This window comes from Chitinophaga sp., from assembly GCF_039596135.1.
Classification (GTDB): Bacteria; Bacteroidota; Bacteroidia; order Chitinophagales; family Chitinophagaceae; genus Chitinophaga.
Window position 1 is genome coordinate 1 of sequence record NZ_JBCNKH010000023.1, and the last position, 91,138, is coordinate 91,138.

At 44.9% G+C, this 91,138-nt stretch carries 81 protein-coding genes; 39 read left to right on the forward strand and 42 right to left on the reverse strand.

Translation table 11 applies throughout. The features are described 5' to 3' along the window. Window positions 1–2,356: condensation domain-containing protein (locus tag ABDW16_RS15095; RefSeq protein WP_343670786.1), on the reverse strand; the 2,356-nt coding region annotated here is incomplete at its 3' end. Next, window positions 2,353–4,365 carry an AMP-binding protein gene (locus ABDW16_RS15100; RefSeq protein ID WP_343670788.1) on the reverse strand — a complete coding sequence of 671 codons (2,013 nt, stop codon included), beginning with the start codon at window positions 4,363–4,365 and terminating at the stop codon, window positions 2,353–2,355. The genes ABDW16_RS15095 and ABDW16_RS15100, both read right to left, overlap by 4 nt. An 862-nt stretch (window positions 4,366–5,227) precedes the next feature. Here ABDW16_RS15100 and ABDW16_RS15105 point away from each other — a divergent pair. The 3 genes from ABDW16_RS15105 (at window position 5,228) to ABDW16_RS15115 (ending at window position 8,726) form a co-directional block, all read left to right on the forward strand. Then, complete coding sequence (locus tag ABDW16_RS15105) at window positions 5,228–6,439, forward strand: OmpA family protein (protein ID WP_343670789.1); 1,212 nt, start codon at window positions 5,228–5,230, stop codon at window positions 6,437–6,439. A gap of 231 nt (window positions 6,440–6,670) precedes the next feature. Next, entirely contained in the window at window positions 6,671–7,699 is a 1,029-nt protein-coding gene (locus ABDW16_RS15110) for a sterol desaturase family protein (protein ID WP_343670790.1), read from the forward strand. Next, window positions 7,680–8,726 carry a 6-bladed beta-propeller gene (locus ABDW16_RS15115; RefSeq protein WP_343670791.1) on the forward strand — a complete coding sequence of 349 codons (1,047 nt, stop codon included), beginning with the start codon at window positions 7,680–7,682 and terminating at the stop codon, window positions 8,724–8,726. Before ABDW16_RS15110 ends, ABDW16_RS15115 begins: the two co-directional genes overlap by 20 nt. Window positions 8,727–8,738: 12 nt before the next feature. Here ABDW16_RS15115 and ABDW16_RS15120 read toward each other — a convergent pair whose 3' ends face one another. Then, complete coding sequence (locus ABDW16_RS15120; RefSeq protein ID WP_343670793.1) at window positions 8,739–9,623, reverse strand: PhzF family phenazine biosynthesis protein; 885 nt, start codon at window positions 9,621–9,623, stop codon at window positions 8,739–8,741. A 98-nt stretch (window positions 9,624–9,721) separates the two neighbouring features. On the opposite strand from ABDW16_RS15120, the gene ABDW16_RS15125 reads away from it, so the two are divergent. The 4 genes from ABDW16_RS15125 to ABDW16_RS15140 all read left to right on the forward strand — a co-directional run bounded on the left by ABDW16_RS15125 (window position 9,722) and on the right by ABDW16_RS15140 (window position 15,080). Next, a complete protein-coding gene (locus ABDW16_RS15125) occupies window positions 9,722–10,084 on the forward strand; it encodes a helix-turn-helix domain-containing protein (RefSeq protein WP_343670795.1) in 363 nt (120 codons plus the stop codon). A gap of 131 nt (window positions 10,085–10,215) precedes the next feature. Continuing rightward, window positions 10,216–11,427: an alginate lyase family protein gene (locus ABDW16_RS15130; RefSeq protein ID WP_343670797.1), complete on the forward strand. Its 1,212-nt coding sequence runs from the start codon at window positions 10,216–10,218 to the stop codon at window positions 11,425–11,427. Between the two features lie 438 nt (window positions 11,428–11,865). Then, the gene (locus ABDW16_RS15135; protein WP_343670798.1) at window positions 11,866–13,590 is read left to right on the forward strand and encodes a hypothetical protein; all 1,725 of its coding nucleotides are present in this window, start codon (window positions 11,866–11,868) and stop codon (window positions 13,588–13,590) included. Between the two features lie 2 nt (window positions 13,591–13,592). Then, window positions 13,593–15,080, forward strand: a complete 1,488-nt coding sequence (locus tag ABDW16_RS15140) for a hypothetical protein (RefSeq protein WP_343670799.1) — start codon at window positions 13,593–13,595, stop codon at window positions 15,078–15,080. A gap of 357 nt (window positions 15,081–15,437) precedes the next feature. Here the strand turns inward: ABDW16_RS15140 and ABDW16_RS15145 are convergent, their stop codons facing one another. Both ABDW16_RS15145 and ABDW16_RS15150 read right to left on the reverse strand, forming a co-directional pair. Beyond that, window positions 15,438–15,725 carry a hypothetical protein gene (locus ABDW16_RS15145; protein WP_343670800.1) on the reverse strand — a complete coding sequence of 96 codons (288 nt, stop codon included), beginning with the start codon at window positions 15,723–15,725 and terminating at the stop codon, window positions 15,438–15,440. Window positions 15,726–15,806: 81 nt separating this feature from the next. After that, window positions 15,807–16,700 (reverse strand): helix-turn-helix transcriptional regulator, encoded by an 894-nt coding sequence (locus ABDW16_RS15150; protein ID WP_343670801.1) that lies wholly within the window; start codon window positions 16,698–16,700, stop codon window positions 15,807–15,809. 122 nt (window positions 16,701–16,822) lie between these two features. On the opposite strand from ABDW16_RS15150, the gene ABDW16_RS15155 reads away from it, so the two are divergent. From ABDW16_RS15155 to ABDW16_RS15170, 4 genes are read left to right on the forward strand one after another with little or no spacing between them, the layout of a single operon-like run. Continuing rightward, the gene (locus ABDW16_RS15155) at window positions 16,823–17,863 is read left to right on the forward strand and encodes an NAD(P)/FAD-dependent oxidoreductase (protein WP_343670802.1); all 1,041 of its coding nucleotides are present in this window, start codon (window positions 16,823–16,825) and stop codon (window positions 17,861–17,863) included. 11 nt (window positions 17,864–17,874) lie between these two features. Then, window positions 17,875–18,486, forward strand: coding sequence for a thioredoxin family protein (locus ABDW16_RS15160; RefSeq protein WP_343670804.1), 612 nt, complete (start codon window positions 17,875–17,877; stop codon window positions 18,484–18,486). Beyond that, window positions 18,458–18,655: a hypothetical protein gene (locus ABDW16_RS15165; protein ID WP_343670805.1), complete on the forward strand. Its 198-nt coding sequence runs from the start codon at window positions 18,458–18,460 to the stop codon at window positions 18,653–18,655. The genes ABDW16_RS15160 and ABDW16_RS15165 overlap by 29 nt, the downstream gene beginning before the upstream one ends. Before the next feature lie 11 nt (window positions 18,656–18,666). Beyond that, window positions 18,667–19,704, forward strand: coding sequence for an NAD(P)-dependent alcohol dehydrogenase (locus ABDW16_RS15170; RefSeq protein ID WP_343670807.1), 1,038 nt, complete (start codon window positions 18,667–18,669; stop codon window positions 19,702–19,704). A 34-nt stretch (window positions 19,705–19,738) separates the two neighbouring features. On the opposite strand, the gene ABDW16_RS15175 is transcribed toward ABDW16_RS15170, so the two are convergent. From ABDW16_RS15175 to ABDW16_RS15200, 6 genes are all read right to left on the reverse strand, one after another. Then, on the reverse strand, window positions 19,739–20,716 hold the full coding sequence (locus ABDW16_RS15175) for a nucleoside hydrolase (RefSeq protein ID WP_343670808.1): 978 nt from the start codon (window positions 20,714–20,716) through the stop codon (window positions 19,739–19,741). Between the two features lie 116 nt (window positions 20,717–20,832). Continuing rightward, window positions 20,833–24,312, reverse strand: coding sequence for a carbohydrate-binding protein (locus ABDW16_RS15180; protein ID WP_343670810.1), 3,480 nt, complete (start codon window positions 24,310–24,312; stop codon window positions 20,833–20,835). Window positions 24,313–24,398: 86 nt separating this feature from the next. Then, entirely contained in the window at window positions 24,399–25,856 is a 1,458-nt protein-coding gene (locus ABDW16_RS15185; protein WP_343670811.1) for a RagB/SusD family nutrient uptake outer membrane protein, read from the reverse strand. 11 nt (window positions 25,857–25,867) lie between these two features. Further along, window positions 25,868–29,140 carry a TonB-dependent receptor gene (locus tag ABDW16_RS15190; RefSeq protein WP_343670812.1) on the reverse strand — a complete coding sequence of 1,091 codons (3,273 nt, stop codon included), beginning with the start codon at window positions 29,138–29,140 and terminating at the stop codon, window positions 25,868–25,870. 256 nt (window positions 29,141–29,396) lie between these two features. Next, on the reverse strand, window positions 29,397–30,719 hold the full coding sequence (locus ABDW16_RS15195; RefSeq protein ID WP_343670813.1) for a FecR domain-containing protein: 1,323 nt from the start codon (window positions 30,717–30,719) through the stop codon (window positions 29,397–29,399). A 125-nt stretch (window positions 30,720–30,844) separates the two neighbouring features. Continuing rightward, window positions 30,845–31,429, reverse strand: a complete 585-nt coding sequence (locus tag ABDW16_RS15200; protein ID WP_343670814.1) for a sigma-70 family RNA polymerase sigma factor — start codon at window positions 31,427–31,429, stop codon at window positions 30,845–30,847. 116 nt (window positions 31,430–31,545) lie between these two features. Between ABDW16_RS15200 and ABDW16_RS15205 the strand changes: the two genes are divergently transcribed. Next, the gene (locus ABDW16_RS15205) at window positions 31,546–32,967 is read left to right on the forward strand and encodes a glycoside hydrolase family 30 beta sandwich domain-containing protein (RefSeq protein WP_343670815.1); all 1,422 of its coding nucleotides are present in this window, start codon (window positions 31,546–31,548) and stop codon (window positions 32,965–32,967) included. Here the strand turns inward: ABDW16_RS15205 and nhaA are convergent, their stop codons facing one another. Together nhaA and ABDW16_RS15215 are read right to left on the reverse strand one after the other, a co-directional pair. Beyond that, a complete protein-coding gene (gene nhaA / locus ABDW16_RS15210) occupies window positions 32,968–34,269 on the reverse strand; it encodes a Na+/H+ antiporter NhaA (protein ID WP_343670816.1) in 1,302 nt (433 codons plus the stop codon). Between the two features lie 63 nt (window positions 34,270–34,332). Continuing rightward, window positions 34,333–34,521, reverse strand: a complete 189-nt coding sequence (locus ABDW16_RS15215) for a hypothetical protein (RefSeq protein WP_343670817.1) — start codon at window positions 34,519–34,521, stop codon at window positions 34,333–34,335. Between the two features lie 610 nt (window positions 34,522–35,131). Between ABDW16_RS15215 and ABDW16_RS15220 the strand changes: the two genes are divergently transcribed. Both ABDW16_RS15220 and ABDW16_RS15225 read left to right on the forward strand, forming a co-directional pair. Beyond that, window positions 35,132–36,067 (forward strand): NADP-dependent oxidoreductase, encoded by a 936-nt coding sequence (locus ABDW16_RS15220; protein WP_343670818.1) that lies wholly within the window; start codon window positions 35,132–35,134, stop codon window positions 36,065–36,067. Between the two features lie 9 nt (window positions 36,068–36,076). After that, on the forward strand, window positions 36,077–36,994 hold the full coding sequence (locus ABDW16_RS15225) for a helix-turn-helix transcriptional regulator (RefSeq protein WP_343670820.1): 918 nt from the start codon (window positions 36,077–36,079) through the stop codon (window positions 36,992–36,994). Window positions 36,995–37,066: 72 nt separating this feature from the next. Here ABDW16_RS15225 and ABDW16_RS15230 read toward each other — a convergent pair whose 3' ends face one another. From ABDW16_RS15230 to ABDW16_RS15240, 3 genes are read right to left on the reverse strand one after another with little or no spacing between them, the layout of a single operon-like run. After that, on the reverse strand, window positions 37,067–37,840 hold the full coding sequence (locus ABDW16_RS15230; protein WP_343670822.1) for an ABC transporter permease: 774 nt from the start codon (window positions 37,838–37,840) through the stop codon (window positions 37,067–37,069). A 3-nt stretch (window positions 37,841–37,843) separates the two neighbouring features. Next, window positions 37,844–38,611, reverse strand: a complete 768-nt coding sequence (locus ABDW16_RS15235; RefSeq protein WP_343670823.1) for an ATP-binding cassette domain-containing protein — start codon at window positions 38,609–38,611, stop codon at window positions 37,844–37,846. 11 nt (window positions 38,612–38,622) lie between these two features. Then, complete coding sequence (locus ABDW16_RS15240) at window positions 38,623–39,546, reverse strand: pentapeptide repeat-containing protein (protein ID WP_343670825.1); 924 nt, start codon at window positions 39,544–39,546, stop codon at window positions 38,623–38,625. Between the two features lie 204 nt (window positions 39,547–39,750). Between ABDW16_RS15240 and ABDW16_RS15245 the strand changes: the two genes are divergently transcribed. Beyond that, the gene (locus ABDW16_RS15245) at window positions 39,751–41,706 is read left to right on the forward strand and encodes a KUP/HAK/KT family potassium transporter (RefSeq protein ID WP_343670826.1); all 1,956 of its coding nucleotides are present in this window, start codon (window positions 39,751–39,753) and stop codon (window positions 41,704–41,706) included. A gap of 64 nt (window positions 41,707–41,770) precedes the next feature. Here the strand turns inward: ABDW16_RS15245 and ABDW16_RS15250 are convergent, their stop codons facing one another. From ABDW16_RS15250 to ABDW16_RS15265, 4 genes are all read right to left on the reverse strand, one after another. Then, window positions 41,771–42,688, reverse strand: a complete 918-nt coding sequence (locus tag ABDW16_RS15250; protein WP_343670827.1) for a helix-turn-helix transcriptional regulator — start codon at window positions 42,686–42,688, stop codon at window positions 41,771–41,773. 84 nt (window positions 42,689–42,772) lie between these two features. Next, complete coding sequence (locus ABDW16_RS15255; protein ID WP_343670828.1) at window positions 42,773–42,925, reverse strand: SDR family oxidoreductase; 153 nt, start codon at window positions 42,923–42,925, stop codon at window positions 42,773–42,775. A gap of 266 nt (window positions 42,926–43,191) precedes the next feature. Continuing rightward, window positions 43,192–44,346 carry an L-dopachrome tautomerase-related protein gene (locus ABDW16_RS15260; protein ID WP_343670829.1) on the reverse strand — a complete coding sequence of 385 codons (1,155 nt, stop codon included), beginning with the start codon at window positions 44,344–44,346 and terminating at the stop codon, window positions 43,192–43,194. Between the two features lie 6 nt (window positions 44,347–44,352). Further along, complete coding sequence (locus tag ABDW16_RS15265) at window positions 44,353–44,952, reverse strand: NAD(P)H-dependent oxidoreductase (protein ID WP_343670830.1); 600 nt, start codon at window positions 44,950–44,952, stop codon at window positions 44,353–44,355. 142 nt (window positions 44,953–45,094) lie between these two features. On the opposite strand from ABDW16_RS15265, the gene ABDW16_RS15270 reads away from it, so the two are divergent. Next, a complete protein-coding gene (locus tag ABDW16_RS15270; protein ID WP_343670832.1) occupies window positions 45,095–45,394 on the forward strand; it encodes a winged helix-turn-helix transcriptional regulator in 300 nt (99 codons plus the stop codon). Window positions 45,395–45,478: 84 nt separating this feature from the next. Here ABDW16_RS15270 and ABDW16_RS15275 read toward each other — a convergent pair whose 3' ends face one another. Next, entirely contained in the window at window positions 45,479–46,531 is a 1,053-nt protein-coding gene (locus ABDW16_RS15275; RefSeq protein WP_343670834.1) for an NAD(P)-dependent alcohol dehydrogenase, read from the reverse strand. 251 nt (window positions 46,532–46,782) lie between these two features. Here ABDW16_RS15275 and ABDW16_RS15280 point away from each other — a divergent pair, with 251 nt between their 5' ends. The 6 genes from ABDW16_RS15280 (at window position 46,783) to ABDW16_RS15305 (ending at window position 51,555) form a co-directional block, all read left to right on the forward strand. After that, entirely contained in the window at window positions 46,783–47,115 is a 333-nt protein-coding gene (locus ABDW16_RS15280) for a metalloregulator ArsR/SmtB family transcription factor (RefSeq protein WP_343670836.1), read from the forward strand. Window positions 47,116–47,171: 56 nt separating this feature from the next. Next, a complete protein-coding gene (locus ABDW16_RS15285) occupies window positions 47,172–47,999 on the forward strand; it encodes an arsenite methyltransferase (protein ID WP_343670838.1) in 828 nt (275 codons plus the stop codon). A gap of 321 nt (window positions 48,000–48,320) precedes the next feature. Next, on the forward strand, window positions 48,321–49,373 hold the full coding sequence (gene arsB, locus ABDW16_RS15290; RefSeq protein WP_343670839.1) for an ACR3 family arsenite efflux transporter: 1,053 nt from the start codon (window positions 48,321–48,323) through the stop codon (window positions 49,371–49,373). Between the two features lie 10 nt (window positions 49,374–49,383). Next, window positions 49,384–50,019, forward strand: coding sequence for a protein-tyrosine-phosphatase (locus ABDW16_RS15295; protein ID WP_343670840.1), 636 nt, complete (start codon window positions 49,384–49,386; stop codon window positions 50,017–50,019). Between the two features lie 174 nt (window positions 50,020–50,193). Beyond that, window positions 50,194–50,613 (forward strand): ester cyclase, encoded by a 420-nt coding sequence (locus ABDW16_RS15300; RefSeq protein WP_343670841.1) that lies wholly within the window; start codon window positions 50,194–50,196, stop codon window positions 50,611–50,613. Between the two features lie 18 nt (window positions 50,614–50,631). Next, complete coding sequence (locus tag ABDW16_RS15305; RefSeq protein ID WP_343670842.1) at window positions 50,632–51,555, forward strand: helix-turn-helix transcriptional regulator; 924 nt, start codon at window positions 50,632–50,634, stop codon at window positions 51,553–51,555. A gap of 120 nt (window positions 51,556–51,675) precedes the next feature. Here ABDW16_RS15305 and ABDW16_RS15310 read toward each other — a convergent pair whose 3' ends face one another. From ABDW16_RS15310 to ABDW16_RS15325, 4 genes are all read right to left on the reverse strand, one after another. After that, window positions 51,676–52,215, reverse strand: a complete 540-nt coding sequence (locus ABDW16_RS15310) for a hypothetical protein (RefSeq protein WP_343670843.1) — start codon at window positions 52,213–52,215, stop codon at window positions 51,676–51,678. Between the two features lie 429 nt (window positions 52,216–52,644). Continuing rightward, window positions 52,645–52,932 carry a hypothetical protein gene (locus ABDW16_RS15315; RefSeq protein ID WP_343670844.1) on the reverse strand — a complete coding sequence of 96 codons (288 nt, stop codon included), beginning with the start codon at window positions 52,930–52,932 and terminating at the stop codon, window positions 52,645–52,647. Between the two features lie 10 nt (window positions 52,933–52,942). Further along, a complete protein-coding gene (locus tag ABDW16_RS15320; RefSeq protein ID WP_343670845.1) occupies window positions 52,943–53,659 on the reverse strand; it encodes a hypothetical protein in 717 nt (238 codons plus the stop codon). Continuing rightward, the gene (locus tag ABDW16_RS15325) at window positions 53,656–55,770 is read right to left on the reverse strand and encodes a hypothetical protein (protein ID WP_343670846.1); all 2,115 of its coding nucleotides are present in this window, start codon (window positions 55,768–55,770) and stop codon (window positions 53,656–53,658) included. Before ABDW16_RS15325 ends, ABDW16_RS15320 begins: the two co-directional genes overlap by 4 nt. A 391-nt stretch (window positions 55,771–56,161) precedes the next feature. Between ABDW16_RS15325 and ABDW16_RS15330 the strand changes: the two genes are divergently transcribed. From ABDW16_RS15330 to ABDW16_RS15345, 4 genes are read left to right on the forward strand one after another with little or no spacing between them, the layout of a single operon-like run. Next, window positions 56,162–56,605: a thioredoxin family protein gene (locus ABDW16_RS15330; RefSeq protein WP_343670847.1), complete on the forward strand. Its 444-nt coding sequence runs from the start codon at window positions 56,162–56,164 to the stop codon at window positions 56,603–56,605. Then, window positions 56,589–57,545, forward strand: a complete 957-nt coding sequence (locus ABDW16_RS15335) for an FAD:protein FMN transferase (RefSeq protein WP_343670848.1) — start codon at window positions 56,589–56,591, stop codon at window positions 57,543–57,545. Before ABDW16_RS15330 ends, ABDW16_RS15335 begins: the two co-directional genes overlap by 17 nt. Beyond that, a complete protein-coding gene (locus ABDW16_RS15340; RefSeq protein WP_343670849.1) occupies window positions 57,542–57,766 on the forward strand; it encodes a DUF4266 domain-containing protein in 225 nt (74 codons plus the stop codon). The genes ABDW16_RS15335 and ABDW16_RS15340 overlap by 4 nt, the downstream gene beginning before the upstream one ends. Before the next feature lie 9 nt (window positions 57,767–57,775). Next, window positions 57,776–58,972: a DUF3570 domain-containing protein gene (locus tag ABDW16_RS15345; RefSeq protein ID WP_343670851.1), complete on the forward strand. Its 1,197-nt coding sequence runs from the start codon at window positions 57,776–57,778 to the stop codon at window positions 58,970–58,972. A gap of 39 nt (window positions 58,973–59,011) precedes the next feature. Here ABDW16_RS15345 and ppsA read toward each other — a convergent pair whose 3' ends face one another. From ppsA to ABDW16_RS15375, 6 genes are all read right to left on the reverse strand, one after another. Continuing rightward, window positions 59,012–61,372 (reverse strand): phosphoenolpyruvate synthase, encoded by a 2,361-nt coding sequence (gene ppsA / locus ABDW16_RS15350; protein ID WP_343670853.1) that lies wholly within the window; start codon window positions 61,370–61,372, stop codon window positions 59,012–59,014. 7 nt (window positions 61,373–61,379) lie between these two features. After that, a complete protein-coding gene (locus ABDW16_RS15355; protein ID WP_343670854.1) occupies window positions 61,380–62,210 on the reverse strand; it encodes a universal stress protein in 831 nt (276 codons plus the stop codon). A 10-nt stretch (window positions 62,211–62,220) separates the two neighbouring features. Beyond that, entirely contained in the window at window positions 62,221–63,051 is an 831-nt protein-coding gene (locus tag ABDW16_RS15360; protein ID WP_343670856.1) for a hypothetical protein, read from the reverse strand. A gap of 69 nt (window positions 63,052–63,120) precedes the next feature. Continuing rightward, window positions 63,121–63,552: an Hsp20/alpha crystallin family protein gene (locus ABDW16_RS15365; RefSeq protein ID WP_343670858.1), complete on the reverse strand. Its 432-nt coding sequence runs from the start codon at window positions 63,550–63,552 to the stop codon at window positions 63,121–63,123. A 142-nt stretch (window positions 63,553–63,694) separates the two neighbouring features. Beyond that, a complete protein-coding gene (locus tag ABDW16_RS15370; protein ID WP_343670859.1) occupies window positions 63,695–64,648 on the reverse strand; it encodes a 1-phosphofructokinase family hexose kinase in 954 nt (317 codons plus the stop codon). A 10-nt stretch (window positions 64,649–64,658) separates the two neighbouring features. Beyond that, the gene (locus ABDW16_RS15375; RefSeq protein WP_343670860.1) at window positions 64,659–66,035 is read right to left on the reverse strand and encodes a L,D-transpeptidase family protein; all 1,377 of its coding nucleotides are present in this window, start codon (window positions 66,033–66,035) and stop codon (window positions 64,659–64,661) included. A gap of 403 nt (window positions 66,036–66,438) precedes the next feature. On the opposite strand from ABDW16_RS15375, the gene ABDW16_RS15380 reads away from it, so the two are divergent. Together ABDW16_RS15380 and ABDW16_RS15385 are read left to right on the forward strand one after the other, a co-directional pair. Next, on the forward strand, window positions 66,439–66,843 hold the full coding sequence (locus tag ABDW16_RS15380; protein ID WP_343670861.1) for a response regulator: 405 nt from the start codon (window positions 66,439–66,441) through the stop codon (window positions 66,841–66,843). Window positions 66,844–66,861: 18 nt separating this feature from the next. Continuing rightward, window positions 66,862–67,710 (forward strand): hypothetical protein, encoded by an 849-nt coding sequence (locus tag ABDW16_RS15385; RefSeq protein WP_343670862.1) that lies wholly within the window; start codon window positions 66,862–66,864, stop codon window positions 67,708–67,710. Window positions 67,711–67,736: 26 nt separating this feature from the next. Here ABDW16_RS15385 and ABDW16_RS15390 read toward each other — a convergent pair whose 3' ends face one another. From ABDW16_RS15390 to ABDW16_RS15400, 3 genes are all read right to left on the reverse strand, one after another. Continuing rightward, window positions 67,737–68,780 carry a response regulator gene (locus tag ABDW16_RS15390; RefSeq protein ID WP_343670863.1) on the reverse strand — a complete coding sequence of 348 codons (1,044 nt, stop codon included), beginning with the start codon at window positions 68,778–68,780 and terminating at the stop codon, window positions 67,737–67,739. Window positions 68,781–68,845: 65 nt separating this feature from the next. Next, window positions 68,846–69,307, reverse strand: a complete 462-nt coding sequence (locus ABDW16_RS15395) for a hypothetical protein (RefSeq protein ID WP_343670865.1) — start codon at window positions 69,305–69,307, stop codon at window positions 68,846–68,848. Window positions 69,308–69,312: 5 nt separating this feature from the next. After that, window positions 69,313–69,783 carry a pyridoxamine 5'-phosphate oxidase family protein gene (locus tag ABDW16_RS15400; RefSeq protein WP_343670867.1) on the reverse strand — a complete coding sequence of 157 codons (471 nt, stop codon included), beginning with the start codon at window positions 69,781–69,783 and terminating at the stop codon, window positions 69,313–69,315. 188 nt (window positions 69,784–69,971) lie between these two features. Here ABDW16_RS15400 and ABDW16_RS15405 point away from each other — a divergent pair, with 188 nt between their 5' ends. Both ABDW16_RS15405 and ABDW16_RS15410 read left to right on the forward strand, forming a co-directional pair. Further along, the gene (locus tag ABDW16_RS15405) at window positions 69,972–71,111 is read left to right on the forward strand and encodes a PAS domain-containing sensor histidine kinase (RefSeq protein WP_343670869.1); all 1,140 of its coding nucleotides are present in this window, start codon (window positions 69,972–69,974) and stop codon (window positions 71,109–71,111) included. Between the two features lie 82 nt (window positions 71,112–71,193). Continuing rightward, entirely contained in the window at window positions 71,194–72,054 is an 861-nt protein-coding gene (locus tag ABDW16_RS15410; protein WP_343670870.1) for a bestrophin family ion channel, read from the forward strand. 9 nt (window positions 72,055–72,063) lie between these two features. Here ABDW16_RS15410 and ABDW16_RS15415 read toward each other — a convergent pair whose 3' ends face one another. After that, complete coding sequence (locus ABDW16_RS15415) at window positions 72,064–72,684, reverse strand: NAD(P)H-dependent oxidoreductase (protein WP_343670871.1); 621 nt, start codon at window positions 72,682–72,684, stop codon at window positions 72,064–72,066. Window positions 72,685–72,767: 83 nt separating this feature from the next. Between ABDW16_RS15415 and ABDW16_RS15420 the strand changes: the two genes are divergently transcribed. The 3 genes from ABDW16_RS15420 to ABDW16_RS15430 all read left to right on the forward strand — a co-directional run bounded on the left by ABDW16_RS15420 (window position 72,768) and on the right by ABDW16_RS15430 (window position 75,205). Then, the gene (locus ABDW16_RS15420) at window positions 72,768–73,238 is read left to right on the forward strand and encodes a GNAT family N-acetyltransferase (RefSeq protein WP_343670872.1); all 471 of its coding nucleotides are present in this window, start codon (window positions 72,768–72,770) and stop codon (window positions 73,236–73,238) included. A 5-nt stretch (window positions 73,239–73,243) separates the two neighbouring features. Beyond that, window positions 73,244–74,224 (forward strand): AraC family transcriptional regulator, encoded by a 981-nt coding sequence (locus ABDW16_RS15425; protein ID WP_343670874.1) that lies wholly within the window; start codon window positions 73,244–73,246, stop codon window positions 74,222–74,224. Between the two features lie 93 nt (window positions 74,225–74,317). After that, the gene (locus tag ABDW16_RS15430) at window positions 74,318–75,205 is read left to right on the forward strand and encodes an NAD(P)-dependent alcohol dehydrogenase (protein WP_343670876.1); all 888 of its coding nucleotides are present in this window, start codon (window positions 74,318–74,320) and stop codon (window positions 75,203–75,205) included. On the opposite strand, the gene ABDW16_RS15435 is transcribed toward ABDW16_RS15430, so the two are convergent. The 3 genes from ABDW16_RS15435 to ABDW16_RS15445 all read right to left on the reverse strand — a co-directional run bounded on the left by ABDW16_RS15435 (window position 75,198) and on the right by ABDW16_RS15445 (window position 78,304). Continuing rightward, on the reverse strand, window positions 75,198–76,073 hold the full coding sequence (locus ABDW16_RS15435; protein ID WP_343670878.1) for an alpha/beta hydrolase: 876 nt from the start codon (window positions 76,071–76,073) through the stop codon (window positions 75,198–75,200). The two genes, ABDW16_RS15430 and ABDW16_RS15435, sit on opposite strands and share 8 nt — an antisense overlap. 142 nt (window positions 76,074–76,215) lie before the next feature. After that, a complete protein-coding gene (fabV, locus tag ABDW16_RS15440) occupies window positions 76,216–77,397 on the reverse strand; it encodes an enoyl-ACP reductase FabV (protein ID WP_343670880.1) in 1,182 nt (393 codons plus the stop codon). A 94-nt stretch (window positions 77,398–77,491) separates the two neighbouring features. After that, window positions 77,492–78,304: an alpha/beta hydrolase gene (locus ABDW16_RS15445; protein WP_343670881.1), complete on the reverse strand. Its 813-nt coding sequence runs from the start codon at window positions 78,302–78,304 to the stop codon at window positions 77,492–77,494. Between the two features lie 105 nt (window positions 78,305–78,409). On the opposite strand from ABDW16_RS15445, the gene ABDW16_RS15450 reads away from it, so the two are divergent. Continuing rightward, window positions 78,410–79,009 (forward strand): TetR/AcrR family transcriptional regulator, encoded by a 600-nt coding sequence (locus ABDW16_RS15450; RefSeq protein WP_343670883.1) that lies wholly within the window; start codon window positions 78,410–78,412, stop codon window positions 79,007–79,009. Here ABDW16_RS15450 and ABDW16_RS15455 read toward each other — a convergent pair. From ABDW16_RS15455 to ABDW16_RS15465, 3 genes are all read right to left on the reverse strand, one after another. Continuing rightward, window positions 79,006–80,940, reverse strand: coding sequence for a hypothetical protein (locus tag ABDW16_RS15455; protein ID WP_343670884.1), 1,935 nt, complete (start codon window positions 80,938–80,940; stop codon window positions 79,006–79,008). The two genes, ABDW16_RS15450 and ABDW16_RS15455, sit on opposite strands and share 4 nt — an antisense overlap. 55 nt (window positions 80,941–80,995) lie before the next feature. Further along, window positions 80,996–81,802, reverse strand: a complete 807-nt coding sequence (locus ABDW16_RS15460; RefSeq protein WP_343670885.1) for a hypothetical protein — start codon at window positions 81,800–81,802, stop codon at window positions 80,996–80,998. A gap of 123 nt (window positions 81,803–81,925) precedes the next feature. Further along, a complete protein-coding gene (locus tag ABDW16_RS15465) occupies window positions 81,926–82,249 on the reverse strand; it encodes a hypothetical protein (RefSeq protein WP_343670886.1) in 324 nt (107 codons plus the stop codon). 236 nt (window positions 82,250–82,485) lie between these two features. Here ABDW16_RS15465 and ABDW16_RS15470 point away from each other — a divergent pair, with 236 nt between their 5' ends. The 5 genes from ABDW16_RS15470 to ABDW16_RS15490 all read left to right on the forward strand — a co-directional run bounded on the left by ABDW16_RS15470 (window position 82,486) and on the right by ABDW16_RS15490 (window position 90,737). Continuing rightward, complete coding sequence (locus tag ABDW16_RS15470) at window positions 82,486–83,088, forward strand: 5'-nucleosidase (RefSeq protein WP_343670887.1); 603 nt, start codon at window positions 82,486–82,488, stop codon at window positions 83,086–83,088. A 222-nt stretch (window positions 83,089–83,310) separates the two neighbouring features. Further along, window positions 83,311–84,219: an Error-prone repair protein ImuA gene (locus ABDW16_RS15475; protein WP_343670888.1), complete on the forward strand. Its 909-nt coding sequence runs from the start codon at window positions 83,311–83,313 to the stop codon at window positions 84,217–84,219. A 2-nt stretch (window positions 84,220–84,221) separates the two neighbouring features. Then, the gene (locus ABDW16_RS15480; protein ID WP_343670889.1) at window positions 84,222–85,796 is read left to right on the forward strand and encodes a DNA polymerase Y family protein; all 1,575 of its coding nucleotides are present in this window, start codon (window positions 84,222–84,224) and stop codon (window positions 85,794–85,796) included. Between the two features lie 4 nt (window positions 85,797–85,800). Beyond that, window positions 85,801–88,899 carry an error-prone DNA polymerase gene (locus ABDW16_RS15485; protein WP_343670890.1) on the forward strand — a complete coding sequence of 1,033 codons (3,099 nt, stop codon included), beginning with the start codon at window positions 85,801–85,803 and terminating at the stop codon, window positions 88,897–88,899. 200 nt (window positions 88,900–89,099) lie between these two features. Continuing rightward, window positions 89,100–90,737, forward strand: a complete 1,638-nt coding sequence (locus tag ABDW16_RS15490; protein ID WP_343670891.1) for an FAD-dependent oxidoreductase — start codon at window positions 89,100–89,102, stop codon at window positions 90,735–90,737. A 21-nt stretch (window positions 90,738–90,758) separates the two neighbouring features. Here the strand turns inward: ABDW16_RS15490 and ABDW16_RS15495 are convergent, their stop codons facing one another. Beyond that, window positions 90,759–91,097 (reverse strand): Crp/Fnr family transcriptional regulator, encoded by a 339-nt coding sequence (locus ABDW16_RS15495; RefSeq protein WP_343670892.1) that lies wholly within the window; start codon window positions 91,095–91,097, stop codon window positions 90,759–90,761. Window positions 91,098–91,138: the final 41 nt, after the last annotated feature.

Consider the following 91,138-nt stretch of genomic DNA (forward strand, 5'->3'; position numbering starts at 1 on the left):
CTATCCCTGCCAGATCAAGCTGTCTCACCACCGCCGGCGGCACAGGCTCTCCGGCCATATTTAATACCCGCACCCTGCTTAGGTCAGCCCTCTCACTCAGCAAATGGCTCACCACGCTGGGAACTGTGTTCAGCAATAACAACCGCGTACTATCCAGGTATTGCGGTATATCCAACGCACTTGACAACAGGCGTAACTGCCGCCCGCTCATCAGCGTATAAAAAATCTCAAATACAGAAAGATCAAAACAAATAGAAGTAACACCCAATACCACCTCGTACGCTTCTACAAACTCCTCCCGGCACCATTCCATAAACGCCCGCACATTGCCATGCGTAATCATCACCCCCTTGGGGCGACCGGTAGACCCGGAGGTATAAATAACATATGCCAGGTCTTCCGGCTTCCTGCTGATCAATATATTCTCTCCTGCATATTCATCTGCCACATATAAAAATTGCTGCAATTCCCTTATATCCAACAGCACCTTACACCGGCTGTCATCCAGTATGTAAGCAATTCTTTCTTCAGGATATGCAGGATCAATAGGTACATACGCTCCTCCTGCCTTCAATACCGCCAGCAGTGATATAATCATCCATTCATTCCGCTCCTGCCGTATGCCCACCAGGTCGTCTGCGGTTATATGATAAACATCCCGCAGATAATTGGCCAACCTGTTAGCCAGTTCATTTATCTGGTTATAAGTGAATGACCGGCCCTCATATAACAATGCGGTGGCAGCAGGTGTACGCAATACCTGGTCTTCGATCAGGTCCACCACTGTTTTATCCCCTTCCAGCAATACATCGGTATCGTTGAATGTGTGCAGCAGCAAATGTTTCTCTTCCGCAATCTCAACAGCTCTTATTTTTATCTCCGGCTGCGCAAGCACCTGCCGGATAATATATTGGTAAGCACGATAGAACGAAACAATATTTTCTTTGGTAAAAACACGTGTAGCATATTCCACCTCCACGTAAAACCTGTTATCCGGATCATTCCCTAAATTAAAAGTCAGGTCGAACTTAGATGGTGCTTTCCGATGAATGACTTCCACATCACCATACAGGTAGCGGTCCAGCTGATCCAGCACCAGCTCATTTCCCCATGCAATTCTTCCTTCTCCCCACGCCGTATCCTGCAGTACCAGCATCACATCAAACAATGGATTCCTTGCCGGATCCCACTGAAAAGGCAGTGCTTCTGCCATCCGGGAAAAAGGATATTCCTGGTGGGCAAAAGCCTGTGCATCTGCAGCACTCACGTTGCGCAGCATCGCCGTAAACGGTTCTTCTGCATCTATCTTATACGACAGCGGCAGCGTATTCACATATAACCCTATCTGCTGCAACAGCTCTCCATGAATACGGCCCGCCACGGGTGAACCCATTACCACCTTATCATGGCCGGATAATTTATGTAACAGTACCGTTAATGCTGCCCTGAAAAATGTAAATGGAGTACAGCTATGCTGCTTACAAAATGCAAGCACTACAGGGTAAAAATCTACCCCCGGAAAAAACTTTGCAATACTACCTTCAAATGAGCGCACAGCCGGCCTGTTCAGGTCTGCCGGCAATACCATGGGCGTAACGCCATCGGCAAACTGCCCTTGCCAAAACAATGCTGATTTCTCTGTGATACGTTGCTCTAACCAGGCAGCGCAATCTTTATATTGCAAGTGCGTGGACAACGGTCTCCCATTATAATGCTGCATCACTTCCTGCAGGAAAACTTTTATAGACCATCCATCACTTACTATATGATGCATGGCTATCAGCAAGGCATATTCATCTGGTGCCACCTGTAGCAGCTCCACCTGCAGTAAAGGTCCTTTTTCCAAATCAAAAGGCTGGTGGCTCAGTTCTTCTATCCGTCCTATCAGGTAATCACGCGGTGATGCAGAAATATCCTCCACACTGATAGCAAAAGAAGTCGTATCATTAATGATCTGACACAGTACCCCATCCACTTCCCTAAATACCGTACGCAGGCTTTCATGCCGTGCTACAACCTGCTGAAAAGCTTTGTTCAGCTGCACTGCGTCCACCTTCCCTTTCAAATGCAGACTGGTGACAATATTATAGGCGCCAACAGCACCATCCAGCTGCTGCAATACCCAAAGGCTGCGCTGTGCATCAGTGGCAGGGTAATGAGGCTGCAACGGCAACGGCTGTATCTTACCATTATCCTGTTTAAGCAGTGCAATCAACTCTTCCTTATGGTTCCTTACCAGCTCCACAAGTGCAGCCGGCAAATCGCCTGTCTGGCCAGTCAGCTGTAACTGATCGCCGGCCAGCCGAAGATTAACTTTATAAGACTTTAGTGTAGCAATGATTTCAGGGGTCTTCATATCATAATTTCTTTACCCGACGCAGTGGCATCTCCCGTTTTCAACCATGTCAGTGCTTCAATAGTCATGCATAGTTCTGACAATGTATTGTGCTGGTGTATTTTAGTTGCATCCAGGTGAACAGACAATTCTTCATTAATAGTGTTGATCATCTCCATAGCACGCAGGGAGTCTATACCCAGCGATGTAAGATCGGTGTTGGCATCAGGCAGTACAGAAAACCGCTCCCCGGTTTTATCTGCAATCATATCAGCTATATACAGCAGAATGTGATCATAAGAAGGTGTTTCCAGCAACTGCTCCAGCAGTGAGCTGTTTCTGCCCGCAGCAGGGGTGGCGCTTGCCAGTAGTGATTTTGCTGCCACAACTTTAAATAACTGCTGCTCGTAAAACTGTTTACATCTCACACGTTGCAGCTTTCCACTGGTTGTTCTCGGAATACCCAAAGGTGTTGTGAGCACAATATCATGCGGCGATACCCCCAATTCACCAGCTACCGTTCTGTCTATAGCAGCAATCATAGCAGGAGCATCGTAATGATTGATAAATGCACGTTTGATCTCGGCTACCACCACAATCTGGTTATCATCACCCACTGCAAATACGGCTACGCCATTTGTCTCAATCATTGCCGAACATGCTACCACACATTCTTCAACATCATAAGGATAGATGTTTTTACCTCTTACAATCAGCATTTCTTTCACCCGCCCATGTACATACAACTCCCCTTTATACATAAATCCAAGGTCCCCCGTGCGGAGGTATTGCGCATGAAACAAAGTTGAATTATCCCGGTTCCAGTAGCCACTGGTCACACTTTCGCCGGCTATACATATTTCACCTTCTTCCAGCTCACCACATTCACGCTGTTCGGTAAGAGACACTATTTTAACATACATCCCTTTTGCAGGCTTACCGGAACTCACCACCGCTTTCGCATCTTCACCAGCAACAGTCAATTCAATCCGGCCCTTTTCACAGGCCTCCTTGTCTATATGAAGAATGACTGGTGCAGGAGCACTTTTAACGGCAGATACCAGTAACGTAGCTTCTGCCATACCGTAACAGGGCATATATGCATGCCCGCTGAATCCCGACACGCGAAAATGATCGCTGAACCGCTGTAAGGTAGCAGCATGCAAAGGCTCAGCACCATTGTAGGCTACTTTCCACGAAGAGAGATCCAGTGTAGCCGCTTCTTCAGAGGTGATTCTTTCTACACAAAGATCATATGCAAAGTTGGGACCTCCACTATGTGTGACTTTATATTTTGCAATATTTTCCAGCCAGGCCAATGGTCGTTGCATAAAGTGTAGGGGAGACATGAGTATACAGGTACAGCCGGTATATATCGTTTGCAACACATTTCCAATCAGGCCCATATCATGATGAAAAGGAAGCCATGATAACACTATCGTATCTTCATCGGTACCAAATGTCTCCTTTATTAATTGCTCATTGTGCAATAAATTTCTACCGCTTACAATCACGCCCTTGGGCACCCCCACCGATCCGGAAGTGTATTGTAAAAATGCAATGTTGGTAGTAACAGGCGGGAAATCTGCACCCGGTAAATCTTTGCTATCAGTCGGCAATAACAGTACCCCTTGTGGCAGTTCTTCAGTCAGCAATGGTAGCGTATCCTCCGTACAAAGTATTGTATTGGCCTGTGTGTCAGCAAGGATGCCATTGATTCTTGACAACTGTTTACGCCCTTTTGCAAAAGGCACAGGAACAGCAATCACGCCTGCATACTGACAGGCAAGAAAGGCAATAATAAACGATCGCATGTCCTGATAAATCATCAGAACCATTTTGTCTTTTAACTGCTGCTGATGTAACAGGTTGGCTACCTGTTTTACGCATGTTTCCAGCTCTCCGTAGGTGGTGGTGCGAGGTTCTTCCTCTTCAATACTGAGAATAACAAATGCAGCCTTTTCAGGATAGGCTTTACTGTTCGCGATAAGGAAACTGCTTACATTGGCATCCGTTTTTTTCATGCTCATTGGAACCATGTAGTAGTTATAATTTGAGTTAACTAAGAATATTGAAGACATACAAATCCCGCTCAGTCTACTATTGTAAACTGATGTCCTTTTTTAAAATTCATGTTAAAGGAAGTGCTGCTTCAATACCTATTTCTGTATCTAAATTGTGAAATGCATAATAATAAGGTTTTATAGTTCGCTTGATCGTTGGTTTGGTGGAACTTATATTTTGAAGGAACTCACGGCATACCCCATCCCCTGCAGCATTGGTGGCTTTGCAAAGTAAGGATATACTATAAATAATTGTTCGTCTATAGGCGTCAAAGGTTAACCAGTCGTGTCAGATCAGTAATACATTTAGATTTTATTTGAATAATGAGAAAAAAGTCATTCATCGAATTATCTACCCCTCCGCATTCCCCCTACATGGCTATCCCCTGTATGTTTCACGGAATGTCCCATCCCTCCTGGGTTCTTATGAATTATCTGTTTGGAGCCTGATATTTGTGGTAAGTGTCGGGTTACTCAATTTTTCGGGTTCTCTTGGTGCTATCAGACACAGAGCAAAAATATATTCTTTGTTCTTAACTACAAAAAAAAATCGCGAAGAAACATTTTGTTAATAATAGACGTAGAGTATCAGGACCAAAACTATTTCAGACAACTCATCTTTCAGTTATTACAAATGAATATTATGCATGTCTGAATTTTTTCATAAAATGCTTTCCCTATTATTGATTGAAATAACACAGGCGATCGTATATGAAATACCGCAATTGGAAGATTTTACAGTGCACCATAAACAGGTGAGATAAAAATAATCAGGCATTTTGATAAACCTTTTACTAAACATGGTGTTAACTACTTAAAAATCAAAACCATGTCATTTAATTTATTAGAAGTAGCGAAAAACTATTTATCCAGCGAGTTTGTTTCCAAAACAGCCAGTTCGCTTGGTGAAAGTGAAAGTGGGGTGGAAAAAGCCCTGAGCGGAGCATTACCGGCCATAATTTCAGGCCTTATCAGTAAAGTACAGGGAGGCTCCGGCGGCCTTATTGGTTTGATTAAGAACGGCGTCTCCAACACTTCCGGCGCAAACATACTACAGCAGATTTTTGGAGAAAAAACAGAAACGATTACCCAAACCCTGGCAGGATTTGCAGGTATTAAAAGCAGTTCAGCCAGTTCTATATTGCAATCAGCTGCACCGGCAGCTGTTACCGCTGCAAGCACTTATGCCAGGGATAACCACCTGGATACACAGGGTATCATTTCCTTCCTGGGCGACCAGAAAAATTTTATTACCAATGCTATACCCGCCGGGCTTGGCATTACCGGACTGTTAAGCAGCCTGGGACCGATAGGTAGTAAGATCTCGGATGCGGTTTCGGGCAGCGCTCACTTTCCCCGCAGCAAAACCATCGGTGGCAACAAATGGCTGCCTGTTATATTGGTGCTTGCCGTTGTCCTGCTAGCCTGGTATTTGTTTAAAGGTGGCTGTAATAAACCTGATACTACCGTTGCCGTTAGTAACGACTCTACTATAGCTGTTGATAAAACAGCGGTTACTCTTCCGGAAGGCAAGGTAGACTCCCTCACCGGCGATTACGTTTATAATACAGGCGCCCCTATTACCATTCAACTACCAAATAATGCCGGCACACTGAATGTAGGGGAACAAAGTACAGAAGCAGCTTTATTCAGGTTCTTATCTGACAACAGTCTTCATGTAGATACTGCCAAAGGCAACTGGTTTAACTTTACGGGAGTGAGCTTTAAAACAGGTGGTGCTACCATTACAGATGCCTCACTGACCCAATTACATAACCTGGCTTTAATTATGAAAGCCTTCCCTGGTGCCACCTTTAAAATAGGAGGCTACACCGATAACACCGGCGACTCGGCCAATAACGTAACACTATCGCAAAAAAGAGCCGAAGCTGTTGCCGCCAAACTCAGTGCAGAAGGTGTTAAAGCAGGACAAATAACCAGTACTGCAGGCTATGGGCCACTTTACCCCGTAGGTGATAATAGTACACCGGAAGGTCGTGCCATCAACCGCAGGGTAGCAGTGAATGTAAAATCGAAATAGCAACAAGGTATTTTTCTGGTAGCAGCATGACCTTCTGCTACCGTACATTGGCAAGAGCCTGTATCTTACCTGATACAGGCTCTTTTTATTTTGATATAGATACCATACATACTCCACACTATGTATGTAGCCTATGTTTGAAGTTTTTCATAATTCTGTCAGGATCTCCTTCAACCATATACAATTAATAAATTAATTAGTAGTTTTCCCTCAACCAATAAATATCCACGTATGGGTTTGCTCCACACATTGTACAATGAAGTGATCGGCTTCATGGGACTCAATGCCCTGCTTGAAATGTACCATACCGGCAATTATAGCGCACTGCTGACTTTAAATGGTATATTAGGCGCCATATCCCCGGTCCTTCCTTTCCTGTTATTAATTGAAATAACACGGGCACTCGTCTATAAGCGTTTTAAGATAGAAGACTATCGGATGCCTTTTTTAATCTTTGTCGTCAACCGCGTCATCGGTCGCTTTCTCTCTATTGCAGCGATTGCGTTCTGTATTGGTGTATTTGAAAAATATGCCATTTTTAAAACCACCTTTACCTGGTATTGGCTCATCTACGGTTATATCGTATGGGAATTCGGACACTTCCTGTATCATTATTGGGGGCACAGGGTCCGCTTGTTCTGGTGCCTGCATGCCACGCATCATATGCCCCAGACAATGAACCTCTCTGTAAGCTATGCGCATTTTTTCCTGGAAGGCGCTTATGCAGATGTGATCCGCACCACGGTATGTATACTGGCAGGAGTCAACCCGCCCCTGCTGTTCTTCATTATGTTCATCGATGGTTTCTGGGGTGGCTTTATCCATGTAGGAGAAAACATCCTCAAAAACGGGCGACTGGGATTTCTGAACAAATGGATCCTGACACCGTCTCACCACCGGGTACATCATGCAAAGAACCCACTATACATGGATACTAATTTTTGTAACCTGTTAAACATATGGGACAGGGTATTTGGCACTTTTCAATACGAAGATCCTAAAGAGCCTATTGAATACGGAGTAACCCGGAATGTAAACAACCGTAATTTCTTTGACGTGTACTTCGGCGAATTCTATTACCTGGCACTGGATGTATGGAAAGCGCCCGGTATCATGAATAAAATCCGCTACATCTTTATGCCTCCGGGGTGGAGCCATACCGGTGATCACAAAACCGCCGTCGTTGTAAAACGCGCTTACCTTGAATCGTTAAAAAAATCACCTTCTACAACCACGCTATATGAAACACAGGATCAATAATTCCCGCAGACAGTTTATTCGCAATGCATCGTTATCGCTGGGCGGCATCTGGCTGGCCAACGGACTTTTTGCCCGTGATAAAGGACCTGTATACGGCCACAATCATGTTCAATACACTCTTGATACCACATGGAGTAAATGTAACCCACAGCAATACCCGGTCAATGATTGCCATGAAATGGTGCAGGATAAAAAAGGACGTATTTTTCTGCTTACCAACGAAACGAAAAACAATATACTAATTTACGATACGAAAGGTCAATTACTCGACAGCTGGGGACACGCATTTCCTGGTGCACACGGACTAACCATTCATGATGAAAACGGCACCGAATTCCTCTACATCACAGATACAGTAAAACACCAGGTATATAAGACTACCTTAAGTGGCCAGATCCTGCTTACTATCGACGCGCCAATTGAGAACGGCTTATATAAGCAGGCAGAGAAATTTGTGCCCACAGAAACAACGATTGCGGCCAACGGAGATATTTTCATTGCAGACGGTTATGGAGAACAGTACATCTTACATTATAACAGCAAAGGGCATTTACTAAACTATTTCGGTGGCCGTGGCGAAGGAGATGAACACCTGGATAATGCACATGGCATATTGCTGGACCCACGCAGCAAAGATGGATCACTCCTGGTCACAGACCGGACACGTAATTGTTTTAAGCGCTTTTCTCAGGAAGGGAAATTACAGGATATCATACGCCTGCCCGGTGCCTGTGTATGCCGGCCGGTAGTGCAGGGCGACCTGCTATATGCAGCAGTGCTCCGCTCTCCTGATATGAATAAAGAAGGGAGTGGATTTGTAACCATACTAGACCGGGATAATAAAGTGGTGAGCAATATAGGAGGTAGCGAGCCGATATATAAAGATGGACAGCTGCAACCCATGTACCAGACAGATAAAATCTTTGTGCACCCGCATGATGTATGTGTAGACAGGGATCACAATTTATATGTGGCACAATGGGCGGCCGGTAAGGTGTATCCTTATAAATTGAAGCGGGTATCCTGATTTTTTTAATTTTCACAAATAAATCTTTCCTTCCATCACAATTGTCGATGAACCACTCACCCATATTCCATCCTCAACAACGTTGACACGAATAGTGGATGGATGTTCCACATATTTTCCCTGCAGTATCAGGTAATCATACTCTTTTTTGATATAACCAAGCATTTCAAGATATCCGGCTAACGGCCCCGCAGCGGTGCCCGTAGCCGGATCTTCATCAATTCCGATACCCGGGTTAAAAAATCTTGTCTCCGCTATGTACTTTTGATCGGAACGCTGAGTCGTAAATAAATAATACCCTTCGAAATGAAATTTCTCCGATATCTTTTTCAGTAATGATTTATTTGACACCGCTTTTTCAAGTGACTCCAGGTCCTTTACAGGTACCATTAAATGCGGAACCTCCGTCTGAACAATATTAATTCCAAAATTATTCAGCGCAAGTTCATCGATACTTAACCCCACCGCTTCAGCAATTTCCCCGGCAGGAACCGTTCCGATTATTTTAGCCTGACTTTGCTTCATCGCAACATAAGGCAACCCGGCTTCCGTCGTTATTTTTAAAGGCACTTTGACGTCTCCTATTAATACCCAGGGCGCCTCTCCCTGGTTTTTGAAAATATCCCATTTCTTTAACAGCGCGAGGCAGACGGCCCCAAGAAGATTATGCCCCGCGCCTGCCACCTCAAATCTGGCTGGCGTAAATGACCTGACTTTGAAAACATTTTCTGCTGTCGAATAAGTTACAAACGAGGTTTCCGAATAACCAAACTCCCGGGAAATATCATGGTATTGTTCCATATCGAGCTCATGATCAATATACACTACAGATAGCTGGTTACCTTTATATCGCTGGTCAGTAAAAACATCCAGTACATAATAATCAAGTGTCTTCATTTCCTTATTTGTTATTGGCCAAAATTAGAGATTAATAGTTTACTTTTATTATGGGTTAATCAGGAGTAACCAGTAACCTATGGTTAACCTACTTTCAAATGAAAAATCAGGACAAACAGGAATTAACATGCGAGCAGGAACTGAACGCAATACGCGACAGTTTTGAAATTTTAGGGGGCAAATGGAAATTAAGAATAATGCGCCATTTAAATAACCATGTCAATGAAACAAATACCTTCAAAAAAATTCAACGTGAGGTAGAAGGCATATCTGCAAAAATGCTATCGAAAGAACTACAGGACCTGGAAATCAACTTACTGGTAACCCGCACAGTCATGGATACACGGCCAGTGACAGTCAGCTACGCTATCACACCCTACGGACGGGAAGTTTTCCCGGTTGTGGAAATTTTGATCAACTGGGGCGTCAACCACCGTGAAAAAATAAAGCAAAATCTCTGATACTTCCAGGTGTTTTCACAATTTTAATATTACTATTTAATTGTATTTATTAATTTAGCCGTATTAAAATGGGATAATCGACATTTCCCATAGCATCTTATTCAGTGAACAACCGAAAAACCTGGAATCTTATGAAGAAAAGCCTGTCAGTGTTAATCTGTGCACTTACTTTATTCGTAGCTGTCGCATGTAAAAAAGATGGAGAATCAACAACCGCTCCATTACCTATCAATGACCATGACACTGCATTCGTACATCCGGGTCTGTTAAGCACACAGACCTCATTTGACCGTATGAAGGCAAAAGTAGCTGCCGGCGCCGAGCCCTGGCTGTCCGGATGGAATCTATTGACTGCCAATGCCCATTCCTCACTCACCTGGAGCACTAACCCTGTATCAATCGTATACAGAGGCAGCGATGGGGTGCACGATGAGAATTATTCCCTGTTGTACAACGATGTAGCAGCAGCATATGCTACCGCTCTGAGATGGAAGGTTTCGGGAGATGACGCCTATGCAAAGAAGTCTATTTCAATTATGAATGCCTGGTCTTCCAGTCTTACAAGGCTTGCTGGCTCCAACGACTCTATACTGGCAGCCGGCCTGTATGGTTATGAATTTGCCAATGCAGGAGAAATCATGAGGAGCTATAAAGGCTGGAGTGCATCTGACCTTGCCCGCTTTCAGCGAATGATGCTAAAAGTATTTTACACAGTAAATCATACCTTCCTTACAAGAAAGGAGAAATGTATGTCTCATTACTATGCCAACTGGGATCTATGCAACATGTGTTCCGTATTGGCGATAGGAGTACTCTGCGATGACAGGGATATCTATAACGAGGCAATCAGTTACTTTAAATATGGCCCCGGCAATGGCGCTATTGGGAATGCAGTCTATTATATCCATCCTGACGGATCTGGTCAATGGCAGGAAAGCGGCCGGGATCAGGGCCATACCATGCTGGGGGTTGCACTGATGGGCGCATTCTGTGAAATGGCATGGAGCCAGGGTGACGATATGTATGGCTATGATGATAACCGTTTTCTTAAAGGAGCAGAATATATAGCAAAATATAACCTGATGGAAGATGTTCCATTTGTAACCTATTCCAATTGTGTAGGAGTATCCCAAACCGTGATCAGCGATGCATCACGGGGTAACACACGCCCTGTATGGGAACTGGTATACAACCACTATGTAAAACGTAAAGGCTTGTCTGCACCATACAGTACCCGGTATGCAGAGCAAGTAAGACCAGAAGGTGGCGGAGGTAACTATGGTTCCGGCTCCGGCGGATACGATCAGTTAGGATATGGTACATTGACATGTACACTGGAATAACATTAAAAAACACCGGTCATAAAAGACCGGTGTTTTTTTTATATTGAAAGAGCATCATATTACTAAATACCCCAATAATAACCAACTCACAATAAATACTTTATGCGTAAAATATTTGTTACTATGCATGAAATAACGTTACCTTTATGACAACGAAGAACTAATACTTACAACTCAAAATACCAAACTACCACACACGTAAATCTAAACAAACAACAATCATCTTTTTCTGCATTGTTCCGGATTGGGATTTGATCAGCATGTAATGCACCTTTATTATTTTGTTACAGGCAGGCATAACATTTATGCATGAAAGAACTATTGTGTCCTTGAAAACCAGCCCTCCTGTATTATTTAATGACATCCATAAATATACGCCGGCAAAAAACCGGTTCGTATTACTATTCCCATATTCCTCACATTTAAAACTACCAGACTATGGAACAAGAAACCCTTGTCTCCCAGCAGGAGACGACCAGTGTAAAGGATAACGGATTTAGATTTAAAACCCCTGCAGATGTTCAGGACCTCCAGGACCAACCAGCCAAACAGGCATTGTTGAATAACCTCTGGCATAGAAATCTTACCGGTTTCACGCATCAGGCTATTCTTGGTAATCCTTATACACAGGTCTATTCAGATCATTCTATCGATTACATTGACCCTACGCAGGACGATGCGGGTCCATGGAGCCCCGCACCTATTGAATGGTCCCCTTTTCCAGGCAGAATAAGAGGATATTTTCAGTTTAATGATCCTGATACTTACTACAGGCTGGCAGACACCGGTTACCAGGATGCGAACGAGACTATTTCTTTCCCTCCTGTTCCTGCCGATCCATGTAATAAAGCAGATACCGATACCAAACCCTTTGGACCATACGGCCCCAGAGGCTGGCAGGATGAATACTGTGAATGGGCGGTGATCCGGAACGCTAATAACAAGATCACCCGCATTGACTTTACCTGCGAGAACCCTGAGTATTTTTATAGTTTGTGGCAGATAGATCCGGATAGAGTTGCAGAAATTTATTCGAACACGCTGGACAAGACAGTGCGCAAAGAAGATCTTTACCTGACAGATCCAAATACCAAACAGGTAATAATCGACCCTTCCACAGGTTTGCCTGCATACAATCCCCTGAATGCTTTCAATTCCGGACCTAAAGCAACTACTACCAGCGGAGGCGCCATGCACCTGACCAGTACCCCGAATACGCTGCAGACCGAAATTGGCCTGGCCAGCCTGGCTACCATTCTGAGAGAAAAAAATTACGGGAACTTTAATGATCTGTGCTGCTGCTCACAGTATGGACAGGTAAACAGGAATAGCGATCCTAATATTGGTGGAAAGATTAATACCATTGTAAAGAACAATGATGGGATCAGTAACCAGGTAACGCTGAAGAACCCTCCGGGTTTATATATACAAATGCCCGACCTCAGCCTTTTCGAAGTGCCTTCAGGTTACAAGATCCAGGATTTCCTCCATGTAAGAAGAGGCCATCAGGCACAGTCAAATGGTGGTGGCACAGTAGATGATTATATCCTGCATCTTACCCTGGAAGTACCGGCCTCCACCAATCTTACTGTTTATGATATCAAGATCAATGGTAAAAATATTGATTGGGCAGGACAGGTAGCAGAAACCTTCACCATGAGGATCATGGGTGAGTATCGTGCGGGCACGAAAAAATCGCCTAAAAGTCCATGTGCAGACGATGCTACAAACATGCTTCCACAGCCATTGCAGTTGTTCCATGAGGATGTATTCAAAGCAATGATCAACACTACGATAAAAAATCCTGTTGGTCAGGATATTCCTTTGTTAAGCAACAGTTCTTATGTTCCTCCCGTGCTCACAAGAGGGCAGAGTTATCCAATGGTGCTCACAATGGGTTATCTGCTCGATCCCGACCAGTATGGGTCTCCGGTTATCAGGATTAAGAACGCTTTCACTTTCCGTGTCAGTGTTACGAAGCCGCCTGAAAAAATATATTATGCTACGCCCGGTAACTCTTATCCTTCAGAAGCATGGGCGCTGTACTTGAATGTACATCCAAATCCTGATATAGACCTCAATGAGGAATATAAAATCCTTGTCACATACCCTGCATTAAACTATGACGGTGTTGAATGGCCTTACATTTTAAATCTTAAATAATCATGTATAAGAAAACCCTATTTGTTGCCATCGCCATCGCGGGTATCATTTACATTTTGTCACATGCGATTCCTGGGAGAGCCGTTTCCGGCGCCTCCCAGGCGCCTGTGCCCAGCTGTAACTGTGCCGGTACTAATATCAATTTTGACGGTAATGTGCCTGGCGATATGCCATTTGGCATTGGCAGTCAGCAAGACGCCAATTGCTTTGGATGGTGGGAATTTATTACGCTGAACTGGCCTTCATCCGGAAATGATTTTGGAAAACCCCTCGACATGCGACCTGTGCAATGGCAGACTTTCATATCCCGCTCTGAATTATTTCCTGCTGAAGGGGCTGTACCCCGCCCCTGGAATCAGCATAATCTATTTATGAGTACTACCATGCTGCGTACTGCTTCCCGGCTGGATAGACGATTGCTTAGTACTACTGAATATATGGAAGCTACCAGCAAATTTGAAGAGAATGTATCCGATGGGTTTGATTCCCTCGAATCGGAACAGGCAGGATTGGAAAAAAATCCTAAATGGCTGGGCGCGCAAAATGGTACCAACTTATGGTATGATATCCGCCTCAATCACGATATCTATAATTTTGTAGTCAACAACAAATACTATGATGCACATGCCCAGTTAGATTCAGTAAAAGCGGGTAAGCCCATTGTCTTCCCATCCGGGCAGCCCACTGGAAATGTGACGGGTGCGATAGAGATGAAAGCCGCATGGATGGAGGTGAAAGATACTACCAATGTGAAATGGCGAAGGTATAAATTAGCCAGGGTGGCAGTGGTGGATCCCGGTTCTCAAAACCCGCGCTATACATGGGTTGCCCTGGTAGGTCTGCACATACTCCACAAAACCCAATCCCAGTCTACCTGGGTGTTCGCTACCTTTGAACATGTAGATAATGCCCCTGACAATGCAACTGATACCGGGCATTACAACTTCTTCAATCCACATTGCCGGGATACTTCATTTACTGTTCCAAAAGAAGCTTTGCCTTTTGATACTTCCCGCAATCCTGTCACGCTTTCCTGTATTCCTAATATGAATCCACCTTATAAGCTGGGGTATGGTGTACCACCGTTACCGATCCAGGTGGTGAGATCAAATCCTATTGAAAACAGGGCTAAAGCAACGAATAGTTTCATGCAGAATGCGATCAGGGAACGGTTCCCTTCTTCTGTATGGCAATATTATCAACTGGTGAATGTAATGTGGTCTTCTAATGCGCCGGGGCTCCCTGACACGCCACAGGTCGTACCTGTAAATATTCCATCTTCTCAGCCCTCAGAAGCATATCGGGTAGCGAATGTAACATTGGAGACCTATCAGCAGGGTACCCGTTGTACAGATTGCCACAAGAATGCGAAGATTGCACAGATTAAAGGGTTTGAAAATAAATATGCGGCTGATTTTAGCTTTGCCCTGGGTACGGCGAAATATAAGGGGTTCAATGCTTTGCGGAGGAAGTTGAGAATGGGAAAATGAAATTGTTTAATCACAACTATCCTCCCTTCCTAAGCACCTCCTGCACCCTTTCTCTATAATATCTTCCAATAGGTATCTGATGCTCGCTAATCTCAATGGCAACCAATATGCCTATGACACCAATGCTTCTGCTACCGTCAAAAAAATAGTGACCATAAAAAACGAGGGTGAAAAAGTGAATGTAAATTTAAAAAAGACGCGATAGGACTTTTTATGAAATTGCCTATAGTTGCAGATAATACAGGTAATATTATTATCAATCCCGTTTCATTTTCCTATACAATTCAATAACTAGCAATCTGTCACAAAATAAAGGAAAGGCCAATCAATTGAACGGCCTTCCTTTTTTTATTTTAACTACGCCACCGTGTAAACCCTCACCTCAGGATTACTCTTTAAATAAGGCTTCAATGCAACTACCACATCCTGGTTAAACAATTCACTTTTCAAATACCCCTGCGCATTTTCTGCTGCATCAAATTCATGCAATACCTGTACATCCTCTTCCCGGATTAATAATTCCTTTGCCTTCGCACCCTGAATAGTATCCAGAAAGGGAGCTTTGTATTGCTGATAAACCCCTGCTGCAGCTGGCCTGTCTGCCGCGTCAATCCGCATAGTGATTTGCAAATATGCTTTACTCATTTCATTAAGTTTTTATTTATTGCAAAATTCACTATAGGGTCACAGATTGAAAATGTACAACTGCGAAAAGGAATGGTAATATCAGGCAATGGCCTTCCGGAAGTCTGAAGGCGACATCTTCGTATGCTTCTTAAAGTACTTCACGAAATACGAAGGATCGTCAAAACCCATCCGGTATCCTATCTGGTTTATGTTCAGGCTTGAATGCGTAAGCAATCGCTGTGCCTCCAAAATGATCCGCTCCTGGATCATTTGCGAAGGCGTTTTATTGATCAGCTGACTTGTCAGGTCAGACAAGGTTCTTGCAGAAATATGAAGCAGCCGTGCATATTCATTGACAGCTAATCCTTTTTTGTAGTGTTGTTCAACTAAATTAAAAAACCTTACAAGCTGCATACGTTTATCATCTGCTGCAAATGAAGCAAATTGCTGACCGCCCGAAAGTTGTTTGGTACGCTGCACCAATATCAGGAATGATTTAAGATAGGCCCTGATTATCTCATCTCTTCCAAACTCATTGTTCTCTTCCAGCTCCGCCTTTATTTGCTGAATAATGGTATTTAACTTTTGAACGGTGGCGGCGTCTATCTTACAACCCGGCTGCTGGTAAGGGCTGCTGAATAAATTACATTTTAAAAAGAAGTCTGTCTCGTCAGACTGTGCAAGGAAAGTTTCATTGAAGTGAAGTAATACACCCTCGTAGCCAGGATGATGATCAAAGCAATGCACCTGGTTCCTGGCGATGCAAAATATCATCTGGTCCGTTACATCATGCTTCACAAAGTCTACATAATGACTACCCACGCCCGAATAAAACCAGATGATCTGATAATAGCTGTGAATGTGCGGTCGGGTAGTATTCTCACTGTTCTTGCCAAGATAAGTATTTAGATCATATATCCTGAACTGATCCTGTCCAGGCTGGTGCTTGTTGAGATGATACTCCTCGATGTTGCTTTGCTTTTCTTTTGACATATGAATACTTACTGATTCAAATTTACTCAAAGATTGCCTTATCAGTTCCAATCTCTCAATTTTACCATCTTTTTGCTCATATGTGCAGTATTTGTTTTTAACATGGAATTTACCTTCGTACCATGTCTGAACACATTATGATTGTAGGAGGTGGATTAAGTGGCCTGTCACTGGCTTACTTCCTGGCTAAGAGAAACAGATCGTTTACCATATTGGAAGCTTCAAACCGGCTGGGTGGTAGAATTCATACGATTGAAGGGGTAAATGGTACCCCTATTGAAATGGGCGCTACGTGGTTTTCCGATTTACACCCCGCATTGCGGGCACTGATCGAAGATTTGGGATTATATACGTTTCCACAGTATTCCGGGGGTATCTCATTATTTCAAACCAAGTCGTTCGAACCACCGCAACAATTCTTTGTACCTGCTGGTGAACAACCCTCCTGCAGAATTGCCGGGGGAACTCAGGCACTCATTGATGCACTGAGCAGGGGAATAAAGGATATTATTACAGATACCATTGTTACCGGCATTACTGCTATGGGCGACAAGGTGGATATCACCACTGCCACAGGCTCCGTGTATCAGGCTGATAAAGTCGTTTTTTGTATGCCTCCCCAGCTGGTTGGAGACCGGATCCGGTTTTCACCGCAATTACCTGCTGCCCTGGTGGCACTGTTGCCCACCGTACATACCTGGATGGCAGCCGCCATTAAGTTTGCGCTGGAATATAAAGAGCCTTTCTGGCGGGAAGCAGGATTTTCTGGTATGCTTTATAGTCATACAGGCATCATAGTAGAGATGTATGATCATTCAAACTTTGAGGACAACAAATTTGCTTTAAAAGGTTTCCTGAATGGTGGTGCTGCTCATTATGATCATAAAGTAAGAAAAGAGCTCGTATTAAACCAACTGGCCGGACTGCTGGGCAAGCAGGCGCTGGCTCCCCTACTCTATTCCGATAAGGTCTGGAATGACGAATTCCTGATATCTGCAACCCAGGTAGCCAATCGCCCTCATCAAAATAACGGGCATAAACTCCTTCAGTCCGGATACCTGGAAGGCAAAGTTTTTTTCGCAGGAAGTGAAACGGCCCCTTATTGCCCGGGATATATGGAAGGAGCTGTGGTGGCAGCCAAACAGCTGGCAGATAAACTTTAAAACTGAATATTATGACGTTCGAAGAATACTATGCCTATTTTGAAAGTATCATTCATAAAGATCCATTGTTGCAGGAGGCCCCCTACGATAGTCCTGAATATCGCGACTATACAAAACTGAACTGGTCCCGCATGAACCGCTGGCTTAAAAAAGGGACCTTATCCGATGAATTGTTGCAGGTAGCACAACGGATCAATGAACCACAGCACTTGATAGTGATTACTGAGCCCTGGTGTGGGGATGCGGCTCATAGCATACCATTTATTAAAATGGTCAGCGATGCCAATCCTTTGATCCAGGTTTCCTATGAGTTGCGGGATAGTGAGCCATTCAGAATTGAGAACTACCTGACCCGGGGGAGTAAATCCATTCCAAAGTTGATTTATAACAATGCAGCAGGAGCAGATGTGTTTGTATGGGGACCACGGCCGCAGGAATGCCAGGTGATGTATGATAGGTTAAAAGCAGAGAAGGTAGCATTTGAAGTACTTAAAAAAGAACTACAGCTTTGGTACAATGACAATAAAGGAGTGGATGTGCAGCAGGAACTGGTCACTTTATTGAAAGCGGGTTTGAATGATAAACATAAAAGATATGATCAGACTTTTCAAAAAAACAGCTAAAGCCACCATTTTAAAACTAATCATCGGGGGATACTTTACAGTTTCAGGATTGATTGATAAACAATGGCAAATTGCCGTGTTAGGAGCCCTGATGATCATTTTTAGCCTGACTGTTAAAATTCCCTGCAGCACGGGAACATGTACTGTTAGAAAAGATAAAAATCAATAAAAACCAAACCAATGACTGCGAAAGGATATGCCGCGCACAATACAACCGATCCATTAACACCGTACTCATTCGAAAGAAATGAACCCGGCCCCCATGAGGTATTAATTGACATTCTTTACTGTGGCATCTGTCACGCCGATGTACATCAATCCCGGAATGAATACGGTCATACACAATACCCATTTGTACCCGGACATGAAATTGTAGGCCGTGTTCGTACTACAGGACAGGAAGTGACCAAATACAAACAGGGAGACCTGGTAGGTGTAGGGTACTTTATTCTCTCCTGCGGACATTGCCCCAACTGTGCCAGTCACGAAGAACAATTTTGCGATAACGGCATCACGCCTACTCAGAATGGGAAACTACCGGGTGGCCATACAACCAAAGGCGGATATTCAAACTGCATAGTAGTAAATGAAAATTACATATTGCGCATTTCCGAAAAACTGCCACCCGCAGCTGTAGCTCCACTTCTTTGTGCTGGTATCACTACCTATTCTGCATTAAAGCATAACCAGGTCAGCGCCGGGCACAATGTAGCGGTACTTGGCCTGGGTGGGTTGGGACATATGGCGGTAAAATTTGCCAAATCCTTTGGTGCGACGGTAAGTGTACTAAGCAGCTCTCCTTCAAAAACAACCAGTGCACTGGCGTTAGGAGCACATCGGCTTGTTGACACCGGAGATGCAGCACAACTTAAAACCGCCACCGGCAGCTTTGATTTTATTATCGACACCGTATCTGCCAGACACGATTACAATCAATACCTAAATCTCCTTAAGAAAGATGGTACCCTGATCCTGCTGGGTGTGCCGCCAGAAGTGCCTCCCATTCATCCGGCTATGCTGGCTTTTCGCAGGCGGAAAATAACCGGGTCGTTTATAGGAGGGATTGAAGAGACACAGGAAATGTTGGATTACTGCGCGAAACACAACATTACTGCAGAGGTAGAAGTCATTCAACCGTCCTATATCAATACTGCTTTTGAAAGAATGCTGGATGGCGATGTAAAGTACCGGTTCGTGATCGATATGTCAGAATTATAAATTTAAAATACAAAATATGAAACCAACAGTTGAGTCAAAGTACCATCAGCGAATCAAACTTTACCCCAATACTCTTCGGATCAATCCCCTCTGCAAACTCACTGATCAAATAATGTCTCTCATCCCTCGGCGCCAATCGCCACAAATTCGTACCATCTTCGAATATGTGATTATATCCACGCCCTTCTAATTTGAAATAAGGCAAATACCCCCTTACTGCCACATACACGGCTATGAGGTCCGCACTGTGGTGCCAGTTCCTGTTCCAGCCTTTTAGAAACAGTTTGTACGCATGGGCCATGGGGGTATCCTTATATTTTTCCTGAAAAAAAATCCGACCTGTTTGTACACTATCTGCAAAAGGGCCACCACCGGTGAAATATATGCGGGTGGGCCATTCCGCCACTACATGCCGGGTAGACCGGGGATCCGGTTTGAAATTCCCCCATGGATTTGGATCCACATCTGCCGGGTACCTGCCCCCCATACAAACAATGTGTTTTACTTTCTTTTTTACCAGGTCGATGCCTTTTAATTCACTCAACTGATCCGGCCCTGACCTCAGCAGGTTAGAAAGATTCGTCAAGTCACCAACTGTCACAATTACTACACTCGTATCCCCCTGTGCCGCCAGTATTTTCCGGTACAACATCGTAGCATCAGGCACATCCTCATCCAGTTTGGTATTATGCTTAAATGCCTCGCACAGACTTCGTGCATACCTGGATTTATGATATACTCCAAATCGCTGAACTGCACCGATAGGAATATCCGGTCTGCCGTAAAAGGTATTAATAACATCTACCGCTCCCGGAGACCAGGGATTAAGGCTGGATACCATAACAGCCAATATTTGCGCCTCTCCGCGATTGGCAAAATTATGGAGCATGGCCAACGCGCCCACATCATCCACATCAGAATCCATATCAGTATCAAAAATAATTTTCACCTTTTGCGCAATGGCAAGATGACACACCAATATCGTTAGCCCGATAAATATTGTTCGTTTCATTTTAATAGTCGTAGAATACCAACAAGAAGAAGGTGTATCATACAAACGATACACCTCCTTTTTTAAACAACTCCCTGATTAAAACAGGTCGTTTCCCTATTCAACCTCCCGCTGCTTTAAATCTTAACAATCTGGAAAGTCTTCGTCTTCTTATCCCCTTCCAGCACCAACACATACGTCCCCGCTACCAATCCACTAATATCCCTGCTAATCTGCCTTTCCCCTTTCTGAATATTCCACTGCCGCAACACATTGCCTCGAATATCAAGCAGTATCAGCCGTTTGTACGATTGCCCACGCAAATCTACCGTCAGCTGTCCATTCGTTGGATTAGGATAAAGAACCGGTTCCTGGGCATCTGTTGCCGCAGGAGGCACCACTTTACTGTTCGCTATCCTCGCAGCCGATTCATTCACCGCACAATTATCAATACTGAACCAGTTAAATTTCGGACTGCCAGTCAATATATGCACGCCCGTATAATTGAGCGCCGGCAGCCTGATCGTATCTGTAATCGTCTGCCATACACCACCGGTAGACGGTATATAGATTGTATCAAACTTATAAGTACTATGCCCTATCCATATCTTAGACGCCGCTGTAGACAATACCCTGAAACTGATATTATACCTGCCAGCCACCGGCACCACCAGGTTACTATACGCAAACCAATCACCTGCCTTCAGACTGGTAAAATCCTGCCCTCCACCCTCATCTGTACAGGTTTCCAATACCGGCCCCGGAGCACGGTTAGAAGCACTCTCCGCTTCATACTTATTACTAACTGTACAGGTATAATCCACAATTACTACTGCTGTATCCGATACACCATTCCCCGTAGCGATGACTGCAAATGTTCCCGGTGTAGCTCCCGCCGTAAACACGCCATTTGTATCAATACTGTTACCTGCTCCCGTCACACTCCAGGTTGCCTTAAATGTATAAGGGTTATTGCGCTGGTCATACCCCTTCGCCACATACTGCTGGGAGGCATGCAACGGCACTGCTAACGAATCTGGTGTGATCACAATAGATGTCAGCGCAGGCGGCGTCACTACATGCACAATAGCTGTATCCCGTTTGTTCCCGGCCTTCGCTATCACGAAGTAATCACCCGCAGTACTGGTACTAAACAATCCACTGGTGCTGATACTACCACCACCTGACACGGACCATACCGGCGTTACAGGCAGCACACTGCTGTCCTGCGCATAAGCGGTTGCTGCAAACTGTGCCACCTGCCCTAAAGTAATGGTGGTGCTATCTGGTTTTATTGCTATATACCCAAGATGAACAGAATCAGCAGGTATAATGCTCAACCAGTTAAAATTCCAGCCATCTTTATTGGCAGCAATGCGGATTGTTTGCTGACCTTCTTCCAGCCGTATAGGCGCAGAGGTGACCGTGATCCATTTTTGCCAGCCACCACTTGCCGGCAGATTCACCGTTTGCAATACTGTCGTATCCAGTTGTACCCGCAGACTGGAAGCTGCATTGACCGCTACCCGGAACTGGACCCTGTAAGAATCGCACCTGGGCACATCAATATCGTACTCGTACCAGGTGCTGGATCCGATGTAACTTAAATCCAGTCCGCCCCCGATGTCTGAGCAAGGCTCTGTGCGATTGGAATTACTGTTATCAAAATTCTCGGCTTCTATTTTAGCCGGAATAGGTTTATAGTTAGCCACCCGCCGGGTTACAAATGCCTTCCCGGTTTTGGTGGTGCTGTCTACTGTAGCAGTCACTGTCACCTCTCCTGAATTGTTCAGGGTTGCAAACCCATTGGTTGTAATCGTATTACCCGTACCGCTGATGCTCCACACTGGTGTAATGGCCATGGGGTGCCCGTTTTGATCCAGGGCGCTTGCTGTATACTGTTGTTGCTTACCGGGCAGGAATGATAGGTCTGCCGGCGATACCGTAATACTATCTAATACCGGTGTACCAAGCCCTTTCTGGTATACACGCGCATAATCTACAAGCATACTATCCGGCCAGTCGGCATCTACAATTGTACCGCCCATTCCGCCCCCGATAGCGACGTTTAGAATAAGAAAGAATTTCTGATCAAATGGCCAGTCTTTCCAATCTGTATGTGGGTTGGCGAAAGACAGGATATGTGTGGTGTCGTAGGTAAAACGGAGCGTATCCGGTGTCCATTCCATTGCATATACATGGTATACGGTATCAACATCCATCAGTTTTATATTGTTACTGATACCACCGCCATTTGTCCAGTTATGGTTCTGCGTATGAATGGTAGACAACACCGTTCCGAAGTTATTGCCCACATGCTCCATAATATCCAGCTCCCCGCTTTTAGGCCATCCGCCATAAGCGCTGGTAGTAGGCATGAGCCAGATGGCAGGCCAGGAGCCATGTGCACGTGGTAGTCTGGCCCTTACTTCCACCTTACCATACAGGAAATCAAATTTGCCCTGTGTGATGAGCCGGGCAGAAGACCAGGGCTCTGTAGTATTCCCCGTAGGATAATCTTTTTTTCCTGTAATTACCAAATGACCGTCCCGCACCACGGCATTATCATGTGTAGTATCGGTATATACCTGCTGCTCTCCGTTTATCCATCCTTTTGGTTGCGGGTCTACCTTCCATTTGGTAACGTCCGGTTTACCATCGGTGTTGAATTCATCTGCGAATATAAGTGTCCAGTTGGGATTACCTTCAAACACTACTTTCCCTTTTCCCGTATAACTGGCAACGTTAGCCGTGGTCAGCTCTGCGCCTGCTATAGTGAGTTTCAGGGTAGTCCTTGAATAGTTGGCAGCAGAATTGCCGCTTAGTGTGATACTTGCCGTTGTATCACTCAACCGCTGCACACTACTGATAGTAACACCTGGTGGCAGGTTAAGGGCGGACCAGTTGGCAGGTGTCAGCACAGGCACCAGCGTCCCTCCTTTCACAGTGGCCGTCAGCACGGCCCCATCTTCATACCCCATCCGGATGGTGGTATCTTTCAATACGATGGCGGTTGGGTTCGGGCCCTGTACCAGGTCGAAATACAGGATACCATTGGCTTTCTTACCGTCAATGTATTGAATGGCGATAGTGTTGAAATCCGTTCTGGTCTTCACACTCTGGAAGTCGTACGTAGCTTCTTCCCAATGGTTCACGCGCGAAGGCTTAAAGGTAAAATAGACTGCTTTGCTGTAATTAGTGCCGGGTTGCAGTTTGAACATAATTTCGTCCAGCGTGCTGCTGTACACCAGCATTTTGAAGGTAGTGTTGGTAGAGAGATCAAACGAATCCTGTAGCTGGCAGGATGCGCTCATGTACTCAAAGCTGGTAGTGTCTTTTGTAAATTTGGCTACCAGCGGGCTGGTATTTAAACCAGAGGGATTCGGGTTTGGCACGCCAAATTCCACTTTGCCGGTGGTCGTATTACCGGCGTAATAGGTCCATTTGCCGGAGCAGAGACCATTTCCCTCCATATCGTCCAGCAGCAGGTATTGCGCATGCATTGTGCTGCATAGCAAACAGAGAGGGAGTAATAATATCAATTGGCGCAATAGCCGGGTTGTACGTCGCGGAAAAGTCTTTCCGCGAGCACCAGATTTTGGGTGACTCGTTTTCATAACGGTTTATTTTAGGGTGGAAAAGGTGGAATAGCTGGTACAACTAATAGCTGTACCAGCAGGGTCTTCTTAAATCAGTTTATAGCTTACAGATTGGGATTTACTACCGCATCAGCACCAGGTATAGGCATCCAATAGTTCGCTTTGGTAATAGCACCATCCGGCTGCAGGTCGCCCGCAGCCTTGTTCGCATTGGCAGCTTCTACCTGTTCCAGCCTTACCAGGTCAAACCAGCGATTCCATTCACCGGCAAATTCCCATGCCCGCTCATTTACAACAGCAGTAGCAAAGTCGGCGCCTGACAAACCAGCTGGTAAGTCAGTTAACCCCGCCCGCTGCCGCACCGCATTCACTGCCGTATAAGCTTCGCTGCCAGCCGTACCCGTAGCACGTGCCTGGGCTTCTGCATATATCAGCAATACATGCGCATACCGCATCATGATGACCGGGTTGTTCGACATGTACACATCTTTTTTACCAGACTGGATTGTGAACTTTTTATAATAAGGATGATGGGTACTGGTTTCCTCCCACGAAATAGTAGTACCATTACTCAGTGTAAACTGCGTACTAAATGTGGCGTCTTTCCTTGTACCGGCAGGGAAATTATTGAAGAAGTTCAGCTCCGGGAAAAAGTCGCTCCACCCGCCTTCATCTTCCGGCATGGTAGACAATCCGTAAAAAGAATTGTAAGTGATCCAGCTGCCCCGGGTAAACAGTGTGAATACATCTTCCACAGTACCACCTGCAAAGATTTTCAGGAAACCACCTGTATAAAGATCAAACCCATAGGTGCTCTTATTGTCTATCACTTCTTTGGCTTTGGCAGCTGCCAGTGCGTATTTTGACTGGTCCTTCAGTGGCCACCCTGCTTCAGTGAGATATACATCGGCCAACAGGGCCTTTACAGATCCTTTATTAGGCCGGCCTGAAGAACGCCTTGCATTCGGCACCCACTCCTCTGCACGGGCAAGGTCCGCCTCTATCACTGCATATACTTCCGCCGGCGTACTTTTCTTCAGGTTCAGATATTCCGAATTGTATTTTTCAGATGGAATGATCGGTACTTCGCCCCAAAGCCTTGTGAGCCAATAATAAGAAAGCGCACGCAAATAGCTGGCTTCACCCACTATAGCATGAATAGTATCCTGGTTCCCCCCCAGTACTTTGTTATAGTTATTGATAATGTTGGTAGTAGACTGTATTGTTTTGTAACACCCCAGCCAGATAGGATTCATCCTGCTGTTCAGTGATGATACTTTAAAAAGATCAAACTCCCTGAACTCTTCCTTATTGGAACCCGGATGTGTGGTAAGGTCGTCGGCCCCCATCGTCATGGCAATCTGCGAAACGGTGGTAAAGCCGCTGGTCCAGGGTACCATCAGACTTCCGTAGGCGCCTGTCAATACCGACTCAAGGCCAGCCTGACTGGTCAATGCGTCATCACCGGCCACCAACCCCTTAGGGCTTTCTGTCAGTTCCTTATTGCACCCGGCTGCCAGCGTCAAACACAGTAGTAAGTATATTGTATATCGTGTAGTCATAACTGTAATTTTTAGAAACTCAGCGTTGCCCCGCCTGTGATGGTTTTTACATTAGGGTAAGTTCCATAATCAATACCCTGACGGATATCGCCGGATGATGAATTGCTTTCCGGGTCAATGCCGGAATAGTTCGTCCATGTCAGGAGATTGGTAGCACTTACAAATAGTTTGATGCCAACAGTATTCTTCAGCTTAGACTTAGTGATATCATATGCCAGGCTGATATTTTTCAAACGTAGAAAATCGCCCTTTTCCAGGAAACGGGTGCTTTGTGTAAAGTTCTTGTTCGTTGAACTGAATGCCGGTATATCGGAAGTTTCATTCACACCGGGAATATAGCGGTTCTTGATATCAACATACGTGGCTTCACGGGCATCAGCACCATAATACATGGCTGCTGCTTTATTGTAATTGAGCCTGTCGAACCCGAACATCCCTTGGAACAACAGGTTTAGCGTAAATGCCTTGTAGGTAATAGTATTGTTCCAGCCAATAGATGTTTTGGGGATACCTGAACCGATGATATGATAGTCGTCCGCATCTATTTTCCCATCATTGTTCAGGTCCAGGTAACGGGAATCTCCCGGCTTAGCACCATAATCACTTGCTTTTCCATCTCCCGGTTTCCATGTACCCAAATAAGTGAGTCCCCAAATGGAACCCAGCGGCTGTCCGGGCATCACAACAAATTCAGACTGGGGAGACATACCTCCGCCTATCCTACGGGTATTGGGATCAAAAATTCTTGTCTTGCCTTCTCCCAGGGAGGTTACTTTGTTCTTAATGAATGACACATTCAACCCGGTATTCCACCGAACTGCTCCACTGTTGGTTACATCCCCTTCAATAGAAAACTCCCACCCTTTGTTCTGTACTGCACCTACATTTCGCGTGATGGTGTTCCCACCCAGGTACATCGGCACAGTTTCCTGCAGCAACAAATCGCGTGTGTCTTTGACAAAATAATCTGCACTTACAGACATTCTGCCCTTTAAGAATCCAACGTCAACTCCCACATCTTTCTGCTCCGTAGTTTCCCATTTCAGATCAGGATTCCCGATATTACCAATCACGAGTCCCACCTGGCTATTGCTGTTATTGAACGATGCAGATATATTTGAATAGGATGAAATTGTGCTGTAAGCACTGATAGCCTGGTTACCTGTCAGCCCCCAGCTGCCCCGCACTTTTAAATGACTGATCGCCTTTACCTGTTGCATAAATGGCTCGTTACTTACCACCCATCCCAGCGACATGGAAGGGAAATAGCTGTACCGGTTGCTGCCACGGAATTTAGAAGAACCGTCTCTACGCACTGCTGCAGAAAAGAGATACTTGTCGCTATAGCCATAGTTCACACGACCTACCAGTGAAAACAATGCCCATTTGGAATAGCCGGAGCTGGGAGTGCCTGCTGTGCCAAGTGCCAGGTTATTCCACTGAAAATTCTCATAAGTGAGGTTGGTAGCCCCTGCAGAAGAGTAATTGTAGGTAGATTGCTGGTATTCCATTACTGCGGTAGCGTCCAGACTGTGCACATTGTTGAATACCTTGCTATAATTCAGGGTATTGGTATTCTGAAGTACAATTTCCTTGTTGGATCTTATACTGGCGCTGGAAGTATTGTTATTGGTAATTTTTCCGCCAAAGGATTTGTTTTCATATTGCAGGAAGTTAGCGCCATACTGTGTATTGAAAGTCAATCCCGGCAGGATGTTAAACTTAAACCCACCAATCAGGTTTGCCAGCATCCTGTCTGTTACCGCCAGCCTGTTTACAGTCAATGCCAATGGGTTGTAAGAAAGGGAACCCACAGGATCACTCACTACAAAACTACCGTCTGCATTGTACACCGGTGTTGTAGGCGCCCAGGTAATGGCCTGTGCCAGTGGACTGCTGGCGCCATCTGCAGGAATGTCTACATTCTGCGCCGTGCTGTAAGACCCGGTAATGTTCAAAAAGGTAGAGATCCTGTCACTTAGATTTGCATTGATATTGGACCGTAAAGTATAACGCTTATAAAATGAATTATTGATCACACCATCCTGGTTCAGATAATTGCCGGAAATAAAATAGCCACTTTTATCAGCGCCCCCGGCAAGACTGAGCATATATTCCTGTGCCGTAGCCCTTCTGAAAATCTCATCCTGCCAGTCGGTACCTCCTTTGGCACGGAAATCAGCAATTTGTGCATCTGTAAATTTTGCGGAAGTACCTACCGCTGCAGCATGCGCATTCACCGTTTCTGCAAAGTCACCAGCGTTCAGCAGGTCCATTTTCTTAATGACCGTGGATGAGGACTGTCGTGTAGTGAAATTCACCTTTACCCCGGTCTTACTACCTTTCCGGGTAGTGATCAGGATCACGCCGTTAGATCCCCGGCTACCGTAAATAGCCGTTGCCGCGGCGTCTTTCAGCACCTGTATGGAGGCAATATCATCCGGGTTGATAGCAAAAAACTCTGCACCTACAAAACCATCCACTACGTACAGTGGATCATTGCCGCCATTGACAGAGTTGGAACCGCGGATGCGTATACGGGCAGCACCACCCGGAGAACCGGCGGAATTGGTGACCTGCACACCCGTAGCGCGCCCCTGCAATACCTGGTCAAGGCGGTTTACAGGCGCATCCTGGAAGTCGGCAGTGGTGATAGAAGAAATGGCATTCGTAAGCGTTCCTTTCCTTTGCTCGCCATACCCCACCACTACCATCTCATTAATATTAGATGCGGAAGCCTGTAGCGTAACGGCTATATCCTTCCTGCCGTTCACCGGTATTTCAGTTTTGTTGTAACCAATAGAAGAAATAACCAGGATGGCTTTACTATCAGCAACGGTAATGGCAAACTCCCCTTTTTCATTGGTCACTACCCCTTTGGCGCTTCCCTTAATCTGTACGGTTACGCCGGGTAGGGATTCTCCTTTTTCGTTGGTCACCTTGCCCCTTATTTCCTGGTCTGCCGGAACAGGTATTTCATCTGTTGGCATCTTCCTTTTTACAATCACCACCTTGTCAGATAAGGTATAGGTTAAGGCCTGACCCTGAAAACAGGCATCGAGCGTCTCTTTCAGGGAAGCATTCTTCAATTGCAGGGTCACCTTGCGGCCCTGCACCATTTGTTCATCGGTATAGAGGAATGAATATCCCGTTTGCTTTCTGATCTCCTGGAAGATCCGGTCCAGTGGTGCATCGGTACTGGAAATGGTAACTGTCTGAGAATACCCGCTCGCATGTACCTGCAGTAGGGCAACGGTCATTAAGAGCACCGTCAGTTTCATCATCAGTAATGTTTTTTTCAGTAATCGTGGAAAATTTTCGTCCCACGCAGTACGAAGCCGCCTGCTTTGGGAAAAAAGCATCAATTGCATACATTTGTATGGTTATGGGTAAATAATGAATAATTGCTGCGAGCGATTGTACATACAGACCCGAACTCACCGGGAGCGGAGCCAACGCTTCCGGTTTTTTTTGTCTGTATAGGTACGGGAAGTGGAATTTTTACGGACTCATTTTTTATCAGTTTTTAGTATGAAGCTATCACGGGGATACGATGATCTGTTTTCCTTTCACTTCAAAATGTACTTCTCCGGTCATTTCCATCATTTTTAACACCTGCGATACCGGCACATTTCTAGGTATGACCCCGCGAAAATGCGCGGGAACGGCAGCAGTGTATACCACCTCCACATCGTACCAGCGCGCAATCATGCGCATGATGGAAGTGATATCATGCCCGCCCAGCTGAATAAAGCCATTTTTCCATGCTACTGCCTCTTCGATGTCTGCGTGTTGCTGTAGTGCGAGGTGATGATCCTGCTTATCCAGGTAAGCCCCCTGGCCAGGTGCCAGTTGCCGGCTGGCGCCGTTACTGCTCACTTTCACTGCCCCTTCAAGTAATGTGGTTTTTGCTACAGTTTCGTCGGCATAGGCCATAATATTGAATTGTGTGCCCAGCACGGCTACTTCCAGGCTATCGTACTGGCCGGAACGTACCATTACCTTAAATGGCATAGCTGCATTGTGAGCTACTTCAAAATAGGCTTCGCCAGCCAGCTCAACCTGCCTGAAAGCCCCATTGAAGGCTACAGGATATTTCAATGAGCTGGCGGCGTTAAGCCATACGATGGTTCCGTCTGGTAACGTGACCTGGAATTGTCCCCCCCTCGGAGTTCGCAGGGTATTATATTGTGCTATACCAGCGGTTTTCGGGTGCCCCGATTGCCGGCTATATAGCAGTTGCCCACCGGCAGGTTGTACAATATTTGTGTTGCCCTGTTTTGCCAGCGCGCCGCTGGCAGCGCTGTCCAGGGGTACTTCGGTACCGTCTGCCAATACGAGCACAGCTTTGTTGCCGCCGGAAGGTACGTCGTTCAAAACAGGAATAACAGCCACCGTGGTGGATTTGCGGGCAGTGGGTTGCATCAGCCAGTAAGTACCGAATGCTAACAACAGTACAGCGGCGGCGGCTGAAACCCAGCGCAGGTGGCGCCAGCGCCCGAGGTGGACAACGACACTTTCCGGCTGGTCAGCCACGGGATGCGCGGCTGCAATACCTGCCGTGTCAGGATTCCCAGCCGCAATACCTGCCATGTCAGGATTCCCGGCTGCAATACCCGCCCATTTCGCCATATCATGGTCAGCCATTAGAATCTTACCTGCAACAGCATCCCAATAAGCCATGTCATAGTCAGCCATAGCCTTGTCTGGCACCCCGTGCAACAGCTGCGCCTCGACCTCCCGGATAATACTACCATCGTCATCCCCCCGGATAAGCGTTAATAGTTCCTGTAGCTCCGCGTTCGTGGCAGCGCGCTGCAAAACCTGCGCAAGCAGGTACGTAAGTCGATCTTGTGTTGACAATTTGCGATTGGTTTACAGTACTTAAAGGGAAGATTTTGATCTATTTTTCAAACGTGGATGATCCCCCCCTGTATAATAAGACGCGCAAGTTTTCATTTAGGACCTATGGGCAGGAAAATTTTTTTTTACACCTTCAACAACCACAGAATAATTACAGGAAACACCATGCCCAACTGTTCCAGGTGTTTCCGGATAGCATGCAGCGACCGTACCAGGGAATTTTTGACCGTATTGGGAGACAGAGAGAGCTTTTCTGCTATTTCGGGTATCTTCAGTCCCTGTTCCCGGCTTAGCAGGTATATCCGCTTTGCCTGTGCGGGTAGCTGCTGTACAGCAATACCTACCTGCTCCCTCATAAAAGCATAGGTCAGATCCTCTTCAGGACTGAATACCGCATCAACTGCGGGCAAACTGGCCACCGCTTTACGATGCACCGCCTGTTTACGTAAATAATTGAAGCATTGATAGAGCGCTATCCGTTTCAGCCAGTAATGGGGAAGTTCTATTTCTTTCAGCTTGTCCCGGCTGAGCCACAACCTCAGAAATGTTTCCTGTATAATATCTTCAGTAGCCGATTCAATTTGGGTGATGCGCAATGCCAGCGCTCTGAAATAAGGAGCGTAAATATGAAAAAGCTGTCTGAAGGCGGTTTCATCGCCTTCGGATATTAATTGAAAGAGTTCACTATTATCGTGTAAATATGCATTCATGTGGGACAGCCTTCCCACTAAAGTAGCAAAATAATTGGTAGTACCTTCCTTCCAATATTTTTAAACTATTTTAAATACTTTTCATATTTTCCGGCCCCAAATTCAACTGCCACGTTATGAGAAAACATTTAACCGTAGCAATTACCTTTGGCTGCTTAACTACAGCCTGCACCACCGGAAAACACGCTTTGGAGGCCGATGCAACAACAGTCAATGCCTGGGTTAGTAGCGGCAATCAGCAGCACCTGTTGCAAGAACAGGCAGGGCTTCGCCTTTCGAAATATAACAACAACGAATATACCACCATTGAAGTAGACAGTACACAGGCATACCAGCAGGTAGAAGGATTCGGCTACACCCTCACAGGTGGCAGCGCACAGCTCATCAATGCCATGGATGATACCGCAAAGCACCGATTATTGGAGGAGGTATTTGGCACGAAGGAGCATCAACTCGCTGTCAGTTACCTGAGAATCAGCATTGGCGCTTCAGACCTGAATGCAACTGTTTTTTCATACGACGATGTACCAGCCGGAACAACAGATGAAACGCTGGCACATTTTTCACTGGCACCTGACCTGGCGGGTGGAACAGGATTGGTACCACTGCTGCAGGAGATATTACTAATCAATCCGGCCATCAAAATCATGGCTGCACCCTGGAGCCCACCTGCCTGGATGAAGGATAATAAGTCATCTAAAGGTGGTGTCTTGCTGCCGCAATATTATGCCGCATATGCACAGTATTTTGTAAAATATATCCAGGCAATGCAAGCAGCGGGCATCCCGGTAGACGCCATTACGCCGCAGAATGAACCACTACATCCCGGCAATAATCCCAGCCTTAAAATGCTGGCAGAAGAGCAGCGGGATTTTATTAAATACCACCTGGGACCCGCATTCGCTGCGGCAGGCATCCGTACCAAAATCGTTGTATACGATCATAATTGCGACCGGCCTGATTATCCGCTCACGATACTTGCAGACACTGCCGCCAGTAAATATGTGCACGGCAGCGCTTTTCACCTGTATGCCGGAGATATCAGTGCATTGACAAAAGTACACAACGCAGCGCCGGACAAAGCCATTTACTTCACGGAACAATGGACTGGCTCCCGGGAAGCGTTCGAAAAGAATCTTCGCTGGCATATGAAAAATGTAATCATTGGTGCCATGCGTAATTATAGCCGTACAGCCCTTGAGTGGAATCTTGCAAATGACCCGGGTTACGGGCCACATACCCCCCGTGGCTGTACGCAATGCAAAGGCGCGTTTACCATCAATGGCAACCATGTGACCCGCGATGTAGGCTATTATATTATTGCGCATGCATCCCGGTTTGTACCCCCGGGTGCTGTGAGGATTGGGAGTAACAGCGCAGGCAAGTTGCATAGCGTAGCCTTTAAAAGACCTGATGGCAGGAAAGTAGCGATCATAGTAAATGATAGCGATACTGAGACGCTTTTCAACTTACGGTACCAGGGCAGACAGGCGGTGGTAGCGCTGCCGGCGGCGGGTGTAGGAACGTATGTTTTTTAATTATTTAATTCTTCTCAGTACAATCAGTCCTATTGTACCTGCCAGAAAAGACGCCACCAGTATGCCATATTTTGCCTGATCGGTAAAAGTGCCTTCGTTGAATGCCAGTCCGGTAATAAACAGCGACATAGTGAAACCGATACCTGCCAGTATTGCCACCCCGCCAATATGCGTCCATCGTGCATTGGCGGGTAGTGATGCCAGCTTCATTTTTACCATCAGCCAGGTAAATGTAAAGATGCCTGCAAACTTACCGATCAATAAGCCAGCAATAATGCCGAGGCTCACCGGGTTTAACAATGAAGAGAAAAAATCACTGCCAATAGGCATGCCGGAGTTGGCTAAAGCAAACAGGGGCATGATGACAAACGCTACCCAGGGATGAAGGTAATTTTCTATTTTCTGTAAAGGAGTTTCAGCATCCAGGCTTAACTGCTTGATTTTTTCTAACGCCACCAACTGCTCGTGGGATATTAAAGAGCCATCCTGTCTCCGGGCAGCTTCAAATTCATCTGCATAATCACGTGCATCTTTCAAAAACTCATCTTCATTAATTTTCGGACGTGCCGGAATGGTGAAAGCCACCAATACACCTGCAATAGTAGCATGGACGCCTGATAGTAAGAATCCACCCCACACCACAATTCCAAGAATGAGATAAAATACCGGGTGGCGAATGCCCAGACTATTTCCCAGCACCAGTAACAGTAAGAATGCAAACGCGATCAGCAGGGGGAGAAATGCAATATGGGCAGTATAGAAAAATGCAATGACCAATACCGCGCCTAGATCATCCGCAACAGCAAGTGCAGATAAAAATACTTTTACAGATCCGGGTATCCGGTTGCCGGCAAGGGATAATAAGGTTAAAGAAAATGCGATGTCTGTGGCCATTGGAATACCCCAACCGCCTGCTGAAGGCGTACCGTTATTGACAGATAAATATATTAACGCGGGCACTAACATTCCGCCCAAAGCAGCTACCAAAGGAAGGGAAGCCTTTTTTAAAGAGGACAACTCCCCGGCTATGAACTCGCGTTTTAATTCAAGTCCGATCACAAAAAAGAATACGGCCATTAAGCCATCGTTAATCCAGGTATGGAGGGGTTTGTTAAAGCTCATCGAGTGGAATGCAACTGATAGATTCGTCTCCCAGAGATGGAGATAACCTTCCTGTGCAGAAGAATTGGCCCATATGATGGCAATCAATACACTTAGAAATAAAACAATACTACTGGTAAATTCCTGGTGAATAAATTTATTTACAGGCTTAAGAATCTGTTCAATTGGAGATTTTGCCATTTTCCATGCTGAGTTTGATGAACTATGCACAAATATCTCAAATTTTTCAAAGAAATGGTACTGCTATTCCAGTACCCACACTGGATAGTCATCGTCAATACTATACAATATGATATCATCTTCATTCATTTCAAGGCGGAATAAACTTTCATTTTCAATTTGCCTGAGTGCCTGCATATAGAAGATGCCATCCAGCATGTGGATCACAATTGGAACAATAGCGCGGCGGTCTATACAAAGAGAATTGTTCATAAATCTGAATTTATGATGTTCATTCTTTTCATAATAGGGCCTGCTATATAGCCTCATATATATATCGCTTACTGTCATTATCGGGATATTTAAGATTTGAGGAAAAGGGAACCTTGAATATTTGCTACTACGAATATCAGCGACTGACCCGGCCGGCACGTACGGATGTGTCTTTTAATAAAAGCGCTCATTATTCACTATCTGGCTTCATAGCAAAGCCATGGCATCTATTACGATGCAGCAATTTATAAACAATTACAGTTGCCAGGTCATCACTCCAAATTTGCAATAACCATATGGAAACTCAGTTTAGACACATGGTTCCGTCTTGTATCTTTTGATTCTTTTAGATTATCCGACTGAGATAATGAAGGTGGAAAAAAGAGGGCTGCAAAGAGTATTTATCGTAAACTCAAACATTGATCTTACTAAAGGTATGGATTATCTTCTCCCCCACCTAATTTATTTATTTTCAGAACAATCCGCTAAAATGGCTGCCCCGTCTGTAACTTCTTTCCGCCAATACTTCATTTTATGTTACAATATGGTCAGATCCGGTTACATCCCCGTCTTCCCTCCTATCTACCTTTGTGCTATCAAAAACAGTAAAATGAAAGTTAAAAGAATTCAGTTTGACCGTTACGGCGAAGCCACTGAAATGTATATAGGTGATTATGAATTACCCGCATTAAAAAACAATGAAGTCATGGTAAGCGTCAGGGTGGCAGCCATCAATCCGCTGGACTGGAAACAACGAAAAGGGGCTTTGAAAATGATAATGCCAAAGCAATTCCCCAAAGGCATCGGCAATGATTTCGCAGGTATTGTTGAAGCGATTGGAGAAGACGTATGGAATGTAAGAGTAGGAGATGAAGTATTTGGCACAATGGATCCAAAATACCCCGGCGCATTTGCGCAAATGCTCATCACTGCTGCTAAACAGGTGACTAAAAAGCCTGCTCAGATTTCTCTTTCAGAAGCCGCCTGTTTGCCTATACCTTGTGCCACTGCATGGGCAGCATTGTTTATAAAAGGCAATATTTCAAAAAATTCAAGGGTGCTTGTCAATGGCTGTATGGGCACTGTTGGCAGCATGGCCGTTCAACTGGCCCGGTCAAAAGGAGCTTTTGTAGCCGGCACCTGTGCTGAAAAAGATATGGAACTTGCCAGAAACAGCGGACTGAATGCTGTGTATAATTACGCAGCAAACAATCAATGGAAGGATATTGCGCCTTTTGATCTCGTGTTTGATACCTCAGGGTTCATGCAGCCCGGCACAGGTTTTTCCCTGCTCAGGCCCAATGGAAAGTTCGTAGATATTAACCCTACACCGGGCCGGATACTGAGAGGATTATTTTCACGGAAATATAAAATGACATTCGCAACAGCAGGTATGAAACATCTGCCGGAATTTGCCGAAATTGCAGGCAAAGAATACATAAAAGTGAATATCGGGAAGGAAATTGATTTTTCAGACGCAATAAATGTTATAACAAAAATTGAGAATGGTGAAAAGATGAACGGAAGAGTTGTTATAAATATTTAAACGGGCAAAATGTCTTCATCTAAATTAATGCATTTTAAAACGATCACAGACCTGCATAGGTCTTGTGGGTTACCACAGCCGGAGCATCCCCTGGTGAGTGTGATCGATTATAGTACGATCAATATCCCGGCTATGCCGGCAGGTATTGCATTTGACGGTTACTCCATAGCTATCAAAAAGGAAACTGCGGGTTTAAAAATAACATATGGTCAGCAAAAATATGACTTTGATGAAGGCGTGATGTTGTTTACAGCGCCCGGCCAGGTAATAAAAATTGAGGCAATCCAGGATACTGCTGCCAGACATTCGGGCTGGATCCTGTTCATTCATCCCGATTTTCTCTGGCATACTTCATTGGCCAAAACGATCAAACGGTACGAATACTTTAACTATTCTGTGCATGAAGCACTGTTCCTTTCGGATAAGGAAGAAAATATTATCAACACGATCGTACAGAATATCCGGCAGGAGTATTATTCAAACATTGACCATTTTAGTCAGGGTATTGTGATTGCACATCTGGAAACTTTGCTGAGTTATGCAGAACGGTTTTATCACCGGCAGTTTATTACGCGCAAGAAAGCGAATCATCAGCTGCTAAACCGCCTCGAAGCAGTAATTGATGACTATTTCAATAAGGGGGAATTAACTACGGGTGGATTACCTTCCGTTCAGTTGATTGCCGGCAGGTTAAATGTGTCTGCTGCTTACCTGAGCAGGATGCTTAAAATACTGACGGGGCAAAGTACGCAGCAGCATATTCAGGATAAGCTGATCGAAAAGGCGAAAGAAAAGTTGTCTACGACAGATTTATCTGTCAGTGAGATTGCTTATCAGCTGGGGTTTGAGCATTCGCAAACTTTTAGCAGGTTGTTTAAAAGTAAAACGAATCAGTCGCCGGTGGAGTTTAGGGCTTCGTTTAATTAGTTCGGGTAGCGACAACCCAAAGGGTCTGACTTTCCCTTTGGGTTATTGAAACTGAACTTGTCGTGAATTCACTTACGCCCGCTTCTTATACACGCCTGTGGCAAGAATATAGGCCATCATCATAATAGCTGCGCACCATGCAAGGGCAACCCCTAATTCCTTGCCCACCGGCTGGTTAGAAAGCAGGGCGCGTATGGCATTCACTATTGGCGTTACCGGTTGATTTTCGGCAAAGGCGCGCACAGGGCCCGGCATGGTCCCGGTAGGCACAAACGCCGAACTAATGAGCGGCAGAAAGTGAATTGGATAAGCAATCACACCTGCACCATCCACCGATTTTGCAGACAACCCGGCAATGGCGGCGATCCAGGTCAGGGCCAATGTAAACAGTGCGAGTATACCAGCCACTGCGAGCCATGACAATACACCTGCCGGCGAACGAAAACCCATGATGAGCGCCACAAGCACCACTACAACAAGCGAAAGCGCATTAGACACCAACGCTGTAAGCACATGCCCCCACAGCGCAGCTGAACGTGCAATGGGCATGGAATGGAAACGTTCGAATATGCCACGCTGCTTATCTAAAAACAGGCGGTAAGACACATAGCCGATACTGTTAGCAACTGCAATCAGCAGTATACCCGGCAACAGGTAATTTATATAGCTATCCGTGCCGGTATGAATGGCGCCGCCCAGCACATAGACGAAGAGCAGCATCATGGCAATAGGCATGATGGTAACCGTAATGATGGTATCCAGGCTGCGGAAGATATGGCGCATGGAACGTCCAAGCATAACACCCATATCCTTTAGAAAATAGTTCTTTATGATGATCGTCTCCATTTTTTAGTTGTTTTGTTTTTTACCAATGATTGACAGGAATATTTCTTCCAGTGTGGGCTGTTTTTCAATGTACTCCACTTTTGCCGGCGGGAACAGCTTTTTCAGATCTGCGAGCGTACCACTTACGATGATCCTGCCCTGATCGAGAATGGCGATCCTGTCTGCAAGCTGCTCAGCTTCTTCCAGGTACTGGGTGGTGAGCAATACCGTTACGCCACTGGCGGCAAGCTCTTTGATGATCTTCCACACTTCAAGACGGGCTTCGGGATCAAGCCCTGTGGTTGGCTCATCCAGGAAAATAAGCTGCGCATTGCCCACGAGGCTCATAGCGATATCCAACCGGCGGCGCATACCGCCTGAATAAGTAGCCACCCTGCGGTCAGCAGCATCGCTCAGGCCAAAGCGTTTAAGCAGATCGCCGGCTACTTGCCGCGGATGCCTGAGATGCCGTAGCCGGGCAATCATAACCAGGTTCTCCCGGCCGGTGAGTATTTCGTCTACAGCGGCAAACTGACCGGTCAGACTGATCGAAGCGCGCACGTTATCCGGATGTAATGTAACATCGAACCCATTGACGATGGCATTTCCGCTATCTTGCCGGAGTAGTGTACTGAGTATTTTGACAATAGTTGTCTTACCAGCACCGTTGGCGCCGAGCAGGGCGAAAATGCTGCCCTTTTCCACTTCGAAATCTACCCCCTTCAGAACATGAAGCTGCTTGTATGACTTTTGCAGCCCTTTTACCTGGATAGCCTTGTTTGGTATATTCATTTCTGCCTGGTTTAAATGATGATAACTTTTGATAAATCCGGAACCCATAACCCTTTAAGTGCAGCGTAGGTTAGTTTATCCATTTTTGCCCCATCGAATGAAACGGTTTTGAAGGCACGGTAAGATTTACTGGTGATGGAAAAAGGCAGCGTGAATGACACGTTCCTGAGTGTCGCCCCCTTAAACGAAACGTCGTTCAGCGCGGACTTGTCGAACCTGACGCCAGTAAAGGTCTGCCCATCGAAACAAATTCCCCGCAGATCGCAATAATTGAAATCGACACCGTTAAAGATGCAGTTCTCAAAGATTGTTTTTCTGAGGTCAGTTTTGGTCAGGTTCACATCGACCATATTCACGTCTGTGAACTTCGCACCTTGTCCCGATAGGCTCAGGGTGGTGCGTACAAGGATGGATTTGCGGAAGCTTGCATCTGTAAGGTCAGTCATGGAAAAATTGCAGTCTGTCAGATTTGCACCATCAAAATTGGCTTCGTGCGCATCAATGGCCTCAAAGGAGCTACCGGTCAGGTCAGCACCGGCAAAGTTGGCCCCGCGCAATGGACTTGCTTTGAATTTTCCGTTGTGCAATATAACACCTGCGAAATCGCTACCCTGCAGGTCTACTGCCGTGAGGTTGATGGGTACCTGGCGCTCTTCAGAACGTGAGAGGTTGTTGGCCTCCTGTACTGGTTGCTCGCTTTTAGGGGTGGGTTCATCATCGTTCGCGGGTTCGGTGCTATCTGCAAAGTAATTAAGGTCAACGCCCAGGATTTCGGCGAGCCGGTTAAAAGTAGTGATGTCTGGCATTGATTCACCACGCTCCCATTTTCCTACTGCCTGCTGGCTAATAAATAAATGTTGGGCAAGCTGTGCCTGAGACATATTCATCGCTTTTCGTGCTTTGGCAATTTTGTTACCAATAATCGTAGTTTCCATATTGCGTATCTTTTTTGTTTTATTTTGTCGACAGGGCAAAGGTATATTCCTCGTTGCCAGCATTCGAAAATGGGCTACCACTTATAGTTGTAAGGGTACTACTTTTAGTGGTTATTCAACAACTGGTGGTAGTATGTTAGCACTTATTTTAAGTTAATAGAATTACATTGCAGATATTTTTAATTCTAGTCCTTGTAAACAACTATGAGTAACCTATCTCATGCTCCAGCCAGTCACATCAGCAATCAATTCAAATGGGGAGGGGTACTACTCGCCCTGGGAATTGTTTTTGGAGACCTGGGAACTTCCCCGCTGTATACGTTTAAAGCAATAATCGGAGAAAAAGTCATATCTGAAACATTAGTCTTTGGTGGTGTTTCTGCAATATTCTGGACTCTGTTTTTCCAAACCACCTTAAAATATGTGCTCATTACCATGCGGGCGGACAATAATGGCGAAGGCGGGATTTTCTCCCTGTATGCCCTTATCCGCAGGTATGGCCAATGGGTGTTGTGGCCCGCTATTATCGGGGGTAGTTTTATGATTGCCGACAGCCTCATCACGCCTCCTATTTCGGTTACTTCTGCTATGGAAGGTCTCAAGGTACTCAATCCCAGTGTCCCCATCATGCCAATCACGATCGGGATATTGGTGGTGTTGTTTTTATTTCAGCAATCCGGCACGAACCGTATCGGCGTTTTCTTTGGTCCGGCTATGGTGATCTGGTTTGGCATGATTGCCATTCTCGGAATTACGAATCTTTCCGGCAATTTATATGTTTTGAAGGCTATCAATCCAATGTATGCCTATGATCTGGTAGTCAACTATCCGGGGGGCCTATGGGTGCTGGGGGGCGTATTTCTATGTACTACCGGCGCAGAGGCTTTATACGCGGATATGGGTCATGTAGGTAGGCGCAATATCCAGGTGGCCTGGATTTTTATTAAAATGGCCTTATTGCTCTGTTATTTTGGTGAAGCGGCGTTGTTATTGAAATACCAGGGGCAGCATCTTACCGCGATCGATGCCTTTTATGGATTGGTGCCCCAGTGGTTTTTAATTCCGAGTATCATTATCGCTACAGCCGCGACCATTATTGCCAGCCAGGCATTGATTACGGGAACGTTTACTCTTTTTAACGAGGCGATAAGGCTTAATGTGTGGCCGAAACTCCGGGTAGAATTTCCCACAGATATGAGAGGGCAGGTGTATGTTCCTTCCATTAATTGGCTGATGATGCTGGGCTGTATAGGAATGGTACTGCACTTTAAGGAGTCTTCAAATATGGAGGCCGCATTCGGTCTGTCCGTTACAGTTACGATGCTGATGACTACCGTCTTATTGAGTTTTTACCTGTATACCCAACGAGTTCCCAAGCCCCTTGTTTTGCTGGTATTTCTTGTTTTTATCTGGATTGAAGTTACTTTCCTGGTGGCTAATCTTGCCAAGTTTGCGCACGGAGGCTGGATTTCGCTGGTGATTGGTCTCGCGCTGATTATTATTATGTATATATGGTTTGCAGGTAAAAATCTAAAGGCCCGGTACAAACGATTGGTTGATCTTAACAAGTATATTCCTACGCTGAGAATATTGAGTAACGATATGGAAGTACCGAAGTATGCTACGCACTTAGTGTATTTTACCATGGCGGAAAAACCAGATAAGGTAGAGGATCGTGCAATAAGTTCCATATTACATCAGCAACCGAAAAGAGCGGACATTTATTGGTTTATTCATGTAGAAGTGGATGATAAGCCTTATACAGCAACTTATACTTCACGCATTATAGAACCGGAAGAGGTCATATATGTTAAATTCACGCTGGGTTTCAGGATTGTGCCTCGCATTAATATTCTTTTTAAGAAGGTGGTATTTGAAATGGTCAAAAATAATGAACTGAAAATAGAGAGTAAATATTTTGATGCTGAAAGCGGGAATATACTGGGTGATTTTCGTTTCGTTATACTAAAAAGCTTCCTGTCAGTAGAAAATAGCCTGTCCTTATGGGATAATATGATTATGAGGTTGCATTTTATACTGGACAGGCTCAGCCTGCCTGATGACAAAGCGTATGGATTGGATGATAATAATGTGATTATTGAGCGAACGCCACTGATTCTGGGTAAGACAGAGAATATTACGCTTACCCGGGAATATTAGTTCTGCAGCGAGATACAATGCTCGTTTTGATAAAAAAGTTAGAAAAGCAAAAACTGCTACTTGTTTATTTGAATGACTGTCTGAACTCCAACGGAGAAATGTCGGTTTTCTTTTTAAACAGTTTGTTGAATGATTGTGGATATTCAAAACCTAATTGATACGCAATTTCGGATACGGATAAATTGGTTACAGTCAGTAATTCTTTGGCTTTTTCAATGAGTTTGTCGTGAATATGCTGCTGCGTGGTTCGCCCGGTAATGCTACGCAACATATCTGATAAATAATTGGGCGAAACATTGAGTTGTTCTGAAATAAATTGAACAGTTGGCAAGCCATTTTCAGATAGATTTTCATCAGTGAAACAATCAGTCAAAACATTTTCTAATCGAATTAAAATTTCATCGTTAACGATTTTCCTTGTAATGAATTGACGATTGTAAAAACGATTACTATACTGCAATAGCAATTCAATTTGAGCCACTATTACATCCTGGCTGTATTTATCTATATTATTGTGGTACTCTCTTTCAATGTTTTTGAAAATATTTTCCAAAATTTCTTCTTCCTGTTCGGATAAATGTAACGCCTCATTTACTTCATAAGAAAAATAACTATACCCTTTTATGGTCTTTGACAATGGATAGCCTGCCAGGAGGTCGGGATGAAAATGTAAGACTAAACCTTCGGGGGGCAACACATCACCTTGTTTGAAAGCCAATACCTGGTTGGGTGCAATAAATGTCATTACCCCGGAATCAAAATCGTAATAGCGTTGTCCATATTTGAACTTTCCTGCGTAGTTCTTTTTGATTGAAATAGCATAGAAACCAAAAGTACGGTATTCGGGTAGTGTTGGTTGTGGTTTTACATCTCCATTGTATCGGTAAATACTTACTAAAGGGTGCATTGGTTTAGACACGCCCCAAAACGATTGCTCTTCCAGTATGCTCTTAACGTGGTATGGTTTACTTTGTTCTTTCATTGTTACTAATTTAATAATTATTTCTATTTGGCGTTTTTGTAAGGTTCACAAAAGAAATTATCAAAGTATTTAACCTTTCTGTTTTTATTGCGATGTCATTCCACCATCAATTACCAAACTTGCACCGTGCATATAAGCGGAATAGGAAGTGGCAGGGAATAATGCAGCGTTGGCAATATCTTCGGGATAACCTACTCTGCCCGCGGGAAGCTGCTGCATATATTCGGGAACAGCCACTTCCTGATTTCCTGATCTTACTTGCTTAATGTGGCTCCTGGCGTTGTATTTTCCTGTATTAAAGTGTCAAACCGCCATCGACTAACAATACTGTTCCGTGTATGTAATCTGAATCAGGCGAAGCAAGGAACAACGCAGATTTTGCGATATCTTCGGGGCGCCCTATTCTGCAGGCAGGCATATCTTGAGCTGTTTCCATTTCTGCACTAACATTTTCTGTAAAGAATTTTGTTTCAATTATTATAGAACAATTTCCGGTCAGTATCTTACCTGTAAGGAACTCCTTTTGTCAGGGGCCTGAACCGAAAAATATAGAATGGAGCTGTTGCTAAACTTTTCCCATTATTGAAGACTGCGCCCAAATGAACCTGCGCCGCCGAAACATACATATAACCATCTGCAACGTTGTAACTAACCCCATCAGCCCAAAGCAATTTCTCGTCGGTGACAATGTTGTGCACGCTTCTGTCTTTGGCAAGAATAACCACTACGCTGTTACTTTCCATTGCGGTCAGGTATAAGTTGCCGTCATTATCAATGCTTAATCCGCCATTGTTGGGTTTGCCGGAATAAGTTTCTATTCGTTTGTCCAATTCAGTCTCGGTCAAATTTTCGTTCAGCAGGTCGGTAAGTTTCGTACGATACATTTTACTACCGTTCAACGGTGCATAATACAGCCATTCAAAATTTTTATCCGCCGTGATTCCGTCACAACCCACTAAAAGATTTCTGTCGTTTACCGCCAGCGGCTTTCCCTTGATAACTGTCGGCGTATTTTCGGGCAAGGTAGTTCGTGAACCTTCTAATAAACGTCTTGTGGTTCCCGTTTTCATATCAACCACAATCAACGCTGCAGCACTTCCATTACCACCATTTCCAATTCCTTCGTCTGCAATCACAAAAACGCCATGTTTGGTATCAACTACCATATCATTAGGTTGTGACGTTGGTGCAAGTGATGTTGCAGGCAAATAATAAATACGTTCCAACTTGTCTGTAATGGTATTCCAACCGACAATTTTAGGCGTAACAGGATTGCGTTGTCCCATATCCAACATCCAGACAATGCCGTTTTCATCGTTCCTGATTCCCAAAACATTGCTTAAATAATGGTCGTCTGTTTCCCGTGGCGTATTCCATTCTTTGTTTGGAAATGGCGTAGTCGTTTTCGTTTTGTCGTTGTATTTTACCACCCGAAAAGTCGGATTGAAAAATGGGTGGTGACTATACACCATATCGCCTTGATATGTGAAAGCAATGTTGCCAACGGACTGCCCAACTGTTGCAAAAACTTCTGACTGCACTTTTTCTCCCAAAACACTACTGCTGCTGTTGCTGGTTGGTAAATCTTTTTTTACTCCCTGCGCACTTGATGTAATGCTCGCCAATACAGTAATACCTGCAATAAATAGTCCTTTCATTTCTTCTTAAATTGATTGAATAATTTGTTCTATTGCTAAACGGGATTTCGGTTTAACTGATGGCTGATTGGTGTCTTCTGAATTTCTGTAACCAATAGCAACGGCAAACAGCGTTTTATATCCGTTCAATTGCAGGATTTTATCATACTCTTCGGTTTTAATTCCTTCCATTGGTGTGCTGTCAATTTCCAGACTGGCACAAGCCGAAAGAAAAAATCCAAGCGAGAGATAAACCTGATGTTGTAACCAGGATTTGATTGCAGCTTCGGGTAAGGGTTTCAGAAAAGTGTTATAATAATTGACAGCGCCTTCGGGCAAATTTTGTTGGATTTGTTCTTCAAATTTTTCAACGCTGTCAATCGCGCTAAACACAATCAAGTGGCTTGTTTCTTTAATTTTCTGCTCGTTGTGATAAGAAACAGGAGCCAATTCCTGTTTTGTTTTTTCGTCCGAAACAAAAATAAACTTCCAGGGTTGGCTATTGATAGATGACGGGCTTAACCGTAAAATCTCTTTTAACTGCTGTATTTTCTCGTCAGCAATTTTTTCGTTTGTATTATACCTCTTCGTGGTATATCTGTTTTTTGCAAGGTCTAAAAAACTCATTTTCTAAATTTTTAATACTATACTTTTTATAGTTGCAAAACTAACTATAGTATATTATCTTTGCAAGAACGGTCAAAATAGATAGTATCCGATGCATTATTGTATAGACAACAAACAGTTTCCTTGTAGCACAAGCCTGACAATGAATTATATAGGTGGAAAATGGAAAGCCGTAATTCTCCTTCATTTGATCGAAAAAAAACGTTATAATGAATTGAGAAAAGAACTTTCAATGGTTACAGAACGGACCATAAGTCTTCAACTGAAAGAGTTGGAAGAAGACGGATTGATTAAACGCACCGTTTACACAACCAAACCGCCTTTGAAGGTGGAATATCAATTAACAGCATTTGGGAAAACGCTTATTCCCTTGCTAAATGCCATTGCCGATTGGGGAAAAGAAACAGCCAAAAGGGATAAACGGGTAAGTGTCGTCAAGTGAGTTTCACAGCACCGCTAAGTAATATAAAAAAACACCACAGATGAAAAATAGATTTGAACTATCTGTGCATCTGTGGCTTTTGGTTTACAAAGTTGCCATATCAATTACAAAACGATAATGCACATCCCCTTTTTCCATTCTTTCAAAGGCAGTATGAATATCTTTCATCTTAATCATTTCAATTTCTGCCGTAATGTTGTGTGCAGCACAGAAATCGAGCATTTCCTGTGTTTCGGGAATGCCGCCGACTGCGGAGCCTACAACACTTCTACGCCCTAATTGCAATGACAAACCAACGTTTTTAACTTCCAGACCTTTTGGAGGAATGCCTACGCAAATATGAACACCATTTAATTTTAAGAGAGAAAGATAGAAATCGAAATCGTGTTCTGCACTAACGGTATCCACAATAAAATCGAAAGATGATTTTACTTTTTCGACTTCGGCGATATTTTTAGTAACCACAAAGTTTGTTGCGCCTAATTTTCTTGCATCGGCTTCTTTTTTCGGGGAGGTGCTGAGAACGGTAACTTCTGCACCTAAGGCAACGGCAAATTTAACTGCCATATGTCCTAATCCGCCTAAACCGAGCACCGCAACTTTATGTCCTTTGCCAACTTTCCAATGTTTTAATGGCGAATAAGTCGTGATTCCTGCACAAAGTAATGGTGCGGTTGCTGCAAGGTTTAAACTTTCGGAAACGTGTAATGTGAATTTTTCGTCTGTAACGATAGTGTTGGAATACCCGCCATAGGTCGGTAAATTATCTCTGTATTTATCTAAATTATTGTAAGTTGCGACAACGCCTTCTTTGCAGTAAACTTCCAGACCGTCTTCGCAATGCTCACAATGTCCGCAGGAATTTACTAATGTTCCAACTCCTGCTAAATCTCCAACTTTGAAGTTTTTAACATGGTCGCCTACTTTTACAACCCGGCCTACAATTTCATGTCCGGGTATCATTGGAAAAATACCCTCAAACCATTCGTTATTGATTTGTGCTAAATCGGAATGACAAACACCACAATACAGAATTTCAATCTGTACATCGTGATTGCCTACTTCCCGTCTTTCAAAATTCCAGGGCGCTAACTTGTCATTAGCTTTATGTACTGCATATCCTTTTGCTTGTATCATAATATTATTTTTTAGATTGTAAAATTGGGCAAAAGGGTGTAGTCTGAATTATCCAAATCTCTGAAATCAGTGTCCAAAAAAATGTGAAATGAAAATTTAACGGACTGTTTGTCATTGGGTTATAGTTCATACCAACGGCACTGAACTGGCTGTAAAAATTGGTACGCGATGGCGCCAATATTTGAAGTTGAAACATCAGCCTGATTTTTAAAAATTTGCTTTATTCGGAATTATTATCGTAATATTGCGATATGGGGTTAACGAAATCAGATTTATTTACCAAAGAGCAAAATGATATTGCCAATATGGCGAAGGCGATAGGGCACCCTGCCCGCATTGCTATTTTGCAATACCTGGTAAAAAAGAACGCCTGTGTAACGGGCGACCTGGTTGAAGAACTCGGGCTTGCACAGGCAACTACTTCGCAGCACTTAAAAGAACTCAAAAACGCGGGGATTATTCAAGGGACAGTAACAGGCCCCAGTGTATGCTATTGCATCGATCCTAAGGTCTGGAAACAGTATAAAAACGTCTTTCATACATTCTTCAGTGAGGTGAAAATTGATGACAGCAGTTGCTGCTGATTTTTTTTGCCCGCACCTATCGCAATATTGCAATTATACGATAATGTAATTCTATTATGCAAACGGATGAACAACTCAAGGAATTGGTTAAACAGAAATACAGTGAAATCGCTTCCCAGGATAAAGCGGCCAATCAGGCCTCCTGTTGTGGTGCCGGTGGCTGTTCTACAGAGGTATACAATATTATGAGTGATGACTATAGTCACCTGGAAGGATATACTCCTGATGCGGACCTCGGACTGGGATGCGGACTGCCGACTCAGTTTGCAAAGATTGAACCGGGCAATACTGTTATCGATCTTGGTTCAGGTGCGGGCAATGACTGTTTTATTGCAAGAAGAGAAGTGGGTGAAACTGGTAAGGTGATTGGCATTGATTTTACACCGGCTATGATAGAACGTGCCCGGAGCAATGCGGACAAACTCGGGTATAATAATGTGGAGTTTCGACAGGGGGATATTGAAAAGATGCCGGTAGGTGGAAATGTGGCGGATGTAGTGGTGAGTAATTGTGTGCTGAACCTGGTGCCTAATAAAGATGGGGTGATAAAGGAAGTTTTCCGGGTGTTGAAACCCGGTGGTCATTTCAGCATTTCTGATATTGTGCTGGATGGCGTGCTGCCGGGTAAACTACAGGAGGCTGCGGAGATGTATGCAGGTTGTGTATCAGGTGCTATTCAAAAGCAACAATACCTGCAGTTAATTACTGACAATGGGTTTAAGAATATGATGGTGCAAAAGGAAAAGGCTATCTATATCCCGGATGATATATTGAGTCATTATTTATCTGCTGCAGAGATAGCGGCTTTCCGGGCTGGGAGTAGTGGTATTTACAGCATTACTGTTTTTGCAGAGAAACCTTGTTGTGCACCTGGGTGCTGTTGATAAATTTTATTGGAATCGCGCTTAGCCAAAGTGTTCGATTGCGCAACCGGATACCGTTAATAAATTTTACATGCAAAACTGCAATCCGAAAGTATTCGATTGTGCAACCAGATACTGCTAATAAACCTACATACATGCAAAACTGCAATCCGAAAGTGTTCGATTGTGCAATCGGATACCGTTAATAAATTTTTACATGCAAAACTGTAATCCGAAAATGTTCGATTGTGCAACCAGATACCGTTAATAAATTTTACATGCAAAACTGTAATCCGAGAATGTTCGATTGTGCAACCAGATACTGCTAATAAACCTACATACATGCAAAACTGTAATCCAGCTCAGCGAAAACGTTTGAGTTTCATCGACCGGTACCTTACTCTTTGGATCTTTCTGGCAATGGCCGCCGGGGTGGGTATCGGTTATTTTTTTCCATCTTCATCAAAGTTTATTAATTCATATTCTTCCGGCACGACCAATATACCGTTGGCCATTGGACTGATACTGATGATGTACCCTCCTTTGGCAAAGGTGCGATACGAAGAAATGGGACAGGTGTTTCAAAACACGAAGATCCTATCTGCCTCCTTATTACTCAACTGGGTGATTGGTCCGTTATTAATGTTTGGATTGGCAGTCCTCTTTCTCTCTGATCAGCCGGCTTATATGACAGGACTGATATTGATTGGGCTGGCCCGTTGTATTGCCATGGTGATCGTGTGGAATGAGCTGGCAGCAGGCAACCGGGAGTATGCCGCAGGATTGGTGGCACTTAATAGCATCTTCCAGGTGTTATTATATAGTGTATATGCTTATATTTTCCTGACATGGTTACCGGGCATAATGGGTATAAAAGGGGCGACTGTAGCTGTTTCTATAGGTGAGATTGCACGTAGTGTGGGTATCTATCTGGGCATACCGTTTGCTGCTGGTATCATCAGCCGGTATAGCCTGATTCGTATAAAGGGGGAACAATGGTACCAGGAGAAATTCATTCCTGTTATCTCTCCTGTTACACTCATTGCACTGTTGTTTACCATCGTACTGATGTTTAGTCTGAAGGGGCAAATGATCGTGGAGATACCATTTGATGTAGCCCGGATTGCTGTTCCCCTGGCTATGTACTTCATTATTATGTTCATGGCTAGTTTCTTTTTAGGACGTGCGATGGGCGCAGATTATAGCCGGAATGCGGCTATTGCATTTACGGCAGCCGGCAATAATTTTGAGCTGGCGATTGCAGTGGCGATTGGGGTATTTGGTATTAATTCCGGGCAGGCATTTGTAGGAGTGATTGGTCCACTTGTAGAAGTGCCGGCACTGATTGCATTGGTAAATGTAGCTTTCTGGCTAAAGAAAAAATATTACTGGTAAATAAATAATTATGCACGCACAACTTTTGCCCGCCATCACACAGTATCTTAAACAGGTAGAAAAAGATTTTGACCTGATTGCTCCTGAACGCAGGACCGAACTGCAAAAAATTGCTGATGGGGTACGTCTACTCCTGCATGAGAAAGGACAGGCAGCACTTATTTACATATGTACGCATAATTCCCGCCGCAGTCATATGGGACAGCTGTGGGCAATGGCTGCAGCCACATACTACAATATTAAGGGTATTAGCAGTTACTCAGGTGGTACAGAAATTACAGCATTTAATCCCAATGCAATAAAAGCATTGCAGGAAGCTGGTTTTGAAATCGGGCAACCGGCAGCAGCTGCCAATCCGCATTACAATATTGTTTATGCAGAAGGTGCACCGGCAGTAATTGCTTTTTCAAAGAAGTATATGGATGCACCTAATCCAACCAGTAACTTTATTGCGGTGATGACCTGTTCACATGCAGATGATAATTGTCCTTTTGTAACAGGGGCTTCTTTGAAGGTGGCTACGCCTTATGAGGATCCTAAAGCAGGAGATGGCAAGCCGGAACAGGAGCAGGTGTACCGGGAAAGATGCAGGCAGATTGCAACGGAGGTATTGTATAGTTTTTATTTGGTAGTGCAGGGGAATTAGTTTGCACTGTTTTGGTAGGCGAATTAGTTTGCATTGCTTAATAGCGTAGGTGATTTAGTTTGCATTGCAAAAAGGTAACGAAAATGCATCGTACATCCGGTTACAAACTCCTTACATCCGGTTAATCCCCTTTCCTGCCTGTACCGGAAATTTGTAGTCAAATAATTCATAATTATGACCACTACAGATTTAGAAAAAAACAAAGCCATCATCAAGCATTTCGACACCGCCTGTATCGAACAAAATAACATGGATGCGTTGAATGAATTGGTCTCCGACCAGGTAGTCAACCATGCTGCCAGACCGGGTATGCCAAATGGTAAAGAGAGCTTTCACCACTTTCTTAATGCCTTACATGCAGGACTATCCGACATTAAAGTGACCATCCTGCGACAGGTTGCCGAGAATGACCTGGTCGTAACGCACAAAGCGATCAGCGGCATACACAGCAGCCATCTATTTGGTGTGCCCGGTACCGGCAAACCCGTGAGTTTTGAAGCCATTGAGATTATCCGGTTAGAAAATGGCAAATATGTAGAGCATTGGGTACAAAGCAATATGGCGATGGTATTAGGTATACTCCAGGGCCACTAATATTCGTACATTTACAATATGAAAAACGCTTCACCTTTTCATATCCACTCTATCAGTGAGCTGCATCGCCTCAGAAAATTTCCGCCACCCATGCACCCATCAATCAGCGTACTGCAACTGAGTGCTGTCAATGAAGAATTTCTGGAAGTTTCCAGATCGATGGTATTTGATTTTTACTGCATTGCGCTCAAACGGAATTTTAACCTGAATCTCAAATACGGACAACGCCGGTACGACTTTGACGAAGGCATTCTCTACTTTATGTCTCCCGGACAAGTATTTGGCATGGGACAGGATGCTGCAGGTGAAAGCAATGAAGTAAGGGGGTGGATGCTGCTCATCCACCCCGACTTTCTATGGAATACACCATTGGCAAAAGGCATAAAGAAATATGAATTCTTTGACTATTCAGTCAATGAAGCCTTATTTTTATCTGACAAGGAAGAGGCCATCATCGTCGGACTTTTACAAAACATGCAGCAGGAATACCAGGCCAATATGGATAAATTTAGCCAGGATATTATTGTTAACCACCTGGAAGCTTTGCTTAACTATGCCAACCGGTTTTATCACCGTCAGTTCCTGACACGTAAAATCGCTAATCACGAGGTGCTGACACGATTGGATGATTTGCTTAATGAAGCATTCTCCAGTGCAAACCTGCTTAGTTTCGGCATACCAACAGTACAGCAGATTGCAGACAAATTGCATCTTTCCAGAAATTATCTCAGTTCATTGCTGACTATAGCTACCGGCAGGAATACACAACAGCATATCCAGGATAAACTGATTGCAGTTGCCAAGGAAAGAATTTCCACTACTAACCTGTCTGTCAGTGAGATTGCATACGAGTTGGGATTTGAACATCCGCAGTCTTTCAGCAGGATATTCAAAGCAAAAACAGGTATGTCACCACTGGCATTCAGGGAGTCGTTCAATTGATTGTACAGGCTGTTTTTAATTTGCCTGCCCTGTTATTTTCCAGTGCACAGCCGATTACGAATTTAATGAAAGCCTTTACCAGATTCATGTGGCCTTCTACATTGTCAAATATAATCATTGCTATTCCAAACTCACTTCCCTGACCGTTTCATTCCCCGGTAAATCTACCGCCACCACTATTACTTTGCCCCCCGGTGGCAGGTTAGCCGCCTTATAATACCAATCCACACCATTTCTGCCTAAAACCGCTGCCCCCTTTTCGAGTATAACACCAGCTGCATCCACTATCCGCACCTGCACTTCTGCCACCCTGAATTCATCTTTTGCAGTTACCACTACAGTTTCTTCTTCAAATTTAATATTCTGCACTTCAGGAGACCGATAAGCATCCTTCACCGCCATATTATATGCATTCTGCCCCGGGCCTGCCAGCGACTTATAGTAAGCCTTCAGCTCCGGATCTTCCAGGATCACCACGGCATATGCCGCCGCTACCTGCATTTTATACCGCGCTTCCAGCTGCTTCTTTGTCGGCTTTTTCTTTGACGGGCCGCGTTTCTTCGCCATAATTATCTGCCCGTTCCGCTCGTAAATCGTGATCTGATCGCCCAGCGTACCCCGGACGAGTTGGAGGAGTATATTGTCTTTAACAATAGCCATAAAATCAATTTTGGGGTTTATAAGATCAATATTAATACTCTTACCAAAACTATAGTGAAGCTTCAACACTAAATGAGTACTAATACGTCATTTAAAGTACACTTCAATATCGAATCGATATAGAAATGTAGTTTTAATGTACTTATGGTGTACTTATGGCAGTATAGCTATAGTATCACCAGGCACAAATAAGAAAGCGCAAAAGCTACGGGACGATCCCGAAACTTTTGCGCCTGACTACCTGCAGCCTTACAACCGCTTCAATCATTTATTGATATGACGTCACAAACATGGACATACATTCCTCGAAAACATATAAGGATTCCCATCATCACAAACATGAACACACATTCCCCAAAAACATATAAGGATTCCCATCATCACAAACAGAAACACACATTCCCCAAAAACATATAAGTATATCCATCATCACAGCCGTGGACACACATTCCCCGAAAAGAAATAAGGATGCCCATCCTCATCAAAACAAACAATCGCATTAAGTGCAACCGGCCCCCTCTCCACAGCTAAATCAGCATGCCCCTGCGCCTTGAACTCTCCCTTCAATTCAAACCTCCCCGGATGCCCCTTAAACTTAATACTCAATACATCCACCTCCCAATCCGCCAACACCTCATCATGTTCCAGTATATCATTCACTACCTTCTTCAATAAATTGAGCTTGTGCGAAAACGCATCTAAAACTTTTTCATCCATAAAAAATCATTTAATTGTGTTGAGTGAGATAAATTTTAGTATTAGCTGATATCACCTGCCCCTCCTGGTTAGTCGTACTAGCCGTAATCGTCAGGTTCCCCAACCGGGTAGACTCCCCGGCAGAATACCTGATCTGTGCCTTTGCACTGGCATCGCAGGCCACACTATCTATACCATTCAGAAATGTACCCACAGGCACCCCATCTTCAAATGTCACTTTAAAATGAACGACCTGCCCCTTACTGGGTTTTCCACTTCCTGCCGTCATCGTAGCCGTGATCAGTGTTTCACTACTATATTCATTGTAAATCACAAATGAATCCACCACTACTTTTATACCGGTAGGCAAAGCTCTGACAAAACTGACAGTAGCCGGAGCAGCAGTAGTGATTCCCCGGATAGTAGCCGACACCTTCGCATCGCCGGCTATCGTACTCACCAGCTCTGCCTTTGCCACTAAACCAGCATCCCCATTCACCACTATGCTATCCCCACTGCCCCCTTTAAAACTTCCTATACTGGTTTTAAATGTCACCTGTCTCCTATCCTGGGCCGCATTGCTGTTGATTTTTGCTGAGACTTCGCCACTGGCCACACCATCTGCCAGTACCTCCCCTGCTGCCGCACTTACCGTGATGATATCATCAGGATTAACATCGTTATATGCACTATCTTTAAAGCAGGCCACACAAGACAGCCAGCCCATAACTATCAGTAATTTTTTCATAATGTAAAGATTTTTGCTACGCCACCAAATAATTCTCTTAATTCAAGATCCAGCGAAACACCCGCATAAGGCAATATCCTGATAGGCTTGTTGGTACTGACAGGATTCGGATCTGTGGCTTTGAACCATAAGGTGCCACCGGTCAACTTAATATAGTTACTCAGGCGTAAACCCAACCCGGTGAGCAGACTGGAATTTCCAAAAAAGTCTTCCCGCTTACCCTGTACAGCGAGTGAACGCAGCGTAATCCCTGCTACAAACGAAAAGTAATGGCGCCAGGTCTTGTATCTTACAAAACGCATAGGTATGTCTTTATCTATTGACCTGAAGTTGATATTAAAACCTAAATAAGGAACTAAATCCTGGAAGCCAAAACTCCCCTCTGTTTTAAAAACTGATACCAATCCAAATTCCGGTACGATCCTGAATTTGGCACTACTCGTCAGTTCCAGTACCTGGGATGACGCTGTTGAAACCGGCACTGATTGTACTAAACTAAACTGATTTAAGTAGAGCTCTTTTAGATGCTCATCTGCACTTGCAATTGTTTTGAGTTGTTTGCTCACGATGGTATAACGCTTCTTTTCCTTATCAATACAATCCGTTAGATCTGCCAGCACTGCTTCGTGTGCCGGGGCTATTGCCCTTACTTTCAACACATACTCCCGCACATTATTTAATACCTTGATACTCGTTTCAAGGTTACTGATTCTTTGTTTCAGTTCATCTGCATCTGTTTCTTTATTTATATTATCTAAAGAGTAGATGCCCAAAAGAATATTCCTAAACGTTGCTGCATCCCCGTTATATAGGATGGACAAGGCTTTGATCGTATCATTTTCAGCGACAATATTTTTGCGCACATCCTCTTCGCAATCACAGTCCAGCGCTGCTTTTATCAGTAGTTGCAGGGCCTCTTTATTCATGGTGCAGAGATTGGATGTTTCCTGCTCTTTGATTTTGCTCATGCTTGCTGCCTTAGTTTCGTACAGGGAAGAGATAGCCTCCACAGGCATGATATCTGCCTTCGGTTGCCAGGAGGCAATGCAGATACCTGTACTATCAGGATTGCCAAATGCAACCTTTCCTAATTTATTGACAGGCCCAAACTGATGTGTATTAAATCCTTTGCTGGTAAATACAGAATCTTCTGTAACCCTGTAAATGAGGTAGGTGTGGTTTTGCAGAACTATATCCGCCCCATTTACATCCTTCAGGTGCAGATTTTCGGCATGCCGGACTAAGGTAAGCAGGGATACCTGTTGCAGCTCACTACTATCAGCAATCGTTAGCCGGTTCAGGCTGGAAGTCAGCTGCGGGTCTGGCGGCAGGTACCCGCCGGTACTGTCTACAAAATAATAGTGCTGGTATTGGAGAATACGATACTTGTTTCGAGGAAATTTCTTTTTAAAATCCTTCAGCGTACTATCCATGTCCCGGGTGGCAAGCGGACCATTCTGCGCAGCAAACGTTTCAAAGTCAGGCGCTCCGCCCATTTTGGCTCTTTGCTTTTCAAATTGCTTATATGATTTTACAGCCGAATCATATACCGGGGGAGTAAAAACGTCCTCCCTGTAACTATTAAAAAGTATATCGCCGGTGGCCATTAACTGCTCTACAGACTTAGTATCTTTCAACAACAGGTAGATGCGGTATTCCCTGTCAGGGTCCAGTGGCGATACTTTTAATATCAATGTTGGATTTTTCTCATCACCGCCGGGTATAAGGCTGGTAAAAATGCGCACAAAAGACTGGCTCCTGAAACTGTCGAAAGGGAACTCTCTTCGCTCCTGTTTACGGGATGCCCTGGTGTGAAAACCACTTTTGATAAATGCATTGTAATCCCTCCTTCTCGGGTTGGGCTTACCATCCTTATCTACCGGGGATATGGCAAAACCTACCACATCTTTGGGATGAGCGTAAGGTACCACCATCACAAAACACCGGTCAAACGGCATTGCTTTGTCAGGGGCATAAAATAAGGTGTCAAACTTCAATGTATTTTTTGCATCCCCGGCACCGGGGCAGGCACCTTTATCGGCCACAAAAAACTGCGCATGGGCGGAATGTGCAAATACGAACAGGTAGAATAATAGGGAAAGCACTCTCATATTAGGGGAAATAATTAACAGAATAACGGGTATAGTCATTACACTTCCAGGGCCATATTGTGCTATTTACAGCATCCAATGCACCTGATGCCTCAATGCATCTGATGCCATATTTCAAAAATGCTGATTTTTTCTGAGATTGGCAATACCAAGTAGTTTGTATTTTTTAACAACACCCCAACTGTACAGATTGTCTCCAGAATTTATTCCCAGTTTTGCCAGGTTCCCCCCTGATTGTCAGCTACCCACAGCTTACAAAAAGCCCTTCCCTTATTCCTTACAAAAAAATTTCTTAAAATCCTATTAAATTCAACACTTTAACACCCTTTTCACACCTTATCCGTTTACTTCGTACCGCCATTCGATAAGGAAGCAAAATGGCGCCAATTATATGAAAGTACTGTTACTTGCATTGTCATGCCTATGGACATTTGCCACTCCTGCATGGGAAACGGATTTTGATAAAGCCCGGCAGCTGGCAGCGGACAAACACCAACTCATACTCCTGAACTTTTCAGGGTCTGACTGGTGCGGACCCTGCATCCGGCTTAAAAATGAAATTTTTGACACCAACGCCTTTCTCACCTTTGCCAATCAGCAACTGGTTTTGCTCAACGCAGATTTTCCCCGTTCCCGGAAAAACCAGTTAAGCAAAGAACAACAAAAGCGAAACGATGCCCTGGCAGACAAGTATAACCCGGAAGGCCATTTTCCTTACACACTATTACTGGATGAAAACGGAAAGGTATTAAAGACCTGGGAAGGCTTTCCAAATACCACTCCCGAAGGTTTTGTAGACCAGTTAAAGAACAGCAGTCATGCCGCAGGAAAATGATATGGTATGCCTGTCCGAACAGGTATACCGGAAAGTACTGAAACTCATGGGGAATCGTTTTGAGCTGACAGTAGTATGCGAAAATGAACAGGAAGCCGCCGAACATATTCATGCCGCTATTGATGAAATACGTCGTATCGAACACCTGCTCACCACCTTTAACGAAGAAAGCCAGACATCCCTGATCAACCGCTATGCAGGCATCCGGCCGGTGACTGTAGACAGGGAAGTTTGCGAACTGATTTTGCGTGCAGAAAAAATATCCCGTATTACTCAAGGTGCCTTTGACCTGAGTTATGGCTCTGTAGATAAGCGCCTGTGGAACTTTGATCAGCACATGACGGCCCTGCCCGATCCGGCTACCGCCCGTGAGATGGTCAGACTGATTGATTACCGGAAGATAAGCGTAGACATTGCATCGAACAAAGTCATGCTGCTGCAAAAAGGAATGCGCATTGGCTTTGGCGGGATAGGAAAAGGGTACGCCGCTGAAAGAGCTAAGCAACTGCTGCGCCGCAGGGGTGTGCGCAGCGGTATTGTCAACGCCGCCGGAGACCTCACTGCCTGGGGAGTACAACCCGGGGATAAACCATGGACGGTGGGTATAGCCGATCCCGATAGTACACACCATCCCTTCTCTTATCTCAACATCTCTGACCAGGCCATAGCCACCTCCGGAAATTATGAAAAGTATGTGATCATAGACGGGAAAAAGTATTCTCATACCATTGATCCTAAAACAGGGCTTCCTGTTACCGGTATCAAAAGCGTATCCATCATCAGCACCAATGCTGAAATAGCCGATGCCATGGCCACACCCGTTATGATCATGGGCATCAGGGCCGGCCTGAATATGATCAACCAGATCAACCAGGTCGCCTGTATTATCATCGACGATCAGAACAGATTATTTACATCCGATAATATCCAACTTCAATGATCAAACCGACCTGCAGACTGGTACTGTTGGCAAGCATTGCAGCTACGCTGCTGGCTTCCTGTACCACCGTCAAAGAATACCAGAAGAACCGCCTGAATGATGGGGAAATGACACTGGGCAACCGCAAAGTGGAAAAGACGGAACTAAGTTTCGAATCTTACCGGGAAGGCGCCTCCGGGGCAAACGGCGCCAAGAGTGGTGGTGGATGTGGTTGTAACTAAAATGGCTGTATGAAAAAACTGAATCTCGCTATACTGGCTATGTTCGCAGGTATATTGTATGCGCAAGCCCAGACACCTGCCGATACCGGCACTTACAAAAACCGGAAATTACAACTGGAAGAAGTCAACATCGTATCCAGCTACTATCACCAGGATGGGGACCATGCTGCTGTAACGGGTGGCATAGGCACCCAAAAGCTGACCGACCTGTCTAATTCCATACAGGTAACACTTTCCAAATACGATACGCACGACCGTAAGCATACCTGGAATGTGGAACTCGGCATTGACCATTACAGCTCTGCCTCGTCTGACAAGATAGATCCTAAAACGATCTCCTCTGCCTCTGCTGCCGATACCCGCTTTTATCCTTCCGTATCGTGGGAGATGGAGAATAAAAAGGGGACCACCTTTGGTGCAGGAGTTTCTTTCTCGCATGAATTTGACTACCAGTCCATCGGGGCCAACCTGCTGTTTGCACAGAAAACACGCAATAAAATGGGGGAATTCTCCCTTAAACTGCAAACCTACCAGGACAACCTGAAACTGATCTACCCCATTGAGTTAAGAACAGATGGTAGTGGATATGGAGAACATGATGACTACGCCACCGCGGGCAGGAAAACCTACAGTGGCAGCATCTCGTGGTCACAGATCGTGAACTCCCGGTTCCAGCTTATGTTCCTGGCAGATGTCATTTACCAGTCCGGCTACCTGGGCCTGCCTTTTCACAGGGTGTACTTCAGTGACAACAGTGTGCATGTAGAGAAACTACCGGATAGCAGGCTGAAGATACCGCTGGGCATCAGGGCAAACTATTTTCTGGGAGACAGGGTGGTACTGAGAGGGTATTATCGCTATTACCATGACAACTGGAACATCAATGCGCATACTGCCAGTCTTGAAACATCTGTAAAGCTTTCGCCGTTCTATTCGCTCACACCTTTTTACAGGTATACCCACCAGCAGGGTACGAAATACTTTGCGGATTACCAGGCGCATACCAGTGCCGATACATATTATACCAGCAATTATGACCTGTCGTCATTTGACAGCCATTTCTTTGGTGCGGGTATACGTATGATACCCCCACATGGGGTATTTGGGTTACAGCATTTTAATATGCTGGAATTAAGGTATGGACACTATACCCAAAGTAGTGGATTGCAGTCGAACATTATTTCGCTGAACCTGAAGTTTAAGTAATAAAAGTTGGTAGCGTTGGCATACAACGCTACCACTTTACTATACCATTTGTTCCTCGGCTTTTGCCTTATTAATCTGTTCAATTCCTTTTAACAGGGCATCGGGGGTATAGGAAATACTGGTGATTCCCAGCTTTACAAGATACATGGTCATTTCCGGGAAGTCGCTTGCTGCCTGGCCGCAAAATCCTACAGGTATTATTTTTTCATGTGCTTTCCTGATCGTCTCCCCAATCATTCTCAATACCGCAGGGTCTTTTTCATTAAATAATTCAGCTATCAGGGCCACATCCCTGTCTATACCCAATGTAAGCTGGGTAAGGTCATTGGACCCGATGGAAAATCCATCGAATATTTCAGCCAGTTTTTCGCCCATTATTACATTTGCAGGTATTTCTATCATCACGTATACTTCAAGCCCGTTTTGCCCCCTCTTAAGCCCTAAATCGGCCATATATTTCAATACCTTCTCCCCTTCCTGTACTGTGCGGCAAAATGGGATCATCACCTTTACATTGGTGAACCCCATTTCATCCCGCACTTTTTTGATAGCTGCACATTCCAGTCTGAATCCATCTTTATATAAATCATGACAATACCGGGATGCTCCCCTGAACCCAAGCATAGGATTAGGCTCTACCAGTTCAAATTGTTTTCCACCCAGCAGCGCTGCATATTCATTTGTTTTAAAATCACTCATGCGTACGATGACCTGTTTGGGATAGAATGCTGCCGCAATGGTAGCGATGCCCTGCGATAACCGGTCTATAAAATAAGCCGGTTTATCAGGATAGGTACTGGTTAACTGTTCTATCTTTTCCCGTGCTGCGCGGTCTTTCAGTTCGTCGAACTTAACTAATGCCATTGGGTGTACGCCAATAAAGGAGGCGATAATAAATTCCATGCGCAATAACCCAACGCCGGCATTGGGATAAAATGATAACCGGAAAGCCTGTGCCGGGTCGCTCATAATCAGCATGGGCAATACACTTTCTGGTAGTGACAGGGTATCCAGGTTCTTTTTTTCTTCCCGGAATGGTAAGGTCCCTTCATATACAAATCCTGTATCTCCTTCGCAACAGGATACTGTAATGGCCTGCCCATCTTTGATGTTGGTGGTGGCATCCCTGCATCCTACAATAGCGTTGATACCGGTTTCGCGGGCTACAATAGCCGCATGGCTGGTACGGCCACCGGAATTTGTGATCAGTGCTCCTGCTTTTTTAAATACAGGATCCCAGTCAGGACTGGTCGTATCCGTTACCACAATATCCCCGGCTTTGACCTGCCCCGCCTGGGATGGGGAAGAGAGTAAACGGGCAGTACCTGTCACCACCTTATTGCCGATGGCGAGTCCTTTGGTCAGCACATTACCTTTTTTTTCCAGGTGCCATACAGAGAGGGTGTTGTGATTTTCCCGGCTATGTACCGTCTCCGGGCGGGCCTGCACAATATACAGCTGCCCGTTCACTCCATCTTTTGCCCATTCTATATCCATAGGCCGGTCATAGTGCTTTTCAATTTTCAGGGCCCAGTCAGCCAGTTGCAGTATTTCGGGATCGGACAGTACCAATTCCTGCTGTTTGGCGGTAGATACGGGAATATTTTCCAGTGCGCCGTTTTCTGCAAAGCATAGCATTTTATCTTTACTACCTACCTGCTTCTGTATGATTTTGCCTGTAGGTTTAAAGACCAGGTATTCGTCGGGCACCACAGCACCCTGTACTATGTTTTCTCCCAATCCCCAGATGCCGTTTATCAATACTACATCCCTGAAACCTGAATCCGGATCAAGTGTAAAGCAGGTACCGGAGCCGGCCTTGTCTGACCTGACCATGAGCTGTACGCCTACTGACAGTGCGACTTTTTCATGCAGAAAGCCATTATCTTCCCGGTATTTGATAGCCCTGTCAGTATATAAGGAGGCATAACATTTTTTGATGGCACCGATCAATGCTTCCTCGCCCCTGATATTTAAAAATGATTCGTGCTGGCCGGCAAAACTTGCATTGGGCAAGTCTTCGGCTGTAGCGCTGCTTCTTACTGCTACGGGGGATGGCTCATTGCCGCATAAACTACGGTAGGCAGCCAATACCTCGGCAACTACTTCTTCGGGCAGGGAGGCATTGAGCATGAGTTTCCGCGCAGCCGCACCTTTTTCTGCCAGGTTAGACCAACCTTCCCGGTCCAGTTCCCGCATTAGCTGTGCCAGCGGTTCCCATAAATTATTATAGTCAAGAAAGCACCAGAATGCAAATGCATTGGTTGCAAAACCATCCGGCACATTGATACCATCCTGTTTAAACACGTTGTACAACTCGCCCAGGGAGGCATTTTTACCGCCTACATCAGGTATGTTTTTCAAGCGGATACCTGCAAGATGCATGATAAAGCTTTCCATCTCTTTGCTATTTATTATGTGCTATAAAAAGTGGCCATTGATGCTCCCGTACCAATACATCTGCCATACTTGCTTTAAAAAGCATAGATAAGGCTCCCCGCTGGTAAGCGCCTAATATCAGCAATGATTCTTTTTCCTGTTTCCGCATAAAAAGGGGTATTTCTACTTCCGGGTCCCCTTTCAGTTCATGATAATGTGCATGTGGTGTATGCAGGGAAATTAATTCTTTCACCATCTCATTGTGCAGCGAAGTTTCCGGCAGGTCTACACTTATTACATCCAGTGGCAGCACATTTAATACAGGCAGTAAATAACTGAACATTTTAAATGCATAGATGGACACCGGTGAGCCATCGTATAACCAAAATACCTGCTTTATGTCTGTAAAATGCCTGGGCAGTACCAGTACCGGGCATCTTGCACCTGCCAGTATTTCCCTTACAAAGTGTGTAGGCGGTTCTTCGGTATAACGGGTCATAGATTCACTGGCATCAATCAACAATAAGTCGGCATACCGGCTTTCTTTTAAAAGATCGCGGATGGCCAGTTCCCTGTCGCGGTGTACCAGGTAAGATACACAGGCTTCTTTACAGGCATTTTCAAACCTGCTTACAGCGGTATCCCGTTCATGCTGGTCTTCGCGAACCAGCGCTTTCACACTATCCAATGCATATTCTTTCTCGCTGTACAGCTGGTAGATGCCACGGCTGGAGTAAGTGGGATCTTCCAGGAAAACACCGGTAATCATGGCATTGTGTTGAATACCCATTTTCACTGCATACTGCAGGGTGCTTTCCGAAAACTTCAAGCCGTCAAAAACAGCCAGTATCTTTTTCATAACCAACAATTCAATGGTGAGCAATAAACACAGCCTGGTTAATCACCTTGATAACAGGATCTGCATGACTCGGACGGAAGAAACCTGATATCATACTCCGGCCATACGCACCCATTACTACAAATGATTTTTCCCGGTCATAGAGTAATTCCACCAGTCCCATTTTCACATTCCCTTCTGTAGACAGGAAGTCCAGGTAATTATAATGCGCATGCATCCATTCCCGGAATTTATACCTTTCCTCGTGACTTACCTCTTCAGGATTAATGCTGATCACCACGGTTTTCATTTCGTTGAACTGTGGAAAGAGGTAGGTGAATTGTTTAATCGCATGAACGGAGGAAGGTTTCCCATCGTAGGTAAACACCAGCTCTGTAATACCGTCAAAACTGGAAGGCATGATCACTACAGGACATTCAGCCCGGTTCATCACATCTTTTACAAAGTCTGAAGGTGTTCCTTCAATATTTGCGGTAAAAGAAGTATTTACATTCAGCAACAACAGATCGGCATACCTGCTTTCGAGGATCATTTCGGCCAATGGGTTGCCCCGGTCCCGGTGTACGGCACATTCAATTCCCTTGTTTTCACAAGCGGTTTTGAAGCGCTGTATGTTTGTATCGCAGGTATGTTGTTTCAGCGAAACGGGTTCTTCCGTTACATTCAGTCCTGCATTGGCAGCAGCAGCTTTGATCATGGTATCTGTGCGCCCTTCAAATTCATTGTTCTCAAGAAAGATAGCCAGGAGTTTCGACTTGGCCAGTCCGCTGATATAACCTGCAAATTCCAGGTTTTCAAGATGCAGGTTGAGTGCATCTGTGACATACAATATCTTTTTCATAACAATGAGGTTTACAATTACAACAGGACGTCGGCCCTGCGCTATGCAGTGCCGGCGTCCTCAAAATTTTTACTGAATACCGATGTGCCTTGTACCATTTGCCTTACGGGCTTCTTCGGTCTTTGGCAGATACAATTTCAGAATGCCGTCTTTATATTTTGCTTCAATTTTGTCTTTGATTACACTGGCAGGCAGTCTGAAACTCCGGGAGAAGCTGCTGTAGTTATATTCCTGTCTGGTGGGGGTCTCTTCTTTTTCTTCTGTTTCGGCGCTGATAATCAGCACATCATTTTCAATGTCAATCCTGAAATCTTCTTTGTTCATGCCGGGGGCAGCAACAGAAAGTTTATACTGGTCTTTTTCCTCTGTAATATTTACAGCAGGGACTGTAGCAGTAACAGTTCTGCCACCATTGAAATCGAAGAAATCTTTCCAGGGTTTAAAATAATCATCGAATACGGAAGGCAGGATGGAAGTTGCCTTAGTTAGATCCTTAGACATAATTACCTCCTTTGGTTTAAATAATTTGTGAAGAATGTTGGGATTACACTTTCTAATGTTTCAGGGCCAGTCTGCAATATGAATTTACACCCTGTTTAATACCACAAACAATGATCCGGAGTATGAGAAATACTGATTTCCATCACCATGTAGCCATCGTTACAGATGCATTGTTCAATACCTGCTGGAATAATCTTTCCACATCATCGATATGGCATAATGCCGTGCCCGGATGTAGTGTAGCAGCGGTTCCACAGGCAATGCCATAGCGCACGGCGCTGAGAAATCCGGCTCCTTTGAACAGTTTGAGTACGATACCTGCCAGCATGGAATCTCCGGCCCCTACTGTACTGATTGCTTTAACAAGCGGAGCGGGAATCATGACCTGCTCATCTTTTGTGACCATGATACAACCGGCGCCACCCAGCGATACGACCACAGCGGTACTTTGGCCCCGGGTAATAATTTGCCGGGCGGCCTGGTATACATCCGGTTCGGTAATATGTGCATTGCCTATGAGCGATCCCAGTTCAGACAGGTTGGGTTTCATAAGATATACACCTGTTTTCAGGGCACATGCCAGTGCATCGCCTGCTATATCCACTACCAGTTTAGCCTTTCTTTTTTTTACGATGGTGGAGATCTCTCCCATCACTTCGGGTGGCATACCGGGCGGGAGACTACCGCTGATCACTAAATAATCATCGGCCGCACATTTATTGATTATTTCAAGACAGGGTTGCCACTCTTTTTCACTTACGGTGGGGCCGGGCATACCAAACCGGTATTGCTGACCGGTGGCTACATCCATTACTACCAGGTTCTCGCGGGTGGCACCACTGATGGTTACGTTGATGGCATCCAGGCGTTCTTTTTCAATCAGGGAGGAGAAAAAACGCCCGGAGTATCCACCGGATAAATAAACGGCGGTAGAATGATCGCCCAGGTTCCTGATGGCCCGGGAAACGTTGATACCCCCGCCACCCGGCTCAAATACGGGGGGAGAACAGGCCAGTTTTTTTTCAGGTACCAGATGATCTATAGTAGTGCTTTTATCAATGGCCGGGTTAAAAGTGAAAGTGATTATACGGTTCATAATACTGGTTTTAAATTTTTACCTTATTGTATACATCGTCGTAAAACCTTATTTCGCCGCTGGCATCGGGCCAGGCTACTTCATAGAGGATAAACAGGGGCACTTTGTGTTTAAGCGGGAAAATAAGTTGTCCTTTGTCAGAGGCCAGGTCACATACAGTGGTGGCGGCATTTGCCAGGAACGGGTGCAGGCCGGGCTCCAGTATCTCTGCCAGGGAGTCTACATTTTCCACGCGGATGCAGCCGTGACTGAAATACCTGCTGTTGAACAAAAAATAGCTTTTATTGGGAGTATCGTGCAGGTAAGTACTGTAGGGACTGAAAAAGTTGAGTTTGATGATGCCGAGGGCATTGTCGCAACCAAATAACTGGCGCAATGTATAAGGGAAATTATTTTTATTCAGCTGTTGCCATTTGATGGTGGCGGGATCCAACACCCTGCCTGTTTTGTCCAGCACCTGGTAGTTGCCATAATCCAGGTAATCGAGGGGAGCGCTTTGGATAGCGGGCAGTAATTCATTGACGGCTATCTGGTGCGGCACGTTCCAATAGGGGAACAATATTACCTCGTGCACCGCACTGATGAGTGGTGTGGTAGGGGTAGCCCGTTTTCCTACTATGCAACGGGTATAAAACAGGACAGTATCTTTATGCAGGTAAAACAGGTTAGCTGCGGGGATATTGACGATGATCACCGGTTGTTCCTGTTGTATACAATTCAGCCAGCGCCAGGTATTCAGGGCATGTTTTAATTCATAGCGGCGTTTTTCGATGGATATATTCAGTTCTTCCTGTAGGCCGGGGCGGAGTGTGCCATCTTCCAGCATTTCGAACTTACGTTGTGCCCTGCGCAGGTAATTTCGGAGTGTATCTTCAGGGATGGTATAGTTGAGGGTGTCAGTGATGCCAAGCTGGTATAGTCGTGCGATAAGTGTATCTGTGATTTGTGGAAGTTTACGGCGTTCTAACAGGGCGAGCTGCCTCTTCAGCGCTGCATACATAGCATGGTGAGGCTCCAGTCTGCCCGGCAGGGTAGCCAAACGGTGTTCATGGATGGCATCCAGGATACTGTCGCCAATGTTCAGGCATTTGGGGTGGTAATTGAGCCCATCGTATGGCACCCGGTTTTCCTGGGTACCATATGCCAGATCTGAGAAAAAGGCGATAGCGGCACTGGTGAGTTCCCGGTTGATACGGGCGGAGTCTGCTATATTGATGTGGGTTGGGTAGGCATAGTCTTTTTCGTCAAGACCTTCCAGGGAGGCCTGGGCAAAGAGGTTACAGAGTATCTGCCGGTTCAGGGAATCAGATAACCATCTGATATGCTGACTACTGGCGGGCAATGTAGCCAGCGATAAAATTATCATTATCAGGAACCAGTGTTTCATACCTTATAAATTTCGGAAGAACTTACTCTATCAAAGATGACATTCATCATGGGGTATTCTGATAAAATCAGAGAATAAAATGACAGCAGTCATTGATTTCGGTACGTCCGGGGTGTTACCTTCAGGTGGAAGATAAAATGATTTTTGCGGTTACAATTACAGATTCTATCTAAATTTGTTACTATCCTTTTTTTATTACCGATAAAGATTTTTTCATTACCGGCAAAGAAAGGTAGTAACCAGTCTGACACTGGTTTTTGTTGACCCGGATTAATTATAAAATTGACAAGAATCATTCCTCTCTTGTAATAGTATTCGTAACTTAGTTGTATAGCTCCACCCCAACAGACTGGCATTACTATTCCTTTAGTAATTTATCCTTCCTTACATTAAATATACCACAATGAAAAACGAAGAAAATAAGGTTGTTTATCTCGTGGAGGATGATTCGGAGGACCAGGAAATTCTGATAGCAGCCATTCACCAGATCAATCCTGGTATTACCATGCAGGTATTTAAAAATGGAAAGGAATTCATGAGTCGTATAGATGGTGATAATTGTCCGGGCAAACCTTCGCTCATCATCCTTGATTATAACATGCCCTATTACACAGGTGCAGAGGTATTAAAAAAACTGAATGACCTGCATAGCCTGATGGGCATTCCCAAGGTGATATGGAGTACAGCCAATGACCTTACCACCCGGAACGAATGCATGAGCAATGGGGCAAGCAATTACTATGAGAAACCGTATAACTACTCAGGATACTGTCGGTTAGCCGCTAATATGCTGGGCTATATCATATAAACATAAAACCTTTATACAATGAAAAAGATATTGGCTGTTATTGATGCTGTCAGTTATACAGCAAAACAACTGGATGCGATCATTGCTATTACCGCCCTGCAGGAAAATAAGCTGACCCTGCTGCTGCTGGAAGATACTCAAAGTGCCGCCCAGCTGCTGTCTGCCACCAGTATTGAGGGCTTTTCAGGCAAATATTATGAGGCGCTGCGGCAAAGTGAGCATGAGAAAAAAGAAATAATTGAAGATAACTATATAGCCCTGAAAAAGGACTGTAAGGAAAGAAGCCTTTCCTGTGCAATTAAAAATGTAAAAGGTATTGCGGGGGAAGAAGTGGTTACAGAAAGTCGGTTCTCAGACCTGCTGATAATCGGGAAAGCGCTCTCCTTTCCTTTTTTGTACGACACGAATCCAACGGGGTTTGTGCGGAACATGCTGCTGCATGCCCAATGCCCTGTAATGGTGCTGCCAGAGGAACCACATAAGGTGACAGGTGTTGCATTTTGTTACAATGGCACTTATTCTTCCATGTATGCCATCAAAGCTTTTGCAGCCTTGTATCCTGAATTGATTGCCCACCATTGTGAAATAGTATATGTGGATGAAACAGGAGACAAAACGATTCCTTTTAAAACGCAGTTACAGGAATATCTGAAGGTGTATAATGCGCAGGTTACTTACAAGATTCTGACAGGACAGGCAGACAAAGCGATACAGGCATACCTGGATCATAAAACAGAACTCATCAGTACATTTGGGGCGTATGGCCGCAGCCGGGTGTCAAGGTTTTTTAACAGCAGCAGTGCGGATAATATTATTCGTAATCTGAAAGGGCCGGTATTTATTACGCATCCTACAGGTCATTCATGATATTGAGGGGGGAATAATATTCCCCCTTAATTGCTCAACCGGTTCAGCTTCCCTATATCCAGCAGGTAGATGACCCCATTCCTGATATCGATTAAATGTTCGTCCCGAAAATCGGCCAGGGTACGGGCAAAAGACTCTTTGGCCACGCCTGCAAGTGCAGCCAGATTACCCCTGCTGAATTTAATTCCTACATTATTATCGCCTGCAATATTATATTTATTGAACACGGTGAGCAATGCATCGGCAGCTCTTTTTCTTAAGGAATCGTAAGCGACTCTTAACAACTGCACTTCTTTTTCCTCTATGGTCTGCGTCAGCATCCGGATAATCTGTTCCCTTGCGTGCTTGCTGGCAGTAGTCAGTTCTTCAAAATCTTCAATAGGAATGATTGCCAGTACCACCTGGCCGATCGCCTCGGCAGAGTCGCTGTAGCGGGTTTTTTCAAGTACAGAAATATAACCGATAAAATCACCTTCTTTATATAATCCTGAAATAAACTCTTTCCCATCTTCATCTGTCCTGAAAGTTTTAACAAGTCCCTGCAGAATAAAATAAAGACAGGAAGGGTGAGTACCTTCCTGATAAATAATTTGTTTACTCCTGAAATTTTTTATGTTGCGGTCTTTGATGAGGTTTTTGAAAGGGTCTTCTTCCAGGTCGGGAATGAGGGGCGCGGTTTTAACACTGCTTACCCTGGTGTGGGTCGCTTTCCTGAGCTGACATTCTATGGCACTCAACAGTTCTGACGGGTTAAATGGCTTGGTAATATAATCGTCTGCCCCCATGTCCATACCTTTACGGATTTCGGCTCTTTCTGACCTGGCAGTGAGGAAAATAAAGGGAACTTTGCAGGGCTTGTCATCCCTGTTTAGTACCTGCAGCACTACGTAGCCATCCAGGATGGGTAATGACAAATCACAAACAATGAGATCCGGTTGTTGCGTTTCCGCAGCTAATATTCCTTGTTTTCCATCGGCAGCTTCTATTACATGGTAATTTGCCATTTCGAGGATCTCGACGATATTCTCTCTAATTGCCTGGTTATCTTCAATAACAAGTATTGTAGCCATAGCTGAATGGAATGTATTGCGAAACAATAATTTAAGTTACTAAAAATCAGCTACATCTACAAAAATTAGCGACCTGGTAGTGTACCGGGCTGGTGGTGGTTCTTTTTCATTAAAATCAGGCAGGCTACGGCCAGGATGACGGTACTGGGAAAAGAAGAACCCGCACCCAGCGGGGCAAGGGCCAGCAAATAGACAATGGCAGCCAGTAATGCGGCTTTTTTTTGATATAATACGCCAATACCCACTACCAGCTGAAATACCATCATTAATAGTATATACAGTGTAATATGGATTAAAAACACATTGCTGATCAGGTATTCGTAGACTGGCAGGGCAGCCACCAGTTCATATATATCGTATTTATGCGGGGTATAAATGGCCTGTACTGCATTGACAACGGCGGCAACCAGGAACATCAATGCGATAATGATATGACCTGCTCTTTTAGACCAGATGCTTATTAATAAAATTAACACTGCACCGGCATTCGATAACAGGTAGGTGTATGAAAACAAATTTCCTCTCATATAAGTTAGATTAAAAGATCCCCGTGTTCAAACCGACCCGTCATTTCCTCGATTGTGATCCTGTACACCACCGGCCGGATGTTTGAATTAAAATGCCCGGTATCTTCGTCTGCCACAATTGCCTGTGCGTGATGCACCTTTTCCGCTTCTGTATACTGTAGCAGCCTGCTCATGAGGAATTTTACCGAGTAGAACCGTTCTCTTTCATCCAATATTTCCTGGTACTGTCCCCAGATGATAACACTCCGCCAGTTGGTAAGACTGGTGACCTCATCTACTTCAAAACAAACCTGGGGGTTGTTGCGCATCATATTTATTTTCATCCCTTCTGCAGAATGGGCTATTATCGCTTTACCATTGTAGGCATAACATACAGGAACCACGAAAATCTTTGAATGGCTGCTGCATCCTATACGTCCCATCATGTTCTGCTGCAGGATAGTTTGCATTTGCTGATCAGATAATTTTCCTATCATATCCCTATGTTTAGAGTCATAAGTTAGGATGATTTTGGGCGAATAACATTAACATTGGTCATATGAGGGTATGATAATTTTTATTCGCCAAATAAAAATATTTTTTAATTTAGTTGCCAGAGGTCGCGCAATTTCCTGCTGTACACTATTTTCCTTCAAAACAGGCTGGCATATTAAATATAACTTTTATGAATGTTTTTAGTTCTACTCCGGAATTAGATTTGAATGCTTTATTCTATCATGCTTCTATTGGGATCATGGTGGCAGATGAAGAAGGAAATATTATAAAGGCAAATCCCTTTTTGCTGAAAATGTTTGGGTATGAATTGGATGAACTGGCTGGTAATAAGATTGAAGTGCTTATTCCAACAAGGTATCATAGCGCGCATGTTGGAAAACGAACTAATTACATGGTGCAGCCTGAAAAAAGGCTGATGGGGTATGGAGCAGAGTTTGAAGCGATTAAAAAAGACGGTGAAATATTTGCCGTTGAAGTGAGCCTGAGCCCCTATCAGCAGCATGATAAAAAGTATACAACAGCCTTTGTAAACGACATCACTTTACGTAAAAAAGCGGAAGCAGAACTGCTGGAAGTAAAAGCCAGGGACCTGATCATGGAGATCAATCTTTCAAGGGAAAAACAGTTGAATGAACTGAAGACGAAATTCGTCTCGATGGCCTCGCATGAGTTCCGGATTCCGCTAAGTGCCATTCTCTCTTCTTCTTACCTGATATCGCAATATGGACAGATAGGCAATTTTGAACAGCAGGAAAAACATGTCAATAAGATAAAAAATTCGGTCGCCGTGTTAACCGGTATTCTCAACAACTTCCTGTCTATTGAAAAAATTGAGGAAGGGAAAATTGAACCCCGCATTGCAGAAGTAGCTATTGAAGACTACCTTACCAATATTACAGAAGAGATGAGCCCTATTACCAGCCCGGGACAAGCTGTCATTTACACGCATACCGGGGAATCGACCATCTATACTGATATTGTTTTGCTCAGGCATATTGTAACCAACCTGTTGTCTAACGCTGTGAAGTTTTCTCCTAAAGATAAAAATGTTTACCTGTACAGTGATTGTAGGGAGAGTGAAATTGAAATCAGGGTGGTAGATCAGGGAATAGGTATTCCGGCGGAGGCACAGGCGAATATTTTTGACAGGTTTTTCAGGGCGTCTAATTCGGGAAATGTACAGGGCACCGGGTTGGGGCTGAGTATAATAGCGAGTTATGTGAAATTGTTAAAGGGGAGTATTGAATTTGAAAGTGAGGAGGGAAAAGGAACGACGTTTGTGGTGAGGTTTGACCGGTTCAATGAGTGAGGCAGTGGTGAGCGTGTATTGCGTTTGTGCGGCATAGGAGCATGCGTGCAAACAATTTCGCCCCTCGCTTGTTTCAACCTGCATGCTACTGAACAAACAAATTTCCATCTCGTACTTTCTCAACCTTATCAAATGGGATATTGTTGCCATCGCTATCTACGCGATTATTGCCGGTTTCCTGGATCATTACGGGGTGTTGCGCCGCATTACGATTCCCCTCGCCATATCTTCGCTGGTAGCCACTATCGTGTCTCTCCTGCTCGCCTTCAGAACCTCCCAGTCTTATGAACGCTGGTGGGAAGCAAGACTCATATGGGGGGCGATTGTCAATGACAGCCGGACCCTCATCCGCCAGGTAAAAACATTCCTTCCTGAAGAGGCAACCGCCTTTGCGCACCGGCAGATCATCTGGTGCTATGCACTTTCTGAATCTTTAAGAGGGCTTCCTTTTTCTGAAAAAATAAAAGTGTACATTTCTGCATATCATACTGACAGCCGAAACTGGCCGAACTTCCTCCTCAATGAGCATGCAAAAGCGCTTGCAGCGGCACACGACCTGAACCCTAACAGGCAGGTGCAGATAGATGCTACGCTTGCCCGCCTGTGCGATGCGATGGGGAAATGTGAACGTATTAAAAAAACCGTCTTCCCAAAATCGTATAGCCTGCTTATTCACTTTCTTATTTACGTATTGATGACTATTCTGCCATTTGGGCTGGAAGACCGGACGCAGTGGATGGAAATCGTTATTGTATTTGTAGTGCCGGTGCTGTTTATTGCTATTGAGCGAACGGCTATCATCATGCAGGATCCTTTTGAGAATAAACCTACGGATACGCCGATGACGGCTATTAGTCAGACGATTGAAGTAAACCTGCTCGAGATGATTGGGGAGCCGGCGCCTGAGCAGGCTGTGGGGGAGGATACTTATTACCTGATGTGAGGGGATGTATTACTGCAGGAATTTCGGTGTTCCCATATCCAGCACGCCCTCACCCGGCCAGGGGCCATCAGGAATATGCAGTTCCCTGTGGGGCCATGCCTTCCAGCTATCCCGTGACATACCGGCAGCCGTGACCAGGTTGTGCAATACTACTTTTACATCATCCATGCGCCATACATCTTCGTTAGGATCATCTTCCATACCAGCAGTAGCAGCGATCGCCTGCTGTGCTACACGGGACAATACCACGGTAGAACAGGGAGGCGTCCAGCATCCCAGTCCGCCAAATACAGCCTGTAATCGTGCCGCTACTTCTATCCCGCCTACTGAATCCATCGTGACTGCACAGGCTACAGGTTTACCCAAAAAAGCAGGGGTATTTTCAAAAGCAGTCGTTACTTCTATAAAACGCTGCAATGGTGAGCTCCAGTTATTCCAATACACACCGGTGATCACCAGGAAGCCATCGCAGTTCTCCAGCAGGTGATAGACTTCGCGGATGGTAGGTAGTTTGTCTGCAAGGGTTAAGGTCACTACCTGCTGGCCCAGCAGGTCTTCTACCTGTTTGGCAATGATGGCAGAGTTGCCGGTTGTACCCCGCAGGGAGCCGTTTAAAATTAGTATTTTCATTTGCGCTGTAAGGTATTAATTTTTTTGCAGCGCTTTGTTTGCCGCATTCAACAGGCTATCCAAATTTGCAATATCTTCGTGTGATGGTAATAGCATTACGAAAAACAACCATTACCGATTTAGACCATTTCTTTATCTTCCAGCTGGATGAAGAAGCCAACCGCATGGCCGCTTTTACTTCAAAAGATCCGGCAGATAAAACCGCGTACCTGCAAAAATATTCGAAATGCCTGAATGACCCCACGATCCATATGTACACCATTCTTGTGGACGACATCATTGCCGGAAGTATTGCAAAGTTCGAAATACAGGGCGATGCGGAACTTACTTATTGGATAGATAAAAAATACTGGGGGCGTGGTATAGCTACACATGCACTGACCCATTTGTTAACGCTCGTACATACAAGACCGATTTTAGGAAGAACAGCATTTGATAATATAGGCTCGCAAAGGGTATTAGAGAAATGTGGGTTTATAAAAACCGGAACGGACAAAGGGTTTGCCAATGCCCGGCAGGCGGAAATAGAAGAGTTTATTTATAAATTGACCTGAGCGATATGTTTTTTGAATTCATACCCACGCCACAGTTCGATTTCCTGACCCAATTCGCTAAAAAGCTCAATGTTCCCTTAGCAGGCGACCGCCTGATTCTCCCCCCGGCCATGGGTACCGGCAGCATCAGGAGAATTGCGTTACCACCCGGGCTAAAACTCATTGTTCATCACTATACACTCAACCAGGACATTATCTTAAGCAGAGTAGGCAGCGACGAGCCGAACGACCTTGTCAGCATTATATTTCACAGCAACGAAGCCCCTGCCAGCGTGAATACTGATGGTACCCCCACCCTCCTTTCACGAAGCAGCGCCTATGCTATACAGATTGCATCAACAGATCTTCATTCCCAAATTCGTTTTCCTGCCAACACAGATATCTGCTTCCTTGTCGTAGGCATTATGAAAGACGCGCTGAAAGAATTGCTCGGTATCAGAAAACCAAACCATGTGGTGGAAACTATTTTGAAAGCAGCCCCGGGTTTCCTGTATTATGAAAGCATGACTGTTGAAATTCATAAACTCGTGAGACAGGTAACTGACGCCCGTGAAGACAATGACCTTGGCAATTTCTATCACCGGCTGAAAGTACAGGAACTAATTTACCTGGTATTTGAGAAACTGCAAAAACGCGAAGCCGTCCGGTATCACCAGGTACATAAAGACGATGTAGAAAAGCTCCTTTTGATCAGAACAGCTATTCTTGCAGACCTTTCTGTTCCCCCCGTTTTGGGGGAACTGGCAAAGATGGCCGGATTTGGAGAAACGAAAATGAAAGATATCTTCAAACAGGTATTTGGCGACACCATCTATAACTACTATCAGCAAGCCCGCATGGAAGAAGCTGCCTTTTTGCTAAAGCATGGTGGTTTATCTGTTTCTGAAACCGGCTACCGGCTCGGCTTTGCTAATATGAGTCACTTTGGGCGCCTCTTCGAAAAGTATCATGGGGTGAAACCTAAAAAATATGCCACCGGCGGATAAGACTATTTTTCTACCTTACACAACTATTTTACCGGCCGGGAGGAAAGCAATTTTGTGTTGTCAATTTAATATGATAACAGATTATCCGGCTATATGAAAAAGATAACCTATCAGCAATTCGGAGGTACTGAAGTGCTGCAAATGACAGATGCGCCTATGCCTGAAGGGGAGATTGTTGTGAAAGTAAAGGCAGTCTCCATCAATCCACTTGACTGGAAAATATGGCAGGGAGAGATGACACTCATGAGCGGTCGTAAATTTCCCAAATCAGTAGGGATCGATTTTTCAGGCATTGTAGAAAAAGGAAATGGCAGTTATCGGAAAGGCGATGAAGTATTTGGCATAGCCAGTATATTTAAAGGCGGTGCACTGGCAGAATATGTGGCTGTAAAGGCAAAAGATATTGCGCATAAGCCCCGTACGCTTTCTTTCGAAGAGGCTGCGGCCCTGCCAGTAGTAGGTGGTGCCGCCCTGCAGATCTTTCGTCAGTTAGTACGTATTCAACCAGGCATGGAGGTACTGATTAACGGAGCAGGCGGCGGCATTGGGCCACTGGCGATTCAACTGGCGAAAAAAGCAGGAGCTATCGTGACTTCGGTCGTAGGCCCTGCTGCCCTAGACATGGTTTCCAGGCTGGGAAGCGATGTCGTTATCAACTACCGGCAGCAAAATATTGGTAATAAGACTTTTGATGTGGTCATCGATCTTTCAGGGAAAATGAATTACAGCGCAGCTAAAATTTACCTGAAAAAGAAGGGGGTTTATATCAATACATCTCCCGGGCCCAGGGAAATAATCGGTTCTCTGTTTTCAGGAGGTCGTTACAAACTACTGTTTTTAAAACCTAAGATCGAACAGCTGGCCGATAGTGGATTACAGGTATTCATCAGCAGGACTTATGATTGGCGTGATTACAAAAAAGCCTATGATGAAGTAAAAAAAGGTGGCATAACAGGAAAGGCTGTTTTCGTCATCAGTTAATTAATTTATACCTGATATACCCGGCTACATCCGCAATCACCTGCCGCCCTTCGGGTATTACCCCACCCATCTGGAAAAACCCATGGATCATTTTCGGGTATACTTTTTCGGTCACCTGTACATGTGCTTCGCGCAATTTTTTCGCATAAGCGATACCTTCATCACGCAGGGGATCATACTCAGCGATAATTATAAATGCATCCGGCATGCGGGATAGGTGCTCATAGTATACAGGTGCTGCCTGGGTATTTCCGCCGGCATAATCTGCCCAGATCTTTCTCAGGCGCTCCCGGGTGATGATGGGTCCATTGGCAAACTCCTGCCAGGAAGGGGTAGTAAGTGCAGGGTCGGTAGCGGGGTTCACCAGGATCTGGCACACCACACCCGCAACGCTTCCTGCTACTGCGGTCGCCAGTGTGGCACCGGCGCTATCGCCCGCCACAGCCACCCGGTGAGGATCTATACCCAACAGGGCAGCATTTTCAATGACCCATTTCGTAGCATCGATACAGTCATTCAGGCCGTGGGGAAACGGGTATTCGGGGGCGAGCCGGTAGTCAACAGAGACGATAATGACGCCCGATAAATTTGCCAGCTGGCGCAAGGGACGGTCATGAGAGGCAAGACTGCCGGAGTTGAACCCGCCTCCATGAAAATAGACGACTGCCGGCAATACAGCCTGATTGGAGGGCCTGTAAATACGGGTGTTTGCCCTGTTTTCTATTGAAAATACGGCCTCTTCCGCCCCGGCAAGGGGTGCCAGGCGATCGTAAAATGTCCGCCGGGCCTGCATGGGGTCTTTAATATGCGACACGTCGACCGACTTAATAAAAGTCAGGGCCTCCTGTACTTGTGGTAAGATATCCATGATTGCAATTGTTTTGAAAACAAATTTCAATCATGGAGAGGTATAAATAAAATAACCTGATTTATGGGAGGCTATAAAAATATTTATATACAAAAGGCTTGGTAACCAGTGATTACCAAGCCTTCGGTTATTTATCTTCACCTTATTTGATCACAGCCATCTCATCTACCTCTACGGTATAATCTACCCCGGGCACATTGAATCCAAACAGGTTCAAAAAGTCTTCTTTATATCCCTGCAGGTCACCGATCTGAGCGATGGTTTCGGTGGTAACACCTTTCCATAGTTCAGCGATTTCCGCCTGTACATCAGGACGCAGTTCCCAGTCATCGATACGGATGCGGCCCTGGTCATCGAGGGCTACCGGGTTGGCTGCGTACAGGTGATCTTTGAACAGGCGCGCCATTTGTTCGATGGTGCCTTCGTGAATGCCCTTTTCTTTCATCAGCTTGTATAGCAGGGAAATATACAGTGGTACTACCGGAATGGCAGAACTGGACTGGGTTACCAGGGCTTTGTTTACAGATACGACTGCGCTGCCATGGAGTGGTTTCAGCAGTTCTGTAATTTTTACAGCGGTTGCTTCCAGGTGATCTTTTGCCCTGCCGATGGTGCCATGACGGTATACTGGATTGGTCAGTTCAGGGCCGATATAGGAGTAAGCAACGGTTTTCACATTTGGCGCCAGTGCTCCGGCAGCCTGTAAGGCTTCTAACCACAGCTGCCAGTCTTCGCCACCCATTACGGCGATGGTATTGGAAATATCGTCGCCACTGGCTGGTTCAATAGATACGTTTGAAACAACACCGGTATGGAAATCAACCGTCTTGTTCTGGTAGCTCTGATTTATTGGTTTTAATACGGAACGATGTAACACTTCTGTTTCCGGGTGCTTACGTACGGGGGAGGCCAGGCTGTAAATAACCAGGTCTACTGTTCCCAGGTCCTTTTTAATCAGGTCGATGGTCTGTTGCTTAATTTCGTTGGAGAAAGCATCGCCATTGATACTTTTGGCATATATGCCTGCCCGGTTGGCTTCTTCATGAAAAGCTACTGAATTGTAATAACCGGCGGTGGCAGTTTTACCTTCCTGGGGTTCTTTTTCAAAAAATACACCTATTGTGGAGGCCCCGCAGCCGAAAGCAGCAGTAATTCTGGAAGAAAGCCCGAAGCCGGTAGAGGCACCTATTACAAGTACGTTTTTGGGCCCCTGGGGGAGTTTTTCAGATTTAACATAGTTTATTTGTCTCTTTACATTCTCAGCACAACCAGCGGGATGGGCTGTCAGGCAAATAAAGCCACGCATTTTAGGTTCAATGATCATAAAATTTGATATCAGGTTCAGTTCCTGGTGCAAATGTAGGCTCTTCGGGGAGAAGATACAAGGGGTGGGCGAATATCCTGGGAGGATGGGGGAACTATTTTTCACAACCGGAAGATAAATAACTACTCACCTGCGCTGCTACCTTTGCAGGATCTTCATGATTCGTAGGTGACAGGTGATGCAGACCCGGTAATAGCGCAACCACTGCCAGGGGAATTGTTTGCTTCAACTCATGGAGCATATGAGTAATAAAATCAGGACTGGCAGTTCCACCGGCCAACAAGACTGGCGTAGATAACGACGCGTATTTCCGATAACTGCCTTCCAGCCTTTTTACTTCCAGGTGTTCACGCAGGTTAGTACCCAGTACGCTTTTCTTTAGTTGCCAGTCTTCGCCCTTAATCGCTATTCTTAAAATTAAATTTGCCAGCCAGGCTGGCGCTTTGGAAAGTGGGCTATGCCCCATGCCCTGTACAAATGCGGTAAAAGCCTTTCTATATTGATTGCGGGCCATGGCTGCATCATATATCCCTAACCAGTGCCAGTTGCCGGCGATGGAAACACCCGGTTCGTACACAACTATTTTTTTAAATGGGTTATTATGTACCACTGCTTCCAGGGCTACCAATCCGCCATAACTGTGACCAAACAGAAAAGCAGCGCCGGTAGCCTGTTGTAAGGCCAGCAAGTCATTGCAGTCGTGGGTGATGCTGTAATCTTTACGGGCTCCTGCCCTATCCCGTCGCTGTAGCAGGTGTACGGTAAACTTTTCAGAAAGCGCTGCCGCCAGTTGTGTGTATTCTCCGATATCGCTTAGCGCGCCGTGAATAATAATAAGACCGGGGCCCTGGCCCCTGGTTTCGTAGATAATAGGGGTACCGTCAAATGAGATAAGGGTGTTTTTCATTGAATGATTTTTCAATCATAAAACTAGTGTTAATTTCAAATAATTATTCTTTTATTTCTGCATAAAATACTTTACTATTGAATGATCATTCAACAATAAAAATATATGCCTAAAGCAAAAGAGCAATTTGAGGAAATGCGGCAGGAGGCTGTCAGGAAGATAAAAGCGGCTGGATTAGAATTGTTTGCGCAAAAGGGACTGGCGGGTACAAATATTAAGGAGATTGCGGGAAAAGCGAATATCAGCCTGGGGCTGATGTATCATTATTATTCGTCTAAGGATGATTTGTACCTGGCGTTGGCAAATGAGGCGATGGACATGTCGCTGGCTTTGTTAAATGGTTTGAAAAAACAACCAATTGGGGCGAGGGAGAAAATAGGTGGGTTTATAGATGGATTTCTTTTGGGGGTTCGTAAATATCCTGACATCTGCTATTTCATTATTTATAGTCAGCAGTGTGAAACAAAGGATGAAGCGCAGAATAAGCTATTGAACAGCCGGAAGCTGGAACCGATAAAACTGCTGGCAGGTATCATTAAGACAGGGCAGCGGGAAGGAGATTTTGTAAAGGGAGATGCGATGCAGCTGGCAACAATGCTGGTGGCGGCTACCCAGGGATTGGCGGAGTTGAGAATGGCCCTGGGAAACAAGTTTGCAATGCCGGGGAAGGAGATGCTGATGCAGATGATCGCACCTCCTTTTTAAAAATTAACTAAAACATTTGCAAAGATGTTCCTTCCCATTCTTGGTATACGATTCCAATCAGCGAAAGTGGTATAGTTCCTGTCAAAGATATTCTCCGCCCCTATTTTTAATAGCAGGGAATTAAACTGATAAGCAGCAGATACATTAAAGATTGTATACCCGGGCAAAGCCTGTTCACCAAATTCAGGGTTGTATTTATCCTGCGCTGCTGCACCACTGGCAGTGACATTGGCGGAGAAAGATTTGTGGTGCCAGGCAATACCTGAGCTATAGGTAAGTGGTTGTATTAATGGCAGGTTCCTGATATGCGCACCTGTTCCACGGCGATACCCTACCCTGTTTGTCCAGTTAAAATGGTCATTGAATTTATACTCCGCATCAAGGGCGCAATTAAAAATGTTCGCATAGCTCAGTTGTTCATATACTTTCACACCGGCGGCACCAATGGTCATCGCACTCAACCCGGCCTTTGGCCTTCCTATAATATAATCCAACAGGTGGAAATAGGATCCGGATGCTTTTGCAGAAAAACGGGTAGTACGAAACAACAAGGCCGCATTCAGACTTACAGATTTCTCATTCTTCATCTCCGGGTTACCGATGTAGTCATACCGGTCAAAACTATTGTATAAATAATATCCATAGCCTTCAGATACACTGGGTGCACGTTCGCCATACGCAGCGCCGATTGTATATTGCCATTTGTTGTGATCATAATTAAAAGCGGCAGACAGTCGTTTGAGTAAACGGGTATGGCTGCGTTGCATATCTGGATAAAAGATTGTCAGACTTTCATAGCCCTGCTGGTTATCTACCACATTGTGCTGTACACCTGCTCCCCCGCTTATGGTTACATGCCAGTTTGGGGACAGGGTGTAATTATCCGCCCCGGATACTTCTCCATAATATGTCAATACCCCCGGCCAGGTGAGCATGTACATATCTTTCTCACCGGCAGTATTGGAATACATAGTCATATCAGCCAGTGATTTATTAAAATGACCATTTATGTTCGCTTTCCAGTTATGTTTATGATGATTCCCCTGCAGGGTGGATAAAAATCCGGCAGTCTGGCTCCATCCGGGCATATCCATACGAATAGCAACAACGGGGCGTTTACTATCATCCATGACGTGGGTGATGGTATTATAATAGATCTTCGTTTGCCAGCCATGACGAATATATGCAACGGATGCAATGATACCCCTGGCCAGCCCAACGTCCATGGTGAGTGCAGGATAGCCAACGTTTACAGCACGGTCGTAGATGAGGGAGGCTTCCAGTTGGGAATGCACATTGAGTTTATAGCCGGCAATAGCAGATACGTTGTATTTGGTATATTGAGAGTACAGTACTTCATCTCCACCCCCTGCCTTGTAATTGCCGGCATGGCGGTAGGTGACATCAATATCAGTAAATAGTTTAGGAGTAGTGAAAGATAAAGCACCTCCAATTACCCGCTGGCTGCCATTGGTTTCAAAACCTGTAAATGCCATGCCGGATAATTTCTTTTCGCCAAAGGTACCTTTATTCCGCACCAGGTCCATTGTACCTGCAATTGAAGGGCCGCCGGCGCTGTGTACATTTACTTTGGCGAGGTTGGTAATTTCTACATAAGAGGTAACCGGGTCCATTTTGTCAGTACAGGCGGCGTAGATGCGCATGCCATCGATAGTGACTACGCTACGCTCGGAGCTCATGCCATTCAGGTAAGGTTCCCAGGCGTAAGCACCGCGTCTGACCATGTTGAGCATGTCTGCCTTTTCAAGGTATTTATCTAAGGTAGAGAGTGGTTTATCTGTTTTATCAGATATGGAACGTTTGTGAATAATCACCACTTCTTTGAGCAGGTCGGTCTTTATGGTGTCGGATTGCGCATCAGCGGAGATTGTCAGTAATACTGCGACACAAAGTATAGATAATTTACGCATACAATCAGTTTGCAGCATATCAGCCGGAGCTATTTTCCCCGGCTGACATATTTTTTTAGAATTCCAATTCAAAATAAATACTGCTGCCTTCGTTGGTATCGGTTACAGCTTCGCCTTTTACGATGGTGCCGGTGGTATCCTGCAGTTGTAAATTGATTTTCCAGTAGCCGGTCATGGTCAGGCTAAGTTTGCCATAATACATTTTATCTGTACCCTGTGTCAGGTCTACATTATTGGGAGAGGTATGGTTGCCCATGCCGGTCATTCTCGGATCAATTTTAATGGTGTAATTATCGACCACGGTAAAGCTGGTCATAGACTCCATTTTATACAATACCATAGAGATGTCGTTGACAGCGACAGCGGGGCTGGTTGGATTGACAAGCGCCAGCACATAGCGGTTATTGTCACTACCGGTAAATGATTGGACTACCCGTTTGGATGATTCGGAAACGGCGATGGTATCGGTTACGGTATAAGCAACATTATCAATGGTGTAATTTATTGTCAGGTCCCAGTATTCATCATCACTGCCTGCCATTTGAAATACGATATAGCCTTTATGGTTACTGATTGCAGAGGCTGGGCAGGAATGGGTCATGCCCATCATGTGCATGAGCGGAGTCCATGATACGGAGGCGTTGTTTACGATGGCACCGGCAGCGGTTTTAATCTGAACATATATAGCGTTGTAACCGGTTTGAAATTTACCGCTGACAGTGTAGAGTTCTACTTTGTGGGTATCATTGGAGAGTGTGGTGGCGAGTGTTAAGCCATCGAGGTCGTTGGTAACTACGGCATCATCTTTTTTAGTACAGGATACGAAGAGGCAGAAAACAAATAATATTTTAAGAAAGTTCATGGTTATATTTTTAAATAGTATGCATAGAAGGGCCCTTATATGCGGTCATTTTGTAAAAAGCACGCACATTTACTTTGAACATTTAGGGTGTTCAATTTTTGGGCATTTTGTATTGAGAGGAAGTTATGCCTGTGGGGGTTTCTTACGCGGGTTGCAAAAGAGATAGGAGTATATGGGATGAGTAAAGACAGGATAGGTGGTTGCAGTGAGTTCAGTTACTTCCTGTTTTGAAAGGTTGATACCGGATGGAATGGGACAGGCCAGTGCTTCGGATTGCAGTTCTTTTAGCAGGCGTTCTGTTTCATTTTCTCTTTGTTCGCGCTGCATTTTTGCGAGTTGGCATTTACCATTACAATGTAATTGCGGGTTGTTTTTGTTTTCGCAGAAAGCAGCGATAAAGAGTTTGGTATCGTATTCATAGACCGCATATAATATGGAGTTTTTCATACTTCCGAGGAGGATGATGAAAAATAAAAGAGGGCTTAATATGACGGCCGTTTTTCTCAAAATGAGGGTGATAGTTGTGGCGAAGTTATAAAATTTTATCTGAGGGAGGAAGGGATTTTGCTGATTGTGGTCAGGTGTTTCAGGGGGTGGAGGATCCATGTCATTTTTTGCTTTCTGAAATTCGTCTGGTGTGAACAGGGGTTGCATAGTACGGTGCTAAGTGGTACCTTTGCGCAATGATTCAAATTAATCAGGAATATTCCTTTCCTCTTGAAAATGTATTGTTCTCTTTTGCACTGGCAGCTGAAGCGGCGGAAGTATTTGAAAGTCATCATACATTGATTACGGGGATTGGTAAGGTGAATGCAGCTTACGAACTAACGAAGGCGATACAGATCAGCAGACCGGCATTGATAGTAAACCTGGGATCTGCGGGGAGCAGTTTCTTTCAGAGAGGAGAGGTTGTTTGCTGTACGAAATTTATACAGCGTGATATGGATGTAAGAGGTTTGGGATATGCGCAATATGAAACGCCGTTATCAGGGGTGCCCCCATTGATTGAATACGGGTTGAAAATGGATGGAGTGAATGAAGGGATTTGTGGCACGGGGGATAATTTTGAAATGGGGCATGCTGCGACTGCTTATAATGTAGTGGATATGGAATCGTATGCGATTGCGCTGATAGCGATGAAGGAAAAGATTCCATTTCTTTGTTTGAAATATATTTCAGATGGAGCGGATGATAATGCGGCGGAAGATTGGCTGGTGCAGGTGCATAAGGCGGCAGTAGCGTATGGAGAATTATTGCGGATAAAGCCGGTGGTTAGAGGTAATTAACCTCCTGAGAATTGCTTAAAACTTCATTAGGTACCTGAATAAAAGAGCACAAAAAAGTAAGATATGAAATGCCCCCAAGAGTTAGACACTTTTGGGGGCATTTCAATTTCAATACGGGCTCTTTTTTATATCAAAAATCTACTGAAAGAAAAAAACATTTTAGCTAAAAAATGTAGTATTATTGCTAATATTTTTAGTATTCATTTTAAAAAATCCAGGTCTATGCTAACCGACAAGGCGGAGGTGCTCAAGCGCCTGCAGCAGGAGATATTGCATCTTCAGGGATTTAAATCAAAAAATAACGAAGAAAATGTACTGGGGTTAGGGCCTATAGAAGCGGCATTTCCGAATGGAGTCTTTGCCACAGGGGCTATTCATGAATTCGTTGCCCATGCCAGCGAAGAGACTGCTGCCACTTTTGGGTTTGTCAGTGCTGTACTTTCAAAATTATTGACGGATGCAAGGCCCTGCATCTGGATATGCCCCAGCCGGAGCCTGTTTCCGCTGGCGTTGAAAAAATTCAATATTGAACCTTTTCAGATCATATTTATAGAGACGGCCACTGATCCTGAGAGTTTGTGGGTAATGGAGGAAGCATTGAAATGTGATGGTATTGGAGTGGTGGTGGCAGAGATTGCAAGGGTTTCATTTTCCCAATCCAGGAGGTTGCAACTGGCCGTGGAAAAAAGTAAGGTAACGGGGCTTTTGCTTCGTTCACTCCGATCGCAAAATACGCTTGCCAGTATTGCCAGGTGGCACATTACCCCTCTTCCCAGTGTGAATCCGGATGGTTTTCCGGGTATGGGGTATCCGCAATGGCAGGTGGAGTTGATGAAAGTGAGAAATGGGAAGCCTGGTACATGGAAAGTGGCGTGGTTACCGGATGGGTTCAGGGTGGTGCAGGATGAGTTTAGGGTGGTGCCAGATGGGGTCAGGGTGATGCCGGATGAGTTTAGGGCGGCGCCAGATGGGGTCAGGGTGATGCCGGATGAGTTTAGGGTGGTGCCGGATGGGGTCAGGGTGGTGCCGGATGAGTTCAGAGTGGCGCCAGATGGGGTCAAGGTAGCGCCGGTGCAGGAAATGGGAATTCAATATACAGCACCCATCGACACTCAATCTAAAGTGGGCTAGACATGGCGGGGAGATATATTGCGATATGGTTCCGGCATTTGCTGACCGATTGGTACGTTCGCAAACATCCGGATTACGGGGATTTTCCCCTGGTATTTTCAGCGAATCAGCGGGGAAAGCAACTCATAGTTGCCACCTGCAAAAAAGCGGAAAATCTGGGTATTTATAGCGGAATGGCAGTGGCCGATGCCAAAGCGCTGTTTCCTACATTACAGGTTACCCATTATCCTCCAGATCAGGAACTCCAGCTGTTAACCGCCCTGGGTCAATGGTGTATCCGGTATTCCCCGGTGGTGGCACCTGATCCTCCTGATGGACTGCTCATCGATGCGTCGGGTTGTGCGCATCTTTGGGGCGGAGAACAGCATTACCTCATGGAGATCATGCTTAAATTGAAAGCATATGGCTACGATGTGCGGGGGGCAATGGCTGATACGATTGGTACCGCATGGGCGGTGTCAAGATATGGGCAGGAAGCGATGATTGTAACAGGCGGTTTGGAACGGAAGGCACTGCGCCCCCTCCCTCCTGCTGCGTTACGACTGGATGATGTACTGTTGACAAAATTGCAGCAACTGGGTTTTCACAGGATTGAAGATTTTATACATCTGCCATTAAATGCTTTGAAACGCCGGTTTGGACAGACATTTATTCTTCGTTTAAAACAGGCCCTGGGAGCAGAACGGGAAGACATTTTACCACTTGGTGTGCCGCCAGTGTATGAAGAAAGGTTGTCCAGTCTGGATCCAATCAAAACTGATAAAGCGATTATTATTGCGCTGACGAACCTGCTGGATGTGATCTGCGGGAAATTGCAAAAGGAAGGGAAAGGGATACGTACTGCTACATTAGTTTGTTACAGGGTGGATGACCAGGTGGTACAAATCAGTATTGGTACAAACGGGGCTTCGAATAATACGGCTCACCTGTTAAAACTGTTTGAACTTAAGATACCGAATCTTGCACCGGGGCCGGGTATTGACTTGTTTATTTTGCAGGCATCGCTGGTGGAAGATGTGATTACTGCACAGGAAAAAATATGGTCAGCGGGAGGATCTGCGGATAATAATATCACGAAGTTATTGGATAGGATTGAGAGCAAGATTGGGCCAGGTAGTATTAAACGGTATCAGCCTGTGGCGCATTACTGGCCGGAGTTGTCTGTACAGGCGGTTCGGACGGGGGGAAATCAGGAGAAAAACAAGGAAGTTCGATCGATAATGACTGGTGGAAATCAGCAGCAGGTAAATGCTTTCAGAGCAGGTGGTACCATTGAAAGCCATCAACAGCTAAACACTCCCCGGCCGGAAAAACTACTTCCTACACCATTACCCATTGAAGTCACCGCCCCAATACCAGACTACCCACCTATGCTATTTCGCTTCCAAAATCAACTGCACGAAATAAAAAAAGCAGACGGCCCTGAACGCATTGAACGGGAATGGTGGCTGGACGAAGGCGAGCACCGTGACTATTACATAGTTGAAGACGCCGCCGGCAGGCGCTACTGGATCTTCCGCCTGGGACACTATGCCGTTAACCAGACACAATGGTTTATCCACGGATTTTTTGCTTAGTGAAATGAAATATATCGAACTACAGGTAACAAGTAATTTCAGTTTTCTCCGGGGCGCTTCCCATCCCGAAGAACTGGTGGAACAGGCCGCCCTGTATGGATATCCTGTAATCGCGATTACCGATCATAATACCCTTGCAGGTGTAGTGCGGGCACATGTAGCGGCCAAAGCCAAAGGCATGCGCATCATACCGGGCGCCAGTCTTGGCCTGCAGGACGGACCAGGATTATTAGCCCTGCCAACAAATAAAGCCGCTTATGGCCGTCTATCAAAATTACTAACCGTAGGTAACCTGAGAACTGAAAAAGGAAAATGCGAATTATATAAACAGGATGTTTTTAATTACAAAGAAGGCATCCAGTTCATCATCATTCCACCCCATGAATTAAATGATCAATTTGATTTCGATCATACTTTCAAACTGGCTGTAAAAGAATACAAAGAACAATTTGGACAAGCGCTTTCATTAGCTGCCGTTCGTACTTACCAGGGATCAGATCAGAAAAGATTTTTCAGATTACAGGAGCTTTCCCAAAAGCACAACATCCCCCTGATCGCCACAAACGACGTTCACTACCACGAACCATCCCGCCGCCAGTTGCAGGATGTATTAACCTGTGTAAGAGAGAAATGTACCATCACACAAGCGGGCTTTAAACTGCACTCCAATGCAGAACGATACATGAAAGCCCCTGAAGAAATGATACGCCTGTTCAGGCAATACCCTGACGCCATCAGCCGGACCATTGAAATTGCCAATGCCTGCCAGTTTTCGCTGGATACCCTCGAATATATTTACCCGGAAGAAGTGCTGGACAAAAATAAAACACCCCTACAGCAATTGCGGGACCTTTCCTGGCAAGGGGCCAGGGAACATTTTGGAGACAACATCCCCGATTCTATTGCCAACTCCATTAACCATGAGCTCACATTCATTGAAGAAATGAATTACGCCTCCTACTTCCTGACTGTGTATGATATTGTGAAATTCGCCCGGTCTCAAGGCATTCTCTGCCAGGGAAGAGGCTCTGCTGCAAACTCTACGATCTGCTATTGCCTGGGTATTACGGCTGTTAACCCCACTAAATTCGATCTGCTGTTCGAACGCTTTATTTCCTCGGCACGCAATGAACCTCCTGATATAGATGTGGACTTTGAACATGAACGACGGGAAGAAGTGATGCAATATGTCTATAATAAATATGGCCGTGACCGGGCGGCGATCGTAGCCACCGTTACTCAACAACATTTCAAAGGCGCCCTGAGAGATGTAGGCAAAGCAATGGGACTTTCTGTAGATACCCTGCAACAATTATCCAAGGCCATTAACCGGCATACAGAATCTTTTGATGCAAAGCTACTGGCAGAACAAGGGCTAAATCCCGATGATCCGAACCTACGGAAAGTAGTGGAACTCACGAACCAGATGATCGGGTTTCCCAGGCAACTGGGACAACACACCGGTGGGTTCATCATTACCCAGGACCAGCTCACAGACCTCTGCCCTATTCTGAATGCACGCATGGAAGACCGGACCAACATTGAATGGAACAAAGATGATATAGATGCACTGGGTTTTCTGAAAATAGACGTCCTTGCACTGGGTATGCTGACCTGCATCCGCAAAGCTTTTGTACTCGCAAAAATGCATTATGGATTGGACCTGACCCTGGCAAACATTCCACAGGATGACCCGAAGGTCTATGAAATGATCAGCAATGCAGATACAATCGGTGTATTCCAGATTGAAAGCAGGGCACAGCAATCTATGCTGCCCCGGTTACGCCCTAAGACATTTTATGATCTTGTGATTGAAGTGGCTATTGTGCGGCCAGGCCCCATCCAGGGAGACATGGTGCACCCTTATTTAAGACGACGCAATGGCGAAGAAGCCGTTGACTACCCCTCTAAAGAGCTGGAAAATATTCTCGGTAAAACTTTAGGCGTACCGCTATTCCAGGAACAGGCTATGAAGATTGCCATTGATGCGGCCAACTTTACCCCCGCAGAGGCAGACCTCTTAAGGCGGAGCATGGCTACCTTCAAAGCACAGGGACAAGTGACACAGTTTGAAAAAAAACTGGTTGACGGAATGGTCCAAAAAGGCTACAAGGAAGAATTTGCAAAGCGCGTATTCCGCCAACTGGAAGGATTTGGGGCTTATGGTTTCCCGGAATCGCATGCTGCCAGTTTTGCGCTGTTAGTATACGTCTCCTCCTGGCTCAAATGCTTTTACCCCGATGTATTTGCAGCGGCATTGCTGAATAGTATGCCTATGGGATTTTATCAGCCTGCACAAATCGTATCGGATGCAAGGAAGCATGATGTAAATGTCAGACCCGTTGATATTAATCATTCTATGTGGGACAATACTTTGGAAGGGAAACTGGTTATGAGATTAGGTTTCAGACAGGTAACAGGGCTGCGGGAAGACGATATTGATTTGCTTATAAAAAATCGTGGGGATGGATACCAATCGATCAATCAATTGTATGATACAGGCATCAAACTGGCTACTTTAGAAAAGCTGGCCAATGCAGATGCATTCCGGTCCATTGGGCTGGACAGAAGAAAAGCGCTGTGGGAAGTATCTGCCTTGCACGATCATCCCATTGCCCTGTTTGCCGGCCAGCCTTCGGAAACAGCCTATGAGCACCAGATTGAATTACCATTAATGAGTATGCCGGAGCATGTGGTGCAGGATTATGCGACTACGGCTTTATCACTCAAAGCGCATCCGGTCAGCTTTGTACGGGAACAATTGACCGCTTTGCATATCTCCACTACAGCGGAGGTGAATAATGGGGTGAATGGAACTCCTGTAAAAGTAGCGGGGCTTGTACTGGTCAGGCAACGGCCGGGTACTGCATCGGGGGTGTGTTTTATTACCATTGAAGATGAAACGGGGTGTAGTAACCTGGTGGTGTTTCAGCAGACATTCACCCAATTCAAAAGTGATATTGTGCAGTCTAAATTATTGATGGTAGAAGGTACTTTACAAAGAGAAGGGCAGGTGGTGCATGTGATTGTAAAGAAGTGTTATAACTTTTCTAAGTTATTACGGAATATGACGGTTATTCCGGATTCGAGGGATTTTAAATAAGAGTTAATATAGTATCACGATTTGACACTAAAGCAGCAAACTGACCGCCGGGGTTCAGTAAGTAATATTACATCCTGATAAAAGTCATCAGACTACAGGATTATAGCCCTATGTAACAAAAGTTACTTTCAGCATCTTCGCCGGATGATAGTTTTGTCTTCAGATGAAAACTATTTAATTAAAAACCACCATTTTAATTTATGAAGTATCTGATTATTGGCGCAGTAGCAGGGGGTGCATCTACTGCGGCCCGGTTAAGAAGATTAGACGAGCATGCTGAAATTATCATTTTTGAAAAAAGCGGGTACATTTCCTATGCCAACTGTGGTCTCCCTTACTACATCGGGGATGTAATCAAAGACAGGAACAAACTGTTTGTACAAACTGCCACCTCATTTTCAAAACGATTCAATATAGACGTACGGGTCAATTCAACTGTGACTGACATTGATCCGCAAAATAAAACCGTCAGGGTATTTCACCAGCCTTCGGGCAGGAAATACGAGGAAACCTATGACAAGTTAGTGCTCTCCGTGGGGGCGGAACCCATACGCCCGCCCCTGCCCGGTATTGACAATGAAGGGATTTTTACTTTAAGAAATGTAAACGACACGGATAAAATCAAAAACCACATTTCACAGGCGAACATCAGGAAAGTAGTTATTGTAGGGGCAGGATTTATTGGTCTGGAAATGGCCGAAAACATTCATGGCCTGGGTATAGAAGTAGAGATTGTAGAAATGGGGGCACAGATACTGGCGCCGGTAGATTTTCCAATCGCGGCGATTATTCAACAACACATTCGTAAGAAAGGCATTACCCTACATTTAAATACGGCGGTGACTTCGTTCAATAAAAATGAGGTTGTTCTGAATAACAGGGATGTGATCAACGCCGATATGGTCATCCTGTCTATCGGTGTGAAACCCGATCTGCAGCTCGCAACAGCCGCCGGGTTAGAAACAGGCAAAGGGATTATTGTCAATGAATACCTGCAAACATCCGATCCCAATATTTATGCAGTGGGCGATGTGATCGAGTTCGAAAACCCGGTGACAGGCATTGCTATGAATACCTTCCTTGCCGGACCGGCCAGTAAACAGGGACGTATTTGTGCGAATAACCTGGTGCATGGAAATGTGCAACCATACAATGGCTCTATCAATACCGCTATTGTAAAGGTTTTTGACATGACGGTGGGGTCTGCGGGTCTTGCTTCCAAACACCTGAAAGCGGGTAATATTGAGCATATTGTTTCTACAACACATGGTGTATCTCATGCAGGTTATTATCCGGGCTCCAGGCAGATGACGATCCAGCTCACATTTGCACCCGGTGATGGGCAGTTGCTCGGTGCACAGATTGCGGGGTATGACGGGGTTGATAAAAGACTGGATATCCTCTCTTCTTTAATTCAACAAAAAAAGACCATCTACGACCTGGTTGAATTTGAGCAGGCATATGCGCCGCCTTATTCTTCTGCAAAGGATCCTATTAATATTGCGGGTATGGTGGCAGAAAACATCCTGCTGAAGCGACTGCATGTAATTTACTGGGATGACCTGGAGAACCTGGATTTTTATGAGGATGTACTGATCGATGTGCGTACACCGGACGAGTATGAGATGGGGAATGTAAAGGGATCTATCAATATTCCTGTGGATGAAATACGGAATAAGCTGTCATCTATTCCGCGTGATAAGGATATTTATATTTATTGCGAGGCAGGGTTGAGAGGGTATTTAGCACAGCGTGTGTTGTTGCAAAATGGGTTTAACAGGGTTTGGAATATGTCGGGCGGGTATAGAACGTGGAAAACCTGTGTGAATGAAAGTTAAAAGCTCCCTTACGGGAGCTTTTTATTTGATCCATTCAAATGCATTGCGGTGTATGATGATCCAGCCATCTTTCTCCATCTTCTTCATGAGCCGGCTGATTACTTCCCGGGAAGAATTGAGGTCATCAGCTATTTCCTGGTGGGTGAGTTTGATATGACGCCCCATTTTGCTGACACGTTCTTTTATATAAAATTCCAGTCGTTCGTCCATTTTTTTAAAGGCAATGGCATTGACGGTCTGGAGGAGATCTTCGTATCGTGAGCGCCATGTTCTTATCACGAAGTAGTGCCAGCTTTTGTATTTGCCCAGCCATTCGTCCATGTATTCCAGCGGGATGACGAGGATGGTTACATCTGTCATGGCTTTGGCCAGTACCTGGCTGTTTTCCTGCCTTTAAATAC

Excerpts from the sequence above, each read along its gene's own strand:
- ABDW16_RS15100 (WP_343670788.1), bottom strand. The coding sequence starts at position 4,365 with ATGAGCATGAAAAAAACGGATGCCAATGTAAGCAGTTTCCTTATCGCG.
- ABDW16_RS15485 (WP_343670890.1), top strand. The coding sequence starts at position 85,801 with ATGAAATATATCGAACTACAGGTAACAAGTAATTTCAGTTTTCTCCGG.
- ABDW16_RS15470 (WP_343670887.1), top strand. The coding sequence starts at position 82,486 with ATGATTCAAATTAATCAGGAATATTCCTTTCCTCTTGAAAATGTATTG.
- ABDW16_RS15260 (WP_343670829.1), bottom strand. The coding sequence starts at position 44,346 with ATGAAAGGACTATTTATTGCAGGTATTACTGTATTGGCGAGCATTACA.
- ABDW16_RS15120 (WP_343670793.1), bottom strand. The coding sequence starts at position 9,623 with ATGAAGACACTTGATTATTATGTACTGGATGTTTTTACTGACCAGCGA.
- ABDW16_RS15335 (WP_343670848.1), top strand. The coding sequence starts at position 56,589 with ATGCCGCAGGAAAATGATATGGTATGCCTGTCCGAACAGGTATACCGG.
- ABDW16_RS15220 (WP_343670818.1), top strand. The coding sequence starts at position 35,132 with ATGAAAGTTAAAAGAATTCAGTTTGACCGTTACGGCGAAGCCACTGAA.
- ABDW16_RS15185 (WP_343670811.1), bottom strand. The coding sequence starts at position 25,856 with ATGACTACACGATATACAATATACTTACTACTGTGTTTGACGCTGGCA.
- ABDW16_RS15245 (WP_343670826.1), top strand. The coding sequence starts at position 39,751 with ATGAGTAACCTATCTCATGCTCCAGCCAGTCACATCAGCAATCAATTC.
- ABDW16_RS15240 (WP_343670825.1), bottom strand. The coding sequence starts at position 39,546 with ATGGAAACTACGATTATTGGTAACAAAATTGCCAAAGCACGAAAAGCG.
- ABDW16_RS15390 (WP_343670863.1), bottom strand. The coding sequence starts at position 68,780 with ATGGCTACAATACTTGTTATTGAAGATAACCAGGCAATTAGAGAGAAT.
- ABDW16_RS15395 (WP_343670865.1), bottom strand. The coding sequence starts at position 69,307 with ATGAGAGGAAATTTGTTTTCATACACCTACCTGTTATCGAATGCCGGT.
- ABDW16_RS15475 (WP_343670888.1), top strand. The coding sequence starts at position 83,311 with ATGCTAACCGACAAGGCGGAGGTGCTCAAGCGCCTGCAGCAGGAGATA.
- ABDW16_RS15160 (WP_343670804.1), top strand. The coding sequence starts at position 17,875 with ATGACGTTCGAAGAATACTATGCCTATTTTGAAAGTATCATTCATAAA.
- ABDW16_RS15155 (WP_343670802.1), top strand. The coding sequence starts at position 16,823 with ATGTCTGAACACATTATGATTGTAGGAGGTGGATTAAGTGGCCTGTCA.
- ABDW16_RS15110 (WP_343670790.1), top strand. The coding sequence starts at position 6,671 with ATGGGTTTGCTCCACACATTGTACAATGAAGTGATCGGCTTCATGGGA.
- ABDW16_RS15305 (WP_343670842.1), top strand. The coding sequence starts at position 50,632 with ATGAAAAACGCTTCACCTTTTCATATCCACTCTATCAGTGAGCTGCAT.
- ABDW16_RS15235 (WP_343670823.1), bottom strand. The coding sequence starts at position 38,611 with ATGAATATACCAAACAAGGCTATCCAGGTAAAAGGGCTGCAAAAGTCA.
- ABDW16_RS15435 (WP_343670878.1), bottom strand. The coding sequence starts at position 76,073 with ATGGATATCTTACCACAAGTACAGGAGGCCCTGACTTTTATTAAGTCG.
- ABDW16_RS15370 (WP_343670859.1), bottom strand. The coding sequence starts at position 64,648 with ATGAACCGTATAATCACTTTCACTTTTAACCCGGCCATTGATAAAAGC.
- ABDW16_RS15140 (WP_343670799.1), top strand. The coding sequence starts at position 13,593 with ATGTATAAGAAAACCCTATTTGTTGCCATCGCCATCGCGGGTATCATT.
- ABDW16_RS15135 (WP_343670798.1), top strand. The coding sequence starts at position 11,866 with ATGGAACAAGAAACCCTTGTCTCCCAGCAGGAGACGACCAGTGTAAAG.
- ABDW16_RS15145 (WP_343670800.1), bottom strand. The coding sequence starts at position 15,725 with ATGAGTAAAGCATATTTGCAAATCACTATGCGGATTGACGCGGCAGAC.
- ABDW16_RS15170 (WP_343670807.1), top strand. The coding sequence starts at position 18,667 with ATGACTGCGAAAGGATATGCCGCGCACAATACAACCGATCCATTAACA.
- ABDW16_RS15125 (WP_343670795.1), top strand. The coding sequence starts at position 9,722 with ATGAAAAATCAGGACAAACAGGAATTAACATGCGAGCAGGAACTGAAC.
- ABDW16_RS15385 (WP_343670862.1), top strand. The coding sequence starts at position 66,862 with ATGAAAAAGATATTGGCTGTTATTGATGCTGTCAGTTATACAGCAAAA.
- ABDW16_RS15115 (WP_343670791.1), top strand. The coding sequence starts at position 7,680 with ATGAAACACAGGATCAATAATTCCCGCAGACAGTTTATTCGCAATGCA.
- ABDW16_RS15315 (WP_343670844.1), bottom strand. The coding sequence starts at position 52,932 with ATGGATGAAAAAGTTTTAGATGCGTTTTCGCACAAGCTCAATTTATTG.
- ABDW16_RS15105 (WP_343670789.1), top strand. The coding sequence starts at position 5,228 with ATGTCATTTAATTTATTAGAAGTAGCGAAAAACTATTTATCCAGCGAG.
- ABDW16_RS15180 (WP_343670810.1), bottom strand. The coding sequence starts at position 24,312 with ATGAAAACGAGTCACCCAAAATCTGGTGCTCGCGGAAAGACTTTTCCG.
- ABDW16_RS15265 (WP_343670830.1), bottom strand. The coding sequence starts at position 44,952 with ATGAGTTTTTTAGACCTTGCAAAAAACAGATATACCACGAAGAGGTAT.
- ABDW16_RS15365 (WP_343670858.1), bottom strand. The coding sequence starts at position 63,552 with ATGTCTAAGGATCTAACTAAGGCAACTTCCATCCTGCCTTCCGTATTC.
- ABDW16_RS15445 (WP_343670881.1), bottom strand. The coding sequence starts at position 78,304 with ATGAAAAACACCCTTATCTCATTTGACGGTACCCCTATTATCTACGAA.
- ABDW16_RS15225 (WP_343670820.1), top strand. The coding sequence starts at position 36,077 with ATGTCTTCATCTAAATTAATGCATTTTAAAACGATCACAGACCTGCAT.
- ppsA (WP_343670853.1), bottom strand. The coding sequence starts at position 61,372 with ATGGAAAGCTTTATCATGCATCTTGCAGGTATCCGCTTGAAAAACATA.
- fabV (WP_343670880.1), bottom strand. The coding sequence starts at position 77,397 with ATGATCATTGAACCTAAAATGCGTGGCTTTATTTGCCTGACAGCCCAT.
- ABDW16_RS15205 (WP_343670815.1), top strand. The coding sequence starts at position 31,546 with ATGAGAAAACATTTAACCGTAGCAATTACCTTTGGCTGCTTAACTACA.
- ABDW16_RS15270 (WP_343670832.1), top strand. The coding sequence starts at position 45,095 with ATGAATTATATAGGTGGAAAATGGAAAGCCGTAATTCTCCTTCATTTG.
- ABDW16_RS15215 (WP_343670817.1), bottom strand. The coding sequence starts at position 34,521 with ATGAACAATTCTCTTTGTATAGACCGCCGCGCTATTGTTCCAATTGTG.
- ABDW16_RS15410 (WP_343670870.1), top strand. The coding sequence starts at position 71,194 with ATGCTACTGAACAAACAAATTTCCATCTCGTACTTTCTCAACCTTATC.
- ABDW16_RS15295 (WP_343670840.1), top strand. The coding sequence starts at position 49,384 with ATGCACGCACAACTTTTGCCCGCCATCACACAGTATCTTAAACAGGTA.
- ABDW16_RS15250 (WP_343670827.1), bottom strand. The coding sequence starts at position 42,688 with ATGAAAGAACAAAGTAAACCATACCACGTTAAGAGCATACTGGAAGAG.
- ABDW16_RS15375 (WP_343670860.1), bottom strand. The coding sequence starts at position 66,035 with ATGAAACACTGGTTCCTGATAATGATAATTTTATCGCTGGCTACATTG.
- ABDW16_RS15190 (WP_343670812.1), bottom strand. The coding sequence starts at position 29,140 with ATGATGAAACTGACGGTGCTCTTAATGACCGTTGCCCTACTGCAGGTA.
- ABDW16_RS15300 (WP_343670841.1), top strand. The coding sequence starts at position 50,194 with ATGACCACTACAGATTTAGAAAAAAACAAAGCCATCATCAAGCATTTC.
- ABDW16_RS15325 (WP_343670846.1), bottom strand. The coding sequence starts at position 55,770 with ATGAGAGTGCTTTCCCTATTATTCTACCTGTTCGTATTTGCACATTCC.
- ABDW16_RS15200 (WP_343670814.1), bottom strand. The coding sequence starts at position 31,429 with ATGAATGCATATTTACACGATAATAGTGAACTCTTTCAATTAATATCC.
- ABDW16_RS15330 (WP_343670847.1), top strand. The coding sequence starts at position 56,162 with ATGAAAGTACTGTTACTTGCATTGTCATGCCTATGGACATTTGCCACT.
- ABDW16_RS15230 (WP_343670822.1), bottom strand. The coding sequence starts at position 37,840 with ATGGAGACGATCATCATAAAGAACTATTTTCTAAAGGATATGGGTGTT.
- ABDW16_RS15455 (WP_343670884.1), bottom strand. The coding sequence starts at position 80,940 with ATGCGTAAATTATCTATACTTTGTGTCGCAGTATTACTGACAATCTCC.
- ABDW16_RS15450 (WP_343670883.1), top strand. The coding sequence starts at position 78,410 with ATGCCTAAAGCAAAAGAGCAATTTGAGGAAATGCGGCAGGAGGCTGTC.
- ABDW16_RS15285 (WP_343670838.1), top strand. The coding sequence starts at position 47,172 with ATGCAAACGGATGAACAACTCAAGGAATTGGTTAAACAGAAATACAGT.
- ABDW16_RS15320 (WP_343670845.1), bottom strand. The coding sequence starts at position 53,659 with ATGAAAAAATTACTGATAGTTATGGGCTGGCTGTCTTGTGTGGCCTGC.
- ABDW16_RS15280 (WP_343670836.1), top strand. The coding sequence starts at position 46,783 with ATGGGGTTAACGAAATCAGATTTATTTACCAAAGAGCAAAATGATATT.
- ABDW16_RS15490 (WP_343670891.1), top strand. The coding sequence starts at position 89,100 with ATGAAGTATCTGATTATTGGCGCAGTAGCAGGGGGTGCATCTACTGCG.
- ABDW16_RS15310 (WP_343670843.1), bottom strand. The coding sequence starts at position 52,215 with ATGGCTATTGTTAAAGACAATATACTCCTCCAACTCGTCCGGGGTACG.
- ABDW16_RS15430 (WP_343670876.1), top strand. The coding sequence starts at position 74,318 with ATGAAAAAGATAACCTATCAGCAATTCGGAGGTACTGAAGTGCTGCAA.
- ABDW16_RS15165 (WP_343670805.1), top strand. The coding sequence starts at position 18,458 with ATGATCAGACTTTTCAAAAAAACAGCTAAAGCCACCATTTTAAAACTA.
- nhaA (WP_343670816.1), bottom strand. The coding sequence starts at position 34,269 with ATGGCAAAATCTCCAATTGAACAGATTCTTAAGCCTGTAAATAAATTT.
- ABDW16_RS15425 (WP_343670874.1), top strand. The coding sequence starts at position 73,244 with ATGTTTTTTGAATTCATACCCACGCCACAGTTCGATTTCCTGACCCAA.
- ABDW16_RS15175 (WP_343670808.1), bottom strand. The coding sequence starts at position 20,716 with ATGAAACGAACAATATTTATCGGGCTAACGATATTGGTGTGTCATCTT.
- ABDW16_RS15355 (WP_343670854.1), bottom strand. The coding sequence starts at position 62,210 with ATGAAAAAGATACTGGCTGTTTTTGACGGCTTGAAGTTTTCGGAAAGC.
- ABDW16_RS15380 (WP_343670861.1), top strand. The coding sequence starts at position 66,439 with ATGAAAAACGAAGAAAATAAGGTTGTTTATCTCGTGGAGGATGATTCG.
- ABDW16_RS15480 (WP_343670889.1), top strand. The coding sequence starts at position 84,222 with ATGGCGGGGAGATATATTGCGATATGGTTCCGGCATTTGCTGACCGAT.
- ABDW16_RS15405 (WP_343670869.1), top strand. The coding sequence starts at position 69,972 with ATGAATGTTTTTAGTTCTACTCCGGAATTAGATTTGAATGCTTTATTC.
- ABDW16_RS15460 (WP_343670885.1), bottom strand. The coding sequence starts at position 81,802 with ATGAACTTTCTTAAAATATTATTTGTTTTCTGCCTCTTCGTATCCTGT.
- ABDW16_RS15130 (WP_343670797.1), top strand. The coding sequence starts at position 10,216 with ATGAAGAAAAGCCTGTCAGTGTTAATCTGTGCACTTACTTTATTCGTA.
- ABDW16_RS15495 (WP_343670892.1), bottom strand. The coding sequence starts at position 91,097 with ATGACAGATGTAACCATCCTCGTCATCCCGCTGGAATACATGGACGAA.
- ABDW16_RS15420 (WP_343670872.1), top strand. The coding sequence starts at position 72,768 with ATGGTAATAGCATTACGAAAAACAACCATTACCGATTTAGACCATTTC.
- ABDW16_RS15275 (WP_343670834.1), bottom strand. The coding sequence starts at position 46,531 with ATGATACAAGCAAAAGGATATGCAGTACATAAAGCTAATGACAAGTTA.
- arsB (WP_343670839.1), top strand. The coding sequence starts at position 48,321 with ATGCAAAACTGTAATCCAGCTCAGCGAAAACGTTTGAGTTTCATCGAC.
- ABDW16_RS15465 (WP_343670886.1), bottom strand. The coding sequence starts at position 82,249 with ATGAAAAACTCCATATTATATGCGGTCTATGAATACGATACCAAACTC.
- ABDW16_RS15415 (WP_343670871.1), bottom strand. The coding sequence starts at position 72,684 with ATGAAAATACTAATTTTAAACGGCTCCCTGCGGGGTACAACCGGCAAC.
- ABDW16_RS15360 (WP_343670856.1), bottom strand. The coding sequence starts at position 63,051 with ATGAAAAAGATATTGTATGTCACAGATGCACTCAACCTGCATCTTGAA.
- ABDW16_RS15400 (WP_343670867.1), bottom strand. The coding sequence starts at position 69,783 with ATGATAGGAAAATTATCTGATCAGCAAATGCAAACTATCCTGCAGCAG.
- ABDW16_RS15345 (WP_343670851.1), top strand. The coding sequence starts at position 57,776 with ATGAAAAAACTGAATCTCGCTATACTGGCTATGTTCGCAGGTATATTG.
- ABDW16_RS15150 (WP_343670801.1), bottom strand. The coding sequence starts at position 16,700 with ATGTCAAAAGAAAAGCAAAGCAACATCGAGGAGTATCATCTCAACAAG.
- ABDW16_RS15340 (WP_343670849.1), top strand. The coding sequence starts at position 57,542 with ATGATCAAACCGACCTGCAGACTGGTACTGTTGGCAAGCATTGCAGCT.